Raw genomic sequence first — 115,343 nt, 5'->3', positions numbered from 1 at the left:
GGTCGCGGTCTGTGCCAGCATCGGACCCACCGGCCGGCCGACCCGCAGCGCGAACGCGTCCAGCGCCCTGGCTCCGCCGCCCAGGGCGGCGGCCGCCACGGACGGCAAGTCCCCGCCCAGCATCGCGGCGCGCTGCACGGCGGCGACGGGGAGTTCGGCGGCCCTGGCCACCGCGTCGGCCATGATCCCGGTCAGCGCCCCCTGGCGCAGCTCGCCGCCGAGCAACCGAACCAGGAAGGTCTGCTCGGCATCGGTCGCGGCGGCGAACAGGCCGGCGATCAGCTCGGCGCGCCGCGCCTGCGACCCCTTGCCCGACACCGCTCCGATCTCCGAGAAGCGGGCGTCCACGCCGGCGACGGTCAGCGTCGGGTGCGATGCCGGCGGCGGCCGCGACCGCAGCGATGCCCACCCGACCCCGATCTGGCGCTGGGGCAGCTCACCGGAGAGCCAGGACACCACGATCGCGACGCCGTCGGGGTCGGCCGCCGCACGCCGCAACAGGTCGGCGATGTGGGCCACCTTGCTCAGCCGCGACGACGTCCCGCCCACGTCAAGCGAGGTGGTCGCCACGTCGAAAAGCAGCACGGAATCAGCTTGGCACGGCTCGCCGACAAGGCGGGGTCAACCCTGAAGGACGGACACGCTAGCGTGCCTACGTAACGTTACAGATTGCAAGGAATCTGATAACCCGAAAGGAAGGGTCCGGATGGAGATCAACGGGAAGAAGGTCGTCGTCATCGGCGGCGCCTCGGGGATGGGTCGCGCCTCGGCGGAGCTGCTGGCCGAGCGTGGGGCGGACGTCGTGGTGCTCGACCGCGAGGGTTCCGACGGCAAGACCGTCGCGGAAGGCATCGGCGGCGCGTTCTATCCGGTCGACGTCACGGACTTCAAGGGTACCGAGGAGACGCTGCAGACCGCGGTGGACAAGCTGGGCGGCCTGCATGTCACGGTCACCACTGCGGGTGGCGGCATCGCCAAGCGGACGCTGACCAAGTCCGGTCCCCATGACCTCGAGTCCTTCCAATCCGTGATCGACCTGAACCTGATCGCCACCTTCAACATCAGCCGGCTGGCCGCCGCGCACATGGCCAAGAACGAGCCCGAGGACGAAGAGCGCGGCGTCATCATCAACACCGCGTCGATCGCGGCCTTCGAGGGCCAGATCGGGCAGGTGGCCTACACCGCCGCCAAGGCCGGGATCGCCGGCATGTGCCTGACCATGGCCCGCGACCTGGGCTCGATGGGCATCCGGGTGCTGGCCATCGCCCCCAGCCTGTTCCTGACGGGAATCACCTCGATGGTCCCCGACGAAATGGCGGCGGCGCTCACCAAGGACGCGGCCTTCCCCAAGCGGATGGGCCGGCCGATCGAGTACGCCAAGCTCGCGGCGGCCATCGTGGACAACCCGATGCTCAACGGCCAGTGCATCCGGCTGGACGCCGGGCAGCGGTTCGCGCCCAAGTAGCAGCCACCCCCGCGAGTGGCCCTCCCCCGGATTAAGTACACTCTTTAGGCAGCCGCCCCGCTTCCCCTCGAAGCGGGGCAGGCACCCAGCCGGTAGCGAGGAGGGCCCCTCATGGGTATCGCACTGACCGACGACCATCGCGAACTCGCCGAAGTCGCCCGCGGGTTTTTGACCTCGCAGAAGGCCCGCTGGGCTGCGCGGTCCCTGCTGGACGCCGCCGAGGAATCGCGGCCGCCGTTCTGGCAGAACCTCGTCGAGCTGGGCTGGCTCGGCCTGCATGTCGACGAAGAGCACGGCGGTTCGGGGTTCGGGCTGCCCGAACTCGTGGTGGTCGTCGAGGAACTCGGCCGCGCGGTCGCGCCGGGTCCGTTCGTGCCGACCGTCATCGCGTCGGCGGTGATCGCCAAAGACGGTTCGGCCGAACAGAAGTCGCGCCTGCTACCCGGGTTGGTCGACGGGACCGTCACCGCGGGCATCGGCCTGGACGGCCAGGTGCGGCTCACGAACGGGATCGCCGACGGTGACGCCGGAATCGTGCTGGGCGCCGGCCTGGCCGAACTGCTGCTGATCGCGGCGGGCGACGACGTGCTGCTGCTGGAGCGCGGTCGCGCCGGCGTGTCGATCGAGGTGCCGAACAACTTCGACCCGACCCGGCGCTCCGGCCGGGTCCGCCTGGAAAACGTGGACGTCAGCGCCGACGACGTCCTGGTGGGCGCGCGGGCATCCGCGCTGGCCCGCGCCCGGACGTTGCTCGCCGCCGAGGCGGTGGGTGGCGCCGCGGACTGCGTGGAGGCCGCCGTGGACTATGCCAAGGTGCGGCAGCAATTCGGGCGCACCATCGGCACTTTCCAGGCGGTCAAGCATCATTGCGCGAACATGCTGGTGGCCGCCGAGTCCGGGGTCGCGGCCGTGTGGGACGCCTCGCGCGCGGCGTCGGAGGACGAAGCCCAGTTCCAGCTGGCCGCGGCGGTGGCGGCGACGCTGGCGTTTCCCGCCTACGCGCGCAACGCCGAGTTGAACATTCAGGTTCACGGCGGCATCGGTTTCACCTGGGAGCACGACGCTCACCTGCACCTGCGCCGCGCGCTGGTGATACAGGCGCTCTTCGGCGGCGACGCGCCGGCCCGGGATGTCTTCGAGCGCACCGCCGCCGGAGCCCGGCGGGAGAACAGCCTGGATCTGCCGCCCGAGGCCGAACAACTGCGCACCAGAATCCACGCCGACGCGGCCGAGATCGCCGCCCTGGACAAAGAGGCGCAACGCGACAAACTCATCGAGACCGGTTACGTGATGCCGCACTGGCCCAAGCCCTGGGGCCGCGCCGCCGACGCGGTGGAGCAGCTGGTGATCGAGGAGGAGTTCCGCGCGGCCGGCATCAAACGGCCCGACTACTCGATCACCGGGTGGGTGATCCTGACCCTGATTCAGCACGGAACCGATTGGCAGATCGAAAGATTCGTGGAGAAGGCGCTGCGCCAAGAAGAGATCTGGTGCCAGCTGTTCTCCGAACCCGAGGCCGGCTCCGACGCGGCGTCAGTCAAGACCCGCGCCACCCGGGTGGACGGCGGCTGGCAGATCAACGGGCAGAAGGTCTGGACCAGCGGAGCCCAGTACTGCGCGCGCGGCCTGGCCACCGTGCGCACCGACCCCGAAGCCCCCAAGCACGCCGGCATCACGACCGTCATCATCGACATGAAGGGCCCCGGCGTCGAGGTGCGGCCGTTGCGGCAGATCACCGGCGGCTCGGAATTCAACGAGGTGTTCTTCAACGACGTGTTCGTTCCCGACGAGGACGTCGTGGGGGCGCCCAACTCGGGATGGACGGTGGCCCGCGCCACGCTGGGCAACGAGCGGGTCAGCATCGGCGGCAGCGGGTCCTTCTACGAGGGGCTGGCCCCCACCCTGGTGCAACTCGCTCAGCAGCAGTCAGATCGCTTGGCGGGGGCGCCCGTTCGAATCGGATCCTTCCTCGCCGACGATCACGCGTTGCGGCTGCTGAACCTGCGCCGCGCCGCCCGCAGCGTCGAGGGCGCGGGGCCGGGTCCGGAAGGCAACATCACCAAGCTGAAGCTGGCCGAACACATGGTGGACGGCGCCGCCATCTGGGCGGCGCTGGCCGGCCCGGAGGTCGCGCTGATGGACGGGCCCGGCGCGATCGTGGGCCGGCTGGCGATGGGAGCCCGCGGCATGGCGATCGCCGGCGGCACCTCGGAGGTCACCCGCAACCAGATCGCCGAGCGGATCCTCGGCATGCCGCGCGACCCGCTGATCAACTAGCCGTTCGGTGCCCCTGCGCGAGCGACCGTGTCTGTACAGCGACACGCCGCAAAACCCGGTAATTTGCGGACGCTCGCGCGAAAGGGAAGCGGGATCAGACGGGGGCGAACAACGGGGCTCCGCCGCTGCCCTTCTCCGGCAGGATCTCGACGGGCATGCCGCAGGTGACCGACTCGGGTTCGCAGCCAACGATATTGGCGGCCACCCGCAGGCCTTCCTGCTCGGCGAGTTCGACGATGGCGATCACGTACGGGACGGGAATCTCCGGGTTGTACGGGTGGTGGTTGACCGTGTAGGTGAACACCGTCCCGCGTCCGGATACCGGCCGCGCGACCAGCGGGCGGCCGCAGGCGCGGCACTTCCCGGTCGCCGGATGCACCCAGCGCGCGCAATCGTCGCAGTATTCGATGAGCAGCGGCGCGTCCGGCACGACGAATACAGTACACTCAATTGGTTCGACGCATGGTCTGACGGGCGGTGTGCATGACGCATTTCGAGAAGGACGCGATCCTGTCCGGTATCGGCATCTCGCGGATCGGCCGTCGCACCGGTATCGCGGGCCTGGACCTGACCATGGAAGCGGTGCGGTCCGCCATCGACGACGCCGGATTGGCCCCTTCCGACATCGACGGCATCGCGACGCTGGGCGACACCCCCGCCGAAGACGTGAACGCCCAACTGCGGATCGAGGCGGCCGACTGCGGATCCGGATTCGGCACCGGCGGCCTGCTCAGCCCGGTGATGTCGGCGTGCCGCGCGGTCGCCGAGCGCCGCGCCCGCCACGTGCTGGTGTACCGGACCATCCAGATGCTCGGCGGCACGGTCCCGGTGAAGCCGCAGGAGAACGCGCCCGCGCCGCCACTCGCGCGGATGTTCGAGACGCCGGAGGGCGCCGAACGTCCCGCCGTAGGCGCGATGGACGACGTCAACGACCTGGTCGCGGCCAACGCCTACTCGGCGGCCAATTGGTTGGCGCTCAACTGCCGACGCCACATGGAGCTCTACGGGACCACCAAACAACAGCTGGGCTGGGTGGCCCTCAACGGCAGGCGCAACGCCGCGTTGAATCCGCGCGCCGTGTACCGCGACCCGATGACCATGGCCGACTATCTCAGCGCGCGGCCGGTGTCCACCCCGTTCGGGCTGCTGGACTGCGATGTTCCGATCGACGGCTCGATCGCCGTGGTGGTCTCGCATGCGGAGTACGCGCGTGACTGCCCGCACCGCCCGGTGGCGGTGGAGGCGATCGGCGGCGCCGACGGCGCCGGGGGCTGGTTCCATCGGGCCGACTATCCGAAGATGGCGATGTCGGACGCGGCGGCCCAGATGTGGTCGCGCACCGACCTCAAGCCGTCCGATCTCCAGGTTGCCGAGCTCTACGACGGGTTCACCTACCTCACCCTCGCATGGCTGGAGGCGCTGGGCATCTGCGGCGACGGCGAGGCCGGGCCTTACGTCGAGGGCGGCGCGCGGATCGCCCGCGACGGAGCGCTCCCCTTGAACACCTACGGCGGCCAACTGTCCGCCGGGCGCATGCACGGCTACTGGGCGCTGCACGAGGGATGCCTGCAGCTGCGCGGCGAGGCGGGGCAGCGGCAGGTGTCGCAGCGCCCGGACGTCGGCGTGGTGTCCGTGGGGGGCGGGCCCGTCGCCGGCTGCATGCTGCTCACATGCTGAAAGCCCTTGCGCGAGAGCATCGTCGGGCCTGACATGAGTACCGGCCACGAGAGCAAACTGGCCGCCAAGATCGCGCGGGACCTCGAGGCGGAGATCGTCCGCCGCGGCTGGGCCACCGGCGAATCCCTGGGATCCGAACACGCCCTGCAGGAACGCTTCGGGGTGAGTCGCTCGGTGCTGCGCGAAGCAGTCCGCCTCGTCGAACACCATCAGGTCGCCCGGATGCGCCGCGGGCCGGGCGGCGGGCTGATCATCTGCGAACCCGACGCCGGCCCCGCAACCCGCGCCGTCGTCATCTACCTCGAACACCTCGGCACGACCCTGGGCGACCTGCTCAACGCGCGCCTGGTGCTCGAACCGTTGGCGGCTTCGCTGGCCGCCGAACGCATCGACGAAGCGGGTATCGCGCGGCTGCGGGCGGTGTTGGCGGGCGAACGAGAGTGGAGACCCGGGCTGCCGGCGCCGCGGGACGAGTTCCACATCGCCCTGGCGGAGCAATCGAAAAACCCTGTCCTGCAACTGTTTATCGACGTCCTGATGCGGCTCACCACCCGATACGCCCTACAGTCGCGGACGGACACGGCCGGCGAGGCCGTCGAGGCGCTCGACCGGATGCACGTCGACCACGCCGAGATCGTCGCAGCCGTCACTTCCGGCGACTCGGCGCAGGCCAAGACACTCAGCGAACGACACATCGAGGCCGTGACCGCCTGGCTGCAGCGCCATCACCCGGGCAGCACGGGCCGACGGCGTAAGCCGCGCCGGCTCACCGCCGAGGCGCCCCGCGGCAAGCTGGCCGAGATGCTGGCCGCCACGATCGGTGACGACATCGCGGCGGGCGGCTGGCAGGTCGGTTCGGTCTTCGGCGCCGAGGCTGAGCTGCTGGAGCGCTACCGGGTGAGCCGCGCCGTGCTCCGCGAAGCGGTGAGGCTGCTCGAGTACCACTCGGTTGCGCACATGCGCCGGGGGCCGGGCGGTGGGCTCGTCGTCGCCAAACCCCAGGCGCAGGCCAGCATCGACACCATCGCCTTGTACCTGCAGTACCGCGATCCGAGCCGCGAAGACTTGCGTTGCGTCCGGGATGCGATCGAGATCGACAACGTCGCCAAGGTCGTCAAGCGGCGCGGCGAACCCGAGGTGGCCGCCTTCCTGGCCGCCCATCGGTCCGAGGTCGGCGAAACGTCCGGTGATGTGGGCGACGCCGCCGTCGAGGAATTCCGGTTCCACGTCGGACTGGCGCAGCTGGCCGGCAACACGCTGCTCGACCTGTTCCTGCGCATCATCGTCGAGTTGTTCCGCCGACACTGGTCGAGCACCGGGCAGGCCCCGCCGACCTGGGCGGACGTCCTGGCCGTCCACCACGCTCACCTGCGGATCGCGGACGCCATCGAGGCGGGCGACGACAGCCTGGCCCGCTATCGCGTGCGCCGTCATCTGGACGCCGCCGCCTCGTGGTGGCTCTAGCAAGTACTGAGTTCGCAGATGTGATCTGCAGCGCGGTATAGCGGAGCCCCGCCGCGGGTACTGGGAGGGAGAAGGCAGACGGCCGGTCCAGCAGGGGGTTGGCGTTAGTGATCGAGAGTGAGCATGCTGGAGTGACGGCGGGCACAGGGATCGGGAAGCTAGGCTTCGTCCACTCCGCGCTCATCTACCAATCCCAGCAGGAGTATTTGGATTTCGTGACCCGCTTCGTGCGGGAAGGGTTGGACCTCGACGAGGCCGTGCTCATCGCGGTCCCGGCCGACATGTTGGCGTCGCTACACGACGCGCTGAGCGCGGGCGGCACGGCGCCGGACGCTCTGCGCATGGTGGACATCACCGAGGTCGCCCGCAACCCGACCCGCCTCATGGCGATGGAGGGTTCCTTCGTCGACGACCACCCCGACCGGCGCGTGCGAATCGTCAGCCAACTCGCCTGGCCGGGCCGCAGCGACGAGGAACTGGTTGCCTGCGTGGAGCACGAGGCGCTGGTGAACGGGGCCATGGACGGCTACCAGGTGACCGGATTGTGCCTCTACGACGGCAGCCGGCTCCCCGACGACGTGCTGGCGGACGCCCGCGCCACCCACCCCCTGCTGTGGGGAGGTGGCGAACTCCAACGCAGCGCCGACTACGCGCCCGATGCCGCCTTGCAGCGCTGCAACCGCCCACTACCCGCTAATCCGGGGGCTGTCACCTACGTGGTCAGGAAGTCGGCGGACCTCAGCCCGGCGCGCTCCTTCGCGGTCGACTACGCCGGCTGGGTCGGGTTGTCCCGGGACGCGATCGAGGACCTGCAGTTGGTGGCCACCGAGCTGGCCAGCAACAGCCTGATGTACACCGACGGCGCCTGCCAACTGGCCTTCTGGCGCGACGACGAGCACCTGGTGTGCGAGGCGCGCGACACCGGATGCTTCGAGGATCCGCTGGTGGGCCGCCTGGACCCTGGGCCGTGCGGTCCCGCCAGTCGCGGGTTGTATCTGGTCAACGCCATCTCGGACCTGGTCCGCACGCACACCACGGCCAGCGGTACGACGATCCAGGCGTACCTGCGGTTCGAGCCGTCGTCCGGCCCGACGGGCTGAACGCCAAGCAACCCCCGGGAAACCCGTCCCCCACGCAGCGGTCCCGGGGGTTGCTCGTCGCTTCAGCTAGACGCAGATGCCAAGCGCGCTGACAATGCAGCCGCCGCCGGCTGCCCCGCCGCCAACGAGCCCGCCGCTTCCGGCGGCCGATGAAGCACATCCTGTCGGTACTACTAACACCGTGATAAGGCCTGCGGCCGCTGCGGCAGCTTTCAGGGTTTTCATGGTGCGGTTCGCCTTCATGATGAGCCTTCTTTCATCAATCCTTCGAGGGGGTTAATTGCACAGCCGTTGAAGAGCGGTGCTTCCGCTTCATACCCGCTGTTCGCCATGAGTAAACCAAAATTTTCGATGAATTTCGAAACGGGTGGGCGCGATATGCCGCTCGGCCGAAACTTGCACGTCAGGCGGGTAAGCGGCTAATGTCGTCGCTCGTGCGTCTTCTCGAACGTGCCTTCACGAAGGCCGTAGTAGCTAGCACCCGCAGCGGGGTCTGACCCAGACCGACCCCCCGCTGTGGGTCGGAAGCTGCTGCCGTCGGTCACTCCTTCGACCGAAGAAGACCGGCACCATGACTCTTCCCGAAGCTTTCCCCGATCTCGATTTCGACACCGACCCGGCCAGCCCGTGCCTCGCGACCGAGTGGTTCGCCCAGCGATTCGACGCCCCGCTACCGAGCGGTCTGCGTGAGCTGGCGGCCGCGATGTCCTGGGAGCGGTTCGTCGCGACGTACGGCCAGACGGCCGGCCCCGTCCGCCTGCGCAACTGGGCGTGCACCGACGGCCACGGACGGCTGGGCCCGCAGGTCCGCACCTTCGAGGCCATGATCGCCGTGGGGGAGCGCATCAGCGTGTCGACCGCCGCGGCCGGCGGTCCAATCGCGGCGCTGAGCGCGATGCTGCACGAGCGCGGCGTTCCGGTGGAGATTCTCCGGTTCCATCAGCTCCGTTCCGCGGAGCACACCGCCACGTTCGTCCGCGGCGGCAACGGCGCCCGCGTCGAATGGGCGATGGGCTGGGCGGAGGATCCGACCCAGTCGGCGCTGCGCGCGGTGATCGCGTGCGCCAACCGGCTGATCGCCTGACGCGCTGTGGTCTACAGCGGGCTGAGCACGATCGGCTTGCCCGACGGTCTTGACCTCGAGTTGCCCGAACACCATGCCGAATCTGTCTGGGTCCGTCCGTAATTCGTGCAGCCGGTGGTTCATGCCCGGCCAGATCGTGATGTTGGTCCCAGCCGAGCGGCCGCCGATCTCCGCGGTCGGTGTTGTGACGCCGACTTATCCGAACGGCGGCGGAAGGCTCACGACGCCACCGCCGCCGCCGACCGCACCGCCGCCGACCGCGCCGCCGCCGGCCGTACCGCCGCTGACGAGGGCAGGGTCGAGAATCACGGCGCATCCGGTCGGCAGCCTCACCGCGATCAGTGCCGCGGCCGACGTCGCCACTATCTTCTTGCTCCGTGCCTTCATCAGGGTTTTCTTGCTCCGTGCCACCATCGAGGGCGCCTTCCGTGTGCAGGGGCTATTGCGCTCGTGTGGAATTCTATGGATGGCACCAGTAAACAGCGGGCGAACAATTCGGGAACGTCCGCAACACGCAGCCCCAAACTTTCAGTGGCCGTCTGCTATCACTCGCCTTTGTGGTTGGAAGCCCGGTGCGCTAACGCATTTCGCGAGACCTCGATCGCCGCGCATTGAATTCGGTTGTGCGCTACGGTGAGTCCCGTCCCGCACAGACTTCTTCTGCCGTGTCCGCGGTGGGGGCAGGAATCGCGATCGGCGGCTCGAGGCGCATGGTTGATCAGATTGCACATGACGAAGTGATGCCCAATCGTCACCACGCCGCCCACCGTTCCGGCGTGAGGGCGGCCGAGATCGGATTGCTGTGATCACGTCACCCGACCCGGTGCGGTCTTCACGCTGGCTGGGGCGCCGTTATCTGTTCCACGTTGGGCGAGTTGGCATTCCGACTTTCGCGGCATTGCTGTACACGGGCTTCGCGGTCGGGGTGCTCTGGGGCGGGCACGAATCCGGCCTTGGCTACCCGCGGTTCGCGGCATCGGCTATCGTCTTGCTGGTCTTCGCCCTGATAGGTGCCCGTATCTGGTATCTCGTCGGTCATCCGGCGTTTCTTGCCGAACGCACCGGTGCGGCGGCGGTGACGGATTCCGGGGCCGGGCTCTACGGCGGATTGCTGCTCAGCTTCGTGGTCTCGTGGCCCGTGCTTGCCCTCATGGGTTTGCAGTTCTGGCGGTTCTGGGACGGCGCGGCGATCATCTTGCTCGTGGGGATGGTTGTCACCCGAATCGGCTGCCTGATAAACGGATGCTGTTCGGGCCGAGAAACGCGTGGGCCCCTGGGGGTTTGGCTGCCCGATCAACTCGGCGAATGGAAGCGTCGCTATCCGACGCAACTCTTCGAGGCGGCGTGGTCGGCGGTGATCTTGGGCGTCGGAGTCTGCCTCCACGCGCCCTCCGATCCGCCCGGGCTGTTGTTTCTCGGCTCGGCCGCAGCGTATGGAATCGGTCGGCTGGGTTTGGAGCTGCTGCGCGCAGATGCCTCGGGCGCAGCGCTGCCGACACGGATGAACCTGGGCTTTTCGGTAGTGCTGGCGGTGATTTCCGGCGTCGCGTTCATGCTGAAACTGCCCTAGCGCCTCGGCAGTAGTACCTAGCACCTCGCAGCGAGGCCTGATCCTGACCGACATCCCGCCGCGGGTCGGTCGCTCACGAAATCCGAATCCGGTAGCCCTTCGGCAGGCGGGCGTTCGGCTCGTGAGTGGTTTGAAAGCCAATTCGGCGTGGCGGTGCCGCGCGGTCCGCGGGAAAGCGGAGGATCCGACCCAGTCGGCGCTGCGCGCGGTGATCGCGTGCGCCAACCGGCTGATCGCCTGACGCGTGTCGGCTAGAGCGGGCGCAGCACGATCGGCATGCCGTCCATCGGTATCGGCATGCCGCCGTAGTCCCAGTGCGGCTGATAGCCGGGCCGGGCCAGCTCCAGCCGGTAGCGGCGCAGCAGCCGATGCACGACGGTCTTGACTTCGAGCTGACCGAACACCATGCCGATGCACTTGTGCGCGCCGCCGCCGAACGGCGCGAAGGCGTACCGATGCTTCTTGTGCTCGGAGCGTGGCTCGGCGAAGCGTTCGGGGTCGAATTTGTCTGGGTCCGTCCACAATTCGGGCAGGCGGTGGTTCATGCCGGGCCAGATCGTGATGTTGGTGCCGGCCGGGATGTAGTGGCCGAGCAGCTCGGTGTCGCGGACGGCCTGCCGCATGTTGAACGGCAGCGGCGTCACCATGCGCAGCGACTCGTTCATGATCAGTTCGAGCGTTTCCAGCTTCTCCAGCGCCTCGATGTCCAGCGGCCCGTCCCCGAGCCGGGCGGACTCCTCGCGCGCCCGCTCCTGCCACTCCGGGTTGGCGGCCATGTTGTAGACCATCGTCGTCGTCGTCGACGTCGACGTGTCGTGGGCGGCCATCATCAAGAAGATCATGTGGTTGACGATGTCGGAGTCGGTGAAGCTGTTGCCGTCCTCGTCCTCGGTGTGGCACAGAACCGTGAGCATGTCGTTGCCGGTGGCCTGGCGCCGCTCCTTGACCCGCTCGGCGAAGTACTCCTCGAGCAGCGTGCGGGCCTTGAGCCCACGCCACCACTTGAACGGCGGAACCGGCTGCCGGATGATCGCGCCGCCCGCCCGCGTCGTGATCGTGAACGCCTGATTGACCTTCGTGACCAGGTCGTGGTCGGTGCCCGGCTCGTGCCCCATGAACACCAGGGAGGCGACGTCCAGGGTGAGTTCCTTCATCGCCGGGTGGAACAGAAAACGTGCGTCGTTGGTCGGCCAGTTGGCGACGATGTCGCTCGCCACGCGGTCGATGTGCTCGACGTAGCCGGTCAGCCGGCTGCGGGTGAAGGCTTCCTGCATGATGCGCCGGTGGTACATGTGCTCGTCAAAGTCCAACATCATCAGGCCGCGGTTGAAGAACGGCCCGATCACCGGGTGCCAGCCCTTCTGCGAGAAGTCCTTGTTCTTGTTCGAGAACACGGCCTGGGTGGCGTCGGGCCCGAGCGCGGTGACCGCCGGCATGATCGGTGAGTCGAGGAAGTGCAGGGGGCCCCGGGTGCGATACAGGTGCAGCGCGTAATCTGGCCCGCCACGGAACATCTCGATGATGTGCCCAAGGATCGGCAGGCCGGCGTCGCCCAACACGGGCTTGAGGCCGCTACCGACGGGCGGTTCGGCCAGGACCTTGGTTTCCCAGTCGTGGGCGAGCAGGCGTTTTTCGACCGCACCCATCCCCGGGATGGTGTTGAGCGTCGGGGTGAACCGGCGCCGAGCCTGGTCCAGCAGGTACTGCGGGGTGCTGATCGTGGCGGTCATGAACGCTCCTTTGCGTGCCCTCCGAGGTGACAGCCGTCACTGTCTTATAACCTTCGGAAAAAACTTGACGGCTGTCAAGTTTGCTTTTTGACAGGCGTGGTGCAAGGTCAGGGAATGAGCAGCCACCCCGCCACCGGCGAGCCGGGCGGGCAACGACGCGGCGACAAGCAGCGCCAGGCGATCCTGCAGGCGGTGCGGGAACTGCTGCAGGAGAAGCCATTCGCGGAGCTGTCGGTCAGCACGATCAGCCTCCGGGCCGGGGTGGCCCGGAGCGGCTTCTACTTCTATTTCGACTCCAAGTACGCCGTGCTGGCCCAGCTGATGGCCGAGGCCGCCGCGGAACTCGAAGAGCTCACGCAGGACTTCGCCCCCCGCCAGCCCGGCGAGTCGCCGGAGCAGTTCGCCCAGCGCATGGTCGGCAGCGCGGCCGCCGTGTACGCGCACAACGACCCGGTGATGACCGCGTGCAACGAGGCGCGCAACACCGACGTCGAGATCCGTAATCTCATGGACCAGCAGTTCGAGGTGGTGCTGGGGCAGATCGTCTCCATCGTCGAGGCGGAGATGAAGGCCGGCACCGCCAGTCCGATCAGCGACGACCTGCCGACGTTGATCCGCACCCTCGCCGGTACCACCGCGCTGATGCTGACCGGCGACCCGATCCTGGCCGGTCGTGACAGCGATCGCGACCGCCGCGTGCGCGTGCTGGAGCGATTGTGGCTGCACGCGCTCTGGAGCGGGCGTCCCTAGGCCGTTACCGCCGGTATCGTCACGGCAATGGGGCAGCAGGGATATTTCGCGGGAAAGCGGTGTCTGGTCACCGGGGCGGCCAGCGGCATCGGCCGCGCCACCGCGCTGCGGTTGGCGGTCCAGGGCGCCGAGCTCTATCTCACCGACCGTGACCGGGACGGGCTCGAGCGGACGGTGGTCGACGCCCGCGCGCTGGGCGCACGGGTGCCCGAGCATCGGGCCCTCGACATCGCGAGCTATGACGAGGTGGCGGCGTTCGCCGCCGACATCCATCGGGACCACCCGAGCATGGACGTCGTGCTCAACATCGCGGGGGTGTCCGCCTGGGGCACCGTCGACCGGCTCACGCACGAGCAGTGGACCAAGATGATCGCGATCAACCTGATGGGTCCCATCCACGTCATCGAAACGTTCGTGCCGCCGATGGTGGCGGCCCGCAACGGCGGGCACCTGGTCAACGTCTCGTCGGCCGCCGGGTTGGTCGCGCTCCCGTGGCATGCGGCCTACAGCGCCAGCAAGTACGGCCTGCGGGGGCTGTCGGAGGTGCTGCGCTTCGACCTGGCGCGGCACCGCATCGGGGTGTCGGTCGTGGTGCCCGGCGCGGTGAACACCCCGCTGGTCCAGACCGTCGAGATCGCCGGCGTGGACCGCGAAGACCCCAAGGTGGCCCGCTGGGTGAACCGCTTCAGCGGCCACGCCGTCTCGCCGGAGAGGGCGGCCGAGAAGATCCTGGCCGGGGTGGCCAAGAACCGCTACCTGATCTACACCTCGGCGGACATCCGGGCGCTGTATGCCTTCAAGCGGCTGGCCTGGTGGCCCTACAGCGTGGCGATGCGTCAGGTGAACGTGGTGTTCACCCGGGCGCTGCGGCCGGCGCCGGCGCCGCTAGTCCGGCATGGCCAGTTCGAGGCGCACGCCCAGCAGCCGGACCGGGCGGTCGAGCTCGAATAAGTCCAACACCCGCAGCGCCGCGGCGACGATGGTGTCGCGATCGGTGGTTGGCGCCTCCAGCTTGCGGATCTTGGTGCGGGTGTAGAACGTCGCGGTCCGCACCGTGACCGCCACCCGCGTCACGATGCGGCCCGACGCGAGCACGTCGGTCAACGCCTGTTCGGCCAATTGCGTGACCGCCGAATCCATTTCGGTGCGTTCGGTGAGGTCGCGCGGGAAGGTGACGACGTGGCTGCGCGAGCGCGGGATCCACGGCTCGGCGCTGACTTGCGCGTCACCGCCGCCCTTGGCCAGCAGCAACAGCCACAGCCCGGTGCGCGGACCGAACGCAGACGTCAGCAGTTCGGCGTCGCTGTGCGCGAGCTCGCGCACCGTCGTGATCCCCAGCGCGGCAAGCTTTTTCGCGGTCTTGGGGCCCACGCCCCACAGCGCGTCGACCGGCCGGTCCGCCATCATCGTCATCCAGTTCGCATCGGTGAGCGCGAAGACGCCCGCCGGTTTGGCGAAGCCCGTCGCCACCTTGGCGCGCTGCTTGTTGTCGCTGATGCCGACCGAGCACGACAGCCCGGTTTCCGCCGAGATGACCGCCCGGATCTCTTCGGCCACTTCGTTCGGGTCGGCGCCGGCCACCCCGACGTACGCCTCGTCCCAGCCCCACACCTCGACCGGGTGTCCCAGGTCGCGTAGCAACCCCATCACCTGTTGGGAGGCGGCGTCGTAGGCATCGGAGTCCGACGGCAGGAACGTCGCCTCGGGGCAGCGGCGGGCCGCCGCCCGCAACGGCATACCGGCGTGGACGCCGAATTCCCGGGCCTCATAGGAGGCGCAGGTGACGACCTTGCGCGGCTCGGACGGATCGCCGTTACCGCCGACGATCACCGGCAGCCCGGCCAGCTCGGGGTGGCGGCGCAACTCCACCGACGCCAGAAACTGATCGAGGTCGACGTGCAGAACCCAGCTCGGCGTCGACGCGGTCATGACGGGTCAGCGTCCACAGAGCTTGCGCGCCAGGCTTTCCCATGCGTCGCCGAGCGTCTGCAGGGTGTGGCCGCCCTCGGCGAGTTGGTGTTCGATGTAGTCCACGTCCAGCAACGCCAGCAACGCGTCGGTCTGCACATCGAGGTTGCCGGTGGACTCGGCGGCCTTCAGCAGGACCCGCACGTGGGTGCGTTGCACCATCGCCGGCGCGTTGTGGCGGCTTTGCGGATCACGGTTGACGGCCGACAGCAGCTCGCAGTGGGTGTGCGCGAACCGGATCCGCTCGCGGCCGAACGCCACCAGCCGTTCCGTCGGCGGCGCGCCGGGCCCCAAGGGCGGCGGCCCGAACAGAAACGCCTGCTGACTCGCTCGTTCGTCTTCGTCGAGCAGCACCATCATCAGGCCGGCGCGGCTGCCGAACCGGCGGAACAGCGTGCCCTTGCCGACCCCGGCGGCCGCGGCGATGTCGTCCATGGTGACGGCGTCGGCGCCGTGCTGGGCGATCAGGTTTCGGGCAGCCTGGAGCAAGAGCGCCCGATTGCGCGCCGCGTCGCCCCGCTCCTGGTGGACCACCTGCGGGGCGAACACGGTCAACGCGTCCAACCGGTCGCTCATGACTGCACTTTAGCGCCGCCGGAATAAAGCGGACTAGAGTCCGGTTTTGGGTCTTGTGGAGATGTAGACCAACGACCGAAGGGACTCCGACAAGTGACAACCAACATCTTGGCGTTCGTAGGAAGCCTACGCGCGGCGTCGGTGAACCGGCAGATCGCCGAGCTGGCGGCGGCGGTCGCCCCCGACGACGTGACCGTCACGATTTTCGAGGGGCTCGCCGAGCTGCCGTTCTACAACGAAGAGATCGACGACGCGATGAATGCCGACGTCCCGCAGCTGCCCCAGGTGGTCGCCCTGCGCGCGGCGGCCGCCGGCGCCGACGCCGCGCTGGTGGTTACCCCGGAGTACAACGGCAGCTACCCGGCCGTCATCAAAAACGCGATCGACTGGCTGTCCCGCCCGTTCGGCGACGGCGCGCTCAAGGGCAAGCCGCTGGCGGTGATCGGGGGGTCCTTCGGCCAGTACGGCGGGGTGTGGGCGCACGACGACACCCGAAAGGGCTTCGGGATCGCCGGGGCCCGGGTGGTCGAGTCGATCAAGCTGTCCGTTCCGTTCAAGACGCTGGAGGGCAAGGCACCCGCGGAGCACGCCGAGCTCTCGGAGAACGTGCGCGATGCGGTCGGGAAGCTGGTCGCCGAAGTCGGCTGATTGGCGGAAGTTCACAAGCCGGTCACCGGGTGACCAGCGAGGTTGCGGTAACCGGATAGCCAAAGCCGCCAGCCATTGGCTGGCGGCTTTGCTGACGGCTTTGCTGGCGGCGGCCCGGACGGGCCCGGCGCGGCGGCTTTGGCGGGCGTCGCCGGGAGATGTCGGTGGCCGGTGATACAACGATTCGCATGGGCGGCTCCGTCGAAGAATGTGACCTGCGACACGCCGTGCGCGTGTCGTCCGAAAGGCTTACGACCAGCGAATTTCAGAAATGTTATTCAGAACATCTTGTATCTGGTCATCTTGTCGGCCACTAGGTGTAGTGTTTCGAGCACCGGCAGATCCCAGGTTCACCAGGCCGACCGGGGCCTGGTTCACCACCCGAAATCGGCTCGATGGGTCACTCGACCCCGACGGCCGCGTGACGGGAATGTGGGGGCTTGGCGGGCCGCTGAAACACAGCGAAGACGTAGTACCGAGTAGTTGCCAGTCCGTAACAAGTCCCACCTTCCGCAAAGGAGCGGCTTCTATGAGCATCACCGTGTACACCAAGCCGGCATGCGTGCAGTGCAGCGCCACGTTCAAGGCCCTGGACAAGCAGGGCATCGGCTACGAGAAGGTCGACATCACGCTGGATAACGAGGCGCGCGACTACGTGATGGCGCTGGGGTACCTGCAGGCACCCGTGGTGGTGGCCGAAAACGAGCACTGGTCGGGGTTTCGCCCGGACCGCATCAAGGCCCTCGCGCAAGCGGCGCTCAGCGCCTGAGTGGTCAGCGGCAGACGTTAGGTAAGAAGGAGGTTGCGGTGCTATGGACATCACGCAGCGCAGCCCAAGCTGGATGAGTGGCGACCCGCTTCGCCCGGTTTCGCCGCACTTGCGATCGCCACTGGTCTATTTCTCCTCCGTGTCGGAGAACACTCACCGCTTCGTGCAGAAGCTGGGTGTTCCCGCCACGCGGATACCGCTGCACGGCCGCATCGAGGTCGATGAGCCCTACGTGCTGATCGTGCCCACGTACGGCGGCGGCCGGGCCACCCCTGACCTCAACGCCGGTGGCTATGTGCCCAAGCAGGTCATCGCATTCCTGAACAACGAGCACAACCGGTCGTTGATCCGCGGCGTGATCGCGGCGGGCAACAACAACTTCGGCGCCGAATTCGCCTACGCGGGCAACGTGATCTCCCGCAAATGCGGCGTCCCTTACCTTTACCGCTTCGAACTGATGGGCACCCCGGACGACGTGGAGGCCGTCCGTGCGGGCTTGGAAGAATTCTGGAAGGAACAGACGTGCCACCAACCGTCACTGCAGAGCCTGTAACGTCCGGCGCGCACGCGTTGCCCGGTGAGACGGACTACCACGCGCTGAACGCGATGCTCAATCTGTACGACGCGGACGGCAAGATCCAGTTCGACAAGGACGTGCTGGCGGCGCGCCAGTACTTCCTGCAGCACGTCAACCAGAACACGGTCTTCTTCCACAACCAGGACGAGAAGATCGACTACCTGATCCGCGAGAACTATTACGAGCGTGAGGTTCTCGACCAGTACGCGCGCAACTTCGTCAAGTCGCTGCTGGACCGTGCCTATGCCAAGAAGTTCCGGTTCCCGACGTTCCTCGGCGCGTTCAAGTACTACACCTCCTACACGCTGAAGACGTTCGACGGTAAGCGCTACCTGGAGCGCTTCGAGGACCGCGTGGTCATGGTCGCGCTGACCCTGGCGGCCGGCGACACCGGGCTGGCCGAGAAGCTGGTCGACGAGATCATCGACGGCCGCTTCCAGCCGGCCACCCCGACGTTTCTGAACTCCGGCAAGAAGCAGCGCGGCGAGCCGGTGAGCTGCTTCCTGTTGCGCATCGAGGACAACATGGAGTCGATCGGACGATCGATCAACTCCGCACTGCAGCTGTCCAAGCGCGGCGGGGGAGTCGCCTTGCTGCTGAGCAACATTCGCGAGCACGGCGCGCCGATCAAGAACATCGAGAACCAGTCCTCGGGCGTCATCCCGATCATGAAGCTGCTCGAGGATTCGTTCTCCTACGCCAACCAGTTGGGTGCGCGCCAGGGCGCCGGCGCGGTGTACCTGCACGCCCACCACCCCGACATCTACCGCTTCCTGGACACCAAGCGCGAGAACGCCGACGAGAAGATCCGGATCAAGACGCTGAGCCTGGGCGTGGTGATCCCCGACATCACCTTCGAACTGGCCAAGAAGAACGAGGACATGTACCTGTTCTCGCCGTACGACGTCGAGCGCGTCTACGGCCTGCCGTTCGCCGACATCTCGGTGACCGAGAAGTACTACGAGATGGTCGACGACGCGCGCATCCGCAAGACGAAGATCAAGGCGCGCGAGTTCTTCCAGACGCTGGCCGAGCTGCAGTTCGAGTCGGGCTATCCCTACATCATGTTCGAGGACACGGTGAACCGGGCCAACCCGGTCGAGGGCAAAATCACGCACTCGAACCTGTGCTCGGAGATCCTGCAGGTGTCGACGCCGTCGCTGTTCAATGACGACCTCTCGTACGCCAAAGTGGGCAAGGACATTTCGTGCAACCTCGGTTCGTTGAACATCGCCAAGGCGATGGACTCGCCGGACTTCGCGCAGACCATCGAGGTGGCCATCCGCGCGCTGACCGCGGTGAGCGACCAGACGCACATCACGTCGGTGCCTTCAATCGAGCAGGGCAACAACGAATCCCACGCGATCGGCCTGGGGCAGATGAACCTGCACGGCTACCTCGCGCGCGAGCGCATCTTCTACGGTTCCGAAGAGGGCATCGACTTCACCAACATCTACTTCTACACGGTGCTCTACCACGCGCTGCGGGCGTCCAACCGCATCGCGATCGAACGGGGCAGGGCCTTCGGCGGTTTCGAGCGGTCGAAGTACGCCTCGGGGGAGTTCTTCGACAAGTACACCGACCAGGCGTGGGAGCCGCAGACCGACAAGGTGCGTCAGCTCTTCGCCGATGCCTGCATCCGGATTCCGACGCAAGACGACTGGAAGCGGTTGAAGGAGTCGGTGCAGGCGCACGGCATCTACAACCAGAACCTGCAGGCCGTCCCGCCGACCGGGTCGATCTCCTACATCAACCACTCGACGAGCTCGATCCACCCGATCGCCAGCAAGGTCGAGATCCGCAAGGAAGGCAAGATCGGCCGCGTCTACTACCCGGCGCCCTACATGACCAACGACAACCTGGAGTACTTCCAGGACGCCTACGAGATCGGCTACGAGAAGGTCATCGACACCTACGCCGCGGCCACCCAGCACGTGGACCAGGGACTGAGCCTGACGCTGTTCTTCAAGGACACGGCCACCACCCGCGACGTGAACAAGGCGCAGATCTACGCCTGGCGCAAGGGCATCAAGACGCTCTACTACATCCGGCTGCGGCAAATGGCTTTGGAGGGCACCGAGGTCGAGGGCTGCGTGTCCTGCATGCTCTAAACGCCTGCCCGGGGCCCCTGGCGCGCAGTCTGCCCAGGTCAGCGGCTCAAACGGTCGCCGGAGGGGTATGGTGCATGACGTGGTGAGAATTCCGCGACCACCCCACCCCAGCGTGAAGCCGCCAGGGGCCAAGGTCGATGCGCGCAGCGAGCGGTGGCGTGAACATCGCAAGAAGGTGCGCGGCGAAATCGTGGACGCGGCCTTCCGCGCCATCGACCGTCTGGGCCCCGAGTTGAGCGTGCGGGAGATCGCCGAGGAGGCCGGCACCGCCAAGCCGAAGATCTACCGGCATTTCCACGACAAGGCCGACCTGTTCCAGGCCATCGGCGAACGGCTGCGCGACATGCTGTGGGCGGCCATCTTCCCGTCGATCGACCTGAAGACCGACTCCTCCCGCGAGGTCATCCGCCGCGCCGTCGAGGAGTACGTCAACCTGGTCGACCAGCATCCCAACGTGCTGCGGGTCTTCATCCAGGGTCGCTCCGCGGCGAGCCCGCAGATCCTCAACGAGGGCCGGGGGATCACCCTGGCCGTGGCCGACATGTTCGACAACGAGCTGCGCGAGATGGAACTGGACCATGCGGCATTCGAACTGGCCGGGAACGCGGCCTTCGGGTCGGCGGCGTCGGCCACCGAATGGTGGCTGGGGCCCGACGCAGACAGCCCGCGCCGCATGCCGCGTGAGCAGTTCGTCGCCCACCTGACGACGATCATGGTCGGGATGATCGTCGGGACCGCCGAGGCGCTCGGCATCCGTATGGACCCCGACCAGCCGATTCATAGCGTGGTGCCCAGCAACCCCGCGGCAAGCTGAGGACTTTTGGCACGTTGACATCGCTGCGGCGATCGTCGACACTCGTGCCATCCGATACCCTGGGTACTGGGTATTTGCGGAAACCGACAGGAAGATCGATACACCGTGACCGACGTTGTGACACAAGCCGAACCGGTATCCGCGCACCGACCCGTCCACGCGCGCGCCATCATCATCGGGACCGGGTTCTCCGGCCTGGGGATGGCGATCAAGCTGCAACAACAGGGCGTGGACTTCGTCATCCTGGAGAAGTTCGACGACGTCGGCGGCACGTGGCGCGACAACAGCTATCCCGGCTGCGCCTGCGACATCCCGTCGCACCTGTACTCGTTCTCGTTCGAGCCCAAGCCCGACTGGCGCAACCCGTTCTCCTATCAGCCCGAGATCTGGGACTACCTCAAGGGAGTCACCGAGAAATACGGGTTGCGCCGCTACATCCAGTTCAATTCGCACGTCGATCGGGCCCACTGGGACGACGACGAGCAGCGCTGGCACGTCTTCACCAAAGACGGCCGCGAGTTCGTCGGGCAGTTCCTGATCTCGGGCGCGGGCGCGCTGCACATCCCGGCCATGCCCGACATCGAGGGCCGTGACGAATTCCGCGGTCCCGCTTTCCATTCCGCGGAATGGGATCACACCGTCGACCTGACCGGTAAGCGGGTGGCGATGATCGGGACCGGCGCCAGCGCCATCCAGATCGTGCCGGAGATCGTCGGGCAGGTGGCCGAACTGCAGCTCTACCAACGCACTCCGCCCTGGGTGGTACCGCGTTCCAACCCCGAGATCCCCGTGGCGTTGCGGCGGGCGATGGCCAACGTCCCCGGCCTGCGGGCGCTGGTGCGTGCGGTGATCTATTGGGGTCAAGAGGCCCTGGCCGTCGGTATGACCAAGCGCCCCAACGCCTTGAAGTTCATCGAGGCCTACGTCAAATACAACATTCGCCGATCGGTCAAGGATCGCGAGCTGCGTCGCAAGCTGACCCCGCACTACCGGATCGGGTGTAAGCGAATCCTGAACTCCTCGACCTACTATCCCGCGGTCGCGGATCCGAAGACCGAACTGATCACCGACCACATCGCGCGGATCACGCCCACCGGCATCGTCACCGCCGACGGCAAAGAGCGCGAAGTCGACGTGATCGTCTACGGCACCGGATTCCACGTCACCGACTCCTACACCTACGTCCAGATCAAGGGGCACAACGGCGAGGACCTGGTGGACCGCTGGAACCGGGAGGGCATCGCCGCGCACCGCGGCATCACGGTCGCCGACATGCCCAACCTGTTCTTCCTGCTGGGGCCGAACACCGGCCTGGGCCACAACTCGGTGGTCTTCATGATCGAGTCCCAGATTCGCTACGTCGCCAGCGCCATCAAGGCCTGCGACAAGCGGGGCGTGGCGGCGCTGGCGCCGACGCGCGCCGCGCAGGACGCCTTCAACGACGAGTTGCAGCGCAGGCTGGGGCATTCGGTGTGGAACAGCGGCGGATGCAGCAGCTGGTACCTCGACGAGCACGGCAAGAACACGGTGCTGTGGGGTGGCTACACCTGGGAGTACTGGCGCGACACCCGCTCGATCAAGCCGGAGGAGTATCAGTTCTTCGGGGCGGGATCACGTGCCGGCCGTGAGGTCGCGACCGCCTAGCAGGCTCACGAAGGCCCGCGCGGCCGCGTCGACGCCCGCGTCGTCGTCGGTGGCCACCAGGTCCAGCAGCAGGCCGCGGATCACGGCCAGCCCGAGCCTCGCCATGGCCGGGTCGACCGGACCGTCGGTGACGGCCTCGATCTCCGCGAGCCACTTGTCGACGGCGCCGGGAACCATACCGGCGAAAGGTTTTTCGCTCTGCGCCGCGCGGGCGTAGCACTCGAAGAACAGGCGTTCCCACTGCCGGAGCTCGGGTCGACGGACGTCTGCCCACATGGCGGCGAAACCTTCCGCCGGCGTCGTGGGGAGGCCGGCCAGCACGCCCATCTGCCGGCGCTCGACCTCTTCGACCACCGCAAGCAGCAGGCCCTCTCGAGATCCGAAGTGGTGCAACAGCATTCGATGGCTGGAGCCGACCGCCGCGGCCACCTCACGCAAGGAGCGGTCGCCGACGCCGCCCGCCGCGAACTCGTCGACGAGTGCGTCGAGGAGCTGCCGGCGCCGTTCGGAATCAGCTCGGGTCATTGGCGCGGCTGAGCTGCTCAGACCGGGCCTTGAGTCCCTGGGCCTCGATTTTGAGGAATCGCTTGGTCTTGTTGAGCATCAGCCGCCCGACCAGTGCGCCGAGCATCCCGCGCTGATCCAGTTGCTGGCGCACGAGCGTGCCGCCGTCGGGTCGGGCGGTCACATAGTGGCGAGCGATGACGTTCACGCCGGGGGAGCGTTGTACCCACGTCCACGAGGAACCCGGGTCGATCTCGGTGACCTTCCAGACCAGCTTCGACATGCCGGGCTGCTTGATGGTGAACCGCTTGCCGATCCCGAGCGCAGCGCCGTCCCGTCCGACCAGCGACGTCACCGAGGCGGTCCATTCGGGCCAGTGCTCCACGTCGCTGAAGACATCCCACACCAGCTGCGGCGGCGCGTCGATCTCAACGCTGTCTTCGGTAATCATGTACCAAATGGTACATCCTGTGGTGGTTGTTGGATAGGGCCTGACCAGACTTCGCTACCGTGCCGCGGCGAGCGCGTAATACTCGAAGGAGTGCAAGTGAACGCGGGGTATGTCGCGACACGCAAACACAACGTCTTGTGTTCCGCTCCGTTGTCGTACCCCAGGGGTAGTGTTTGGAGCCTGAAGATCTGCAGGCAACTGTCAGCCAAAGACGGCTGGTGAGGTGGGGTTCTGGTGACCGAGAACATGAAGCTGATTGACCGCGTTTCGGCGATCAACTGGAACCGGCTGCAGGACGACAAGGACGCCGAGGTCTGGGACCGGCTGACCGGAAACTTCTGGCTGCCCGAGAAGGTGCCGGTGTCCAACGACCTGCCGTCGTGGGGCACGTTGACCGCTCACGAGAAGCAGATGACCATGCGGGTGTTCACCGGGCTGACGCTGCTGGACACCATCCAGGGCACGGTGGGGGCGGTCAGCCTGATCCCCGATGCGCTGACCCCGCACGAGGAGGCCGTCTACACCAACATCGCCTTCATGGAGTCGGTGCACGCGCGCAGCTACAGCAACATCTTCTCCACCCTGTGCTCCACCGCCGAGATCGACGACGCCTTCCGCTGGTCGGAGGAGAACCCCAACCTGCAGCGCAAGGCCGAGATCGTCATGCAGTACTACAAAGGTGACGAGCCGCTCAAGCGCAAGGTGGCCTCCACGCTGCTGGAAAGCTTCCTGTTCTACTCCGGCTTCTACCTGCCGATGTACTGGTCGAGCCGGGCCAAGCTGACCAACACCGCCGACATGATCCGGCTGATCATCCGCGACGAGGCCGTGCATGGGTACTACATCGGCTACAAGTACCAGCGTGGGCTGGCGCTGGTCGACGAGGCCAAGCGCGCCGAGCTCAAGGACTACACCTATGAGCTGCTGTTCGAGCTCTACGACAACGAGGTTGAGTACACCCAGGACCTCTACGACGAGGTCGGGCTGACCGAGGACGTCAAGAAGTTCCTGCGCTACAACGCCAACAAGGCGCTGATGAACCTCGGTTACGAGGCGTTGTTCCCGCGCGACGAGACCGACGTCAACCCGGCGATCCTGTCGGCCCTGTCACCCAACGCGGACGAGAACCACGACTTCTTCTCGGGCTCCGGCTCGTCGTACGTGATCGGCAAGGCCGTCGTCACCGAGGACGAGGACTGGGACTTCTGAAGCCCTACCTGGATTGAGAATCGGGCCGGCCGCACTGTCGGGGGGGAGGGACTGGGGCCGGCCCGATCTTCTATTCATACACCGGCTGCGCCGGTTTTCTTCCCGCAGGATCTTTGGTGCTGCCCGCGGGCGGTGGCACCCAACCTTGCAGGACTTTCCGGCCGATCAACTGACAGCCGTGGGTGTGCGCCAATTGCTTTGCTGCCCTTGTGAATTCGCGATTGGTCACCACGATGCTCCTGGTGCACCCGTGGTGGCGAGCGCCGGATACCACCTGCTGCACGGCCGCCACGCCCACCGATTGGCCGTAACGCTTGCACTGGACCGCGACCAAGTGGCCGTCCTTCTCGGCGATCAGGTCCACGCCGTAGTCCCCGACCGGCGGGGTGAACGTCACCCGCCAACCGGCGCGGCGCAGCCGCGCGGCGACATAGCGCTCGAATGCGACCCCGTCCATGGCGTCAACGGTGGCCAACGTGGCGTGGCCCGCGCGCGGCCATCGGCGGTTGGTCGCCCAGCCGACGAGCACCTCGAGCAGCACCATCAGGTAGAACGCCACGGACGCCATCCCCGCGCTGTGCTCGACGATGCCGACCAACAGCCCGCAGGCCAGCGGGATGACCACCAGCGCCTTGAGCACGCCTCGATGGTAGGGATCGCCGACGACAAATCGGGCCATTAAGCGCAAGCGCCGCACATGTTCAGGCAATGAACGGCATGTGAATTGTGGGGTTCCAGCGACGCCTCGCTAGCGCGCGTGATGCGGCTGCCCGACACTGTTCTGGTGACGAAACCCGCCTCCCCTGAGAAGGATCACCGCCACCATTTCTGCCGCTCAGTGATTCAGTGGCTGCAGGTCGGCTACCCGAACGGCGTTCCCGGTCCGGACCGCGTGCCGTTGATGGCCTTGCTGCGCAGCACACCGCTGACCGAAGACCAGATCCGCGAGGTGGTGCGCCACATCACCGCGAAGGAAGGGTCTCCGGAGACGATCGATCACCCGATCGATCGCGACGAGATCGCCGAATTCATCTCCGACATGACGCAATTCGATGCCGGCAAGGAAAACATCATCCGGGTGGCCACCACGCTGGCCGCGGCCGGCTGGCCGTTGGCCGGCATCGACGTCAGCGAGGTGGTACCCGACGACGAGCACGCCGAGGCGGCCGAGCGGGTTGCCCGTCACTGCGCACCCGAAGAACCGTCAGAGGTCGCCTCATAGCTTCGAGATGTCGATGACGAAGCGGTAGCGGACGTCGCTCGCCAGGACCCGCTCGTAGGCCTCGTTGATGTAATCCGGCTCGATCAGCTCGATTTCGGGCGTCACGTCGTGCTCGGCGCAGAAGTCCAGCATTTCCTGGGTTTCGGCGATCCCGCCGATGTTGGACCCGGAGAGGCTGCGCCGCGCCAGCGCCAGCGGGAACGCCCCGACCTCCATGGGGTGCTCCGGGATGCCCAATTCGACCAGGGTGCCGTCGACGTCGAGCAGGTTGAGGTAGTCGTTCAGTTTCAGGTTCGCCGAGACCGTGTTCAGGATCAGGTCGAAGCTGCCACGCAGCTTCTTGAAGGTGTCGGGGTCGGAAGTGGCGTAGTAGTGGCTCGCGCCCAGGCGCAGCCCGTCCTCCATCTTCTTCAGCGACTGCGACAGCACCGTCACCTCGGCGCCCATCGCCGCGCCCAGCTTGACGCCCATGTGCCCCAGGCCGCCCAGCCCGATGATCGCCAGCCGGGTGCCCTCGCCGGCGTTCCAGTGCCGCAGCGGCGAGAACAGCGTGATGCCCGCGCACAGCAGCGGCGCCGCCTTGTCCAGCGGCAGCGAGTCGGGGATGCGCACGACGAAGTTCTCGTCGACGACGACCGCCTGGCTGTAGCCGCCCTGGGTCGACGTGCCGTCTTTGTCGATGGAGTTGTAGGTGAAGGTCGCACCGGGCTTGCAGTACTGCTCGAGCCCGGCCTTGCAACTGCTGCACTGACCGCAGGAGTTCACCATGCAGCCCACGCCGACGTGGTCGCCGACCTTGTACTTGGTGACCGCGGAACCGACCTCGCTCACCACGCCTGCGATCTCATGGCCGGGCACCACCGGGTAATTCGGCGTGCCCCACTCGGCCTTGACGGTGTGGATGTCGGAGTGGCAGATCCCGGCGAACTTGATGTCGATCGCCACGTCGTGCGGGCCGGGCTCACGGCGCTCGATGGTGGTCTTGGTCAACGGTTCGGTTGCCGACGTGGCGGCATAGGCCGAAACAGTGCTCATGTATATCCCTCTTCGATGTGGTCGCGTCGTCAAAAGTTTAGCTAAGGTAATGTTCCCGGGCCAGCGGTGGCCACTCGTCATCACCTTAGGACGGCGGGTGACCGCCCGCCGAGTTGCTAATTGATCGGGGCGTTCACCAGGCGCAGGTCGTCGACGATCCCGCGGGCCGCGATCAGGCCCTCGCCGGTCTGCCACACCTCGTCGTTGACGATGTAGACGCGGTTGTCGTGGTTCGCGGACAGCTTGCGCCACGGGTTGCTGTCCAGCACCGTCGCGGCGCGCTGGGCGGCCGCCGGTGACGCACACGACACGTAGACGACGTCGGCGTCGGCGGCGGACAGGTCCGGGCTCTTGGCCAGGTCGTCGTCGGTCGCGCGGATCTCGATGTACGGCTTGTCGGTGAACCGCTGCGACGCCGGCCGGTCGACGCCGACGGCGCCGAGCACGCTGGCCGGGAAGTTGTTGGTGCCGTAGACCCGGATGGTGTCGGTGGTGAACTGCACGATGGACGCCTGGAAGTGGGACGCGTCATGCCGAGCGCCGACGTCGCCGGCCCGCTGGGAAAAGCCCCTGAGCAGCGCGTCCATCGCGCCACCGCGCGCCGCCGCGCCGCCCACGCCCCGCAGGTTGTCCTCCCAGGCCGCGCCGGGCGCCGCGGTGAACACCGTCGGTGCGATCGCGGCCAGCTGCGGATACAGCTTGGGCGTCAAGCCCTGCGATCCCAGGATGAGGTCCGGGTGTGCCGCCGCGATCGCGGCCAGGTCGGGGTTGCTGCGGCTCCCGACGCCTGGCACGCCGTGCACCGCGCTGCCCAGGTAGGCCGGCTGGCCGGACGACCCGTCCGGCAAGGCCGCCGCGACCACCCGCGATTGCAGGCCGAGCGCGCACAGCGCGTCCAGCTGATCGCCGGACAGCACCACGATCCGCTGCGGCTCGGCGGGCACCTGCACCACGTCCGGGGTGACGCCGGCCGCGTTGTGCGCCTGCCGCGTGTTCGGTCCCGGATCGGCCGCCGCGGCGTCGCGCGCACACGACTCGTCCGGGCGGCGGTCGTTCCCGAGCACGCCGGCGCCCGCGATCTGGGTGGTCGGCGTCACCAGCGAGGGGCTCGCCTTGGTGCCCGGCTTGCCGGATCCGCAGCCGCTGCACGTGACGGCGACCGCGGCCGCCAGCGCGGCGGCCGCGCGCAGGAACGCGGGTCGGGTCACGCCGGAAAGCACGCGTCGAACGCTAACACCTGCCGGCCCCGTGCCAGGCACGCCGAAACGACACGCCGCGGTGCCGAGCCGATTACGACAGTTTGTAGGACCAGCCCTGACGTCGGCAGGATCGACGGTTAGTATTCGTGTCAGCTCTGTTTTGGGCCCCTGTCCTATCCGGATGTTTGGAGAAGCTGTTGACAGCCGAAGCGCCCCCCTTGGGAGAACTCGAGGCCGTTCGTCCGTACCCGGACCGGACCGGTCCCAAAGGGAACCTCGTCTACAAACTGATCACGACCACCGATCACAAGATGATCGGCATCATGTACACGGTCACCTGCTTCGTCTTCTTCTTCATCGGCGGACTGATGGCCCTGTTGATGCGCACCGAGCTCGCGGCGCCGGGGCTGCAGTTCCTGTCGAACGAGCAGTACAACCAGCTGTTCACCATGCACGGCACGATCATGCTGTTGCTGTACGCGACGCCGGTCGTGTTCGGGTTCGCCAACCTGGTGCTGCCGCTGCAGATCGGCGCGCCGGACGTGGCCTTCCCGCGGCTGAACGCCTTCTCGTTCTGGCTCTTCCTCTTCGGCGGTCTGACGGCCGCGGCCGGGTTCATCGTCCCGGGTGGGGCCGCGGACTTCGGCTGGACGGCCTACACGCCGCTGTCCGACGCCGTCCACTCGCCCGGCGCCGGCGGAGACCTGTGGATCACCGGCCTGATCGTCGCGGGTCTGGGCACCATCCTCGGTGCGGTCAACATGATCACGACGGTGGTGTGCATGCGCGCGCCCGGCATGACGATGTTCCGGATGCCGATCTTCACCTGGAACATCATGGTGACGTCGATCCTGATCCTGATCGCGTTCCCGATCCTGACCGCCGCGCTGTTCGGGCTGGCCGCCGACCGGCATCTGGGCGCCCACGTGTACGACGCCGCCAACGGTGGGGTCCTGTTGTGGCAGCACCTGTTCTGGTTCTTCGGCCATCCGGAGGTGTACATCATCGCGCTGCCGTTCTTCGGGATCGTCACCGAGATCATCCCGGTGTTCGCCCGCAAGCCGGTCTTCGGTTACACCACCCTGGTGTACGCGACGCTGTCGATCGCCGCGCTGTCGGTCGCGGTGTGGGCGCACCACATGTTCGCCACCGGAGCCGTTCTGCTGCCGTTCTTCTCGTTCATGACGTATCTGATCGCGGTGCCGACGGGGATCAAGTTCTTCAACTGGATCGGCACCATGTGGAAGGGGCAACTCACCTTCGAGACCCCGATGCTGTTCTCCGTGGGCTTCCTGGTGACCTTCCTGCTCGGTGGTCTGACCGGGGTCATGCTGGCCAGCCCGCCGCTGGACTTCCACGTCACCGACACCTACTTCGTGGTGGCGCACTTCCACTACGTCCTCTTCGGCACCATCGTGTTCGCCACCTACGCGGGCGTCTACTTCTGGTTCCCGAAGATGACCGGCCGGTTGCTCGACGAGCGGCTGGGCAAGCTGCACTTCTGGCTGACCTTCATCGGCTTTCACACCACGTTCCTGGTGCAGCACTGGCTGGGTGACATGGGTATGCCGCGCCGCTACGCCGACTACCTGGCCAGCGACGGCTTCCAGGGGCTCAACATCGTGTCCACGGTCGGCGCCTTCATCCTGGGTGTGTCGATGTTCCCGTTCGTCTGGAACGTCTTCAAGAGCTGGCGCTACGGCGAGGTCGTGACCGTCGACGACCCGTGGGGCTACGGCAACTCGCTGGAGTGGGCGACCAGTTGCCCGCCGCCGCGGCACAACTTCACCGAGCTGCCCCGGATCCGTTCGGAGCGCCCGGCTTTCGAGTTGCACTACCCGCACATGGTGGAGCGGCTGCGTGCCGAGGCGCACGTGGGCCGGGCACACGGGCCGTCGGACAAGGACGTCACCAGGCTGGACGACGTCCAGGTTCGCAGCTGATGGCCTGATCGGCGGCTATCGCGAGTGAGCACACCGAAGGTGTCGGTGCTGATCACCGTCACCGGAGTGGACCAACCGGGCGTCACGTCGGCCCTTTTCGAGGCGCTCTCCCCACACGGCGTCGAGCTGCTCAACGTCGAACAGGTGGTGATTCGGCACCGCCTGACGCTTGGTGTGCTGGTGTGCTGCCCGGCGGACGTCGCCGACGGCGACGAGTTGCGCCGTGACGTCGAATCGGCCATCCGCCGGGTGGGGCTGGACGTCACCATCGAGCGCAGCGACGACGTTCCGATCATTCGAGATCCCTCCACCCACACCATCTTCGTGCTGGGCCGGCCCATCACCGCTGGCGCGTTCGGCGCGGTGGCCCGGGCGGTGGCCGGCCTGGGCGTCAACATCGACCTCATCCGCGGTGTCTCCGACTACCCGGTGACCGGTCTGGAGCTGCGCGTCTCGGTGCCGCCAGGGTCGGACGCCGCGCTGCGGACCACCCTGAACCAGGTGTCGGCCGAGGAACGCGTCGACGTGGCGGTCGAGGACTACACCCTGGAGCGGCGGGCCAAGCGGCTGATCGTATTCGACGTGGACTCGACGCTGGTGCAGGGCGAGGTCATCGAGATGCTGGCCGCCCGGGCGGGTGCCGAGGGCAAGGTCGCCGCCATCACCGAGGCCGCCATGCGGGGCGAGCTGGATTTCGCGCAGTCGCTCGAACAGCGGGTGGCCACCCTGGCGGGTCTGCCCGCCTCCGTGATCGACGAGGTCGCCGCTCAGCTCGAGCTCATGCCCGGGGCCCGGACCACGCTGCGGACGTTGCGCCGCTTGGGTTTTCACTGCGGTGTGGTTTCCGGCGGCTTCCGCGGGATCATCGAGCCGTTGGCCGAGGAGCTGATGTTGGACTACGTCGCCGCCAACGACCTGGAGATCGTCGACGGCAAACTCACCGGGCGGGTCCTCGGCCCGATCGTCGACCGCGCCGGCAAGGCCACGGCGCTGCGGGACTTCGCGGAGCGGGCCGGGGTGCCGATGGCGCAGACCGTCGCCGTCGGCGACGGAGCCAACGACATCGACATGCTGGCCGCGGCCGGGCTCGGGGTGGCGTTCAACGCCAAGCCGGCCCTGCGGGAGGTGGCCGACGCCTCGCTGAGCCACCCCTACCTGGACACGGTGCTGTTTCTGCTGGGCGTGACCCGCGGCGAAATCGAGGCCGCCGACGCGGTGGACGGCGAGGTGCGCCGCGTGGAGATCCCGCCCGACGCGTAGCGGCCGCGGTACGGCACGATGGTCGGGTGCCCGAAATCGGTACGGAGGCAGCCGACCCCGATCTGCTGATCGACTTCCGCGACGTCTCACTGCTGCGGGACGGACATGTCCTCGTCGGGCCGGTGGACTGGCAGGTCGAGCTCGACGAACGCTGGGTGATCGTCGGCCCCAACGGTGCCGGCAAGACGTCGTTGCTGCGGATGGCCGCGGCGGCCGAGCACCCCTCGTCGGGCGTGGCGTTCGTGCTCGGGGAGCGGCTGGGCCGGGTCGACGTCTCGGAGTTGCGCTCCCGGATCGGCTTGAGTTCGTCGGCCCTGGCGCAGCGCGTGCCCACCGACGAGGTGGTGCGCGACCTGGTCGTCTCGGCCGGCTACGCGGTGCTGGGCCGGTGGCGGGAGCGTTACGAGGACGTCGATTACCGCCGCGCCATCGACATGCTGGAGAGCCTCGGCGCCGAGCACCTCGCGGACCGTCGCTACGGAACCCTGTCGGAAGGCGAGCGCAAGCGGGTGTTGATCGCCCGCGCCCTGATGACCGATCCGGAGCTGCTGCTGCTCGACGAACCCGCCGCCGGCCTCGACCTGGGCGGCCGGGAGGAGCTGGTGGCGCGGCTGGCCGACCTCGCGGGCGACCCGGACGCCCCCGCGCTGGTGCTGGTCACCCACCACGTCGAGGAGATCCCGCCGGGCTTCAGCCACTGCATGCTGCTGTCCGAAGGAAAAGTGGTGGCCGCGGGATTGCTGACCGACGTGCTGACCGCCGAGAACCTGTCCACCGCGTTCGGGCAGGCGATCGCCCTCGACGTCGTCGACGGGCGTTATTTCGCCCGCCGCGTCCGTACCCGCGCAGCCCACCGGAGGCAACTGTGACGTCATCGACCGAACCCCCACCGCTGATCCCGCGCCCGGCGGCGACCGTGATGTTGGTTCGCGACGACCCGGGCGGGATCGCCGTCTTCCTGATGCGGCGGCACGCCAAGATGGAGTTCGCCGCGGGAACCATGGTGTTTCCCGGCGGCGGCGTGGACGACCGCGACCGCAACGCCGATATCGCGTGGGCCGGCCCGCCGCCGCAGTGGTGGGCGCAGCGGTTCGGCATCGAGCCCGACCTGGCCGAGGCGCTGGTGTGCGCCGCGGCAAGGGAGACGTTCGAGGAGTCGGGGGTGCTGTTCGCCGGGCCGGCCGGCCAGGCCGTTTCGGCACCGAACAGTATCGTCGGCGACGCCTCGGTGTACGCCGACGCCCGCCGCGCGCTCGCCGACGGCACGCTGTCGTTCGCGGACTTCCTGCGCCGCGAGAACCTGGAACTGCGCTCCGACCTGCTGCGGCCCTGGGCCAACTGGGTCACGCCGGAAGCCGAGCGCACCCGCCGCTACGACACCTACTTCTTCGTGGGGGCCTTGCCGGAGGGGCAGCGGGCCGACGGCGAGAACACCGAATCCGACCATGCCGGCTGGACGACGCCGCAGGCCGCCATCGACGACTTCTCCGCCGGGCGCTGCTTCCTGTTGCCGCCGACGTGGACCCAGCTGGATTCGCTGGCCGGGCGGAACGTCGCGGACGTGCTGGCCGTCGAGCGGCAGATCGTGACCGTGCAGCCGCACCTGGAGATCCAGGGCGACAACTGGGTGTTCGAGTTCTTCGACTCCGATCGCTACCACCGCGCACGCGAGGCCGGCGGGATGGGATGGCGGCATTGAGCGAGTTCGTCAGCACGGTGGTCAGCGACGGCTCGCAGGATGCCGGGCTGGCCATGCTGCTGCTGTCGCGCCCGCCGACCAACGCGATGACCCGCCAGGTCTACCGGGAGATCGTGGCGGCGGCCGCCGAACTCGGGGAGCGCGACGACGTGTCCGCGGTCATCCTGTTCGGTGGCCACGAGATCTTCTCGGCCGGCGACGACATGCCCGAGCTACGGACGTTGACGGCACCGGAGGCCGAGACGGCGGCCCGGGCACGGCAACAGGCCATTGAGGCGGTGGCCGGCATCCCCAAGCCGACGGTGGCCGCGATCACCGGATACGCGCTGGGCGCCGGGCTGACGCTGGCCCTGGCCGCCGATTGGCGCGTCAGCGGTGACAACGTGAAGTTCGGCGCGACGGAGATCCTGGCGGGCCTGATCCCCGGCGGCGACGGCATGGCCCGCCTGACCCGCGCGGCCGGGGCGAGCCGGGCGAAGGAACTGGTGTTCAGCGGCCGGTTCTTCGACGCCGAGGAGGCGCTGACGCTGGGCCTGATCGACGAGATGGTGGCCCCCGACGACGTGTACGACGCCGCCGCGGGGTGGGCGCGCCGCTTCCTCGACGGCCCGCGGCGCGCGCTGGCCGCCGCCAAGGCCGGCATCAACGACGTGTTCGACCTGGGCCCGGCCGATCGGGGCGCCGCAGAGCGGCGCCGCTACATCGACGTGTTCGCCGCTGGTCAGACCGGCGACGAGGACTCGGAATCCGGCGCCCGTTAGGCTGCCCTGCATGACGACGAGTTCGACCGATGCCGTTCCCAACCCGCATGCCACGGCCGAGCAGGTGGAGGCCGCCCGCCACGACAGCAAGCTGGCCCAGGTGCTTTACCACGACTGGGAGGCCGAGTCCTACGACGAGAAGTGGTCGATCTCCTACGACCAGCGCTGCGTGGACTACGCCAGGGACTGCTTCGACGCGATCGTCCCCGACCCGGTGCAGCGGGAGCTGCCCTACGATCGCGCCCTCGAATTGGGCTGCGGCACCGGGTTTTTCCTGCTCAACCTGATCCAGTCCGGGGTGGCCCGGCGCGGGTCGGTCACCGACCTCTCGCCCGGGATGGTCAAGGTCGCCACCCGCAACGGGCAGTCGCTGGGGCTGGACATCGACGGACGGGTCGCCGATGCCGAGGGAATCCCCTACGAGGACAACACCTTCGACCTGGTCGTCGGGCATGCCGTGCTCCACCACATCCCCGACGTCGAGCTGGCGCTGCGGGAGGTCGTCCGGGTGCTGCGGCCGGGTGGCCGGTTCGTGTTCGCCGGCGAGCCGACCACCGTCGGCGACACCTACGCCCGCACGTTGTCCACCTTGACCTGGCGCCTGGCGACCAACGTCACCAAGCTGCCCGGCCTGCACGGCTGGCGGCGGCCGCAGGCCGAGCTCGACGAATCCTCCCGCGCCGCGGCGCTGGAGGCCGTCGTCGACCTGCACACCTTCACGCCGGGCGACCTGGAGCGGTTGGCCGGCAATGCCGGCGCGACCGAGGTGCAAACGGCGACCGTGGAATTCACCGCCGCGATGCTGGGCTGGCCGTTGCGCACGTTCGAATGCGCGGTGCCACCGGGCCGATTGGGTTGGGGCTGGGCCAAGTTCGCGTTCAACAGCTGGAAGACGTTGAGCTGGCTGGACGCCAACGTCATGCGGCACGTGGCGCCGAAGGGCTGGTTTTACAACGTGATGATCACCGGGGTCAAACCCTCCTGACCGAGGGCCTCACGTTCGGCGTCGAGGACGTCCGCTATCTGCGATCGGAGTCGGGCGCCGTGGCGTTGGCCGCGGTCGCCGAACTCGAGCTGACCGACGCCAGCCGGGTCGCCGACATCGCCGCGGCGCGCGCCCGGTTCGGCGACCGGGCGCCGGTGTTGGTGGAGACGACGCTGCTGCGCCGCCGCGCCGCCGAGAAACTGTGCGGTCTGGGCGCCGAAGTGCCGGTGTCGAACTGGCTGTTCACCGACGAGGCGCTGCAGCAGGCCACCGCGGCCCCGGTGGCCGTGCATCGGGCCACGCGGCTGGCCGAGGCGGGGGTCGTCGTGCACGACGCCACCTGTTCGATCGGCACCGAGTTGGCCGCGTTGCGCGGGGCGGGCGTCCGCGCGGTCGGCAGCGACCTCGATGCGGTGCGGCTGGCCATGGCCCGGCACAACCTGGGGGAGGTGGCCGTGCTGTGCCGCGCCGACGCGCTGGCTCCGGTGACCCGCGATGCCGCGGTCCTGGTGGACCCGGCGCGCCGACTCGGCGCGCGGCGCGGCTTCCGCATCGAGGACTACCGGCCCGGCCTGGGCGCCCTGATCGACACCTATCAGGACCGCGATCTCGTCGTAAAGTGCTCTCCCGGAATAGATTTCGACGAATTGGGCCGGCTCGGCTTCGCCGGCGAGATCGAGGTGACGTCCTATCGCGGCTCGGTGCGCGAAGCGTGCCTGTGGTCCGCCGGACTGGCGCAGCGCGGCATCCGTCGGCGCGCCAGCATCCTGGATCGCGGCGAGCAGGTCACCGACAGCGACCCGGACGACTGCCCGGTGCGCCCGGCCGGGCGATGGCTCGTCGACCCCGACGGCGCGGTGGTCCGCGCCGGGCTGGTGCGCCACTACGGCGCGCGGCACGGGTTGTGGCAACTCGACCCCGACATCGCCTACCTGTCGGGGGATGAGCTGCCGCCGGCGGTCCGGGGCTTCGAGGTGCTCGAGCGGCTGGCGTTCGATGAGCGACGGCTGCGCCGGGCGTTGTCGGCGCTCGATTGCGGGGCGCTGGAGATCCTGGTTCGCGGGGTGCGGGTGGACCCCGACGCGCTGCGCCGCCGGATGCGGCTACGCGGTGGCCGGCCCCTGACGGTGGTCATCACCCGCCTGGGGTCGCGGGCCGCAGGAGGGGCGACGGCGTTCGTTTGCCGGCCGTCGCGATAGCGCCCGGTAGGCTGGAGCGATCGCTAGTTCAGGCGCCAGCGCCGCCTAATCCCGCAAGGACATTCGAAGAATGCGTTATCTGATAGCGGCCGTGGTGCTCGCATCGGCGGCCCTGTTGGGCTGGCCGGCGGCCGCCGCGCCACCCTCGTGTGCCGGCCTGGGCGGCACCATCGAGGACGGCCAGATGTGTCGCATCCGCGCCACCGGCCCCACCTACACGCTCAACATGGCGTTCCCCGCCGACTACCCCGACGAGCAGGCGCTGACCGACTACATCACGCAAAACCGGGACGGCTTCGTCAACGTCGCGCAGAGTTCGGGGCCCCGCGATCAGCCCTACCAACTGGAGGCCACGACCGAGCAGCGCGCCTCCGGTCAGCCGCCGCACAACACCCGCAGCGTGGTGCTCAAGTTCTTTCAGGACCTCGGGGGAGCGCACCCGTCGATCTGGTACAAGGCCTTCAACTACAACCTCGGGACCAAGCAAGCCATCACCTTCGATAACCTCTTCGCGCCGGGCATCGCGCCGCTGGACAGCATCTTCCCGATCGTTCAGCGCGACCTGGCACGCCAAACCCCTTTGGGCGCAGCCATTCTGCCCTCGGCCGGGCACGACCCGACGCACTACCAGAACTTCGCCATCACCGACGACGAGCTGATCTTCTACTTCGCGCCCGGTGAGATGTTGCCGGCGTTTGCCGGACCGGTGCAGGCCGAGGTGCCCCGCAACGCCATCCCGCAGCTGGCCGTGTAGTGGCGATCGCAAGCGCGGCGTAGCCGGGCGAAGCGGGTCGCCACCATCGATCAGGGTTGGCGATCGCAAGCGCGGCGTAGCCGGGCGAAGCGGGTCGCCACCATCGATCAGGGTTGGCGATCGCAAGCGCGGCGTAGCCGGGCGAAGCGGGTCGCCACCATCGATCAGGGCCTAGACGGGACCGGCCTGCAGCTCCATCGCCACGGCCGCGGCCACCAGCCCGGCGTGGACCACACAACCGATGATCGGGACGAAGAAGGCCCGCCTGCGATGCGCGAGGAGATACACCGACACCGCCGCGTCGAGGAGCAGGACGGCGCCGCCGCCCCAGGTCGCCAACGTCATCGCCCGGCCGACCCAGGCGGGGTCGCCGCATCTCACCGAGCCGCACGGGTCGGTGGTCATGACGAGGAGGCCGAGCAAGCCGAACGTCGCGGCGAAGAAGCACCCGTGCAGGACCAGCAGGATCAGGGTCGCGGCGAGGCCGGCCGGCCCACCTCCCTGGTCGCCGCGGTTGCCGTCGGTTGGCACCCCACGATTATGGGTCAGGCCGGCGCGAAGCCGTACACCTGGCCGTCGCTCGTCGCGGCCACCACGCGGCGGTCGGCGCCCACCGAAACCCCCAGCGGGTAGCCGGTGGCCGCCGGAAGCGGGTAGCTGCCCAGCGTGTGACCGGTACCCGGATCGAAGACCAGTAGCGACAGGCCGGGAGCGCCGTTCGCGACCGGTGCGTTGATTGCCGCGTAGCCGACCCCGGTGCCGGCCAGACTCGCCGACGACAACGGGACGACGTCATCGCGGCGCCACGCCTGATCGGCGTGATCGCCCGCATCCTTGAAGGCCACCAACCGGGTGTCGGGGCCACCGCCGGACACGACGAGGCCCGCGGGCGTGACCGCGGGCGGCGTCTGTGCCAGGAACCCCAGCGGCGCCGACCACTTCACTTTGCCGTCGGCGGCATGCAGTGCCCACAGTCGTTGGTCACGGCCGTTGACGTAGACGGTCGACCCGTCCGCGGACAGCACCGGGCTGGCGATGACACCCGCGGCGACCGCGTCGCTGGTCCACTCCCGGGACACCAGCGGCGTCTGCCCGGGGTGATATTTCAGCCCGACCAGCCCCGCCGCGGGCGCGTCCGGCTGCCAGACACCCAGCACCGCCATCTGGCTGGCCGCCGAGAACGCGGGTGCGGCGGCGACCGGGCAGCCCTGCCGAGCCGGCGCGCAATCGCCCAGCCCGCGGGTCGCGTCGGTGGGATCGACACCGTCCACCAGATCCATCGGGCTGCCGACCACCGCGCCGCGGTGGGCCTCGAAGACCAGCACCTGGCCCAGATGGGTCACCACGAGCACCTGCCCGTGCCCGAGAAACCTTGGCGTGCTTGGCATTCCGATCACAGGCTGCCGCCAGCGAGTCCACTGCGTCACCGGGAACGAGAGGAACGCGCCGGGCTGGCCGACGTAGAGGTTGTCGAACCCGTCGAACAGCGGGCCCGCGAAGCCGCCACCCTGGAACAGTCGCACACACCAGCGCTGCCGGCCGTTGTCGTCGTTCTCCCATTCCATCAGCGAACATCCGGTCGGGGTCTGCGCGTTGAGGGCCAGATAACCGCGCGCACTCAGCGCCGGACCGGCCGCCAGGCTGCCCTTGACCGAGCGCGTCCACCGCAGCGACAGCTTGGTGGCGCCGGCGGTGCCGGTGTAGCCGCTGTTGGCGGCGTCGCCGTATTGCGCGGGCCAGCCGGCCGAGGGCGAGGCCTCCACCCACGAGTCGGTGTTGGCGCATCCGCCGAGTCCAACCGTGATCCCGGCCGCCAGCAGCGCGGATGACCAACGCCGAAGCCCACGCGGGACATGTCGGGCACGCACTTGGGTTCCCCAAATCCTTTCCGTGGACGTCGGCATGGGCAGCGATCGAGTACAGGTGAGGGTAACCCGTGGAGATCTGCGCGCGGCGGATCGCTAGGCTGTCCGGCCATGACGAGCATGTGGGGTGCCCCGGTCCATCGCCGCTGGCGTGGATCGAACCTGCGGGACCCACGGCAGGCCAAATTCCTCACGCTGGCCTCGCTGAAATGGGTGCTGCGCAACCGGGCCTACACGCCCTGGTACCTGGTCCGCTACTGGCGGCTGCTGAAGTTCAAGCTCGCCAACCCGCACATCATCACCCGCGGCATGGTGTTCCTGGGCAAGGACGTGGAGATCCACGCGACGCCCGAACTGGCGCAGCTCGAGATCGGCCGGTGGGTGCACATCGGCGACAAGAACACCATCCGTGCGCACGAAGGCTCGTTGCGGTTCGGCGACAAGGTGGTGCTGGGCCGCGACAACGTCATCAACGCCTACCTCGACGTCGAGCTCGGCGATTCGGTGTTGATGGCCGACTGGTGCTACGTCTGCGACTTCGACCACCGCATGGACAACATCAACCTGCCCATCAAGGACCAGGGCATCGTCAAGTCGCCGGTGCGGATCGGCCCCGACACCTGGGTCGGGGTGAAGGTGACGGTGCTGCGCGGCACGGCCGTCGGCCGGGGCTGCGTGCTGGGGTCGCACGCGGTGGTCCGCGGTGTGATCCCCGATTACTCGATCGCGGTCGGCGCGCCGGCCAAGGTGGTCAAGAACCGCCAGCTCGCGTGGGAGAGCTCGGCCGCCCAGCGGGCGGAACTCGCCGCCGCCCTGGCCGACATCGAACGCAAGAAGGCCGCCCGCTAGGTAGTACCGGGCAGATGGCGGTGACGCGCGGTGCCCGGCTTCGCCGCGCTCGCGACCCCGCTAACTCGGCGGTTCGGGGTGGTCGTCGACCTTGTAGTCGAAGTTGACGTCGCCGGCGTCGACGCTGGTAACGGTCACCGCAACACCGTACTTGTCGGTGCCGTCGACCAGTTGGCACCGCAGCGTCGCGCCCTGAGTCCCCTTCAGGTTGTCCGGGCAGGTCACCGCATCCGGCTTCCTGCCCACCTGCTGGGTCAGCTTGTCGCTGATGATGCTGGCCACCTGGTTCTTGTCGACCGTCTCCACCATGTCGAATTTGACGTCGCTGCCGTTGACACTGGTCACGGTCACGTTGACGTTGAAGGTCTGGTTCTTGACCTTCATCTCGCAATTGAGTTGCGCGCCAACCTTGGCCGGCAGGTCGTTCGGGCAGTTCACCGATTCGGGCTTGTTGCCCGCGGCGTCGGTCATCTTCGAGGTGATCTGTCCGGCGACGTCGCTCTTGCTGACCGCGTGCGACGAGCCGACGGAGCACGAACAGGCGTTGACCCCGGCCAGCAACCCGGCGGCGGCGCCGGAAGCCAGCAGGGTCCGAGCGAGGATGTGTGCCATTGGTGCCTCCCGAGCGGCGTGACAACTCCTGAATCGGCTGATAATGGCATGCCCAGACAGCCCCGGGTAGGCGATTGGGCAAACATTCACGCCGGCGACAATTCGTTGCTGAGCCGGGCCGGTGCGCGGGTCAGATGCTCTGGTAGCGCCGCAACGCCTCGGCGCGCTCGGCGCCGTGATCGACGATCGGGGCGGGGTAGCCGGCCGGCCGTTCCCCCTTGCGCAGGTGCGCGTCGTCTACCGCGCGCAATTCGGGCACCCATCGCCGGATGTACGCGCCGGACGGGTCGAACTTCTCGCCCTGCGTGGTCGGATTGAACACCCGAAAGTACGGCGCGGCATCGGTGCCACAGCCCGCGCACCACTGCCACCCGTGCTGGTTGTTGGCCATGTCGCCGTCGACCAGCTGGTCCAAGAACCACTCGGCGCCCCACTGCCAGGGCAGGTGCAGGTCTTTGACCAAGAACGAGGCGACGATCATCCGCACCCGGTTGTGCATGAAGCCGGTCTCGCGCAGTTGACGCATTCCGGCGTCGACCAGTGGGTAACCGGTCTCACCGGCCTTCCACGACTCGAAACGGCGTCTCGCCTCGGGCCCGGTGTCGGTGCGGATGCCGTCGAACTGGCTGTTCCAGTTGCGCCAGGCGCTCGCCGGCCAGTGATGCAGCACGTCGGCGTAGAAGTCGCGAAACGCCAACTCGCGCAGGTATGCCTGGGCCCCGGCCTGACCTGGGGCGAGGTCGGCGACCATGGTGCGCGGATGGATGGTGCCGAACTTCAGGTGCGCCGACATCCGGCTGGTGGCGTGCAGGTCCGGCCGATTGCGTTCTTCGTCGTAGTGTTGTAACCCATTGTCCACGAACGACTTCCACTGCTTTCGGGCTGCCGCCTCGCCGGCGGCGAGGTCGAGCGGCGCACCGGGATCGGGGATCTCGGCGCGCTTGGTCCGCAGCTGCGCCGGATCCAGCCACCGTGCGGACTTCGCGTTCGACTTAGCCGGTGCGCGCCAGCCGGATTCGCGCCACTGGCGCAGAAACGGGGTGAACACCTGGTAGGGGGAGCCGTCATTCTTGGTGACCCGGCCCGGCGAGACCAGGTACGGCGAACCCGTGGCCACCAGGGGAACCGAACCCAGCGCGGCGCGGACGCGTTCGTCACGGCGCTTTCCGTACGGCGCGAAATCCTCGGAGACGTGCACCGTCGACGCGCCGATCTCGTTCGCGATGCGCGGGATCAGCTTGTCGGGCTCGCCCCGGGTCACCAGTAGCCGTCCCTCCAGGTCGTCGCGCAGCTGTCGCAGCGAGTCCCCCAGGAACTGAAGGCGGCGCCGGCCGGCGGAGGCCTCGAGCGACGGGTCCAGCACGAAACAGGCGAGGACCTCGCCGTCGTCGGCCGCGGCATTCAGCGCGGGATGGTCGCTCAACCGCAAGTCGCGACGAAACCACAACAGGGCCGGCATGATCCGAGGGTTTCCTCAGCGGTTGAGGCGCCAAACATGGGTGGCCAGGACGGTGGCGAAGGAGCACCAGATGGGGTAGGCCGACTGGGCCAGCGCGGCCCGCGGGTCCGCTTGCGCGGTGCGACGCGTGAGGTCGGCGCTGCTGGCCGCGAGCAAGCCGGCACCGATGGCCGAGGCGCCGAGTTTGTGGAAGCGGAAGAACAGCCAACTCCAGCCGGCGTTGAGGATCAGATTCACGCCGAGCGCGGCGGCGTAGCGGCGTGCCCGATCGTGCTGTCCGGCCGCGCGGAAGCGGTCGATGGCCACCGCGGACGTGACCGCGATGTCGCCGTAGAGGGTGGTCCACGCCACCGGGAAGGCGGCGTTGGGCGGCTGGTACGGCGGCTTGCGCAGCCGCGCGTACCAGGCGGGAACGGCCTTGGCGCTCGCGATGCTGCCGGATCCGGCGGCGACGGCGACGGCGAGGCCGGTGGCGGCCAACGTGGACTTGTTCACGGGATGCTCCGTTCTCTTTCGGCTTGTACTGCAACACTTTCGGCTGGCCCGGGTGTGGTGGGCCACCAGATGCGGTCGCCGATGAGGGCGAACAGCGCGGGAATGACCAGTGTGCGGACCACGAAGGTGTCCAGCAGGATGCCGAGGCCGACGATGATTCCCAGCTGGGTCAGCACGATCAACGGCAACACGCCCAGCACGCAGAAGACGGCGGCCAAAACGATTCCCGCGCTGGTGATCACGCCGCCGGTGGCCGACACCGCGGCCACCATACCGGCGCGTGCGCCGCGCCGTGTTGACTCCTCGCGGGCGCGGGTGACCAGAAAGATGGTGTAGTCCACGCCGAGCGCGGCCAGGAACAGGAAGGCGAACAGCGGGGTGCTGTTGTCCAGCGCCGGGAATCCGAAGAGATGGCTGCTGGCCCAGCCGCCCATACCGAGCGCGGCCAGCGCCCCGAGAATGGTGGCCGACAGCAGCGTCGGCGGCGCAAGTGCGGAGCGCAGCAGGACGTAGAGCACCACCAGAATGACCGCGAGGATCGCCGGGATCAACAGGCGGCGATCGCGGGTGGCGGCGTCGCGGACGTCGAGAGCCTGCGCATCGGGCCCGCCCACCAGCGCCCCGGGGCTGGCGGCCTTCGTCGTATCGCGCAGTGCCGCAATGGTGTTGAACGCCCGCCCCGAGGAGGGTGGCGCGTCGATCACCACCGACCACTTCGTCAGCCCGGACGCCGAGCGCCCCGAATCGGTCGCCGACACCACGCCCGGCGTGGCCCTGATCGCCTGCGGCACCCGCGAAGCGGTGGGCGCGATGACCAGCGTGGGGTTGGTCAGGCCGGCCGGAAAGTGTGCGGCCACAATGTCATAACCGGACACCGAATCCGCGTGCACCCGGAACTGCTCGGTCTGCGACAGGCCGATCTGCGTGCCGAGCAGTCCGGTGGCCAGCGCCGCCAGGCCGGTGATCGCGACCGCCGCGACCAGCGCCGGTCGCCGGTTCACCCACTCCCCGACGCGGTGCCAGCCACCCGAATCCACGGTCGCGGCTTCGCCGGGGTGGGGGACGAAGGGCCAGAACAGTCGACGGCCGCACAAAGCGAGCAGCGGTGGCAGTATCACCAGGGCCGACACCGCGGCGACCAGCAGCCCGCACGCCGCCAGCGCGCCCAGGCTGCGCGTGCTCGGGGTCGAGGCGAACAGCAAGGTGAGCAACGCCAGCACCACGGTGGCATTGCTGGCGACGATCGCCGGACCGGCCATCCGCACCGCGCGGCGCAAGGCGTCGCGGTGCCCGGGATGGCGCCGCATTTCCTGCCGATAGCGGGAGATCAGCAGCAGCGCGTAGTTGGTGCCCGCACCGAAGACCAGCACGCTGGTGATCCCGGACGTGGCGCCGTCGAAGCTGAGCCCGGTCACCGGCGCCACGGCGGTCCCCACCGCCGCCGCGACCCGGTCGGCGAACCCGACCACCAGCAGCGGCACCAGCCATAGCACCGGTGAGCGGTAGGTCGCGATCAGCAGCAGCGCCACCACCGACGCGGTTACCGCGAGCAGGGTGATGTTGGCATTGGTGAACGCGCCGGCGATGTCCGCGCCGAACGCCGGGCCGCCGGTGACGTGGGCCTGCAGTTCCGTGGGCAGGCCGGTCGAGGCGGCCCCGCGCAGCTTCGCCACCGCGTCGGTCAGGTCGAGACCGGACGGGTCGGCGCTGACGGGCACCACCGCGATGGCGGCCTTGCCGTCGGCCGACGCCTGCGCCGGCGCCGCAACGGCGGATCCGCCCTGCGACGCGGCCGCCTGCATGCGGTCGCGGGCCGCCTGGGCGGCGGCGAGGCCGGCGGGGCCGAGGGCGGCGCCGTCGGCGCGGCCGACGACCAGGATCACGGGAGTGCGGTCCCCGCCGGGAAATTGGCGGACCATGGCGTCGACACGGGCCGAATCGGAGCCTGTCGGCACCGATAGCGGCGCCTGCCCGGCCGCCGAGTTGGCGCCGACGGCCGCCATGAAGACCACGCCCAACAACAGCACCCCGAGCGCGTACAGCCACGACCGTCGTCCAGTGACTGCCGCGGCCACGCCATCCCACACCACGAATGAAGTCTTTCAGTGTGTTAAACATTAATCAACTGAAATTACGCATCGTCACGCAATAGGGCGCGGACGGTACGCAACAAGGGGCACTATGGACATTATGGACGTGAGGGGCTGGGGGCCGGCAGCGCCTGGGGACCTGCCGTGACGGTCGACCGCGGGCCCATGACGACCCGCAAGCGGCGGCACATCGACGTGTGCCTCGGCGAGCAGGTCAACTATGAGCACATCAGTACCGGGTTGGAGCGGTACCACCTGCCCTATAACGCCCTGACCCAGACCAGCCTGGGCGACATCGACCTGTCCGCCAAGTTCTTCGGGGCGAATCTGCGGTCGCCGATTCTCATCGGTGCGATGACCGGGGGTGCCGAGTTGTCGGGCACCATCAACCGGAACCTGGCTTCGGCCGCGCAACAACTCGGCATCGGAATGATGCTCGGGTCGCAGCGAATAATGCTGGACAGCGCGCTGGGGGAGCGGGCCGCGGCCAGCTTTACCGTTCGTGACGTGGCCCCGGATGTGTTGCTGTTCGGCAACATCGGCCTGGCCCAGCTGACCAAGGCCGCGGTGCCCGACCTGGCGAAGGCTCTCGACCGGGTGGGTGCCGACGTGCTCGCCGTGCACACCAACCCGCTGCAGGAAGCCATGCAGCGCAACGGGGACACCGACTTCTCCGGCTCGTTGCGCAGGCTGCGGGACGCCGCCGACGCCATCGAGCGCCCCATCCTGCTCAAGGAGGTCGGCCACGGGATCGGCGGCGTGGCGGCCGCGGAATTGATTGGGGCCGAAGGCGAATTGCCGGTGTCCGGCATCGATGTCGCGGGCGCCGGCGGCACCTCGTGGTCGCGGGTCGAGCAGTTCGTCCGCTACGGCGAGCTTCGTTACCCGCACCTGGCCGACTGGGGCATCCCGACCGCGAGGGCCATCGTGGAGGTGCGTGAGGTGCTGCCGGACATCCCCTTGGTGGCCTCCGGCGGTATCCGCACCGGCATGGACGCGGCCAAGGCGATCGCGTTGGGCGCTGACGTTGTGGCGATCGCCCGGCCCCTGCTGCCGGCCGCGATCGAATCCGCTGCGGCCGTGGTGGATTGGCTGCAGCCATTCATCGACGAGCTCCGCGTCTGCCTGCACGGCTGCGGCGCCGCGAGCCTGTCGGCGTTGCGCGCGGTCGACCTCACGCCCGCCCCGTAGCTGCGTGTGACATGGCGGTGATACTGGCCTACGGGTCGCCGGCCTTGGGCCACCTGTTGCCGGTCGGGGCGCTGCTGGCCGAGCTCGCGGGCCGCGGTCACCAGGTTCACGCGCGCACGATGGCGGACGGTGTCGTGACGATGCGCGCGGTCGGCGTGCACGCCGAGCCGGTCGATCCCGAAATCGAGGCGATCGTCGGCGAGGATTGGCGGGCGCGAAACGCCTTGGGCGTCTTGAAGTCGACGATCGACGTGCTCTGCCGGCGAGCGGTGCTCGAGGTGCAGGATCTGCGCCGCGCGGTGGATGCGGTCCGGCCGGACGCGATCATCGTGGACGCGAACTGCTGGGGCGCGATGTCGGCGGCGGAGGCCGGGCATACTCCTTGGCTGGTGTTCTCGCCGTTCACGCCGTATCTGCGGTCCCGCGGGGTGCCGCCCTTCGGCCCGGGCTTTCGCCCCCTGCCGGGCGTCCTCGGCGACATCCGGGACGCCTCCGTGCGGCCGATCGTCCGCCATCTCTTCGACCGGCCAGTGGTCCCGCGCGTCAACGCCATTCGCGCCGGGCTGGGCGTGTCGCCGGTCGCTTCGGTCGACGAGTTCATGCGGCGCGCGCCGCTGCTGCTGGCCGTCGGGGGCGAGCCCTTCGAGTACCCGCATCCCGGCTGGGCCGGCTTGGTTCATCACATCGGCGCGTGCGTATTCGAGCCGACCGCGGCCGAGCCGGACTGGATCGCCGCCATCAGGCGGCCCCTGGTGCTGGTCAACACCTCCTCGATCAAGCAGCCCGACGCCGCTCTGGGACGGATCGCGTTGCGGGCGCTGGCCGATGAGCCCGTGCACGTGGTGGCGACGTTTCCGGCGGGGATACCGCCGGGTCTCCCGCGGCCGCCGAACGCGACCATATGCCGCTTCGTCCCGCACGCGGCCGTGCTGGAGCGGGCCAGCTGCGCCATCACGCACGGGGGCATGGGAACGACGCTGAAAGCCCTCGATCGCGGTGTGCCCGTCTGCGTCGTGCCGTTCGCGCGCGACCAGGCCGAAGTGGCGAGGCGCGTCGAGGTCGCCCGCTGCGGTACCCGCCTGGCCGCCAGAAACCTCACCCCGGCCCGGCTGAGGGCGAAGGTGCGCGCGGCGATGACGATGGCGGAGGGCGCGCGTCGAGTGGCGGCGGGATTCGCCGCGACAGGCGGGGTGCAGGGCGGGGCCGACCTGATCGAGCAGCGGGTGCTCGGCTCCGCGGCCCGGCGCCCGGTGCGCTAGGCGCACCCGGCCACGCGTGCCCCGTAGGTCGCTGAAGGGCAACTCGATCCGTCGGCGCCACCCCGTTGACTGACGATGTAATCGTGTGTGACGATATCGTCAGTTTGAAGGGAAGGGGAACATGAACGATTTCACCGGACCTCTCCGACTCCGTGCCCACGCCGAAACATCCGTCGGTACGCGGTCCTGGTGTCCCGTTCGGACCGCGTGATGCCGGGCACGCCCGCCGGCGTCGCCGTCTACCGCCCCGACATCTACACCAGGGCGGCGGTGATCGACCCGTATCCGCACTATCGGCGCCTTCGCCAGCTGGGCCCCGTGGTCTGGTTGCGCCGGCACCGCACGTACGCGCTGCCGTGCTACGCGGAATGCAAAGCCACGCTGCGCGATGACTCGACGTTCATCTCCGGCAACGGTGTGGCGCTCAATCCGATCAGTAATCGCCTCTCTCGCGGCACGACGCTCAACAGCGACGGCGCCGAGCACGACCGGCGCCGCAAATTGGTTGCGCACCGGCTGCTTCCACGGGCGTTGCGCGACTTCGCCGAAACGGTCGATCGACAAGCGGCCGCCATCGTCGACAGCGCCGTGCGCCGCCACACCGTCGACGCTGTCGAGGACCTCGCCTCGGCATTGCCGCTGGCCGTGGTTCCCGACCTAGTCGGATGGCCGCGCGATCAGCGGGGACGGCTGATCGACTGGGGCGGAGCCACATTCGACGCCCTGGGGCCGCTGAACTGGCAAGCCATCAGATCTGCCCCGCTCACTTTGCGGATGCTCCGATTCGCCCGCCGTGTGGTACGCGACCGCGCCGTGCTCGACGGCAGCATCGTTGACGAACTGCTGTCGGTGGCGGACGCGGGCGAGCTGACTCGCGAGGAGTGCACCGCGCTGATGATCGACTACATCGCGCCGTCGCTCGATACCACCATCAGTGCCATCTCCAACGCGGTCTACCTGCTCGCCGCTCACCCGGATCAGTGGCGCCTGCTCAAGGAGGACCCGGGTCTGATCCCGAACGCGCTCAACGAGATCGTGCGATACGAATCGCCGCTGCGCGCCTTCGCCCGCTTCGCCCGGGCCGACGCCGAGATCGCCGGGACGCGCATCCCGGCGGGGTCCCGCGTCGTCGTCATGTATGCCTCGGCCAATCGGGACGAGCGCGAATGGAGCGACCCGGACAGCTTCGACATCCGCCGCGAGGCGGGACGGCACCTCGGCTTCGGCAATGGTCAGCATGCGTGCGCCGGCCAGGCCCTGGCCCGACTGGAAATGGCTGCGATCCTGCGAGCACTGATCGAGCGCGTCGACCACATCACCCTCAGGGGGCGCCCCACCTGGGCCGTCAACAACATCATCCGACGGCATGAATCACTGCCCGTCAGCCTGGAGGGCAAGTGAGCGGCCGCTAGGCCGGGTGCTCACCGACCTTGCTCACCGCACGAGCCCGGCCCTTCGCCGGCGGGCGCTTCGCGCCGGTGGCCGGCGGCCGGGGGGCCGCACCGTCGAGTTGCGATTCGAAGGTGGACATCGCCTCCATCATCGCCAGGAAAACCCGGTGGGCGGCGGCCAGGTCGCGGTCGGAGATGCCGGTCAGGGCCGCGTGCAGTTCCGCCCCGAGGGGGGTGAAGAACGAACGGGCCAGCGCCATGCCCGATTCTTCGTAGCGGAGCAGAGTTTTGCGCCGGTCGTCGGGATCGGGCTCACGCCGCAGGTGGCCGGAGTCGATCATCCGGTCCACCAGGTAGGTGATCGCCGCGGGCGACACGTCCAGGCGTTGGCGCAGCTGCGCCGGCGTCAACGGCGTCCCGGCCGTCTCGGCGACCATGATGTGCAGCAGGGCGTGCAAGTCGGTGCCGCCCACGTCGTTTTGGCGGGCGAAGTGCCGGCCGATGCGGTCCGATTGCGCGGTGAGTGCGCGCATGTCGGCCGACATCAACTTCTCGAGTTCGGCTCGGTCCAGTCGCCGATCAGCGGCGCCGCGCTTGGTCACTTACCTGTGTCCTTCTGCAAGATTCGTCGACCAGCGTATCTGCGGCCGCCACACGAGCCCCGCGAGCCCCGGCAAGTGTCGCGTATTTGCCTCCGATCGGCCGATTCATCGGCGAACTCGAGAGGGTTCACGGTACCGACCGATCAGGACGTGGTCGGGTCGTCGCCTCAGTCGATTCGGCGCAGCGCGCCCGGCCTGTGCACCGCGTCCGCGCCCGTCCTATCGCTGCGGACGTGGTACCGAGGCTCGTCTCCCGACGCCCGGACGGTGCGCCCGGCGGCCTCGGTGTCGGAGGTGATTTCGCCTTCGGCGGTTCCGCGGACGGTGTTTCACTCCTTCGCCGAGCGGTCGTCGGGGCTGGCGGTATGGGCCGGGTGCGCGGGTGTGCGCCGGCGCTCTTTCAGCTGCGCTTCGTAGACGTGCCGGCGGCCGCCGGTGAGGCGATCTCGCACCAGGCGTTCGACTTCCCGGAAGCAGCGGTAATAGCCGTCGTCGTATTCGTCGATGACCTGGAAGGTCCATCGGCCCGGCAACACGTTGCGCCCGACCAGTTCGTCGCTGAGGTATTGCGCCAGGTCGGTTTCTCCGAGGTCGCGCAGGTGGGCGACGGCGGCGTCGAGCTGCAAGTCGGCGTGTCCGGTCAGCTGATGAAACGAGTAGAGGTGTCCCCGGGCCCGCTCGACGGTCTCCAGGGCCTCGGTGACTTTGCCGACGGCCTTCGCGACGTCATCCCTGGTTTCGCTCATGATCTCCCCCGACTGGTCGTGACGGCATTCCCGCCGGAATCCGCGCCGAACCCTCCGACGCACCCCGATAAATTAATTCACTTGATATTTAAGTACTTGAATAAGCTGGGTATAGCCATCGTCACGCATCGGGAAACGCCTGCCGGATAAGGGCTTTGCGCGCCGGCCCGTGGCCAGACGAGGATCAGAGGCCCCTGAGTTGCCTCTTGGCTGCCCGGCGCAGCTGGATGATCCGCGCGGCACCGACCAGCACCGTCGTGGTCGCGCCTGCCACCGCCGACAGCAGGTAACCCACGCCGACCGGCAGGTTCCAGCGGAACACGAGGAAGTGCACGGCGACGGATTCGGTGTTCTGCGCGACGAAGATCAGCAGGACGATGAGGATCACCAGTCCCACGACCAGCGCCCACCACGCGGCCGCCAGCCGGGTGAACGATCGCGATGACGGCTCGGGCGAAACGCGCGGCTCGGTGCTCATGCTGGTGACTAGCCCGCACGGCCGCGCGCCAAACACGCGGGACCGCGAAATGACGCCGCGCCGTGGCCGTTTAAACGTCTGCGTCCGGGGTATCTGGCGTCCGATGACTCTCAAAGAGGTGCCGCAGCGCGTCTGGCGCGGGCGACGCAAGGTGGTGCGGCTCCAGCGCGATCTGTGGCTTGTCCAGTTGGCCCTCTGGCCGATGTTGGTACTGTCCGCCGTCCTGCTTGCGGCGGTCGCTTGGGCCTTGTGGCAACGCAACTCGCGTCGGGGTCAACCCCACGCGGTGCCGCCCGTCACGGATTCGTCGGTGGCCGGCGCGCCGGGGGCACAGGCCGGCCTGAGCGGCTGACGCGCCCCGCGAACAGGGCCCAGGAGACGGCGGCAGCCACGAACGCGAAGAACTGTGCGACCCCGACGCGGCCGGACGGGACGAGCGTGCCCGCGACATAGCGGTCGACAAAGCCCGTGGCCGGTAGGGGATTCATGGTTGCGCGGCGCCGCGCCCACGATTCCAGTGCCGTCAACGGGCAAGGCAGCTCGAGCGTGACGACGGCGACGCCCCAGGCGACCGCGGCGCGGTGCAGCACGATGGTGCGCGGCCAGCGCAGCGCGAGGAAGCCGCCCACCGGTACGTACGCCAGGTAGGCGAGGTGCATGCCGACCGTGAGGACGACGGCGACGACATACCCTTTCCGCACGGTGGACCCCGTCAGCCCAGGCCGCCGCGGACCTGATAGCGACGCTCGGCGTAGGCGAGGTCGTCGCGCCAGAGCCTGTTGGCCGCGAGGCGCATGAGCGGCGTGATCACCGGCGCAGCCCGGGATGCCCGCTGAAACCCGGGACGGTCCGAATGCGCGATGGTGGCTTCCAGCACCGCGGTGCGGGGGCGCCCATCGGGCCCCGAACCGATTGGGGTGGCGTGGGTTTCGACGATGCTGCCGGTTCCCTCGCCGTCCACGATGCGCATCACGATGGTGCGCGCCTCCGGGCAGCTGAATTCCGCGACGACGGGAACGCCCAGGCGTCCCATCCGGAAAGTCACCGCCACCAAGAAGCGATCGACGTGTTCGGTCGGCGTGGTGAGCACTTCGAGCCGCGTGAACGAGTAGGGGTGGAACCACGCACCGTGCCAGGGGTCGAGCCGATTGGCGATGATGTCTTCGGGCTCGCACACGCCCGCCATGCGGGCCACCGCGGCCAAGGTCTCGCCGGTCGGTCGGGCCGGAATCACCGGTTCCTCCAACGGCGTTTCCCCGCCCACTTCGTCGAGTCGCACCCACACCAGCGTGCCGTCGTCGTGGCTGGGCAAGGGGCTCCACCCGAACTCACGGGAATGGCCGTCGAGCGCCAGCCCGTGCCATCGGCAGATCAACGTGCCGCGGTGCACGGCCCCGGTGGCCAGATCAGCCCCCAGGTGTGGGCAACTGCGGGGGCCCACGCAGAGCCGGCGTTGTTCGTCGCGCCAGGCGACGACCTCGACCCCGGCGACCCGAGCGCCGAACGGCCGGCCGGGGCGCACGTCGGCGGTGCCCGCGAACGCGAACCAGTTCCCGGTGGGCCGTTGCCGGGCCCGCTTTAGCGCGGCGTCGATGATGGCGGGCTGCGCATCCCGGTAGGTCGGTCGCTGGTCGGCCCACGACGTACGTGGGATCACCTGCAGGGGCCAGTCTTTGGACCGCGTCGCCGGCCACAGGTGTTGCAGCTGTTCGCGAATGTTCATCGTCGGGCACGTCCTTCGCGGGTGGCGAGCCATCGCAACAGGGGTGACCGGCCTCGGGTGGGTACCGTGACCAACGGGTGGCCGGCCAGTCCCCATTTTCTCAGCAAATGGTTCGCGGCGCACCACCCTGTGGTGGCGGCGCGCTCCATGAGTGCGACGGGCAAGTCGACGCGGACGGCGTCGCCGGCCAGCAGCAGTCCGGGCTGCGGCGTCACGACGGCGGGCCGGTCCGCATAGGACCCGGGCGAGAACAGCGGACAATCGCTGCGATGCAGCAGGCGCTCGGAAACGACCTGCGCCGCAGCGGTTTCCGGGTAGACCCTGTGCAGTTGACGCAGCGCGGCCGCGCGGGACGGCGCGGAGTCGAGGGCGTAGGAGTGCAGCTCGACGACCGAGCCCCGGTGCGCGCGGGACCATTGGGCCGCCTCGCGTTCGTAGCGCTCCAGCACGCTGATGTTGTCCAGTGGCTCGTGGCCGGCCGTGCCGAGGAACGCCGGTCGCTGGTCGGCGACGGGCCGATCGAGCCACAACCGGTGCACGGCGAAGGGCGGGGCGGTGCGCAGCCGCGCGATCTGCCCGCGCCAGGCATCGGTGGCCAGATCGGTCGATGCGGCCACCACACGCTGCAATCCCGCCACGTCGGTGGCCAGCACGACGGCGTCCGCCTCGACGTGCTCCCCGGAATCGGTCTGCACCCGGAAGGGCTTCGTCTGGCCCGGGTCGATGCGCGCGGCGCCGGTGCCGAGCCGGAACTGCACCTCGCGCGCCTCCAGGTAGGCCCGCAGCGGCTGCCAGAGGGCGCTGTCGTAATTGGAAGTGGGGACGTCGAAGATGAGGCCTTCGGACGACCCGAGGAAGTAGATGTGGAACATGGTCGCCAACTCGGCGGCGGACAACTTCGACGGGTCGGCGAAGAAGCTGCGGGAGAACACCTCGAACGCCAAATGCCGTGCGGCCGGCGGGAACCGGATGTCCTTGAGGAAGGTCGCCGCGTCGACATGGTCGAGGCGCTGGTAGATGCCGGGCACCGACACCGCCGCCAGCGGCGCGGCCGCGCGCGCGTCGATCTCGAGGAAGTCGCGAAGCCGGAACGTGGGGCTGCGCGCGGCGAAGGCCACGGCGTTCCACGGTGGTGTGCGCGGCAGCCCCCGGAAGGTGTCGCGCCGGCCCGCCCCGTCGATGAGCGGATAATCGTCGACGGGCGTGAGCATCCGCAGCTGGGGATCGATACGGCCGAGCAGGGCCCGCAGGTTGTAGTACTGCCGGAAGAACGCGTGGAATCCGCGATTCATCGCCAGGTCGGCCCCGTCGTGGTGCTCGGTCCAGCCGCCGACCCGACCGCCGAGGTAATGCTCGCGCTCGACGACCTCGACGGCGACGCCGCGTTCGGCCAGCCCAGTCGCAGCCGTCAGCCCCGCGATGCCGCCACCCACGACGACCGCCCGGGGCCTCGAGGTCAGCGCACCGGTGTCCGGCAAACCTGTTGCCGCGGCTAGTGTTTCGCGTCGGGGATCGGCGCGGTGAGCGCTTCCCGGACCGATCATGACGGCGCGTCCGCCAGGAACGTGTGGACGATGTTTGCCTCCCAGCCGGGCATCGTTTCGCTGTGCACCGCGGTGAAGCCCGCGTCGGCGAGGCGGGCCCGGAAGCGCGCCGCGCCGTCGAACTGCAGCACGCTGCGCCACAGGTAGCGGTACAGCGCCGCGTCCCGGGTGCGCCACCAGCCGGCGGGAATGATGATGCCCCAGCACACGGCGTGCCAGATCAGGGTGGCGGCGGCGGAGTCGCGCACCGAGTATTCGTGCACCGCCAGGGTGGCGCCGGGCCGCAGCAGCGTACGGAACTGTCGCAGTTGGCCGTCCCGGTCGGCGAGGTTGCGGATCAGGTAGGCGGCCAGGATCCCGTCGAACGGTCCCGTGATGCCGTGCTCGGCCAGCTGCTCGACGGGGGTGTGCACGAACCGCACCGACGGGGGCCAGTCCTTCGCGGCCGCCGCGTCGAGCATGCCCCGTGAGGCGTCGACGGCGACGATGTCGGCCTCGGGGGCCACGGCCAGCAGCGCGGCGGTCGAGGCCCCGGTCCCGCATCCGAGGTCGAGTAAGCGTAAGCCCTTGCCGCGGTCGGGGATTCGCATGCGACGAGCGGAGAGAAGCAATTGTTCGTGGTATCCGGGGCTGGCGCCGACCAGCCGGTCGTATGCCGTCGCCCCCGCGTCGAACGCGGCCGACAACTGGCCGGGGGAGGGCCGGGCCTCACCGACGCGCACGCTGGCGTTCCCATCCCAGCAACACCGCGGTGGCCAGCGCGAAGCCGAACAAGAAATCCTCGACGGGGATGTCGAACGGAAAGCGCAGGCCGGTGATCTGACGAGGGTCATAGCTGACGATCGGAGAGCTGAGCTTGGTCAGCCAGCCATCGACCGGAACCTGGAAGCCGAGAATGATCAGCATCGACAGCCAATAGGCCGGCCGCCGGAACAGCCCGGTGCGCAACACCGCCAATTCCAGTGCGCACACTGCCAACACGGCCGCCACGGCCGGAACCGTGTAGCCCAGCCCGGTCATCGGCGGTTGACCCTTTCCAGGATGGTGCTCACGGCGTTGTAGGTCAGCAGTGCGCAGATCGGGATGACGACGAAGAACAGCACTTCCTCGATCGGCACCCGGAACGGGATGCTCAGGCCGGTGATGTAGGTGCGGTTGTACGTCCACACGTGCGCGGCGATGGCGATCTCGTCCCAGACCAGAAACACCACTGCCACCGGGAAGACCGCCGTCACGAGCCGGCGCCACTGCCGGTAGACGCCGGGGCCGAACATCTCCAGGGGCGCGGTGATCGCCAGGCATGCGGCCAGGACCAACAGATATTGCCAGCGATCGGTCATGCGGCCCCCGGAGGATCCGAAACACCGGGCGAACTGATGCGCGCCCGCCACGACCGTATCAGCCCGATTCCGCCGACCTGCAGTCGTCGCGCCTTGCCGACGGTGGCCCGGTGAGTGAACACGGCGAAGTCGCTTTGTTCGATGCGGTCCAGGATTTCGGAGTACAGCGTCGCCGCGGCAGCGACGCACGGTTGCGAGCGGGGGCTGAGCATGGCGATGCCGGCTTCGGCGAATCGGTAAGTCTCCCGGGTGATCTCGTGCTGCGCGGCCAGCGCGGTGCGGACCCGCGGGTCGGTGCGCCGGTTCTGGTGACACCAGGTCAACAGCTCGCGGTCCACCCCGTGGGCGGCGAGTTCGTCGACGGGCAGATAGACCCGACCGCGCAGCAGGTCTTCATCGATGTCGCGCAAGAAGTTGGTGAGCTGAAACGCCCTGCCCAGCGCGGCGGCGTAGGGCGCGGCCTCTACGACGGGCACCACGGTGCCCAGCACCGGAAGCACCTGCAGTCCAATGGCTTCGGCCGACCCACGCATGTAGAGGTTGAGGGCTGTGCGGTCGGGATAATCGGTGACCGTGAGATCCATCCGCATCGAGGCGAGGAAGTCGTCGAACAGCCCGGTGTCGATCCGGTAGCGGCGCGCGGTGTGGGTGACCGCGGCGAGCACGGGATCGTCGAGATGGTCTCCGCCTGCGAAGAACTTGTCGGCCAATTGCTGCAGCCTCATGCCGCGAATGTCGGTGCTCAGCTGGGGATCCAGGTCGTCGAGGATGTCGTCGGCGTAGCGCGCGAAACCGTACAGGGCATGCACCGCCGGCCGCTGATCGGGCGCCAGCAGGCGGGTGGCCAGAAAGAAGGTGCGGCCGTGCGTGGCGTTGAGTTCGCGACAGCGGCGGTATCCCTCGCGCAGCCGCGGATTGTCGATTCCAGCCGCGTCCAACTCGCTGCGAATCATGTCAGCCCGGCTCCCATGTCGTGATGCGTCGGCATCCGGTTGGCTCGTCCGGCATTGGGGCCGGTGATGCGGTCGGCGGCGAGCCGGCCCGAGATCAGGGTGGTGGGGACACCGACGCCGGGCACCGTCGACGACCCGGCGAGCACCGCGTTGTCGACGCCGCGCACCATGTTGGCCGGCCGGAACGGGCCCGTCTGCGCGAAGGTGTGGGCCAGCGCGAAGGGGCTGCCCGCGGCCATGCCCTGACGGGCCCAGTCGGCCGGCGTAATCACGTCCAATACCGTTGCGCTGTCGGGCAGATCAGGCAGCAGCCGCGCCGCGACGTCGTCGATGAGGTTGTCGACGTACGGGGCGCCCGCACTGCCCCAGTCGATGTCCCCGCGGGCCAGATTCGGCGCCGGGGCAAGCACGTACAGCAGATCGTGCCCGTCCGGGGCGAGCGTCGGGTCGCTGGCCGTGGGGCGGGTGACCAGCAAGGACGGATCCTGCATCAGCCGTCCGTCGCGGATGATGTCGGTGAAGGTCTGGTCCCAGGAATCACCGAACAGGATGGTGTGATGCGCCGTGTCGGACGGAACCCGGCGACAGCCCAGATGAGCAACCACCGCCGACGGTGCCGGCCGCAGCCGCAGGGGCCGACGTGGAGTGCGGCCCAATAATGCGTAGGTTTGCGGTAATTCGGTGGTCAGCACCACCGCGTCGCACGCGATGGGGTCCAGGCGATCGGTTCGCACCGCGCTGACCCGCGACCCGACGCGATCGAGTCCGGTAACCGTGGCGTTGTAATGGAATTGGACCCCAGCCTCGGCGGCCGCCGCGGCCAGCGCGTCGGGCAGCGCGCGAACACCGCCGCGCGGAAAGAACACCCCCGCGATGGTGTCCATGTAGGCGATGACCGCGTAGACCGCGAGCGCGTTCCGTGGCGCCACCCCGGCGTACAGCGATTGAAACGTGAAGATCCGCTGCAGCCGGGGATCGCTGATGTGGCGCTTGACCACCCGATCCCACTTGCGGAACCCGCCGATCGCGGCCAGCCGCGCCAATTGCGGCGTGAGCAACGACAGCGGCGAATCGAAGTTCGCGGCGATGAAACCGTCGAATTCGATCCGGTACAAACGATTCAGCCACTCGCGCAACCGTCGGTAACCCGCTGCCTGCCCGAAGCCAGCGAACTCTTCGATGGCCGTCGCCATCCGATCCGCATCGGTGTGCACGTCGAGCGCGCTGCCGTCGGCGAACACCGCGCGGTAGGCCGGATCCAGCGGCAGCAGCTCCAGCCGGCCCGACCGGCTGCGACCCACTGCCGCGAAAGTCTCGTCGATGATGTCGGTCATCGTCAGCACCGTCGGCCCGGTGTCGATGCGGTAGCCGTCGATGTCGAGCCGGCCGGCGCGGCCGCCCGGCCATGGCTGGCGCTCGACCACCGTCACCGCGCGCCCCCGGCCGGCCAGGTGCAAAGCGGCGGACAGCCCCGCCAGGCCGGCGCCGATCACCACCACGCGCTCGCTGCGTCCTCCGATAGTCCGCATGTCAGCATGCTCCCAGACTTGTCGCACTCATTCTGCGCGATCCGTACACGCGGTCGCCATGTCGTCCAGCGTCGTACGGACGCGCTCGTCGATCGAGGCGTCGTCGAGGTGTTCACGTGCGGCTGTGACCCGGTCGGTGATCATCTCCTCGATCATGTCGACGGCCCCGGTCGAGACGATCAGCGCTTTCCACCGGTCGATGGCGGAAGCGTCGAGTACCCGGCAGTTCATCAGTTTCGTCAGCTCGGCGCGGGTCACGGGATCGGCCAGCTGGTGCGCGGTCACCACGAGACCGGTCGCCTTGCGTTCCAGTAGGTCCCCCCCACAGGGTTTCCCCGTGGTCGCCGGCGAGCCGAAGACACCGAGCACGTCGTCGCGAAGCTGGAACGCCTCGCCGACGGCCGCCCCGTACCGGCCGAGTAACGTCACCGTTCGATCGTCGCAATCCGACATCGCCGCGCCGATCTCCAGCGGTCGCCGCACCGTGTAGTTGCCGGACTTGCGCCGCGCCACGTCCAGCACGGTCTCCAGGGACGGCATGTGCCGGACATCGCTCGTCAGGTCCGCGAACTGGCCCACCGCCAGCTCGGTTCTCATCGCGTCGTAGCGCGGCCAGGCCCGCTGCAGCCGCCTGGGTTCGACACCGCTTTCGCGCAGCATCTGCTCGGACCAGATCAGGCAGAGGTCACCGAGCAGGATGGCCGCGGATTCGCCGAACCGCCGTGAGGAGCCGGAGAACCCGCGCCGGCGGTGCCATCGGGCGAACTGCAGGTGCGCCGCCGGCCGCCCCCGCCGCTCGGTCGACCCGTCCATGACATCGTCTTGCAGTAGCGCGAAGACGTGCAGCAACTCGAAACTGGCCGCTGCCCGCAATGCCGCGTCGTCGGGCGCGGCACCGCAGAGCCACCCCAGGTAGACGAACGTCGACCGCAGGCACTTCCCGCCGGACACGAACGCCGTCAAGACGTCGCCGGCGGCGTGGATGCGCGTGTCGTCCAGTTCGGCGCGCCGCGGGCCGACGAAGTCGGCGAGGTGGGCGAGAACGGCTTCCCGCACCCGGGTTCGCCACTCGGTGAAGTTCGTCGTGCCGGTCGATTCCGTCGCGATCACCGGCGACTCGGTGGCGGATGTCAACGACAAAGCACCCATCTTGGCCACACGCTCCCTCCTGGACGGCTTGGCAATCCCAGGCTGGGACCGCTGAAACACGCGCGGTCGACTCCACTCCGGGATGCCACTACCTTCAATAACTTAAATTTTAACTTACTGAACTTCACCGTTCTTGGCCAGCCGTGGCGCACGCGGCGGTGGCTTGCTTCCGCGGACCGCCGTGCCCTCACGACCGTTGCAACGAGGCAGGCCCACAGGCGGTTCAATCAATTAATCATTAACCAACTGAATGATCGTCCCGTTTTGGGGATATGCTGCACACCGTTATGGACGCTGACGAGCAGCGGCGGCGCCGAGACGCGCTGGAGTCGCTGATCTCGGCCGATCTGCGGGAGATTTCAACCGAATCCGACCAGATCGGCCGACAGTTTGCGACATCACATCATCTGCGCGCCAATGACTTCCGTGCGTTGATGTACATCATGGTGGCAGAGATGGCGGGGCGGCCGATGACCTCGGGAGACCTCAGCCATCGGATGGGATTGTCCGGTTCGGCCATCACCTACCTGGTGGACCGGTTGATGGATTCCGGCCACATCCGCCGGGATTCGCATCCCGACGATCGTCGCAAGGTGATCCTGCGGCACGGCGAATCAGGCCTGGCCACCGCGCGGTCGTTCTTCGGCCCGCTCGCCGCGCACACCAGTATCGCCCTCGAAGACTTACCCGACGCAGACCTGATGGCCGCACACCGGGTGCTCGGCGCGCTGATCTGCGCGATGCAGCGATTTCAGGGCGAGTTGGAAGCCCCCGGGCTCTGATCGGCGATCTGGGCGGGCGGTACCGCGGCGTTTTCCCCGCCGGGAAAAGGGAACCCGCCGCCGGTGAGCGTTTCCGATCTTGTCGCGTTGCCCTTCCAGTGGGGCTCGGCCCTCCGGGGCAAACGGTTGTTCCATCCCCTCGGGGTCTTGGCGGAGGGTTCCATCGAGCGCGCCTCGCCCGCCGGGGAGGGGCTGCCGATCTCGTCCTGCGAGGTCGTCGCGCGGGTCTCGAAGGCCACCGGCACGCCGGGGCCACTGCCCGACTTCATCGGGCTGGCCTTTCGGGTCGCACCGCCGCAGGCCACGGGGCCATGGGACATCCTGGTCGTCTCCTCGGGGGCGGGGGTGCTGTCCCGGGCGCTGGCACTGCGGCCGGCCATCTCGTGGAGCGGGCAGACGCTGACCACGCTGATGCCGCTGCACTATGAGGGAGCCAATTGGTGGCTGCGGGCCCGGATCGAGAGCGAGATCGACGGTCCGGGCCTGTCGCTGGACAGCGTCCGCAGGCGGCTCGAGCACGGCACGATCGACGTCTCACTCGACCAGGCCTGTGGCGGAGGTGTTTTCACCCCGCTGGGCCAACTCACGCTGACCCGCGTCGTCGACCCCGAACGCGCATCGGACGTGTCGTTCGATCCCGTCGCCAACACCGCGCCAGGCGTGAGCCTGCATCCACGATGGCTCGCCGAGCTGCGCGCCCGCGCATATCGGCGCAGCCGGCACGGCCGAGACGCGGACTAGGAGGCGAAGCTCTCGGCCTCGACATCGCGCAGCGGCCACTGACCATGCGGCGGGTGCCGTGACTCGTCAGGGCAGCGTGGTGATGGTGCCGGCCGTTTCGAGTTCGGTGTAATAGCTTCCGCCCGGGTAGAAGTCGGGTGTGGTCGTTCCCGCGACCATATCGGCGATCCAGCCTCGCGTCAGGCCCCACACCGCCTCGATGTTGCCCGGCTTCGGGCGACCACACACCAGGTTTTCGTAGAGGGGCGACGAGGGACCGAGCGCGTCACCGTGTGCTCCGGTCGTGATCTTCACCCCGTGGAAGGGCCGGTCCGGCAGATACCGTTCGATCGCCTTGGTGCCGCGTTGGAAGTAGTTGCACAGCAGATGCGGCGACGCCGTGGCGTAGATGGGCAGCGTGGTGGCCGCCAGGCCCGCCAGCGCCTCGTCGGTGTTGGAACCGATGAACGACTTCACGCCGTCTTCGCTGACGATGCCGCGCAGTTGGGCGAAGGTGGCCGGGTAGGTGCTGTGCAGGCGCTCGGCGACGTATTCGACGGCCTCGGCCCCCGCCGAATGTCCGACGAACACCAGCTTGTCGGGCAACGGCGTCACCGGTCGGCCGACGTCGGCCGCCGCCCTCGCGAAGGACGTGGCCAGCGCGCCGTTCGGATCGTCTTTGTGGGCGAAGACGTCGGCGATGTTGTCCAGGAAGCCCCTGTTGTCGATCAGGTGCTCCACCGTGCAACCGAAGGCGCTGAGGGTGGGCAGCGTGGTGGCCACGACGAGGAATCCGGTGCCGGCGATCTCGGCGGCGAACGCCGACCAGACCTTTTTGCCCTCGACGAAGCCGTGCTGTAGCCAGACCAGTCCCCGGGGCGGCGTGCTGGGCAAATACCATGTCGTCGGCACCGCCTGGGTCGCGCTCGCGCAGGCGACGTCGGTCGCGCTGTCCGCCTCGGTGGATTCGGCCCGGGCTTGGCGCGGGCCGAGCACCATCGTGGCCACCGCGACGATGCCCAGCACGACCGCGCCGACCCGGCGGGCGTGCCGGGCCGGCGCTCCTGAGATCATTAAGAAATTGAATCATTTATGAGCGCGGATCGGGCTTGATCAGGCGATTGCCTCAGATCTTCCGATCAGGACTCGCGCCCGAGCAGGTGACGCAGCGCCTGCTCGAGCTCGGGATGGCGGAACCGGTGTCCGGCCGCCGTGAGCTTCTGCGGAGCAACCCGCTGGCTGGCACACGCCAGCTCGCGGGCGCCCTGCTCGCCGAGCAGCACCCGGGGCCCGAGCGACGGCACCGGCAACACCGCGGGCCGACGCATGACGTGGGCCAGGGTGGCGGTGTACTCGCTGTTGCGAACCGGGTGCGGCGCAACGGCATTCACCGGACCGGACAGCGCTGTGTCCCACAGTGCTCGGTGATACACCTCGACGAGGTCGTCGATCCCGATCCACGAGAGCCATTGCCGGCCGTCGCCCAGCCGGCCACCCAGCCCGGCGCTGAACAACGGGCGCATCAGCTTCAGCGTGCCGCCGCGCGGGGACTGCACGATGCCCGTGCGCACCGGCACCACCCGCACCCCGGCCTGTTCCGCGGGCGCGGTCGCCGCCTCCCAGTCGGCAACGACATCGGCGAGAAAGCCATCGCCGCGTTCGCTGTCCTCGGTGAGGACGTCGTCACCCCGGTCGTACCCGTAGTATCCGATCGCCGAAGCGGTGACCAGCACCGACGGCCGCCGCGGGGTGCGAGCCAGCGCCTCGGCGAGCCGGCGGGTCGGCCCAATCCTGCTGTCGCGGATCACTTTTCGATGCCTCTCGGTGAACCGGCCGGCGATCGATTCGCCGGCCAGGTGGATGACCGCGTCGACCCCCTCGAACAGGCCCGGGTCCGGGTCGTCGGGATTCCACTTCCGCTCGTCGTCCCCTCCGGCGGGGCGGCGGACCAACCGGATGACGCGATGGCCGCCGGTGCTCAGAAACGCCGTCAACGCCGAACCGACCAGGCCCGACGCCCCGGTGACGGCGACCGTCGCCGTCGCCAGCCCGTTCTCGGCGGCCAGCCGGTGCGCGGCCAGATCGTCGGCCAGCTGACGGTGCCGGTAGGTGAACATGGGGCGCAGTAACGCGGCTGGTACCGGCGTTTCCACCCGGTCGATGACCCTGGTGCGGCCGCCACCGACGTCCTCGAAATCGTGGGTGTGCCGCCAGCGCACCGCGGTTCGCGCCGGCAGCGCGGCCAGCCCGTCACCACCGATGGCGTCGACGAAGCGCCGCGGCGGGTCGTAGCCGTCCGGCTGGTGCACGGCGACCCAGCGCAGGCCGCCCGGTAGCGCCAACGTGGCCCGGCCGTCCCTGAGCGAGGTGGCCTCGGTGACCAGCCGCATGGGCTGCCACGGCGGCGAGAGTCGGGTAAACGCGCCCGGTCTGGCGTGCCAGGCGAAGACGTCGGCGATCGGCGCGTCGACCACGCTCGAGTATTCCAGCCCCATACTGCAGGTTAGCGGTTCGGCAGGGCGTGTTCGACGATGGGCATGCGCGCGTGCGGCTGGCGCTCGCCGCGCTTGGCGGCCAGATACACCTGCGCCGTCTCCTGCGCCACGGTCTTCCAGTCGAAGGCCGAGGTGAGCCGTTCGCGGGCGGCGCGGGCGCGTCGCTGCGCGGCCTCCGGATCATCGAGCACGGACCGCACGGCCGCGGCCAGCCCGGCGACGTCGCGGGGCGCGCACGACACCCCGGTCCGGCCGTTGATCACCGCCTCGCCCAGGCCGCCGATGTTGGAGGTCACCAGCGGGGTGCCCGCCGCGGCGGCCTCCAGCGCGACGATCCCGAACGGCTCGTAGTGGCTGGGCAGCACCGCGGCGTCGGCCCGATGCAACACCGGGAGCAGCGCCGCGTGGTCGAGGTGTCCGGCGAACCGGATTGCCTTGAGCACCCGATGCTTTCGGGCCTGCTCGATGAGCCACTCCTGCTGGGTGCCCTCCCCGGCGATGGTCAGAGTGGTCCCGGGATGGGTGCGCCGGATCCGTGGCAGGGCGGCGATGACGTCGTGCACGCCCTTCTCGTACTCGAGCCGCCCGAGGTACAGCAGCTCGGCGGGCCCGGTGCGCGGCCGACGCTCGGCGAAGGGCCAGCGCGCGGCGTCGATACCGTTGCGGATGACCGTGATTCCGGCCAGGCCGGGACCGAACAGTTCGGTGATCTCGTCGGCCATCGACGCCGAACACGTGATCAGCGAATCGGATTCGCGCACCAGCCACGACTCGACGGCGTGCACCTGCCGGCTGATCGCGCCGGACACCCAGCCGGAGTGCCGCCCGGCCTCGGTGGCGTGGACGGTGGAAACCATTGGCACGTCGTAGAACTGGGCGAGGGCGATCGCGGGATGCGCCACCAGCCAGTCGTGCGCATGCACTACGTCGGGGCGCCACGGCCGTGTACTGCCGCGCTTCTTCAGCGACAGCCCGGCCCGGATCATGGAATGACCCATCGCCAGTGTCCACGCCATCATGTCGGCGCCGAAGGAGAACTCATGCGGGTCTTGCGCGGCCGCGACAACCCGGACACCGTCGACCACCTCGTCGGACGACGGGTGCGTGCTGGGATCGGTGCCCGACGGGCGGCGGGACAGCACGACGACCTCGTGACCGGCCGCGGCCAGCGCGGTCGACAGGTGGTGCACGTGCCGGCCGAGGCCGCCGATCACCACCGGTGGGTATTCCCACGACACCATCAGGATCTTCACGCGGCCCACCACCTCATCGGGGCAGCCTGCGCGCGTCCAGCGCGCCGAACAGGCCGTCGGCGCGGTTCCAGCCCTCGGCCAGCCGGCCGGCGGTGTCCCGCCGCCCGGACGCCAGCGCCCCGGCGATCTCGCGGGTGGCGTGGGCGTGCAGATGCGCACGGTAGCGCGCGTAGTCGGCGGCCGAATCCTTGCTCACCATGAACGGCCAGTCGCTGGAGACCGTGAGCAGGGTCTCGCGCAGGATCTGATCGGCCACGTGGTCGCGGGGGAGCGGCCCGTCCAGCGACGCCCGCTGCGACAACGCCTTGTCCACTGTGCTCAGGGCCATGTCCACCACTTCGGCATTGAGCTGGACCAGGTCGGCCACCTTGTCGCCGGCCCACACCTGCCAGTCCTTGCCGGAGCCCCACGAACTGGGCGGCAATGCCACTGCGCGCCCGACGAATCCGTCGGTGATGGCGTCGCTCAGCGTGCCCACCCGCACGCCGGCGGCGGGCAGGGCGCGCAGCACCCGCGCCAGCCACGTCGGGCCCTCGTACCACCAATGGCCGAACAGTTCGGTGTCGAAGGCGGCCACCACGTGGGCCGGCCGCCCGATCCGTTCGGATTCGCTCGCCAGCCGGTTGCGGACCACGTCGACGAAGTCGGCGACATGGACGTCGACCGCATGATCGGCGCGCTCGGGGTCGTAGGGCGCCTTCGCCTCCGACGGCACGTTGCGGCCGGTCACCCGCGCCGGTTTCAGCCCGGTGAGGTGGTCGTAGGTGTGGAAATCGCGGTAGGCGGCGTGCCCCGGGTAGCCCGATTTCGGCGACCAGACCCGGTAGCTGACCTGCAGGTCGCGCCCGAACGCGACCACGTCGGTGTCGCCGACCGGCCGGCCCAGGGCGGTGTCGCCGTGCAGTGACGGGCCGTCGACCATGAAGTGGGTGACACCCGCGGCCGCGTAACCGTCCTCCAGGCCGGGGGCGTACGCGCATTCGGGCGCCCAAATGCCGCTCGGGCGGTGCCTTCCGCGCGGCCCGAGCCGCAGCTCTGCGTCGGCGAGCCCCTCGCTCAGGGCGAACTCGCGAAGCCGCGGCGCGAGCAGCGGCTGGAACGGGTGGGCCAGCGGTCCGCCGAGCAACTCCACCGTGCCGGCGTCGATCAGGGCGCGCAACAGCGGGCTGCCGCCGTGCCGCCATTGGGTGGCGAACTCGTCGAGCGCCCGATCTGCTTCGGCGCATTCGCGAATACCCAAGGTGCGCAACGCTTCCGGCGTGCAGGACTGGAAACCTGCCGACTTCGACCGGGGCGCGGACCGCACGCTGGCGGCCTCGGCCGCCCGCAGCCGCCAGTTGGCCAGCCAGTGGTGCATGCCGTCGAGGCAGTACGGATCGTCGAGCTGCGCGTTCACCACCGGAGTGACGCCGAGGGTCACCACCCCGCGGCGATCCTCGTCGGCCAGCGCGGTCAGCACCCGCATCAGCGGCAGGTAGGCCGCCGCCCACGACTGGTAGAGCCACTCCTCGCCGACCGGCCACCGCCCGTGATGGGCCAGCCACGGCAGGTGGGTGTGCAGGACCAGGGTGAACATGCCGGGCACCGGGTCGAGCGAATCGCTCACGGCGCAACCGCGATTGCGATCAGGTCCAGGCTGTCGTCGATGTCACGGCGGCCGTCCTCGACGATGTCGAAGTCGTCGGTGGTCACCGCGGCGACGTCGGCAGCCAGCTCGGGCGGCCAGGGCTTGCCGGCCATCGCGAGCTCGATCTGCGCGTCGATGATGGAGCCGCCGTGGCGGGCGTCCAACTCCCGCAGCCGCGGACCGTGAAACACCCCGGAGACCGCTACGTCGCGAAAGCCGGCGTCGACCAACAACTGGGTCAGCTCACCGGCGTTGAGTTCGCGGGTGTGGAACGGGTTGATCGGGGTGTCGCGGCCCGGGGAGAACGTGATCCGGTTCGGTGTGGACACCATCAGCAGCCCGTCGCGACGCAGCACCCGCGCGCATTCGGCCACGAATTGTGCCTGATCCCACAGATGCTCGATGACTTGGAAGTTGACCACAATATCCACCGACGCGTCGGGCAGCGGAAGCTCGGCCAGGTTCGCCCGCATGACCTCCACCCGCGGGTAGCGGGCGCGCACGTGCGCCACGGCCGCCTCGTCGTAATCCACGGCCACGACCCGGCGGGCGACGCCGGCGATCAGGTCGGCGCCATACCCCTCGCCACAGCCGGCCTCGAGCACCTCGCGGCCCGCGCACAGCCCGCCCAGTCGCTGGTAAACCACCTGATGGCGGCGGAACCAGTAGTTTTCGACGTCCAGGTCCGGAATGGTGCGCTCGCCGGTCAACATCAGGACGGGGTCAGCCGCCGGCGTCGGATCGCCGAGGCTGTGCCGGGGTACGTCGGGGACGGTTGCGCTCATCGCATAGGCAGGCTAACGCGAAGTGTCGGATTCGCGAACCGGGAACGAGGCGCCCCCGGTCGCCGACGGTAGACACGCCGCAAGAACGTGCAGTACGACCCGCTATGGTGTGACTGCAGGCTGCACAAAGTTACCCGGTAGTAACACGACCGTGCGCTGCTAAACGCGTACTGAAAGTCTCGTGGTCGACTGCTGCGAGACTCCTTCGAGGAGGACGAACCACACTCATGACGAACATCGTGGTCCTGATCAAGCAGGTCCCAGACACCTGGTCGGAACGCAAGCTGAACGACGGCGACTACACGCTGGACCGCGAGGCCGCCGACGCGGTACTGGACGAGATCAACGAGCGCGCCGTCGAAGAGGCCTTGCAGATCCGTGAGCGGGAAGGCGGCGAGGGGTCGGTGACCGTGCTGACCGCGGGCCCCGAACGCGCCACCGAGGCGATCCGCAAGGCGCTGTCGATGGGAGCCGACAAGGCCGTCCACCTCAAGGACGACGGCATGCGCGGTTCCTGCGTGGTGCAAACCGCCTGGGCGCTGGCGCGCGCGCTGGGCACCATCGAGGGCACCGAGCTCGTCATCGCCGGTAACGAGTCCACCGACGGCTCGGGCGGTGCGGTGCCGGCGATCATCGCCGAGTACCTGGGCCTTCCGCAGCTGACCCACCTGCGCAAGCTGTCGATCGAGGGCGGCAAGGTCACCGGCGAGCGCGAGACCGACGACGGCGTCTTCAGCCTCGAGGCCACCCTGCCCGCGGTGGTGAGCGTGACCGAGAAGATCAACGAGCCGCGCTTCCCGTCCTTCAAGGGCATCATGGCCGCGAAGAAGAAAGAGGTGACGGTGCTGACCCTCGCCGAGATCGGGGTCGAAAGCGACGAGGTCGGCCTCGAGAACGCCGGCTCGAAGGTGCTGTCGTCGACGCCCAAGCCGCCGAAGACCGCGGGTGAGAAGGTCACCGACGAGGGCGAGGGCGGTAACCAGATCTCCCAGTACCTGGTCGCCCAGAAGATCATCTAGTCGAGCACCCATCCCACAGACGAGAAGAGCGAAGAAACCATGGCTGAAGTTTTGGTGCTCGTTGAGCACGCCGAAGGCGCCCTGAAGAAGGTCACCTCCGAATTGATCACCGCCGCCCGCCCGCTGGGCGAGCCGGCCGCCGTCGTCGTCGGCAAGCCCGGCACGGCCGCGCCCCTGATCGACGGTTTGAAGGAGGCGGGCGCCGCCAAGATCTATGTCGCCGAGTCCGACGACGCCGAGAACTACTTGATCACCCCGGTGGTCGACGTGCTGGCCTCGCTCGCCGAGTCGAACGCTCCGGCGGCCGTGCTGCTGGCCGCCAACGCCGACGGCAAAGAGGTCGCGGGCCGGCTCGCCGCCCGGATCGGATCCGGCCTGCTGGTCGACGTGGTCGGCGTCCAGGAGGGCAACAAGGCGGTGCACTCCATCTTCGGTGGCGCGTTCACCGTCGAGTCGCAGGCCAACGGCGACACCCCGGTGATCACGGTCCGCGGCGGCGCCATCGACGCCGAGCCGCAGGCCGGTGCCGGCGAGCAGGTCACCGTCGAGGTACCGGCGCCCGCCGAGAACGCCACCAAGATCACGGCCCGTGAGCCGGCGGTCGCCGGTGACCGGCCGGAGCTCACCGAGGCCTCGATCGTGGTGTCCGGTGGCCGCGGCGTGGGCAGCGCGGAGAACTTCAGCGTGGTCGAGGCGCTGGCCGACTCGCTGGGCGCCGCCGTCGGTGCGTCGCGCGCCGCGGTCGACTCCGGCTACTACCCGGGCCAGTTCCAGGTCGGTCAGACCGGCAAGACGGTGTCGCCCCAGCTCTACATCGCGTTGGGGATTTCCGGGGCCATCCAGCACCGCGCGGGCATGCAGACCTCGAAGACCATCGTCGCGGTCAACAAGGACGAAGAGGCGCCCATCTTCGAGATCGCCGACTACGGCGTGGTGGGCGACCTGTTCAAGGTCGCCCCGCAGCTGACCGACGCCATCAAGGCACGCAAGGGCTGAGTTCCTCGGCTTGAGAGCCCCGGCGCCGCGGCGCCGGGGCTCTTGCGTCTCGAGGCTTGGGACTGTGTCCGCAGCGGGTACTGGCTGCTGGAATTTGATAGCGCGGGCGCTATCAAATTCCAGAGTCGGGAAGTGGTCCTGAAGCCGACCGCCGCGCCCGGTCAGCGTCGCGTCGATGCGCGGTCACACCTGAGGCCGGTTCGGTGAACCCGAAATGTCTTCCGCCCGAGGGCATCCGGGCCGCAAAGTTGGAAAGGCGTTCAATCGGACGTCGGTCGCCGACGCGCAGCCCCCTCGGCGAGATCTTGGTCGCCGCTCGAAAATGCAACTGCCGCACGGGCTTTCGATGCCGAGCGCCGCGCATCCTGCGCGCGTTGCCGGACGACGCGGGCTGCCTGACGGGCTTCTTGTGCGCGGGCAACCGCGCTTCCCGCGTGAGGCGCGGGCACCGTCTGATTGGCGGCGCGGCGGCGGACCCGGGCGCGGTGGGCTTTCTGTCGGCATGCCGCGCTGCAATACCGTGCGTCGGCACGGCCGTAAAAGGCGGTGCCGCATTCCCAGCAGTACGACCGGCAGGCGGTCATAACGGTATGTTACGGCTATCCGTCACGTATAGCAACACTTGTACGATGTCTTCCGCTAACTGGTATGGTGGCTTTACCGGCAGATTAAGGCCTAACCCCAACGGTAACTTCCCTTCTCAGCAAACTTATTTTCGCAAGCGGGGTTCGCCTTCACTACCTGCGCCACCGGGCATCAGTCTGAAGAAAGTCGGGAGATGCGCGAAGACGAGTGTGGATCGGCTTTTGGGCTCCGCCGCCCGGACTTTCTGAGCCGGATGCATGAGCAGCTCGACGAATTGGCCGCCGAACGCCAGCAGATGGCGCAGCTGCTCCAGGTAGCGATCGAGATCGGTTCCGATCTCGAGCTGGACGCGATACTGCACCGCATCGTGGCCGCCGCGATAGGCATGACCGGTGCCCGCTACGGCGCCATCGGGGTGTGGGGGCCCGAGGGAACTCTGGCGTCCTTCGTACACAGTGGGATGGCCGCGGATACCGTGCGGCGGGTCGGTCATCTGCCGGTGGGCAAAGGGCTGCTTGGTGCCCTGCGCGACCGTACAGAGCCGTTGCGCGTGGCCGAGCTGTCCGACCATTCGACGGCCGTGGGGTTCCCGGAGCACCACCCGCCGATGCGGGCGTTCCTCGGCATGCCCATCATCATCCGCGGCGTGGTGTTCGGCAGCCTCTACGTCACCGACGACCGGCCCGGCCGCTGCTTCTGCGAGGCCGACGAGGTCACCGTCCGGGCGCTCGCGTCGGCGGCATCGGTGGCCATCGACAATGCCCGCTTGTTCGACCGGGTCCGCGCGGGCGCCCGGTGGACCGACGCCAGCCGCGAGATCAGCAACGCCCTGCTGTCCGAGTCGGGCCCCGGCGTGCAACCTCTGCAACTGATCGTCGAGCGCGCCGCCGAGCTGACGGACGCCGAGCAGGCGATCGTCCTCGTTCCGACCGACCCCGACCGGCCCAACGACGACCGCCTCGTCGTGTCCGCGGCGGTCGGCCTGCACGCGGATCAGGTTCTGGGGCAAGAGATCCCGATCGACGGGTCCACCACCGGCGAGGTGTTTCGGGCCGGCTGGCCGCTGCTCACCGAGACATTTCGGCGTCCCATCCCGGCGTTCACCGACGTAGGCGAGCGACCCGCGATCCTGATGCCGCTCAGATCCGACCAGCAGACGTTGGGCGTGATCGTGGTGGCCCGTAACACCGATGCGGAGCCCTTCGACGAAACGCATCTCGACCTGGTTCGCGACTTCGCCGACCACGCGGCGATCGCCCTCACGCTGGCGACCGAACGGCGGAACGCGCGGGAGTTGAGCGTGCTGGTCGACCGGGAACGCATCGCCCGCGATCTGCACGACCAGGTGATCAGCCGCGTCTTCACCGTCGGGATGGACCTGCAGGGCGTCGTGGCCCGGCTTCGTTCACCGCAACTCGCTTCGCGGCTGACCAGATCCGTCAACGAGTTGCAGAACGTCATCGACGACATCCGGCGCACCGTCTTCGATCTCCAGCGCCCGCAGGCCCGGCGGCGCACGCTCGCCGAGCGCGTCCAAGACGCGATCGCGCGCCTCGCCGACGACGACAATCAGGGGACGACGCTGCGCATGGCGGGGACGATGACCGCGGTGAGCGACGAACTCGCCGAACACGCCGAAGCCGTCGTCAACGAGGCGCTCAGCAACGCTGTGCGGCACTCGGGGGCCGGGGCCATCGCCGTCGAGGTCACCGTCACCGACGAGCTGCTGCTCGAGATCACCGACGACGGGTGCGGGATTCCCGCCAATGGCCACCGCGCCGATGGTCTGGACGACATCGCCCGCCGTGCCAAAGACCTCGGCGGTGACTGCGCGATCACCAGTCCGCCCGGCGGCGGCACACGCGTCCGCTGGAGCGCGCCACTGCGGACTTCCTGACCCGGGCTCTGGAGGGGGAGCCCGGGTCAGCCCGCTCTCGCGACCACATTTCGTCACCTGACGTGCACGGACACGTCACAGCCACGATGCCGACTCGCTCATCGGCTACGCAACGTTGGTTGACATGAGCATTGCTTCTGTCCTGATTCCCAGCGACAAGGCCGAAGGCGCGACGGCGGCGTCGGCCGCCGGGCCGCACTACTCGCTCCTGCTGTCCACCGACGCCAGCATGATCGAGGCGGCGCAGCGGCTACGGTATGAAGTCTTTTCCACCACGCCCGGCTTTGCACTGCCGACGAACGACGGCGAACGACGGGATGTCGACAGGTTCGACGAGCACTGCGACCACCTCCTGGTCCGCGACGACAGCACCGGCGAACTGGTGGGTTGCTACCGGATGCTGGCGCCGGCGGGCGCGATCGCGGCCGGGGGCCTCTACACCGCGACGGAGTTCGACATCCGCGCTTTCGACCCGATCAGGCCGTCGCTGGTGGAGATGGGACGCGCGGTGGTGCGCGAGGGCCACCGCAACGGCGGCGTCGTGCTGCTCATGTGGGCCGGCATCCTGGCCTACCTCGACCGCTACGGCTACGACTACGTGACCGGCTGCGTGTCGGTGCCGGTCTGCGGGGACGCCGACGACCCGGAGAATCGGGTTCCGGGCCGCCAGCTGCGGGGCGTCCGCGACTTCATCCTGGACCGCCACGCCGCACCGGCGCAGTACCGGGTGCGCCCGCACCGGCCGGTGGTCGTGGACGGCAAGGCGCTCGACGACATCCCGGCGCCCGCTCGCCCGTCGGTCCCGGCGCTGATGCGCGGTTACCTGCGGCTGGGCGCGCAGGTGTGCGGTGAGCCCGCGCACGACCCCGCCTTCGGGGTTGGCGATTTCTGCGTCCTGCTCGACAAAGGGCGCGCCGATACCCGATATCTCAAGCGGCTGCGGTCGGTGTCGGCGGCCTCGCAGATGGCCGGCGGCGACCGATGAACGCGCCCGCCCGCACCGGGCACCCCTGGCTGCCGCGCGCGACGTGTGACGCCGGTTGTGTGGGTCTCTGCGACGTGACCGCGTCATCGAGGCTTCTGGTGGCGCTGCGGGTCACGCTTCGCGTCATGCTGGCCCTGCTGCTGGCGCCGGGGGTGGCGCTGCTGGCGGTGCCGCTGCCCGGCCGCACGCGCGTGCAGCGCATCTACTGCCGGATGGTGTTGCGCTGCTTCGGCATCCGGATCACGGTGACCGGCAGCCCGATTCGCAACCTGCGCGGGGTTCTGGTGGTCAGCCCGCACATGTCCTGGCTCGACGTCTTCGCCATCGGCTCGGTGTTGCCGGGGTCGTTCGTCGCCCGGGCCGATATGTTCACCGGGCCCGCAACGGGCATCGTGGCCCGCATCCTGAAGATCATCCCGATCGAGCGGTCCAGTCTGCGGTTGTTGCCCGCGGTGGTCGACACCGTCGCCCGCCGGCTGAGCGGCGGCCAGACCGTCGTGTGCTTCCCGGAGGGCACCACCTGGTGCGGTCGGGACGGCGGGGCGTTCTATCCCGCGATGTTCCAGGCCGCGATCGACGCCGGCCGTCCGGTGCAGCCACTTCGGCTGACCTACCACCACGTCGACGGCAGCGTCTCGACCGTGCCGGCCTTCGTCGGCGACGAGACCCTGGTCGGATCCATCCGCCGGCTGCTGACCGTGCGACGCACGCTGGCGCGGGTGCACGTCGAATCCCTGCAGCTCCCGGGGACGGATCGGCGAGCGCTGGCGAGCCGCTGCCAGTCGGTGGTGGGCGGCACAGCCGCCCGGCCCGCCCGGCGCGGACGCGTGCTGCTGGCCTCTTAGCCAAATGGTGGCGACCCGCTGCGCCCGGCTACGCCGCGCTTGCGATCGCCACTAGCCAAACGGTGGCGACCCGCAGCGCCCGGCAACGCCGCGCTTGCGATCGCCAGTAGGCCCGGTGGAACTTTCACCTGCCGGTATCGTGGGTCGCGTCATGGTCTACCTCGATCACGCCGCTACCACGCCGATGCACCCCGCCGCCGTCGAGGCGATGGCGGCGGTGCTCGGCACCGTCGGCAACGCCTCCTCGCTGCACACCAGCGGCCGGACGGCGCGGCGGCGCATCGAGGAATCCCGCGAGCTCATCGCCGACCGGCTGGGCGCCCGCCCGTCGGAGGTCATCTTCACCGCGGGCGGCACCGAAAGCGACAATCTGGCGGTCAAGGGCATCTACTGGGCCCGCCGCGACGCCGAACCGCGCCACCGGCGCATCATCACCAGCGAGGTCGAACACCACGCCGTGCTGGACTCGGTCAACTGGCTCGTCGAACACGAGGGCGCCGAGGTGACCTGGTTGCCGACCGCCGCCGACGGTTCGGTCTCGGCCACCGCGCTGCGCGAGGCGCTGCGCAGCCACGACGATGTCGCGCTGGTGTCGGTGATGTGGGCCAACAACGAGGTCGGCACCGTCATGCCGGCCGCCGACCTCGCCGCCGTCGCGGCCGAGTTCGGGGTTCCGATGCACAGCGACGCCGTGCAGGCGGTGGGGCAGTTGCCGGTGGACTTCGCCGCCAGCGGGCTCTCGGCGATGAGCGTTGCCGCGCACAAGTTCGGTGGCCCTCCCGGGGTGGGCGCGCTGCTGGTGCGCCGCGACGTGGCGTGTGTGCCGCTGGCGCACGGTGGCGGACAAGAGCGTGACATCCGTTCCGGCACCGCCGACGTCGCCGGTGCGGTCGGCATGGCGGCCGCGGCCCGGATCGCGGTGGACGGCATCGAGGCGAACAGCGCGCGGCTCCGGGCGTTGCGTGACCGGCTGATCGACGGGGTGCTCGCGGGCATCGACGACGTCAGCCTCAACGGCGCCCGCGACCCGTCCCCCGCAAGCGGGAGGTACCCCCAGCGGTTGCCCGGCAACGCACACTTCACGTTCCGCGGCTGCGAAGGCGATGCGTTGTTGATGTTGTTGGACGCCAACGGCATCGAATGCTCGACCGGGTCGGCGTGCACCGCGGGCGTCGCGCAGCCGTCGCACGTGCTGCTCGCGATGGGTGCAGACCCCACCAGCGCCCGCGGATCCTTGCGGATGTCCTTGGGTCACACCAGCGTCGACGACGATGTGGATGCGGTGTTGCAGGTGCTGCCCGCGGCGGTGGACCGCGCCCGCCGCGCCGCACTGGCCGCCGCGGGGGCTCCCTAAGTGAAGGTCCTCGCCGCGATGAGTGGCGGCGTCGACTCGTCGGTCGCCGCCGCCCGCATGGTCGACGCCGGACACGACGTGGTCGGCGTGCATCTGGCGTTGTCGGCCACGCCCGGCACGCTGCGGACGGGTTCGCGCGGCTGCTGCTCGAAAGAAGATGCCTCGGACGCGAGCCGCGTCGCCGATGTGCTCGGAATCCCTTTCTACGTCTGGGATTTCGCCGAGCGGTTCCAAGCCGACGTGATCGACGATTTCGTGTCCTCCTACGCGCGCGGCGAAACGCCCAACCCGTGCGTGCGGTGCAATCAGCGGATCAAGTTCTCCGCCCTGTCGGCGAAAGCGGTTGCGCTGGGCTTCGACACCGTGGCCACCGGCCACTACGCCAGGCTGTCCGGTGGGCGGCTCCGCCGCGCGGTTGACCACGACAAGGACCAGTCCTACGTGCTCGCCGTGCTGACCGCCGAGCAGCTGCGCCACGCCACGTTCCCCATCGGTGACACCCCCAAGGCGCAGATTCGTGCCGAAGCGGCCCGCCGCGGCCTCGCGGTCGCGGAGAAACCCGACAGCCACGACATCTGTTTCATTCCCTCGGGGAATACCCGAGCCTTCCTCGGCGAGCGCATCGCGGTCCGGCGCGGCGCCGTCATCGGCGCTGACGGCACGGTGCTCGCCGAGCACGACGGCGTGCACGGTTTCACCGTCGGCCAGCGCAAGGGCCTGGGCATCGCCGGCCCTGGCCCCGACGGCGGCCCGCGCTACGTGACGGCGATCGACGCCGACACCGCGACCGTACGGGTGGGAGAGGCGGCCGACCTCGAGGTGCGCGAGTTGCGCGGGCGCGAGCCGGTCTTCACCGGGGGACGGCCGCCATCGGGCCCCGTCGAGTGCTCGGTCCAGGTCCGCGCACACGGTGAAACCGCCGACGCGGTAGCGGAATTGGTCGGCGACGAGCTGGTCGTGCGGTTGCGCGTCCCGCTGCGCGGCGTCGCTCCGGGCCAGACGCTGGTGCTGTACCGCCCGGACCCGGACGGTGACGAGGTGCTCGGCAGCGCCACCATCGCCGCTACCGCACGCTAAGCCGGTACGTTCGCGACGATGTTCGTCATCACGATGTCGGACACCGATTGCGCAAAGCCGCAGAACGTGACCTCCAGGATGGCCACCGACCGCAGCCGGTAGTCGCGGCCGCAGCCACCGGGCCGCAGATGCAGCGAGCCGGCGTCGGCCTTCCAGTCGCCGACGTATTGCTGGCCACCCGAGCCGTCGGCGCAATCCCCGACCGTGGTCACCAAGGCGCCGAAGGCGCGCCGTGCGGTGTCGACGTCCCGGTAGGCCGCGGCGCCCTCGGAGATCAGCGCCCCATCGGGCGGGTCCTGGAACGTCGTCTTGTGGAACTCCTCGACATCCGGGCCGAACGTGGCGGTCTCGGCGTAGATGAACCGGCATTCGCGCGGCGTGGTGTCGGCGAGGGCGTCGATGTCCACCGGCCTGGTGCCGTCCATGGACGGGATGATCGTCAGGTGCTCCCCGGCGCCGGTGATCGCGCGCATCCGCGACTGGTCCAAGAGGATCGTGTCGACGTTCACCCCCTGCACCGCCCTGCGGGGGGAACCGAATCCCGCCACCGCGGCGCCGTCCACCACCCGGGTGCACGCGGCAGCCAGCACCACTACCGCCCACAGCAGCAGCGGCCGCGCCCATCTCGCCATCCGCGACACGTTTCGTACCCTTCTCGCGGTTGAACCTACCCGTGCGGTGGCGCGACAGACACCCCTGGTCAACGGCGTGGCGGGTCAGGTCGAATACGGTTGGGCGGGTGAGTGTTATCCCGCATTCCTTCGCGAGGGCCAGCGGCATCGGGTCGTGGCCCGGCATCAAGCCGCGGGAGGCCGCCGAGGTCGTCGTCGGTGAGTTGGCCGACGCGTTGTCGCACATCGTCGAGCTGCCGGCCCGCGGAGTGGGCGCCGACATGCTCGGACGGGCCGGCGCGCTGCTGATCGACGTGGCCATCGACACCGTGCCGCGCGGCTATCGGGTCGCCGCGCGGCCGGGTGCGGTCACCCGCCGCGCCGCCAGTCTCCTCGAGGAGGACATGGACGCGTTGGAAGAGGCCTGGGAGGTGGCCGGCCTGCGTGGTGGCGACCGCGTGGTCAAGGTGCAGGCTCCCGGGCCGATCACCCTGTCGGCCGAGCTGGAGCTGGCCAACGGCCATCGGGCGATCACCGACCCCGGCGCCGTGCGCGATCTGGCGGCGTCGCTGGCCGAAGGCGTCGCCGCCCACCGCGCGGCGCTGGCGCGCCGGCTCGAGACGCCGGTGGTGGTGCAGTTCGACGAGCCGTCGCTGCCGAACGCGTTGGGCGGGCGGCTGACCGGTGTGACGGCGCTGAGCCCGGTGGCGCCGCTGGACGAAGCGGTGGCCGTAGCCCTGCTCGACGACTGCGTCGCCACGGTGGGAGGCGCGGCGGTGTTGCACAGCTGTGCCGCGGAGTTGCCGTGGAAGATGTTGCAGGGCAGCCAAATCGGTGCGGTGTCGGTGGATGCGAGCACCTTGGTGGCGGCGGATCTCGACGGTATGGCCGGGTTCGTCGAATCGGGCCGCACGATCATGCTGGGGGTGGTGCCCAGCAGCGCTCCGGAGCGGCGCCCGTCGGCCGAAGAGGTGGCGGCCGCCCTGGTCGGGGTGACCGATCGCCTTGGCTTCGGGCGCTCGGCGCTGCGCGACCGCATCGGCGTCACCCCGGCGTGTGGCCTGGCCGGCGCGACGCCGGAATGGGCCCGCCTGGCGATCGGGCTGGCCCGTAAGGCGGCCGAGGCATTCGCGGGGGACCCGGACGCCATCTGATAGGCAACCAAATAGTTGCGCTTTTCGTGGTGCCGTGGTGGACTCATATGCAACCGGGAGGTTGCATATGAGGATTGAGAAGCGCGTATTGCTGCACGCGCCGTTGGAGCGGGTATGGCGGGCCATCAGCGACGCCGACGAGTTTGGCCGCTGGTTCGGAGTCCGCTTCGACGGGCCGTTCGTCGCCGGGACTTCGGTCGGCGCGGTGATCCATCCGACAACGGTCGACGACGAGGTCGCCAGTCGGCAGGAGCCACACACCGGAGTAGAAAGCACCTGGCACATCGTCGCCGTCGAGCCGCAGCGGCGGTTCGCCTATCGGTGGCACCCCTTCGCCGTCGACCCGGACGCCGACTACGGCCAGGAGCCGACCACGCTGGTCGAGTTCACGCTGTCGGAAACGCCCGACGGCGTGCTGCTCACCATTACCGAGTCCGGATTCGAGGACATTCCCGAAGCGCGCCGCCCTTCCTCCTTCGAGGCCAACTCCGAGGGGTGGGCGATCCAGACGGATCTGGTGCGCAGGTATCTGGAAGAAGCCCGCGAATGAGGGGGCGCGTCGCGGTGGGCGCGCCGCTCTTCGACGCGCTCGGTGACCCGAACCGGCTGCGCATCATCGTGCGGCTCTGCGATCTTGGCCCGAGCTCGACGTCACAGCTCACCAGCGTCATACCCGTCAGCCGCCAGGCTGCCAGCAAGCACCTGCAGCTGCTGGAATCGGCGGGTTTGGTGACCAGCAGCAGGCGCGGTCGCGAGCGAGTCTGGGCGGTGCGGACAGCCCCCTTGGCCCAGGCCAGTGACTACCTCACCGCCTTGTCGCGCCGGTGGGATGCGGCGGTGGACCGGCTGCGGGCATACGTGGAGGACTGAGTCCGGGTGTCGCCGCGCTCGGATAGCCTGCGAGGGTGAGCTCAGCAGAAGCTGATCCGGTGTCGCCCGAGGTGCGGCGGCAGTGGCAGGAACTGGCCGGCGAAGTCCGCGAACACCAGTTCCGCTACTACATCAAGGACGCGCCGATCGTCTCCGACGCCGAATTCGACAGGATGTTCAACGAGCTTCTGGCGCTCGAGGAGCGGTATCCGGAGCTGCGTGTCCCCGATTCCCCGACCCAGTTGGTCGGTGGCGCCGGCTTCGCGACCGACTTCACCGAGGCCGAGCACCTGGAGCGGATGCTGAGCCTCGACGACGTCTTCGACCGCGACGAGTTGGTCGCCTGGAGTAACCGCGTCGAGACCGAGATCGGCCGCGATCCCCACTACTTGTGTGAACTCAAGATCGACGGCGTGGCGTTGTCGCTGGTGTACCGCGACGGCCGGCTGGAACGCGCCGCCACCCGGGGCGACGGCCGGGTCGGCGAGGACGTGACGCTCAACGCGCGCACCATCGACGATGTGCCCGAGCGGCTCACCGCCACTGCGGATTTGCCGATTCCTACCGTGCTGGAGGTGCGTGGCGAGGTCTTCTTCATGCTCGCCGATTTCGAGGCGCTCAACGCCAGCCTGGTCGAGGACGGCAAGGCGCCGTTCGCCAATCCGCGTAACAGCGCGGCCGGTTCGCTGCGTCAGAAGAACCCGGCGGTCACCGCCCGGCGCAAGCTGCGGATGATCTGCCACGGCATCGGCCGCACCGACGGGTTCGCGCCCAAGACGCTGCACGAGGCCTACACGGCCCTTAAGGCCTGGGGTCTGCCCGTGGCCGAACAGACCGCGCGGGTGTGTGGCCTTGCCGCGGTGGAGGACCGGATCGGCTACTGGGGCGAGCACCGCTACGAGATTGATCACGAAATCGACGGCGTCGTAGTCAAAGTCGACGCCTTCTCGCTGCAGCGCCGGCGGGGGACGACGTCGGGGGCGCCGCGCTGGGCCGTCGCCTACAAGTACCCGCCACAGGAGGCGCAGACCAAATTGCTCGACATCCGGGTCAACGTCGGGCGCACCGGTCGCGTCACGCCCTTCGCCTTCATGACGCCGGTGAAGGTGGCGGGGTCGACGGTGGGGCTGGCCACGCTGCACAACGCCAGCGAGGTCAAGCGCAAGGGCGTGCTGATCGGCGACACGGTGATGATCCGCAAGGCCGGCGACGTGATCCCCGAGGTGCTGGGTCCCGTCGTCGACCTCAGGGACGGGTCCGAACGCGAATTCGTCATGCCCACAACGTGTCCCGAATGCGGTACCCCGCTGGCCCCCGCCAAGGAGGGTGACGCCGACATCCGCTGTCCCAATGCCCGGTCCTGCCCAGCGCAGTTGCGCGAGCGCGTCTTTCACGTCGCCGGGCGCGGGGCGCTCGACATCGAGGGGCTGGGTTACGAGGCGGCCACCGCACTGTTGAAGGCGGGGGTGATCGCCGATGAGGGCGACCTGTTCACCCTCACCGAGGACGACCTGCTGCGCACCGAGCTCTTCCGGACCAAGGCCGGCGCGCTGTCCGCCAACGGCAGGCGACTGCTCGACAACCTGGACAAGGCCAAGACGGTGGCGCTGTGGCGCGTCCTGGTGGCGCTGTCGATCCGGCATGTCGGACCGACCGCCGCGCGCGCCCTGGCCACCGAATTCGGCAGCCTGGACGCGATCATGTCGGCATCGACCGAGCGGCTGGCCGCGGTCGAAGGCGTCGGGCCGACGATCGCCGCCGCGCTCACCGAGTGGTTCACCGTCGACTGGCACCGCGCGATCGTCGACAAATGGCGGGCCGCGGGGGTGCGGATGGCCGACGAGCGCGACGCCAGCGTGGCCCGCACGCTGGAAGGGCTCACGGTGGTCGTCACCGGTTCGCTGGCGGGCTTTTCGCGCGACGACGCCAAGGAGGCGATCATCGCGCGCGGCGGCAAGGCCGCCGGTTCGGTGTCGAAGAAGACCGACTACGTCGTCGCCGGCGATGCGCCGGGTTCCAAGTACGACAAGGCCGTCGAGCTCGGCGTCCCGGTCCTCGACGAGGACGGTTTCCGGAAGCTGTTGGCCGAGGGGCCGCCGGAAGCTCCGGCGGACTAGGCGATCACGACCTGACCCGAAATTTGGGCCGCACCGCCCAAGCGGCTCTATCGTGGGCGCTATGACCCAGATGGCGGACCCGTGCGCACCGGCGTCACCGTGGTCGCCGCGGGAGGCCGAAATTCTGGCGGTGACCCTGCGCCTGTTGCAGGAGCACGGCTATGACCAGCTGACCGTGGACGCGGTCGCCGGTGCCGCTCGCGCCAGCAAGGCCACGGTGTACCGGCGCTGGCCCTCCAAGGCCGAGCTGGTGTTGGCCGCCTTCATCGAGGGTGTCCGCCAGGTGGCGGTGCCGCCGAACACCGGTACGTTGCGCGGCGATCTGCTGCGACTGGGGGAGACGATCTGCCAGGAGGGCGGCCGGCATGCGAGCACGATCCGTGCGGTGATGGTCGAGGTGTCGCGCCTCCCCGCACTCAACGAGGCCATGCAGCGTCAGTTCCTCGACCAGCGCAAGGCGTTGATCCAGCACGTCTTGAACCAAGCGGTGGACCGCGGCGAAATCCACCCGGGCGCCGTCACCGACGAACTCTGGGACCTGTTGCCCGGCTACCTCATCTTCCGGTCCATCATGCCGGACCGGCCGCCCACCCGTCGCACCGTGCAAGCGCTGGTCGACGGTTTCCTCATCCCGGGTCTGACCAGAACCATCGGGTAACGGCGCGGTCACCCACGGGCAAGCCGTCTTTCGTTGAATGTGTACGCGCGCGTCTCTTGTACAGTACGGTCCCGTACCGTACTGTCATAGCTGTCGATCACACCCGACCGGTCGGCGGACCCCTCGTGCCGGGGGTTTCGTGTCGCCCGATGATCGAAAGGTGAACGGGTGAAGGGGTTTTCGGTGGCCTCCCTCGTCAAGCGAGGGTGGATGGCGCTGGTCGCGGTGCTGGTCATCGTGCTCGCCGGATTCGCCATCTACCGCCTGCACGGAATCTTCGGCTCACACAACAACACCTCGGCCAACAGCGGCCTGGCCAACGAAATCGTTCCGTTCAACCCCAAACGGGTGGTGCTCGAGGTCTTCGGCAGGCCCGGCGCAACCGCGACCATCAACTACCTTGATGTCAACGCCCAGCCGCAGCAAGTCAAGGATGCCCCGCTGCCGTGGTCGTTCACGATCACCACGACGGAGCCGGCGGTCCTCGGCAACGTCGTCGCGCAGGGCAACGGGGATAGCCTCGGCTGCCGCATCACCGTCAACGGCGAAGTGAAAGACCAACGCACCGTGAACAAAGTCGACGCCTACACCTTCTGTCTGGACAAATCCGGATGAGCAACCACGAACAGCCGCGGGCCGTTGTCCCCCGCACCATCCGCCGGCTCGCGTTGCCGATCCTGCTGTTCTGGGTGGGGCTGGCCGCAGTCACCAACATCGCGGTGCCGCAGTTGGAAGAGGTTGGGAAGACACACAATGTGGCCCTGAACTCGCCCGACGCCCCGTCGCTCAAGGCAATCAAGCGGATCGGTGAGAAGTTCGGAGAGTTCGACACCGACAGCTCGGCCATGGTCGTACTGGAAGGCGACAAGCCACTCGGCGCGGACGCGCACAAGTTCTACGACGAGATGGTTCGCAGGCTCGAGCAGGACAAGAAGCACGTCGAGCACGTTCAGGACTACTGGGGCGACACCCTCACCGCGGCAGGGTCGCAGAGCAGCGACGGCAAGGCCGCTTACGTTCAGGTGAATCTCGCCGGTAATCAGGGTTCCGCGCTGGCCAACGAGGGCGTCGGCGCCATCCGCGACATCGTCGAGCGTATGAAGCCACCGCCCGGCGTCAAGGCCTATGTGACCGGCGCGGCGCCACTGATCTCCGATCAGTTCGACGTCGGCAGTAAGGGGACCGCGAAGGTCACCACGATCACCGTCGGCGTGATCGCGCTGATGCTGTTCTTCGTCTACCGCTCCGTGCTCACCACCCTGCTGGTCCTAGCCACGGTCCTGATCGAGATGTCGGCCGCGCGTGGCCTCGTCGCGTTTCTCGGAAATGCCGGAGTCATCGGGTTGTCGACGTACGCGACGAACCTGTTGACGCTGTTGGTGATCGCCGCGGGTACCGACTACGCGATATTTTTCGTGGGCCGCTACCAGGAAGCGCGCGGAACCGGCGAGGATCGCGAAAGAGCTTTCTACACCATGTATCACGGCACGACGCACATCGTCTTGGGCTCCGGGCTCACCGTGGCCGGCGCGGTCGCCTGCCTGAGCTTCACCCGGCTGCCGTACTTCCAGAGCCTGGGCATACCCGCCGCGTTGGGCATCCTCGTCGCGCTTTTCGCCGCGCTCACCCTGGGGCCCGCGATCCTCACCTTGGGCGCCAAGGTGGGCATCTTCGACCCCAAGCGGGCGATCCGAACCCGCGGCTGGCGGCGGATCGGCACCGCCATCGTCCGCTGGCCGGGCGCGGTACTCGCGGCGGCCTGCGCGCTGGCCCTGGTCGGACTCATAGCTTTACCCGGGTACAAGACCAGTTATGACACCCGTCCCTACATGCCCGCCAGCGCGCCGGCCAATGTCGGCTACACCGCCGCGGAGAAGCATTTCTCGCGGGCCCGGCTGGAGCCCGAGTTGTTGATGGTCGAAACCGATCACGACATGCGTAACCCGGAAAGCATGCTCGTCCTGGACAAGGTGGCCAAGGCGGTGTTTCACGTTCCCGGCGTGGCGCAGGTGCAGACCATCACCCGTCCGCTGGGCACCCCGCTCGTTCACAGCTCGCTCGCGTTCGTGGTCAGCAATTCCAGCGCGGCGCAGCAGGAAAACCTGACCTACCAACGAGATCGGGCCGAGGATGCCCTCAAGCAGGCCAACGAACTGAACAAGACCATCAACATCCTGAAACAGCAGTACGTGTTGCAGCAGCAGCTCGCCGGCACCACCCACGACGAGACGCAGAGTTTCCACGACACGCTCGGTACGATCCAGGATCTGCGCGACAAGATCGCGAACTTCGACGACTTCTTCCGGCCCATCCGCAGCTACTTCTATTGGGAGAGGCACTGTTACGACATCCCCGTCTGCTTCGCGTTCCGATCACTCTTCGACGCGCTCGACGGCATCGACCAGCTCACAGAGAAGTTCGAAAGCCTCACGGCTTCGCTCGACAAGCTCGACGCGCTGCAGCCGAAACTGGTGGAGCTGATACCGCCGCAGATCGACAGCCAGCAGACCAATCGGGATCTGACGCTGGCCAATTACGCCACGCTGTCGGGCATTTACGCCCAGACCGCGGCCGCGATCGACAACGCGACGGCTCTGGGACGGGCCTTCGACGCCGCCAAGAACGACGACACGTTCTACCTGCCGCCCGAGGTCTTCAACAACCCCGACTTCAAGCGCGGGCTCAAACTGTTCCTCTCGCCCGACGGCAAGGCCGCCCGCATGATCGTCACGCACGAAGGCGATCCCGCGACCCCCGAGGGCATTTCGCACATCGACCCGATGGCCAAGGCCGCGCACGAGGCCCTGAAGGGCACGCCGATGGCGGGCGCGGGGGTCTATCTCGGCGGGACCGCCTCGACGTACAAGGACATCCAGGACGGCGCCAAGTATGACCTGATGATCGTGGCGTTCGCGGCGCTGAGCCTCATTCTGCTGATCATGATGATCATCACGCGCAGCCTGATCGCCGCGCTCGTCATCGTGGGCACGGTCGCCCTGTCGCTGGGCGCCTCGTTCGGGTTGTCAGTTCTGGTGTGGCAGTACCTCTTCGGGATCCAGTTGTATTGGGTCGTGCTCGCGCTTGCCGTGATCCTGCTGTTGGCGGTCGGATCCGACTACAACCTCCTGTTGATCTCGCGGTTCAAGGAAGAAATTCATGCCGGCCTGAACACCGGCATCATCCGGGCGATGGCCGGCTCCGGATCGGTGGTCACCTCGGCCGGCATCGTCTTCGCCGTCACCATGTGTGCGTTCGTGTTCAGCGGTTTCCAGGTGCTCGGTCAGATCGGCACCACCATCGGCCTCGGCTTGCTGTTCGACACGCTGATCGTGCGGTCGTTCATGACGCCTTCCGTCGCACGGATTCTGGGTCGGTGGTTCTGGTGGCCCCAACGGGTGCGCCCGCGCCCCGCCAGCACGATGCTGCGGCCGTACGGACCGCGTCCGGCGGTTCGGCAGCTGCTGCTGTGGGAGGACGACGACCCGGTGGTCGCGTCGCCGGCGCGTTAGCTAGCGCAGCATGGTGGCCACGATCCCGGCCAGATAGCCCAGGCGAGCCACCTCCGAGGGCCGGAATTCGGGGCCCGGTCGCCCCAGCACCACCGCCATGTGCGGATCGCCCAGCGGCGCGGCGACCATCGTGGTGTCCATGTCGCGCCACGCCTGCGGCACCCAGTCGCCGGAGCTGTCCAGCGTCGCGGCGCGGTCGATGGGCAGCCACGGGGCGGAAGCCGCCGGCGTCTCGGGCGCACCCGCGCTGACGGCCAGGCGCTCCACCCGATCGCCCGCACTACGCAGCACCGAGCACCAGCTGACGCGCAGCACCCGGGGCGCCTCGTTGGCCAGGGCCTGCAACCGCGACGACTTGTCGACGGCCGCGGCGACGTGGTCGAGCAGCTCCAGCTCCCGATGCGCCTCCAGCAACCCGGTGTGCGGACGCACGCTCTCCACCCGCACACCCGAGAGCGACTCCGCGGCGGTGATCAGCGTGTCCGGCATCGCGCCCGGCGGCAACTCGATCACCAGGTCGTCGATCGCGTAGCCCGAGCTGCGCTCCACCACGTCGAGCGACAAGATGTCGGCGCCCGCGGAGCCGAGCGCCACCGCCAGCGAGCCCAGGCTGCCCGGGCGGTCGACCAGCTCGATGCGCAACAGATAGGACGGCACGGCCAACACTGTGACACAGCCATGTGTCGACGGCATTTCGGCTCGGTACGACGGCCAACGCTCGCCGGGGCCGAGTGCCCGGCGCTCGCCCGAACAAGCGCGTTAGGCTTTCCTGTCGTGTCTCAGATCTCCCGCGACGAGGTGGCGCACCTGGCCCGGCTGTCCCGGCTCGCGCTGACCGACAGCGAGCTGGACAGCTTCGCCGGTCAGCTCGACGCCATCCTGACCCACGTCAGCCAGGTGCAGGCGGTCGACGTCACCGGCGTCGAAGCGACCGGCAACCCGCTCAAGGACGTCAACGTCACCCGCCCGGACGAGCCGACACCCTGCCTCACCCAGGCCGAGGCGCTGGCCGCGGCGCCCGAGGCCGCCGACGGCCGTTTCGCGGTGCCGCAGATCCTGGGAGACAGCGAGTGAACGAGGTCATCCGATCCGACGCCGCGACCCTGGCCGCCCGGATCGCCGCCAAGGAGCTGTCGTCGGTCGAGGTCACGCAGGCGTGCCTGGACCAGATCGCGGCGACGGACGACCAGTACCACGCCTTCCTGCACGTGGCCGCCGACGAGGCGCTGGGGGCGGCGGCGGTGGTCGACGAGGCGGTGGCCGCGGGGGAGCGGCTGCCGTCGGCGCTGGCGGGGGTGCCGCTGGCGCTCAAAGACGTGTTCACCACCGTCGACATGCCCACCACCTGCGGTTCCAAGATCCTCGAGGGCTGGCGTTCCCCATACGACGCCACCGTCACCACGCGGTTGCGCGCCGCGGGCATCCCGATCCTGGGCAAGACCAACATGGACGAGTTCGCGATGGGTTCGTCGACGGAGAACTCCGCCTACGGCCCCACCCGTAACCCGTGGAACCTCGACCGGGTGCCCGGCGGATCCGGCGGCGGCAGCGCGGCGGCGTTGGCCGCGTTCCAGGCGCCGCTGGCCATCGGATCCGACACCGGCGGCTCCATCCGGCAGCCGGCGGCGCTGACCGCGACCGTCGGCGTCAAACCGACCTACGGCACCGTGTCGCGCTACGGCCTGGTGGCCTGCGCCTCGTCCCTGGACCAGGGCGGCCCGTGCGCGCGCACCGTGCTGGACACCGCGCTGCTGCACCAGGTGATCGCCGGGCATGACCACCGCGACTCCACGTCCGTCGAGGCGGCGGTGCCCGACGTCGTCGGCGCCGCCAAAGCCGGCGCTGCCGGTGACCTGCGCGGCGTGCGCGTGGGGGTGGTCAAGCAGCTGCGCGGGGAGGGCTACCAGCCCGGTGTGCACGCCTCGTTCGAGGCGGCCGTCGAGCGGCTGACCGAGCTGGGTGCCGAGGTGAGTGAAGTCGACTGCCCGCACTTCGAATACGCGTTGGCGGCCTACTACCTGATCCTGCCGTCGGAGGTGTCGAGCAACCTGGCCCGCTTCGACGCCATGCGCTACGGGCTGCGCGTCGGCGACGACGGGACGCACAGTGCCGAGGAGGTGATGGCGCTGACGCGCGCCGCCGGTTTCGGGCCGGAAGTCAAGCGGCGCATCATGATCGGCACCTACGCGCTGTCGGCCGGTTACTACGACGCCTATTACAACCAGGCGCAGAAGGTGCGCACGCTGATCGCCCGGGACCTCGACAAGGCGTACGAGTCCGTCGACGTGGTCGTGTCGCCCGCGACCCCGACCACCGCCTTCCCGCTGGGCGAGAAGGTGGACGATCCTTTGGCGATGTACCTGTTCGACCTGTGCACGCTGCCGCTGAACCTGGCCGGCCACTGCGGCATGTCGGTTCCGTCGGGGCTGTCGCCGGACGACGGCCTCCCGGTCGGCCTGCAGATCATGGCGCCGGCGCTGGCCGATGACCGGCTGTACCGGGTGGGCGCCGCCTACGAGGCTGCCCGCGGCCCGCTGCCGAGCGCGATCTAGGCGTCTGCTCGGCGCGGCGGACCCGCCGCAGGGCAAGATAAGGGCATGCGGATCGGAGTTCTGACCGGAGGTGGCGACTGCCCGGGGCTGAACGCCGTCATCCGGGCGGTGGTGCGCACCTGCGACGCCCGGTACGGCTCGTCGGTGGTCGGCTTTCAGGACGGGTGGCGCGGGTTGCTGGAGAACCGGCGCATCCAACTGCAGAACGACGACCGCAACGACCGGCTGCTGGCCAAGGGCGGCACGATGCTGGGGACCGCTCGGGTCCATCCCGACAAGTTGCGGGCCGGGCTGGACCAGATCAAGCAGACTCTGGACGACAACGGCATCGACGTGCTCATCCCGATCGGCGGGGAAGGCACCCTGACCGCCGCGCACTGGCTGTCCGAGGAGAACGTTCCCGTCGTCGGGGTGCCGAAGACCATCGACAACGACATCGATTGCACCGACGTCACTTTCGGTCACGACACCGCGCTGACGGTGGCAACCGAGGCCATCGACCGCCTGCACAGCACCGCCGAATCCCACCAGCGGGTGATGCTGGTGGAGGTGATGGGCCGGCACGCCGGCTGGATCGCGCTCAACGCCGGCCTGGCTTCCGGCGCGCACATGACGCTTATCCCCGAACAGCCCTTCGACGTCGAGGAGGTGTGCCGGCTGGTCAAACGTCGCTTCCAGCGCGGAGATTCGCACTTCATCTGTGTGGTGGCCGAGGGCGCCAAACCCATTCCGGGTTCGATCTCTTTGCGCGAAGGCGGAATTGACGAGTTCGGTCACGAGAAGTTCACCGGCGTTGCGGCCCAACTGGGTGCCGAGGTGGAGAAGCGGATCAACAAGGACGTCCGGGTGACCGTGCTGGGCCACGTCCAGCGCGGCGGGACCCCGACGGCCTATGACCGGGTCCTGGCCACCCGGTTCGGCGTCAATGCGGCCGACGCCGCGCACGCGGGGGAATACGGTCAGATGGTGTCGCTGCAGGGGCAGGACATCGGTCGAGTGGCGCTGGCCGACGCCGTGCGCCAGCTCAAGCTGGTGCCCGAAAGCCGCTACGACGACGCCGCCGCCTTCTTCGGCTGACCCCGGCGGGCAAACGGCGGGTGACTCCGGCCTGACCCCCACCCGACTCCGGCCCGACAAGGCCTGAATTTGCCCGGCCTTTGACCTGCCAGGGACGCGTCGGGAAAATTCGTGGTTTCCCGACGGGTTCCCAGCGGTTATACCGGGGTGGTGAGCAACCGCGGTTCGAGTCGCGGAGTCGTTCAGCACCCCGCGGCGTCGGCGGGGCCACCGGGTCCGCCGGTGCGCCCGCCGCGTACCCCCGGCCGGCGCATCGACGCCGATCCGGCGGCCGCGACGGTGCCGCAGCCCACGCGCGCCGATCCATCAATCCGCAGGCCGCCGATCAGGCCAGCACCCGCCCCGCCAGCACGCGCCGATCCATCAATCCGCAGGCCGCCGATCAGGCCAGCACCCGCCCCGCCAGCACCCGCGCCCGCCCCGGCGTCGCGCGCGCCTTCGCGGCCGCGGCGGGCGCCGCTGCCGGGCGGAATGGCACTGGACGGGCTCGACCAGCAGGCGCGGCAGGACTCCTCCGGGTTCAGCTGGCGCGAAGTCGTCCACCGCGTGACCGGTGTCGACCTCGGCCCCGGCAAAGAAGCGCAGTACAAAGAGGACCTGCGCCACCGCATCAGGGCGGCCGTGGGCGGCGCATTCCCGATTGCCGTTCTCAACCTCAAGGGCGGCGTCGGCAAGACGGCGGTGGTGGAGGCGCTGGGGTCGACGTTCGCCGACGTGCGCCACGACCGGATCATCGCCGTCGACATCGACGCCGGCGACCTGGGGGAGCGGCATGGCCGTCCCAACTCCGTGGGCATGCCCGAGCTGCTCGCCGACAAGGCGGCCACGAATTATGTGGACGTCCGGGCGCACACCTACATGAACAACTTCGGCCTGGAAGTGCTCGGATTGCCCGACTATGCGCACACCGACTGGCGGCTGGAGCGGCACGACGTGGTCAGGGCGTTCTCGCTCTTGCGTAACCACTATTCGGTGGTGTTGGTGGACTGCGCCAAGGCGCTCAATTCGGGTGTGATGGACGCGGTCCTGCCCGAGGCGCGGGCGCTGGTCGTGGTGACCAGCACCTCGATCGACGCGATACGGAAGACCGCCACCACCCTGGATTGGTTGGGCAACAACGGGTATCAACCATTGGTGCGGTCGACGGTACTTGCGATCAACCACGTCGAGCCGGCCAAGTTGGACCTGCTGGCCGCCAGGGAACTCGAGCGGCTGTCCGCACGCGTCGCCGCGACGGTGGTGCTGCCGTTCGATCGCCACATACATGAGGGCAAGCAGATCGAGCTCGACCGACTGAGCAAGGAAAGTCGCCGCAGCTACCTCGAGATGGCGGCCGTGCTGGCCGACATGTTCGCCGGCCGGGGCGGGGAGCGCAACCGGATCCCGGCGCCCCGCTCGCCGCACTGGCCCTGAGATCGCCCGGTCCCGCCGCGCTCGCGGTCACCACTGGGCTGATGGTGGTGACCCGCTTCGCCCGGCGCCGCCGCGCTCGCGGTCACCACTGGGCTGATGGTGGTGACCCGCTTCGCCCGGCGCCGCCGCGCTCGCGGTCACCACTACGATCGACGGCATGAGTGTTGCTGCCGGCGCCGATCTCATGGACTACGACGACGTCATCGCGCGTTTCGACCCGGTACTCGGTCTCGAGGTGCACGTCGAGCTGTCGACCGTCACCAAGATGTTCTGCGGCTGCTCCACCGCCTTCGGCGCCGAACCCAACACCCAGGTATGCCCGGTGTGCCTCGGCCTGCCCGGTTCGCTTCCGGTGCTCAACCGCACCGCGGTGGAGTCGGCCATCCGGATCGGGCTTGCGCTGAACTGCGAGATCGTGCCGTGGTGCCGCTTCGCCCGGAAGAACTACTTCTACCCGGACATGCCGAAGAACTATCAGATTTCCCAATACGACGAGCCGATAGCCATCAATGGATACCTCGAAGCGCCGTTGGACGACGGCACCACCTGGCGGGTCGAGATCGAGCGCGCGCACATGGAGGAAGACACCGGCAAGCTGACCCACCTGGGCAGTGAGACCGGCCGGATCCACGGCGCCACCACCTCGCTGCTCGACTACAACCGCGCCGGCGTGCCGCTGATCGAGATCGTGACCAAGCCCATCGTCGGCGCCGGCGCCCGAGCGCCTCAGATCGCCCGCGCCTATGTCACGGCCTTGCGAGATCTGTTGCGCGCCTTGGATGTATCCGATGTCCGGATGGACCAGGGTTCAATGCGTTGCGATTCCAACGTGTCGCTGATGCCGACCGGAACGACCGAGTTCGGCACCCGCACCGAGACGAAGAACGTCAACTCGCTGAAAAGCATCGAGGTCGCCGTGCGCTACGAAATGCAGAGGCAGGGCGCCATCCTGGCGTCCGGTGGCCGGATCATCCAGGAAACCAGACACTTTCACGAGGCGGGGTACACCAGCCCGGGCCGCGCCAAGGAGACCGCGCAGGATTACCGCTATTTCCCCGAACCCGACCTGGAGCCGGTCGCGCCCAGCCGGGAACTGGTCGAGCAGCTGCGCCAGACCATCCCGGAGCTGCCGTGGCTGACCCGCAAGAAGATTCAGCAGGATTGGGGCGTTTCCGACGAGGTGATGCGCGATCTGGTCAACGCCGGCGCGGTGGAACTGGTCATCCAGACCGTCAAGCACGGTGCCGCCAGCGAGCAGGCGCGCGCCTGGTGGGGAAACTTCTTGGTGCAGAAGGCCAACGAGGCGAACGTCGGATTGGACGAACTGGCGATCACCCCGGCCCAGGTGGCCGCGGTGATCGCACTCGTCGACGAAGGCAAGCTTTCCAACAAGCTGGCCCGCCAGGTCGTGGAGGGCGTGCTGGCCGGCGAGGGCGAGCCCGAGCAGGTGATGACGTCACGCGGCCTGGAACTGGTGCGCGACGATTCGGTGACCCAGGCCGCGGTCGACGAAGCGCTGGCCGCCAATCCCGACGTGGCGGAGAAGATCCGCGGCGGCAAGGTGGCCGCGGCCGGGGCGATCGTCGGCGCGGTGATGAAGGCCACCCGCGGGCAGGCCGATGCGGCTCGCGTGCGCGAACTGGTGCTGGCCGCCTGCGGGCAGGGTTGACGGAAGTCGTTTTCCGCTAGGTCTTGTCGTCGTTGTTGCGCGGGAACCCGCCACCCTGCGGGAACAGCGGGAACACCACGTCGTCGAGCTTCTCGGCGTCCCCGGCGGTCTTGTTGACCGTTGCGCCCCAGACGTTTCCGTCCGGCGACATCCGCAGTGCCCAGGCGTGAGCATGGGTGTCCTTGCGCACCACGTCCGGTTCCCCGGTGACCGCACCCGTCGCCGGTGCCAGCCGCACGGCCACGGTCAGTTTGGTGTTGATCAGGTTGACCAGCACGGTCCCGTCCATCGCCGCGCAGCCCGCCACGCCGGGCTTGTCCGGCCAGGTCCACACCGTGGAGACCTCGGAGGTCTTGGTGATGCGCTGCAAGCGATCCGCCGTCGGCGTGCGATCGGCGACATAGAGCGAGCCGTCCACCGGGTCGATGCACAGGCCGCCGCCGGAGCCGACGCCGGACAGCGCCGTCGTGGGCGGCGCCTGGCCGATGGTGGTCGGCTGCTCGATGCGAAGGACCTTGCCCGCCAACGATTTGGGGTCGGCGGCCGCGGCGGGGTTGCCCGCGTCGCCCGTCATGACCACCAGCGTGGTGGGGCTGGTGAAGATCAGCGCTCCGGTATTGCCGGTGGCGCCTTTGGGAATCCCGGTGAGGATGTCCTTGGGGATGTCGCCGTCGGCCACCCGGATCACCCGGTTGTCGGACGGCGTGCTGATGTAGGCGTACATCAGCCGGTCTTGCGTGTAGGTCGGCGACAGCACGATGTCCATCAGGCCGCCGTCGCCGGACGGGTCGACCGGGATGACGGTCTTCACCTTCGGCTCGGCGCTGACCGAGATCTCCTTGACGGCGCCGGTGGTGCGCTCGGCGACCAGCGCGGTTTTGCTGTCGGGCCCCATGATCAGTCCGCTGGTGCTCTCCAGGCAGCCCTGCATCACGCCCGGCGCCGGACACGCCTTGGGGAACGGCGTGGGCGGCAACGGCGGCGGCGGGGGAGGCGTCGAGCTGGGTTGGGGCTTGAGTTCCGGGTTGGTGGTGAAGGGCTGCGACTGGGCGTCGTTGAACCGTGCGCACCCGCTCGCGAGCAGCACCACCGCGCACAGCGTGGCAAAGCCGCACCGAACCGAGCGCCGTAGTCGCATGACCGACAGGCTACGGACAGGGCGGCCGCCGCCGCCACACGCCCGCGCCTGGCCGCCTGACGTGACGCGTTCGGAACACGTCTCGCGCTCAGGCGACGGCCCGTCCGGCGACCGGAGTCCACCCGCTTCGGACGCCGCCGAGCCGCGGAAAAGGCCGTTCCGGGCCGATCCGGGCGGGTTTGGCGGGCAAACCACCGATTGCCTGGCGAAAGCGCCGCTCAAATCCCCAATTCAGCGGCAAATGCCCTTACCCTGACACGCGTGACCAGTCAATCGAATGACGGACATTGGCAGCGGCCCGGCGAATCCCCGGAGCCGGCCCAGGGACGCCCCGCGACGGCGCGCGTGGTTGACCCAGAAGACGATCTGACGCCCGTCGGTTACCCCGGCGACTTCAACCCCTCGACCGGAACCACCACCGTCATCCCCTACATGGGCGACCACGCCGCCGTGGGCGGGCCCAGGGCGACGGGTTATCACGTGCTCGACCAGCCGGAGCCCCTGCCCTATGTGCAGCCGCAGTCGTCCCGGCACGCGGCCGCCGAGCCCGCCGAGATCGACGGCGACGAACACCACGGCCGGCTGCACGAGGTCGGCCGGCGCGGAACCCAGCATCTGGGTTTGCTGGTGTTGCGGGTCGGCCTCGGTGTCGTGTTGGCCGCCCATGGGTTGCAGAAGCTGTTCGGCTGGTGGGGCGGCTCGGGCGTGGGCGGGTTCAAGAACTCGCTGTCCGACGTCGGCTACCAGCACGCCGACATCCTCGCCTACGTCAGCGCCGGCGGCGAGCTCGTCGCCGGGGTGCTGCTGGTGCTGGGGCTGTTCACCCCGGTGGCCGCGGCCGGTGCGCTGGCGTTCCTGATCAACGGCATGCTGGCCACCATCACCGCGCGGCCGCATCCGCACACCTTCACCTATTTCCTGCCTGACGGACACGAATACCAGATCACCCTGATCGTCATGGCGGTCGCGGTCATCCTCTGCGGGCCGGGCCGCTACGGTCTGGACGCGCGGCGCGGCTGGGCCCACCGGCCCTTCATCGGGTCGTTTGTCGCCCTGCTGGTCGGTATCGCCGCCGGCATCGCGGTGTGGGTCATGCTCAACGGGGTCAACCCGATCGCCTGACCCTCACGCATAGGGGTTGGGCACGCGCCCCGAGCTGGCCTCGGTCAGCTGCGGCAGCGTCGCGAACGTGACCGCGGGCAGGCGCACGTCCGCACCGCTCTTGAGGTGCGCGCGGGCCCACCAACCCCGGTGGAAGCGCAGCCCGTCGATCTCATCCCAGTCCACCGTCCGGCTGCCCAGCAGCGTCCGGACGGTCACGCCCCTGTCGTCGGCGACGGTGCGCAACCGGACGATCAGCGCCGAGAGCACCACCGGGATCACCAGCAGCGGCGCCGACGGCGGCCACAGCATCACCGGAATCAGCAACCCGAGGGTCACGAAACCGACGGCCAGGTGAGCGATCGGCGAGACCTTGATCACGACGGGCGTGTGGGAAGACGAACCGGTAGCCACCTGACCATCATTTCACCCGCCACGGGGACCGGATCTCCGCGCGGGCCGACGGCAGCGGGATTTGACTGCTGAGCTGTGCGAAGGCTACCGTCGGACGTTATGGATACCGCCGGACAGCCCGGGATGCTCGTAGTAATTGGTCGGCGCGTTGGTGCCTGACTAGCCTCTCGGCATTTGAAGCTATCCAGACCAACGCGCAACCCTCGTGCAGCAGATGAGCTGTCGGGGGTTTTTTGTTGCCCCGAGCGAGATTCCCAGAGTGAATAAGGAACAAAGACAGTGAGCGCACCCACCAGGCAGCACGCCACACAGCCACAGCGTGCCGCCGACGTCGCCTCCGACGCGGCGGAAACCCCCGCCGCCGCCCCCACCAAAAAGCCGAAACGTGTTGGGCCCGAGAAACTTACCGGCGCCCAGTCCGTGATCCGGTCGCTCGAGGAGATCGGGGTCGAGGTCATCTTCGGCATCCCCGGCGGCGCCGTGTTGCCGGTCTACGACCCGCTGTTCGACTCGAAAAAGCTTCGCCACGTGCTGGTTCGCCACGAGCAGGGCGCCGGCCACGCCGCCAGTGGCTACGCCCACGCGACCGGCAAGGTCGGGGTGTGCATGGCCACCTCGGGGCCCGGCGCCACCAACCTGGTCACGCCGCTGGCCGACGCCCAGATGGACTCGGTGCCCGTCGTCGCCATCACCGGCCAGGTCGGTCGCGCGCTGATCGGCACCGACGCCTTCCAGGAAGCCGACATCTCCGGCATCACGATGCCGATCACCAAGCACAACTTCCTGGTTCGCTCGGGTGACGAGATCCCGCAGGTGATCGCCGAGGCCTTCCACATCGCCTCCTCGGGGCGTCCCGGTGCGGTGCTCGTCGACATCCCCAAAGACGTGCTGCAGGGGCAGTGCACGTTCAGCTGGCCGCCGCGCATGGAACTGCCCGGCTACAAGCCGAACACCAAGCCGCACAACCGGCAGATCCGCGAGGCCGCCAAGCTGATCGCGGAGGCCCGCAAACCGGTGCTGTACGTCGGCGGCGGCGTCATCCGCGGCGAGGCGACCGAGCAGCTGCGCGAACTGGCCGACCTGACCGGCATCCCCGTGGTCACCACCCTGATGGCGCGCGGCGCGTTCCCCGACAGCCATCGGCAGCACATGGGCATGCCCGGCATGCACGGCACGGTCGCCGCGGTGGCGGCGCTGCAGCGCAGCGACCTGCTGATCGCGCTGGGCACCCGCTTCGACGACCGGGTGACCGGAAAACTGGACACCTTCGCCCCGGACGCCAAGGTCATTCACGCCGACATCGATCCGGCCGAGATCGGCAAGAACCGCCACGCCGACGTCCCGATCGTCGGCGACGTCAAAGCCGTCATCATCGAGCTGATCGCGATGCTGCGGCACTACGACATTCCCGGCAACATCGAGATGACCGAATGGTGGGACTACCTGGACGGCGTCCAGTCCACCTACCCGCTGAGCTACGGCCCGCAGAGCGACGGCAGCCTGGGCCCGGAATACGTCATCGAGAAGCTGGGTCAGATCGCCGGCCCGGACGCGGTGTACGTGGCCGGGGTGGGCCAGCACCAGATGTGGGCAGCGCAGTTCATTTCGTATGAGAACCCGCGCACCTGGATCAACTCCGGCGGGCTGGGCACCATGGGATTCGCCATCCCGGCGGCCATGGGGGCCAAGATGGCCCGCCCGGAGGCGGAGGTGTGGGCCATCGACGGTGACGGCTGCTTCCAGATGACCAACCAGGAGCTGGCCACCTGCGCGATCGAAGGCGTGCCGATCAAGGTGGCGCTGATCAACAACGGCAACCTGGGCATGGTGCGCCAGTGGCAGACGCTGTTCTACGAGGAGCGGTACTCGCAGACGGACCTCGCCACGCATTCGCATCGCATCCCCGACTTCGTGAAGCTGGCGGAGGCGCTGGGTTGCGTCGGATTGCGTTGCGAGCGTGAGGAAGACGTCGAGGACGTGATCAATCAGGCGCGCGCGATCACCGACCGTCCGGTGGTGATCGACTTCATCGTCGGCGCGGATGCGCAGGTGTGGCCGATGGTGGCCGCGGGCACCAGCAACGACGAGATCCAGGCCGCCCGCGGCATTCGCCCGCTGTTCGACGACGAGAGCGAAGGGCACGCCTGATGCACACGCACACCCTCTCGGTTCTGGTTGAGGACAAACCCGGTGTGCTCGCGCGCGTGGCGGCGCTGTTCTCCCGGCGCGGTTTCAACATCGAGTCGCTGGCCGTCGGCGCCACCGAGCAGAAAGACATGTCGCGCATGACGATTGTGGTCAGCGCCGAGGAAACCCCGCTCGAGCAGATCACCAAGCAGCTCAACAAGCTGATCAACGTCATCAAGATCGTGGAGCTCGACGAGGGGGCCGCGGTATCGCGCGAGCTGGCGCTGATCAAGGTGCGCGCCGACGCCGGTAGCCGCAGCCAGGTGATTGAAGCGGTGAACCTCTTCCGCGCCAAGGTGATTGACGTTTCGCCCGAGGCGCTGACGATCGAGGCGACCGGTGACCGCGGCAAGATCGAGGCGTTGCTGCGGGTGCTGGAGCCGTTCGGGATCCGCGAAATCGTTCAATCGGGAGTGGTGTCGTTGTCCCGCGGTCCGCGCGGCATCACCACGGCCAAGTAACACACAAGGAGATATTCAACAGTGGCACTAGAAATGTTCTACGACGACGATGCAGACCTGTCGATCATCCAGGGCCGCAAGGTCGGCGTCATCGGATACGGCAGCCAGGGGCACGCGCACTCGCTCAGCCTGCGCGACTCCGGCGTGCAGGTGCGGGTTGGCCTGAAGGAGGGTTCGAAGTCGCGGGCCAAGGTCGAAGAGCAGGGCCTCGAGGTCGACACCCCCGCCGAGGTGGCCAAGTGGGCCGACGTCATCATGCTGCTGGCGCCCGACACCGCGCAGGCGGACATCTTCAAAAACGATATCGAGCCCAACCTCAAGCCCGGAGACGCACTGTTTTTCGGGCACGGGCTCAACATCCATTTCGGACTGATCAAGCCGCCGGCCGACGTCACCGTCGCGATGGTCGCCCCGAAGGGGCCCGGCCATCTGGTGCGCCGCCAGTTCGTCGACGGCAAGGGCGTGCCCTGCCTGATCGCGGTGGACCAGGACCCGACCGGCAAGGGTGAGGCGCTGGCCCTGTCCTACGCCAAGGCCATCGGCGGCACCCGGGCCGGCGTCATCAAGACCACCTTCAAGGACGAGACCGAGACCGATCTGTTCGGTGAGCAGGCCGTGTTGTGCGGTGGCACCGAGGAATTGGTGAAGGCCGGTTTCGACGTGATGGTGGAGGCCGGCTACCCGCCGGAGATGGCCTACTTCGAGGTGCTGCACGAACTCAAGCTGATCGTCGACCTGATGTACGAGGGTGGCATCGCCCGGATGAACTACTCGGTGTCCGACACCGCGGAGTTCGGCGGGTATCTGTCCGGACCGCGCGTCATCGACGCCGGCACCAAGGAGCGGATGCGAGAGATCCTGCGCGACATTCAGAACGGCGAATTCGTCAAGAAGCTGGTTGCCAACGTCGAAGGCGGCAACAAGCAACTGGAGCAGCTGCGCAAGGAGAACGCCGAGCACCCCATCGAGGTGACCGGCAAGAAGCTGCGCGACCTGATGAGCTGGGTCGACCGGCCGATCACCGAGACGGCGTAGGGCGTGGCGCCGAACGTGCACTGAGGGCGAACTTTCGGCGATTTTTCCGCCGTGAGTGCACGTTCGGCGGCTAGGACTCTGCCAGCCGACCGGCGGTCGCCACCACCCGGCGGGCGAGGTGGTCGAGCGCGTTCTGGGTCGCCTCGTCGAATTCGTGGATGTTGTCGTGGGTGGACACCAGGCTCACGCCGTACGGGTTGCCATCGACGAACTTGACCGGATCGGTGTATCCCGGCGGCACGATGATGCCACCGAAATGCATCAGCGTGATGTAGAGCGACAGCAGCGTGGTCTCCTGGCCACCATGCAGGGTGTTGGACGACGTGAACGCCGCGTAGACCTTGTCCGCGAGCTTGCCTTCGGCCCACAGCCCGCCCAGCGAGTCGAGGAAGGCGCGCAACTGTGCGGCGGGAGAGCCGAAGCGAGTCGGTGAACCGAAGATCACCGCGTCGGCCCAGACGATGTCCTCGCCCGTGGCCGCCGGAAGGTCCTTGGTCGCTTCGTAATTCGCGGTCCACGCGGGGTTCTGGGCGAACGATTCCGGGTCACGGGTTTCGGCGACGTGCCGCAGGCGGACTTCCGCGCCCGCCGCCTCGGCCGCGGTCGCGACGCGTCGCGCCATCGCCGTGCCATGCCCGGTGGCCGAATAGTAGATGATCGCGAGTTTGGTCACGAGCGCATCGTAGGGCCGCGGCGGGCCCCGCCCCAAGCGCGCGTCGGCGCAGGTTAGGGCAGTGGCGAGCCCGCCGATGCCCGTCGCTGCCCGTCAAAGCCAGCCGATAGGCTGGCCGGGTGACTCTGCCTGTTGTATTGATCGCCGACAAACTCGCCCAATCGACCGTCGCCGCCCTGGGAGACCAGGTCGAGGTGCGCTGGGTAGACGGGCCGGACCGGGAGAAGCTGCTGGCCGCGGTGCCGGAAGCCGACGCGCTGCTGGTCCGCTCGGCCACCACCGTCGACGCCGAGGTGCTGGCGGCCGCCCCCAAGCTGAAGATCGTCGCGCGCGCCGGTGTCGGGCTGGACAACGTCGACGTGGACGCGGCAACCGAACGGGGCGTCCTGGTGGTCAACGCCCCCACCTCCAACATCCACAGCGCCGCCGAGCACGCGTTGGCGCTGCTCCTGGCCGCCGCCCGGCAGATCCCGGCTGCCGACGCCTCGCTGCGCGAGCACACCTGGAAGCGGTCGTCGTTCAACGGCACCGAGGTCTTCGGCAAGACGGTCGGCGTCGTGGGGCTGGGCCGCATCGGGCAGTTGGTTGCCCAGCGGCTGACGGCCTTCGGCACCCACCTCATCGCCTACGACCCCTATGTTTCGCCGGCCCGGGCCGCGCAGTTGGGCATCGAACTGCTGCCGCTCGACGACCTCCTCGCCCGCGCCGACTTCATCTCGGTGCACCTGCCGAAGACGCCCGAGACGGCGGGCCTGATCGGCAAGGAGGCGCTGGCCAAGACCAAACCGGGCGTCATCATCGTCAACGCCGCCCGTGGCGGGCTGATCGACGAGGCCGCGTTGGCCGAAGCGGTCAGCAGCGGACACGTCCGCGCGGCCGGTATCGACGTCTTCGCGAAGGAGCCGTGCACCGACAGCCCGCTGTTCGAGCTGCCGCAGGTGGTGGTCACACCGCATCTGGGCGCATCCACCTCCGAGGCGCAGGACCGGGCCGGCACCGACGTCGCGGAAAGCGTGAAACTCGCTCTGGCCGGCGAATTCGTTCCCGACGCGGTCAACGTCGGCGGTGGCGTGGTCAACGAAGAGGTGGCGCCCTGGCTGGACCTGGTGCGCAAGCTCGGCGTGCTGGCCGCCTCGCTGGCCGACGGGCCGCCGGTCTCGGTGTCGGTGCAGGTGCGCGGCGAGCTGGCCTCCGAAGACGTTGAGGTGCTGAAGCTTTCGGCCCTGCGGGGGCTGTTCTCGGCGGTGGTCGAGGGCCCGGTCACTTTCGTCAACGCGCCGGCGCTGGCCGAAGAACGCGGCGTCACCGCCGAGCTCACCACGGCCTCGGAGAGCCCGAACCACCGCAGCGTCGTCGACGTGCGCGCGGTCACCTCCGACGGCTCGGCCGTCAACGTGGCCGGCACGCTGTCCGGGCCGCAGTTGGTGGAAAAGATCGTGCAGATCAACGGCCGCAACTTCGATCTGCGCGCCCGGGGCACCAACCTGGTGATCAACTACGCCGATGCGCCCGGCGCGCTGGGCAAGATCGGCACCCTGCTCGGCTCGGCGGGCGTGAACATCCAGGCCGCTCAACTCTCCGAGGACGCCGAGGGTCCCGGGGCGACCATTCTGCTGCGGCTGGACCAGGACGTGCCGGGCGAGGTGCGCTCGGCGATCGGTGCCGCGGTGGGCGCCAACAAGCTTGAGGTGGTCGATCTGTCGTGAAACTCGCTGTTATCGGCGGCGACGGTATCGGGCCGGAAGTGACGGCCGAGGCACTCAAGGTCCTTGACGCGGTGCTGCCCGGCGTGGAGAAGACGGATTACGACTTGGGGGCGCGGCGTTTTCACGCCAGCGGTGAGCTGCTGCCGGAATCGGTGCTCGCCGAGCTGCGCCAGCACGACGCCATCCTGCTCGGCGCGATCGGCGATCCGTCGGTGCCCAGCGGCGTGCTGGAGCGGGGTCTGTTGCTGCGCCTGCGTTTTGAGCTGGATCATCACGTCAACCTGCGGCCGGGCCGGCTCTATCCCGGTGTGAGCAGCCCGTTGGCCGGAGACCCGCACATCGACTTCGTCGTGGTCCGCGAGGGCACCGAAGGCCCCTACACCGGTACCGGCGGCGCGATCCGCACCGGGACGCCGCACGAGGTGGCCACCGAGGTGAGCCTGAACACCGCCTTCGGTGTGCGCCGCGTCGTGGCCGACGCCTTCGAGCGCGCCCGGCGCCGTCGCAACCACCTCACGCTGGTGCACAAGACCAACGTGCTGACCTTCGCCGGGAAGCTGTGGTCGCGGATCGTGGCCGAGGTCGGGGCGGACTACCCGGACGTCGAGGTCGCCTACCAACACATCGACGCCGCCACCATCTTCATGGTCACCGACCCGGGACGCTTCGACGTGATCGTCACCGACAATCTGTTCGGTGACATCATCACCGACTTGGCGGCGGCGGTGTGCGGCGGAATTGGGTTGGCCGCCAGCGGCAATATCGATGCCACCCGGACCAACCCGTCGATGTTCGAGCCGGTGCACGGCAGCGCGCCCGACATCGCCGGTCGGGGTATAGCCGATCCGACCGCGGCCATCATGTCGGTGTCGTTGCTGCTCGCCCATCTCGGGGAGGACGACGCCGCTAGGCGGGTGGATCGGGCCGTTGAGGCCTATCTGGCAACACGTGGGAACGGGCGGCTCGCCACCAGCGAAGTCGGCGAACGGATTGCCGCCGGGCTGTAGTTTCCAGCCCGGGCGGGAGCAACCGCGCCGGCACCAGCGGCACCGCGACCGCCGGGAAGAGTCCGCACAATATCCATGCGTTCGGGTATTTCGCGGCGGTGATCAACGCCCCGAACAGCGGCGGGGCGGCGGCCGCGAACACCCGCTGGGTGGTGTTCTGAATGCCCAGGGCGCGCCCGCTCCAGAACGGCCCGGCGTATTCGGTGATGGCCGTGGCCTCCAAACCGTTGTCCAGCACGGCGATCACCGAGATCGCGACCATCAGGGGCGCCTGAAAACTCGAACTCAGAACGTCGGCCCAGGCCAGGAGGAAGAGGGTGACGGCGGCGGCCGCCGCGATGAGGCGGACCGGCCGCATTCGAGAGCCGATACGGTCGGACCAACGGCCCACCAGGACGCGGCCGAGCGCGCCCAGCAGCTGGGAAAGGGTGACGAGACTGCCTGCGGCCGCCACCGACCAGTGCAGGTTCTTGATCAGCCACACCAGCATGAAGGTGACGGTCACCGTCTGCGGAACCATCAACAGCCCGGCTACCGTGTGAATTCGCCACAGCGCCAACGACCCTCGGTAGGGGTTGGCGAGTTCGGAATCGCTGGCCTTCTCCCTGGGCTTGCGGGGCGGGTCGATGATGCCGACCGCGCTCGCCGCCGCTCCCAACGCGCACGCCAAGGCCGTGAACTTCAGCCCCGCAGCCGGCCCGTGCTCGCCCAGCTCGGGAATCACCAGCGCTCCCAGGGCTATTCCGAGGGGCTGCGCGGTTTGGCGGAATCCCATGGCCAAACCGCGTTGCTGCGGCGGGAACCACGCCGAGACCAACCGCCCGCCGGCGGTGTTGCAGCTGGCCGCCGCCATGCCCCCGAGAAACAAGTAGACGGCCATCAGCACCATCGAATGCGTCGACGCCGCGGCGTAGGCCGCCGCCGCGGTGAGCGCCAAACCCGCTGCCATGACCTCCCGCTCGCCCACGCGGTCCAGCACGTACCCCCACGGCACCAGCGTGACCACCATGCCCCAGCTCGGCATCGACGACAGCAGACCGGCTTCCCCGAGCGGGATTCCGCGCGCCGCTTGGAGCGAAGGGATCAAGAACGCGATGCCGTTGATGAAGAGGAAGGAACTCGCGGTGGCGACCAGCGACACGACCATGATGGACCAGCGGGCGCCCGCGCCCAGCTCACGCGTGGTGGCCGGCCCCGTATGCATCCTTCATGCTCGCATATTCGCCGGAAACCGCTGGTGATGTTCGCGGGGCCGCTGCCGATGCGATGACCCGACCGGCCATCAGTAGGCTCAACGAAATGCGCCTTGGTCGAATCGCCAGCCCGGACGGTGTCGCCTTCGTCAGCATCGAGGGCGACCTCGCCGATCCCGCCGCGATGGTCGCCCGCGAGATCGCCGAGCATCCCTTCGGCACGCCGAACTTCACCGGCCGGTCATGGCCGCTGCCCGATGTGCGGCTGCTGGCCCCGATACTGGCCAGCAAGGTGGTCTGCATCGGCAAGAATTACACCGATCACATCGCGGAAATGGCCGAACTCACCGGGCCGGCGGCGCCGGATCCGATCATCTTTCTCAAGCCCAACACGGCCATCATCGGCCCGAACGTGCCGATTCGCTTGCCCGCCAACGCATCACCGGTGCATTTCGAGGGGGAGCTGGCTGCCGTCATCGGGCGGCCCTGCAAGGATGTCTCCGCCGCTCAGGCCGCGGACAGCATTCTCGGTTACACCATCGGGAACGACGTGTCCGCGCGCGACCAACAGAAGTCCGATGGCCAATGGACCCGCGCCAAAGGGCACGACACCTTCTGCCCGGTGGGGCCGTGGATCGTCACCGACGTCGACCCGTCGGATCTCGAGATACGAACCGAGGTCAACGGCGAAGTGAAGCAACACAGCCGGACCTCGCTGATGATCCACGACGTCGGCGCGATCGTCGAATGGATCTCGGCCGTGATGACCCTGCTGCCCGGCGACCTCATCCTCACCGGGACGCCCGCAGGAGTCGGTCCGATCGAGCATGGCGACACCGTCTCCATCACCATCGAAGGGATCGGAACGCTCACCAATCCCGTGCTCCGTAAGGGAAAGCCGTGACAGCCGAAACGAAAGTCCGCGTCAGGTTCTGCCCGTCGCCCACGGGCACCCCGCATGTCGGCATGGTCCGCACCGCGCTGTTCAACTGGGCCTATGCCCGGCACACCGGGGGCACCTTCGTCTTTCGCATCGAGGACACCGACGCCGAACGCGACAGCGAGGAAAGCTATCTGGCCCTGCTCGACGCGCTGCGCTGGCTCGGCCTCGACTGGGACGAGGGCCCCGAGGTCGGCGGACCCTACGGCCCCTACCGGCAGTCGCAGCGCAAGGAGATCTACCGCGACGTGGTGGCCCAATTGCTCGAAGCCGGTGAGGCCTACTATGCGTTCTCCACGCCGGAAGAGGTTGAGGCGCGCCACATCGCGGCGGGCCGCAATCCCAAACTGGGGTACGACAACTTCGACCGGCACTTGACCGATGCCCAGCGCGCCGCGTTCCTGGCCGAGGGCCGCAAGCCGGTGGTGCGGCTGCGGATGCCCGACGAGGACCTCGCCTGGGACGACCTGGTGCGCGGGACCACCACCTTCGCCGCGGGCAGCGTGCCGGACTTCGCGCTGACCCGCGCCAACGGAGATCCGTTGTACACCTTGGTCAACCCGTGTGACGACGCGCTGATGAAGATCACCCACGTGCTGCGTGGCGAGGACCTGCTGCCCTCGACGCCGCGACAGATCGCGCTGTACCAGTCGCTGATCCGGGTCGGCGTCGCCGACCGCGTCCCGGAGTTCGCCCACCTGCCAACGGTATTGGGAGAGGGCACCAAGAAGCTCTCCAAGCGCGACCCGCAGTCGAATCTGTTCGCCCACCGCGACCGGGGCTTCATCCCCGAAGGGTTGCTCAATTACCTTGCGTTGCTGGGTTGGGCCATCGCCGACGACCGTGACCTGTTCAGCCTCGACGAGATGGTGGCCGCCTTCGACGTCGTCGACGTCAATTCCAACCCGGCGCGGTTCGACCAGAAGAAGGCCGACGCGCTCAACGCCGAGCACATCCGGATGCTCGAGCCGGCGGATTTCGCGGGTCGGCTGCGCGACTACTTCGACGCCCACGGCCATCGGCTCGGGTTGGATGACGCCGCCTTCGCCATCGCCGCCGACCTGGTGCAGTCCCGCATCGTCGTGCTCGCAGACGCGTGGGACCTGCTGAAGTTCCTCAACGACGACGAATACGCCATCGACCCCAAGGCCGCGGCCAAGGAGCTCGGCGCGGACGCGGCCGCGGTGCTCGACGCCGCGCTTGCCGCGCTGGAGGGCGCCACGGACTGGACCACGGCGCACATCGAGTCCGCCCTCAAGGCCGCGCTCATCGAAAATCTGGGCCTCAAACCACGCAAGGCGTTCGGTCCGATCAGGGTTGCCGCCACGGGAACGACGATCAGCCCGCCGCTGTTCGAATCACTGGAGCTGCTGGGCCGTGACCGCAGCCTGCTGCGGTTACGCGCCGCGCGGGAAGCAGTCGGCGGATAGGCGGGGGCCGCTTAAGGCCTCGCGGACCTCGCGTGCGGATTGTGTGCCGAGTCTTTGGTAGTCTGCACTGCGGCTCACAAAGCCGACAACGGCTGGCGGCGGCGGTCTTCCGAGCGGAGCGATATGGCTCGGAGTGGGCGTTGACCAGCGGTTTTAGGCAGCCGATGGGGTATGGTGTAATTGGCAACACAGCTGATTCTGGTTCAGCCATTCTAGGTTCGAGTCCTGGTACCCCAGCAAAACGTCACCACCTCAAGCGATTAGGTGGGCTTCTGAGTGTGAGCTATGCTGGCACTCCGGATCGTGTCTGGCCCCGTCGTCTAGCGGCCTAGGACGCCGCCCTCTCACGGCGGTAGCGTGGGTTCGAATCCCATCGGGGCTACAAACAACTATTGACCGGTCCCCAGCACGGCCGGGGCCGTGGAGCCACCCACCGGCATCGCCGGCAGCCCGAGTTTGCGATGGTCCCACGAGCGGGCGCGCCGCGCGACGATACGCACGCAGACGCGTTTGTTCATCATCTGCTCGACGAAGGGCTTCATCTCGTCGCTGTACGGGCCGGTGTAGCGCTCGAACACGCTGACGCCGACCCGGTGCGAGACGTCGGGATCATCGACGATCTCCGCGACGCCTTCGAATGACACTCCGCGCAACGTGTCGTAGGTGTCGCCGTCCTCGACCAGGAAGCTCACCCGCGGATCGCGTTTGAGGTTGACCGCCTTCTGCGACTTGACCTTGGTCTCGAGCCAGATCTCGCCGTCCACGACGGCGTACCACATCGCGGTCAGATGCGGCTGGCCGTCGGGGCCGATGGTGGCCAGCGTCCCGGTGCGGCTCTTGACGACGAAGTCGGCGATCTCGTCTTCCGACATGACGATGCTCGCGCGCTGATTGGTTCCCATGGCGGTCAGTCTGTCAGGCCGCCCGGCGACGTTGCGCGCTGGTCGCCGAGACGCTTCTCGCGCGCGACGTTTCAGAGCCGGCGGGTGAGCGCCTCGGCCGCGGAAATCAGGTCCGCGGCCCAGCGCGCCCCCGGACGCCGGCCGATCCGGTCGACGGGTCCCGACACCGAGATCGCGGCGACGACGGCTCCGCGGCCGTCGCGCACGGGAACCGACACGCTCGCCACCCCGGGCTCTCGCTCGGCCACGCTTTGCGCCCAGCCACGGCGGCGCACTTCGGCCAGCGTGCGCTCGGTGAACTTCGCCGACGGCAGCACCGCCTTTTGCGTCGCAACGTCGCTGTGGGCCAGCAGCACCTTGGCGCCCGAGCCCGCCGTCATCGGCAAGCGCGCCCCGACCGGGACCGTATCGCGAAGGCCCGCAGCGGGTTCCAGGGCCGCCACGCAGACCCGTGTGGTGCCCTCGCGGCGGTACAGCTGCACGCTCTCCCCGGTGGTCTCGCGGAGCAGGGGAAGCACCCCCGCGCTGGCGGCCAGCAGCGGGTCGTTGACATGGGCGGCGAGCTCGGTGACGGCCGGGCCGAGTCGCCAGCGCCCCTCGTCGTCACGCGCCAGCAGGCGATGGACTTCCAGCGCGGCGGCCAACCGGTACGCGGTGGCCCTGGGCAATCCGGTCCGCTCGCACAGTTCGGCCAACCCGCAGGGGGATTGGGCGATCGTGTGCAGGATGCCGACGGCTTTGTCGAGAACCCCGATGCCGCTATGCTGTCTCACAAGGAGATACTAGCGTCTCGCATTCTGAGATCACAGCCCATGGTCGATCCGCGAGCCGCGCTTGAGGGGAATCGAGGCGAATTTCAGATGGGATCCGGCAAGCCGCGCACCCTGGCCGAAAAGGTGTGGGACGACCACGTTGTGGATAAAGGGAGCGCTCCGGAACAAGGAGGGGCGCCCGACCTGATCTACATCGACCTGCATCTGGTGCACGAGGTCACCAGCCCACAGGCTTTCGACGGGCTACGCCTGGCCGGACGAGCGGTGCGGCGGCCCGATCTGACGCTGGCCACCGAGGATCACAACGTGCCCACCATCGACATCGACAAGCCGATCGCCGACCCGGTGTCGCGCACCCAGGTCGAGACGTTGCGCCGCAACTGCGCCGAATTCGGTGTTCGGCTCTACCCGATGGGCGACATCGAGCAGGGCATCGTGCATGTCGTCGGGCCGCAATTGGGCCTCACCCAACCGGGAATGACGATCGTCTGTGGTGATAGTCACACGTCGACGCACGGTGCGTTCGGCGCACTGGCGATGGGCATCGGCACCTCGGAGGTCGAGCATGTGCTGGCGACCCAGACGTTGCCGCTGCGGCCGTTCAAGACCATGGCGGTCAATCTCGACGGCGAACTGCCCGCCGGCGTGACGGCCAAGGACATCATTCTCGCCTTGATCGCCAAGATCGGCACCGGTGGTGGGCAGGGGCACGTCATCGAATACCGCGGCAGCGCCATCGAATCGCTGTCGATGGAAGGCCGGATGACGATCTGCAACATGAGCATCGAGGCCGGCGCCCGGGCTGGCATGGTGGCGCCGGACGCGACCACCTACGAATTCCTTCGCGACAAGCCGCACGCGCCGCAGGGTGCGCAATGGGACGCGGCGATGCGCTATTGGCAGCAGCTGCACACCGACCCCGGCGCCGCCTTCGACACCGAGGTCCACCTCGACGCGGCATCGCTGAGCCCGTTCGTGACCTGGGGCACCAACCCCGGGCAGGGCGTGCCGCTGGCCGGGGCCGTGCCTGACCCGGAGCTGATGACGGGCGACGCCGAGCGACAGGCCGCCGAGAAAGCGTTGGCTTACATGGACCTTCGTCCGGGCACTCCGATGCGTGACATCGCGGTCGACACCGTGTTCGTGGGCTCTTGTACCAACGGTCGTATTGAAGACCTGCGGGTGGTCGCCGACGTGCTGCGCGGCCGCAAGCTGGCTCCCGGGGTGCGGATGCTCGTGGTGCCCGGGTCCATGCGGGTACGCGCCCAGGCCGAAGCCGAAGGGCTGGGCGAGGTTTTCACCGCCGCGGGTGCCGAATGGCGACAGGCGGGCTGCTCGATGTGTCTGGGGATGAATCCGGACCAGCTGGCGCCGGGGGAGCGTTGCGCGGCGACCTCCAACCGCAACTTCGAAGGGCGCCAGGGCAAGGGCGGCCGGACGCATTTGGTGTCTCCGGCCGTTGCCGCCGCGACCGCAGTTCGCGGCACATTGTCCGCCCCGGCCGATTTGAACTGACGTAATCGAGAAGAACGGATGACCATGGAAGCATTTCACACCCACACCGGTATCGGTGTGCCGTTGCGGCGGTCCAATGTCGACACCGATCAGATCATTCCCGCGGTGTATTTGAAGCGCGTCACACGAACCGGTTTCGAGGACGGGCTGTTCGCCAGCTGGCGCTCGGATCCGTCATTCATCCTCAACCTCAGTCCCTTTGACCGGGGGTCGGTCCTGGTCGCCGGGCCCGATTTCGGCACCGGCTCGTCGCGCGAGCACGCCGTGTGGGCGCTGATGGACTACGGGTTCCGGGTGGTCATCTCGTCTCGATTCGGTGACATCTTCCGGGGCAACGCCGGCAAGGCCGGGCTCTTGGCGGCCGAAGTCTCCCAAGACGGCGTGGAACTGCTTTGGAAGCTCATCGAGCAGAGCCCGGGACTGGAAATCACTGCCAATCTTCAAGATCGAAATATCACCGCGGGAACGACGGTGTTGCCGTTCAAGATTGACGACCACACGGCCTGGCGACTCCTCGAAGGACTCGACGATATAGCCCTTACGCTGCGGAAACTCGACAAAATCGAGTCATACGAGGCCGCCTATCCGCAGTGGAAACCGCGCACTCTGCCCGCCTCCTGAACGGTCGAGAAGGGCGGAATTTCTTCTCGCTCACCTAACTAAACCGGCCCGATTTCCAAGTGCTCCCACCGGTCAAGGGCGGCAACCGGATTGCGAAACCGCCGATTGTCCGACCCTGAAATTGCGCGTGGCTCTTGGAAATTTGCTGGGTGAGGGTTTACCGTGTGCTCTAGTCGGTTCAAATCGAGGACCACTAGCGTCGGAGGGATTGGATGAATAAGGCAGAGCTCATTGATGTGCTCACACAGAAATTGAACACCGACCGTCGGCAGGCGACCGCCGCCGTCGAGAACGTCGTCGACACCATTGTGCGTGCGGTGCACAAGGGCGACAGTGTGACGATCACCGGGTTCGGTGTGTTCGAGCAACGGCGTCGCGCGGCCCGGGTGGCCCGCAACCCGCGTACCGGCGAGACGGTGAAGGTGAAGCCGACCTCCGTCCCGGCGTTCCGGCCCGGTGCTCAATTCAAAGCGGTTGTCTCTGGCGCACAGCGTCTCCCGTCGGAAGGACCTGCAGTGAAGCGTGGTGTAGTGGCAAGCGGCGCGGCCAAGAAGACCGCGGCGAAGAAGGCTCCCGCCAAGAAGGCCGCGGCGAAGAAGGCCGCTCCTGCCAAGAAGGCTCCGGTCAAGAAGGCGGCGACCAAGGCTCCGGTCAAGAAGGCCGCAACCAAGGCTCCGGCCAAGAAGGCCGCGACCAAGGCTCCGGTCAAGAAGGCGGCGACCAAGGCCCCGGCCAAGAAGGTCGTGGCGAAGAAGGCCGCCACCAAGGCTCCCGCCAAGAAGGCTGCGGCAAAGAGGCCGGCCAGCAAGGCTCCGGCCAAGAAGGCCACCGCGCGCCGCGGTCGCCGTTAAGTCAACAGTCACGCTCTAGACGCGAATACCCTTCGGGTGGCAGCGATGCGCCCGAAGGGTATTTGCGTGTTATGCCCGCACGTTGGCGGCCAGCGCCCCGCCGATGTGATCGGCTGCCACCAGTCGACCGCCCGACAGTGACAGCACCCAGGCGCTGCCCTTGTGGTTGCGCGACTTGTCGGGGCGCACCCCGTCCCGCGCGCACCACCAGGCGATCAGGTCCGGGATCACCTTGCCTTGTGTGCAAATGACCGGCGTCCCTTGCTGCTCGGCGATGGCCAGCATCCGGTTGCGGGCGCGTTTGGGACTCTTGGCGTAGGCCTCCTCGGTGAGGGCGGGCTCGTTGTGTACGGCGACGCCCAATTCCGCGGCGAGCGGTTCCACCGTCTGGTGGCAGCGCAGGCGGTCGGCCGCGTACACGTCGGTGGCGCCGAAGGCCAGCAGCTGCGGAACCAGCGCCTCGGCTTGCGCACGGCCCCGCTTGTCCAGCGGCCGCTGGGTGTCGTCGCCCTTGAAGCGCGATTTCCGGCCGGCGGTGCCGTGCCGGACCACGAGCACGGTATGCGTGTCAGCCGGATGTTTCATGAAGTGGCGCAACATTTTTCGATCATGCGAATAGGTGAGCATGTTCAGGGCGTCCGGCACCGGCACCCACACCAATTCGTCAACCTCGTTACCGGGGGTGAAGTCGCCGCCGGTGCTGCGCGCCGCCCAGTAGTAGACCTTCTTGACGCCCGCCTCGATCGGGTAGCTCACCATGTCCAGCCGCCTGCCCAGCACGCCGTGCTGGCCCGTCTCCTCGCACACTTCGCGGACCGCGGCGACGGGCGCCGTCTCGCCCGGGTCCACTTTGCCCTTGGGCAGTGACCAGTCGTCGTAGCGGGGACGGTGGATCACCGCGATCTCGAGGCCGGGGTTGGACGAGTCAGTCGGCCGCCACAAGACCGCTCCGGCGGCGTACACGATGCGGCTTCCCGAACGCCGAGCGGTGGACGAACTCTTGGTCGGCAACTCAACTCCTGCAGGTCAATTCGGTCGGGCCGAGCGCGTATCGCGGTGCGGCCGGAAAACAACCGTAATTCACCACGCAGAAGGTTACGGAGTGCGGTGCCGCTCCATCAACGACACTTGGTGGTCGCGTACGCTGTGGCCGTCCTGCGGCGACGCGATCCACTGCCCGTCGGGTCCCAGCTCCCAGCACCGGGTGGACGGATCCAGCGCGGACTCGAACAAATCGTCCAGGTACGAGGTCAGCCTCGGGTCCTTGACCTGAACGAGCGCCTCGACGCGCCGGTCGAGGTTGCGGTGCATCATGTCCGCGCTGCCGATCCAGAACTCGTTGATGCGATGGAAATGCATGATGCGGGAATGCTCCAGGAATCGGCCGAGGATGGAGCGGACGGCAATGTTCTCCGAGAACCCTTCGGCGCCGGGGCGCAGCGCGCAGATCCCGCGCACCACCACCTCCACCCGTACATCGGCCATCGACGCGCGATACAGCGCGTCGATCACCTGCTCGTCGACGAGCGCGTTCATCTTCATCCGGATGCGGCCGCCGCCGTGTTCGCGGTGGGCGGCGATCTCGCGCTCGACGCGCTCGATGATGCCGGTGCGGATGCTGTGCGGGGCGACCAGAAGGTTGCGGTAGGAGACCTTGCGCGAATAGCCCGTCAGCGAATTGAACAGATCCGTCAGATCCGCCCCGATCTCCGGGGAGGCCGTCAGCAGACCGACGTCCTCGTACAGTCGCGCCGTCTTGCCGTTGTAATTGCCGGTTCCGATGTGGCAGTAACGACGGATCGCCGAACCTTCGCGGCGAACCACCAGGCAGGTCTTGCAGTGCGTCTTGAGCCCGACGTATCCGTAGACGACGTGCACGCCCGCCTGCTCCAGCTCGCGCGCCCAGCGGATGTTGGCCTGCTCGTCGAAGCGGGCCTTGATCTCCACGAGCGCCACCACCTGCTTGCCGGCCTCGGCGGCGTTGATGAGCGCCCGAACGATCGGCGAGTCACCGGAGGTGCGGTACAGCGTCTGTTTGATCGCCAGCACGTTAGGGTCGGCGGCGGCCTGCTCGATGAATCGCTGGACGCTGGTGGAGAACGACTCGTACGGATGATGAAGCAGCACATCGCCTTCGCGCAGCGTTGCAAAAATGCTCCTGGGCGTCTCGCGGTCGACGAACGCGGGGCTGGTCGCCGGGACGAATGCAGGGTCTTTGAGCCCCGGCCGGTCGACGCTGTAGATCTGCCACAACGACGACAGATCGAGCAGGCCGGGCACCTCGATGACGTCGCCCGGGTTGACGTCGAGCTCGCGCAGCAGGAGTTCCAACATGCTCTCGGTCATGTCGTTGGCGATCTCGAGTCGCACCGGCGACCCGAACCGCCTGCGTGCCAACTCCCGTTCCAGTGCTTGCAGCAGGTCTTCGTCGCGGTCCTCTTCGACCTCGTAGTCCGCGTTGCGGGTGATGCGGAAGGCGTGATGCTGAACGATCTCCATCCCCGGGAACAACACCGGTAGGAAGGCCGCGATCAGCTCTTCCATTGGCAGGTAGCGGATTATGGGGTGCCCGTCGGCATCGTCGGCGGCATCGCGCACCGCCAGTTCGACGAACCGATCCACGTTGTTGGGTACCTTCACCCGCGCGAAGTGCTGGCCGCCGTCCTCGGGCTGGCGCACCATGACCGCGAGATTCAGGCTCAACCCGCTGACGAAGGGGAAGGGGTGAGCGGGATCGACGGCGAGCGGGGTGAGAACGGGAAAGACCTGTTCGTGGAAGTACGTCGACAGTTCGTCGCGCTCACCCTGATCCAAATCGGCCCACGTGACTATATGTATGCCTTCCTCGGCGAGCGCCGGGCGGACGGAATCGAGGAACACCCGCGCGTGCCGGGTCGCGATTCGCTGTGTCTGCTCGCCGATGAGGGCCAGTTGCTCACGCGGGGTCAGGCCGTCGGCGGAGCGCACCGACAATCCCATCTCGTCGCGGCGCTTGAGGCCGGCGACCCGCACCATGTAGAACTCGTCGAGGTTGGAGGCGAAGATCGCCAGGAACTTGGCTCGCTCCAACAGGGGCAGCGAGCTGTCGGCGGCGAGCGCCAGCACGCGGGCGTTGAAGTCAAGCCAGCTCAGTTCCCGGTTGAGGTAGCGGTCCTCGGGCAGGTCGGTGAGCGAGGCCGGCGTGGTGGCGGGCGGCGCAGTCACGGCCGAGTCGCCGTGATGCCACAAGTTCTCGTCGGGGCGCGCCTCAGCTTCGATTTCAGTCACCCTGCGATCATTGCTCATCACGCGCCGATGCTGCTAGCGCTCGACGGACATCCATTCGCCGTTGGGGCGACGTTCACCCCGCGGACAGGTGGGCCGTGGCGCGGTCGAGGTCACTGGTGCGCGAGTGCCCGGGCGGTCGCCGCCCCCACCCCGAGCCGGCGGGCGGCGGCGAGGTCGTCGGGGGTGTCGACGTCGCAGCGCAGGCCCGGCCACGCGCCGGTCAATTCGATCGCTCCCGAACGTCGGTGCCGCGCCGACGAATCGGCTCCGAATTGCGGATCGAGTGGGGCGCCGAACGCGAAGAGGGCGGCGGTCCCCGTCGCCAGCCGGTCGGCGACAAAGCTGCGCCGGTGATGGCGGGCGGCGGCGATCGCCTCGGCCAGCTCCTGTGTCTGCAGTGCCGGCAAATCCCCTTGCAGCACAACGACGTTCGGAAATGAAGCGGCCACGGTCCGCTCTGCGGTGGCGATGGCGTTGTTCAGCGGGTCACCGTGCCCCTGGGGCGTCGGGTCGGCCAGCACGTCCGCGCCCAGCTCGGTCGCCGCCGCGGCCGCGGCCTCGTCGGGCGTGATCACACTGATCGAACCGAGTGAGTCGACGCGTCGCGCGGCGGTCAGCGTGTCGATCAACATGGCCAACACCACGCTCTCCCGCGTGCGCGCCGAGAACACAGGGGCCAGCCTGGTCTTGGCCGCCGCCAACCGTTTGACGGCGATGATCAAGGCGATGTCTTTTCCCGTGCCGTCGGCTCGTGTGCCGCTCATGACATGCCATCCTGCCAGCGAGCCGCGCTGGCTCGCGTGACGGCTGGTCCGCCGCTGATCTAGGGTGTAGCGGCTGCAACACGCTGGAGACGACACACGGGGGTGGTGGATGGCCGGCACACCTGTTAGTTCGACGGGCGGCGTTGCGGTCATGGGTGCCGGGGCGTGGGGCACCGCACTGGCCAAGGTGCTCGTGGAGGCCGGCGGGCCGGGCGCAGCGGTCACCCTGTGGGCCCGTCGATCCGACGTCGCCGACCGGATCAACGCCACCCGGTCCAACCCCGACTATCTGCCCGGCACGGTGCTGCCGGCGGGCGTCCGCGCCACCACCGACGCGGCGGATGCGCTCGACGGCGCCTCGACGGTGCTGTTGGCGGTGCCCGCGCAGACGATGCGCGCCAATCTCGAAACGTGGGTGCCGGTGCTACCCCTGGGGGCCACCCTGGTCAGCCTGGCCAAGGGCATCGAGCTGGGCACCCTGATGCGGATGAGTCAGGTCATCGTGTCGGTGACGGGCGTCGACCCGGCTCAGGTCGCGGTGATTTCGGGGCCCAACCTGGCCAGCGAGATCGCCGAATGCCAACCCGCCGCCACCGTGGTCGCGTGCAGCGACTCCGGCCGCGCCGTCGCCCTGCAGCGCATGCTGAACACCGGGTACTTCCGCCCTTACACCAATAGTGATGTCGTCGGCACCGAGATCGGTGGGGCGTGCAAGAACGTCATCGCGCTCGCCTGCGGCATGGCGGCCGGTGTCGGGCTGGGGGAAAACACCGCGGCGGCGATCATCACCCGCGGTCTGGCGGAGATCATGCGGCTGGGCATCGCGCTCGGCGCCAAGGGTGCCACGCTGGCCGGGCTGGCCGGCGTGGGTGACCTGGTCGCGACGTGCACCTCGCCCTATTCGCGCAATCGGTCGTTCGGCCAACGCCTGGGTCGCGGGGGGACCATGGAGTCGGCGATGCAGGCCCGCGACGGGCACGTCGTCGAGGGCGTGACATCGTGCGAGTCGGTGCTGGCGCTCGCCTCCAGTTACGACGTGGAGATGCCCCTGACCGACGCCGTACACCGGGTCTGCCACAAGGGACTGTCGGTGGACGAGGCGATGGCCCTGCTGCTGGGGCGCAGGACCAAGCCTGAGTGACTCCGCGCGATCACCAAAACCCCAGCTGGCGGCCCGCCGTCCGACCCGAGCCGCGCGCAACCGGTAGCCTCTTTAAGTTGTGAGTGCCAGCGGAAGCCGCGTGCGCGTCGCCGTCGTCTTCGGCGGGCGCAGCAACGAGCACGCCATCTCGTGCGTGTCCGCGGGCAGCATCCTGCGCAACCTCGACCCCCAGCGGTTCGAGGTGGTCGCGATCGGCATCACCCCGGAAGGGTCCTGGGTGCTCACCGACGGCGACCCGGCCGCGCTGGCCATCAGCGACCGGCAGCTGCCGGAGGTGACCGCTCAGTCGGGCACCGAACTCGCCCTCCCGGCGGACCCGCGCCGCAGCGGCCAACTGGTCTCCCTGTCCTCCGGGGCCGGCGAGGTGCTGGCGTCCGTCGACGTGGTGTTCCCCGTGCTGCACGGTCCGTACGGGGAAGACGGCACGATCCAGGGCCTGCTGGAGTTGGCCGGGGTGCCCTACGTCGGGGCCGGCGTGCTGGCCAGCGCGACGGGCATGGACAAGGAGTTCACCAAGAAGCTGTTCGCCGCCGAGGGGTTGCCGGTCGGCGCGTATGCGGTGCTGCGCCCGTCGCGGTCGGCCCTGCGGCCCGAGGAGTGCGAGCGGCTGGGTCTGCCGGTGTTCGTCAAACCCGCCCGCGGTGGATCGTCGATCGGCGTCACCAGGGTGACCGACTGGGCGGACCTGCCCGCGGCCGTCGAGGTGGCCCGCCGGCACGACCCGAAAGTGATCGTTGAGGCGGCCATCACCGGCCGTGAGGTCGAGTGCGGCGTGCTCGAAATGCCCGATGGCACAGTCGAAGCCAGCACGCTGGGCGAGATCCGGGTGGCCGGGGTGCGGGGCCGCGAGGACTCGTTCTACGACTTCGCCACCAAATATCTGGATGACGCAGCGGAATTGGACGTCCCGGCCAAGGTGGATGACGACATCGCCGATGCCATCCGGCAATTAGCGATCCGGGCGTTCAAGGCCATCGACTGCCAGGGGCTGGCCCGGGTCGACTTCTTCCTCACCGACGAGGGCCCGGTGCTCAACGAGATCAACACGATGCCCGGGTTCACCACGATCTCGATGTACCCGCGGATGTGGGCCGCGAGTGGTGTCGACTATCCCACCCTGTTGGCGACGATGGTCGAAACGGCCTTGGCCCGCGGCACCGGCCTGCGCTAACCCGTGGCGATCGCGAGCGCGGCGCAGCCGGGCGCGGTCCCCCGCAAGCGGGAGGTGCCCCCAGGTCGCCACCATCAACCCGTGGCGATCGCGAGCGCGGCGCAGCCGGGCGCGGCGGGTCGCCACCATCAACCAGGTGGCCCCGGGTTGATCGGCACCGCCGCGATGGTGCGGTCGATCACCTCGGACAGCTGCTGGATGGGCGTGGGACCCGATCCCGACGGCAGTGTGAGCGCCACGTACACCGGCCGGTCCACGGTGTACCAGGTGGATCGGCCCGCGTCACCGGCGGACTGCTGTTCGGGGCGCACGGCGAACCACTGCACCCGGTCGACGATCTGAATCGGAGATCCCACCACGAACTCGCCGGGGCGGTCCAGCCCGCAACGCAGCACCACGGGCTCGCTGTCCCGTCCGGCTCGCCAGGCGGCCGCGCCCTGGGGTGCCGGTTGCGCGACGGGCGCGCGTTGGTAGTCGCCGAGCCGCTGCGGCAGCGCCCCGGCCAGCGCCCGGCACGCGGGGCTGTCGGCCCGCGGCGCCGGGGCGGCGGGTACGGCAACCGGTTGGGGCGGCGCCTCGCGGTTCGCCGCGATCACCAGGACCACGCCGATCGCCACGACGGCGAGGGCGACCGCGGCGATGATCACCGCGGGCGGCGGCCCCCCGTCGTCACGGGGGACGCTATCGGCGTCGGTCGTCACCGCCCGCGCACCTCCTATCTCTGGCACGACATCGCAGGCCTCTACACTGGCGCGGGCCGCTCGCGCGGGCAGTAATCAAACTTACCGCAGGTCGGCGACCGGACGGAGGCCCGCACAGGGCGAGGACGCGCCGAAGGAGGTGGCGTGGGCGAGGAGCCATCAAACCCCACCCTGCAGCAGCTGGGTGAGTTCACCGTCATCGATCGCCTGGTGCGCGGCCGCCGCCAGCCGGCCGCGGTGGTGGTCGGACCGGGTGACGACGCGGCCGTGGTGCACGCCGTGGATCGGCGCGTCGCGGTGTCGACCGACATGCTGGTGCAGGACCGGCACTTTCGGCTGGACTGGTCGACCCCGCACGACGTCGGCCGCAAGGCCATCGCCCAGAACGCCGCCGACATCGAGGCGATGGGCGCGCGGCCCACGGCCTTCGTGGTGGCTTTTGGCGCGCCGGGTGACACGTCGGCGGCCGACGTCGACGCGCTGGTCGGCGGAATGTGGGACGAGGCCCAGCGCATCGGCGCGGGCATCGCCGGCGGCGACCTGGTCAGCTGCCCGCAGTGG

Annotated in this window: 110 protein-coding genes, 2 tRNA genes and 1 pseudogene (2 of these 113 running past the window's edge); 66 read left to right on the top strand and 47 right to left on the bottom strand. The window is 68.6% G+C overall.

The window, feature by feature from the left end; genetic code table 11:
- Positions 1-585: the beginning of an ATP-dependent DNA ligase gene (locus C1737_RS11600; protein ID WP_102418329.1), read on the bottom strand. The gene continues 945 nt to the left of window position 1, outside the view; 585 of the gene's 1,530 nt are visible here — the first part of the coding sequence; it begins with the start codon at positions 583-585; the stop codon falls past the left edge of the window.
- Between the two features lie 121 nt (positions 586-706).
- Between C1737_RS11600 and C1737_RS11595 the strand changes: the two genes are divergently transcribed.
- Both C1737_RS11595 and C1737_RS11590 read left to right on the top strand, forming a co-directional pair.
- Entirely contained in the window at positions 707-1,465 is a 759-nt protein-coding gene (locus C1737_RS11595) for an SDR family NAD(P)-dependent oxidoreductase (protein ID WP_067927999.1), read from the top strand.
- A 111-nt stretch (positions 1,466-1,576) separates the two neighbouring features.
- A complete protein-coding gene (locus C1737_RS11590; protein WP_102418326.1) occupies positions 1,577-3,742 on the top strand; it encodes an acyl-CoA dehydrogenase in 2,166 nt (721 codons plus the stop codon).
- A gap of 94 nt (positions 3,743-3,836) precedes the next feature.
- On the opposite strand, the gene C1737_RS11585 is transcribed toward C1737_RS11590, so the two are convergent.
- Positions 3,837-4,172 (bottom strand): Zn-ribbon domain-containing OB-fold protein, encoded by a 336-nt coding sequence (locus tag C1737_RS11585; RefSeq protein ID WP_102418324.1) that lies wholly within the window; start codon positions 4,170-4,172, stop codon positions 3,837-3,839.
- A 53-nt stretch (positions 4,173-4,225) separates the two neighbouring features.
- Between C1737_RS11585 and C1737_RS11580 the strand changes: the two genes are divergently transcribed.
- From C1737_RS11580 to C1737_RS11565, 4 genes are all read left to right on the top strand, one after another.
- Positions 4,226-5,419, top strand: a complete 1,194-nt coding sequence (locus C1737_RS11580; protein ID WP_068098845.1) for a thiolase family protein — start codon at positions 4,226-4,228, stop codon at positions 5,417-5,419.
- Between the two features lie 33 nt (positions 5,420-5,452).
- Positions 5,453-6,883 (top strand): FadR/GntR family transcriptional regulator, encoded by a 1,431-nt coding sequence (locus tag C1737_RS11575; RefSeq protein ID WP_102418321.1) that lies wholly within the window; start codon positions 5,453-5,455, stop codon positions 6,881-6,883.
- A 107-nt stretch (positions 6,884-6,990) separates the two neighbouring features.
- Complete coding sequence (locus C1737_RS11570; RefSeq protein ID WP_102418319.1) at positions 6,991-7,983, top strand: sensor histidine kinase; 993 nt, start codon at positions 6,991-6,993, stop codon at positions 7,981-7,983.
- 571 nt (positions 7,984-8,554) lie between these two features.
- Complete coding sequence (locus C1737_RS11565) at positions 8,555-9,067, top strand: homocitrate synthase (protein ID WP_102418316.1); 513 nt, start codon at positions 8,555-8,557, stop codon at positions 9,065-9,067.
- Positions 9,068-9,262: 195 nt separating this feature from the next.
- Here the strand turns inward: C1737_RS11565 and C1737_RS26710 are convergent, their stop codons facing one another.
- Positions 9,263-9,454 (bottom strand): hypothetical protein, encoded by a 192-nt coding sequence (locus C1737_RS26710; protein WP_158243964.1) that lies wholly within the window; start codon positions 9,452-9,454, stop codon positions 9,263-9,265.
- Positions 9,455-9,869: 415 nt separating this feature from the next.
- Between C1737_RS26710 and C1737_RS11555 the strand changes: the two genes are divergently transcribed.
- Entirely contained in the window at positions 9,870-10,637 is a 768-nt protein-coding gene (locus tag C1737_RS11555; RefSeq protein ID WP_158243963.1) for a prolipoprotein diacylglyceryl transferase, read from the top strand.
- Between the two features lie 251 nt (positions 10,638-10,888).
- Here the strand turns inward: C1737_RS11555 and C1737_RS11550 are convergent, their stop codons facing one another.
- Complete coding sequence (locus C1737_RS11550) at positions 10,889-12,367, bottom strand: cytochrome P450 (RefSeq protein ID WP_102418309.1); 1,479 nt, start codon at positions 12,365-12,367, stop codon at positions 10,889-10,891.
- Positions 12,368-12,481: 114 nt separating this feature from the next.
- Between C1737_RS11550 and C1737_RS11545 the strand changes: the two genes are divergently transcribed.
- Both C1737_RS11545 and C1737_RS11540 read left to right on the top strand, forming a co-directional pair.
- Positions 12,482-13,117: a TetR/AcrR family transcriptional regulator gene (locus C1737_RS11545; protein ID WP_068098855.1), complete on the top strand. Its 636-nt coding sequence runs from the start codon at positions 12,482-12,484 to the stop codon at positions 13,115-13,117.
- Positions 13,118-13,144: 27 nt separating this feature from the next.
- Positions 13,145-14,068, top strand: coding sequence for an SDR family oxidoreductase (locus C1737_RS11540; RefSeq protein ID WP_067923744.1), 924 nt, complete (start codon positions 13,145-13,147; stop codon positions 14,066-14,068).
- On the opposite strand, the gene C1737_RS11535 is transcribed toward C1737_RS11540, so the two are convergent.
- Together C1737_RS11535 and C1737_RS11530 are read right to left on the bottom strand one after the other, a co-directional pair.
- Positions 14,003-15,046: a DNA polymerase IV gene (locus C1737_RS11535; protein WP_068098856.1), complete on the bottom strand. Its 1,044-nt coding sequence runs from the start codon at positions 15,044-15,046 to the stop codon at positions 14,003-14,005. The genes C1737_RS11540 and C1737_RS11535 overlap by 66 nt on opposite strands.
- 6 nt (positions 15,047-15,052) lie before the next feature.
- Positions 15,053-15,661 (bottom strand): TetR/AcrR family transcriptional regulator, encoded by a 609-nt coding sequence (locus C1737_RS11530; protein ID WP_102418306.1) that lies wholly within the window; start codon positions 15,659-15,661, stop codon positions 15,053-15,055.
- A 93-nt stretch (positions 15,662-15,754) separates the two neighbouring features.
- Here C1737_RS11530 and C1737_RS11525 point away from each other — a divergent pair, with 93 nt between their 5' ends.
- The 6 genes from C1737_RS11525 (at position 15,755) to C1737_RS11500 (ending at position 22,224) form a co-directional block, all read left to right on the top strand.
- A complete protein-coding gene (locus C1737_RS11525; protein WP_068098858.1) occupies positions 15,755-16,309 on the top strand; it encodes an NAD(P)H-dependent oxidoreductase in 555 nt (184 codons plus the stop codon).
- 529 nt (positions 16,310-16,838) lie between these two features.
- A complete protein-coding gene (gene nrdH / locus C1737_RS11520; protein ID WP_067923756.1) occupies positions 16,839-17,078 on the top strand; it encodes a glutaredoxin-like protein NrdH in 240 nt (79 codons plus the stop codon).
- 73 nt (positions 17,079-17,151) lie between these two features.
- The gene (nrdI, locus tag C1737_RS11515; RefSeq protein WP_102419905.1) at positions 17,152-17,631 is read left to right on the top strand and encodes a class Ib ribonucleoside-diphosphate reductase assembly flavoprotein NrdI; all 480 of its coding nucleotides are present in this window, start codon (positions 17,152-17,154) and stop codon (positions 17,629-17,631) included.
- On the top strand, positions 17,601-19,766 hold the full coding sequence (gene nrdE / locus C1737_RS11510) for a class 1b ribonucleoside-diphosphate reductase subunit alpha (protein ID WP_102418304.1): 2,166 nt from the start codon (positions 17,601-17,603) through the stop codon (positions 19,764-19,766). The genes nrdI and nrdE overlap by 31 nt, the downstream gene beginning before the upstream one ends.
- A gap of 79 nt (positions 19,767-19,845) precedes the next feature.
- Positions 19,846-20,580, top strand: coding sequence for a TetR/AcrR family transcriptional regulator (locus tag C1737_RS11505; RefSeq protein ID WP_102419904.1), 735 nt, complete (start codon positions 19,846-19,848; stop codon positions 20,578-20,580).
- A gap of 105 nt (positions 20,581-20,685) precedes the next feature.
- Positions 20,686-22,224, top strand: a complete 1,539-nt coding sequence (locus C1737_RS11500; RefSeq protein WP_102418302.1) for an NAD(P)/FAD-dependent oxidoreductase — start codon at positions 20,686-20,688, stop codon at positions 22,222-22,224.
- Here C1737_RS11500 and C1737_RS11495 read toward each other — a convergent pair.
- Positions 22,192-22,749, bottom strand: a complete 558-nt coding sequence (locus tag C1737_RS11495) for a TetR/AcrR family transcriptional regulator (RefSeq protein ID WP_102418299.1) — start codon at positions 22,747-22,749, stop codon at positions 22,192-22,194. The two genes, C1737_RS11500 and C1737_RS11495, sit on opposite strands and share 33 nt — an antisense overlap.
- The gene (locus C1737_RS11490; RefSeq protein ID WP_102418297.1) at positions 22,736-23,179 is read right to left on the bottom strand and encodes an SRPBCC family protein; all 444 of its coding nucleotides are present in this window, start codon (positions 23,177-23,179) and stop codon (positions 22,736-22,738) included. The genes C1737_RS11495 and C1737_RS11490 overlap by 14 nt, the downstream gene beginning before the upstream one ends.
- A 234-nt stretch (positions 23,180-23,413) precedes the next feature.
- Here C1737_RS11490 and nrdF point away from each other — a divergent pair, with 234 nt between their 5' ends.
- Entirely contained in the window at positions 23,414-24,388 is a 975-nt protein-coding gene (nrdF, locus tag C1737_RS11485; RefSeq protein WP_197514482.1) for a class 1b ribonucleoside-diphosphate reductase subunit beta, read from the top strand.
- 70 nt (positions 24,389-24,458) lie between these two features.
- On the opposite strand, the gene C1737_RS11480 is transcribed toward nrdF, so the two are convergent.
- Complete coding sequence (locus tag C1737_RS11480; RefSeq protein WP_082973136.1) at positions 24,459-25,028, bottom strand: restriction endonuclease; 570 nt, start codon at positions 25,026-25,028, stop codon at positions 24,459-24,461.
- Positions 25,029-25,226: 198 nt separating this feature from the next.
- Between C1737_RS11480 and C1737_RS11475 the strand changes: the two genes are divergently transcribed.
- Positions 25,227-25,610 carry a DUF3349 domain-containing protein gene (locus C1737_RS11475; protein WP_067919086.1) on the top strand — a complete coding sequence of 128 codons (384 nt, stop codon included), beginning with the start codon at positions 25,227-25,229 and terminating at the stop codon, positions 25,608-25,610.
- Here the strand turns inward: C1737_RS11475 and C1737_RS11470 are convergent.
- Together C1737_RS11470 and C1737_RS11465 are read right to left on the bottom strand one after the other, a co-directional pair.
- Positions 25,605-26,645 carry an NAD(P)-dependent alcohol dehydrogenase gene (locus tag C1737_RS11470; RefSeq protein WP_067919085.1) on the bottom strand — a complete coding sequence of 347 codons (1,041 nt, stop codon included), beginning with the start codon at positions 26,643-26,645 and terminating at the stop codon, positions 25,605-25,607. The two genes, C1737_RS11475 and C1737_RS11470, sit on opposite strands and share 6 nt — an antisense overlap.
- Before the next feature lie 116 nt (positions 26,646-26,761).
- Positions 26,762-27,865: an iron-siderophore ABC transporter substrate-binding protein gene (locus C1737_RS11465; protein ID WP_369807525.1), complete on the bottom strand. Its 1,104-nt coding sequence runs from the start codon at positions 27,863-27,865 to the stop codon at positions 26,762-26,764.
- 176 nt (positions 27,866-28,041) lie between these two features.
- Between C1737_RS11465 and ctaD the strand changes: the two genes are divergently transcribed.
- From ctaD to C1737_RS11425, 8 genes are all read left to right on the top strand, one after another.
- Positions 28,042-29,787, top strand: coding sequence for a cytochrome c oxidase subunit I (gene ctaD, locus C1737_RS11460; protein ID WP_068098894.1), 1,746 nt, complete (start codon positions 28,042-28,044; stop codon positions 29,785-29,787).
- Positions 29,788-29,811: 24 nt separating this feature from the next.
- Positions 29,812-31,047 (top strand): phosphoserine phosphatase SerB, encoded by a 1,236-nt coding sequence (gene serB, locus C1737_RS11455; RefSeq protein WP_102418295.1) that lies wholly within the window; start codon positions 29,812-29,814, stop codon positions 31,045-31,047.
- A gap of 26 nt (positions 31,048-31,073) precedes the next feature.
- Complete coding sequence (locus C1737_RS11450; protein ID WP_068098869.1) at positions 31,074-31,916, top strand: ABC transporter ATP-binding protein; 843 nt, start codon at positions 31,074-31,076, stop codon at positions 31,914-31,916.
- Entirely contained in the window at positions 31,913-32,746 is an 834-nt protein-coding gene (locus tag C1737_RS11445; protein WP_102418293.1) for an NUDIX domain-containing protein, read from the top strand. Before C1737_RS11450 ends, C1737_RS11445 begins: the two co-directional genes overlap by 4 nt.
- On the top strand, positions 32,743-33,507 hold the full coding sequence (locus C1737_RS11440) for an enoyl-CoA hydratase (protein WP_102419902.1): 765 nt from the start codon (positions 32,743-32,745) through the stop codon (positions 33,505-33,507). Before C1737_RS11445 ends, C1737_RS11440 begins: the two co-directional genes overlap by 4 nt.
- A gap of 10 nt (positions 33,508-33,517) precedes the next feature.
- The gene (locus tag C1737_RS11435; protein WP_102418290.1) at positions 33,518-34,492 is read left to right on the top strand and encodes a class I SAM-dependent methyltransferase; all 975 of its coding nucleotides are present in this window, start codon (positions 33,518-33,520) and stop codon (positions 34,490-34,492) included.
- On the top strand, positions 34,489-35,691 hold the full coding sequence (locus C1737_RS11430) for a class I SAM-dependent methyltransferase (protein ID WP_158244004.1): 1,203 nt from the start codon (positions 34,489-34,491) through the stop codon (positions 35,689-35,691). The genes C1737_RS11435 and C1737_RS11430 overlap by 4 nt, the downstream gene beginning before the upstream one ends.
- 70 nt (positions 35,692-35,761) lie before the next feature.
- On the top strand, positions 35,762-36,445 hold the full coding sequence (locus tag C1737_RS11425; protein ID WP_102418286.1) for an esterase: 684 nt from the start codon (positions 35,762-35,764) through the stop codon (positions 36,443-36,445).
- 171 nt (positions 36,446-36,616) lie between these two features.
- Here C1737_RS11425 and C1737_RS11415 read toward each other — a convergent pair whose 3' ends face one another.
- A complete protein-coding gene (locus tag C1737_RS11415) occupies positions 36,617-36,976 on the bottom strand; it encodes a hypothetical protein (protein WP_233214735.1) in 360 nt (119 codons plus the stop codon).
- Between the two features lie 14 nt (positions 36,977-36,990).
- A complete protein-coding gene (locus C1737_RS11410; protein WP_067918435.1) occupies positions 36,991-38,349 on the bottom strand; it encodes a PQQ-binding-like beta-propeller repeat protein in 1,359 nt (452 codons plus the stop codon).
- 72 nt (positions 38,350-38,421) lie between these two features.
- Between C1737_RS11410 and C1737_RS11405 the strand changes: the two genes are divergently transcribed.
- Entirely contained in the window at positions 38,422-39,159 is a 738-nt protein-coding gene (locus C1737_RS11405) for an acyltransferase (RefSeq protein ID WP_067918432.1), read from the top strand.
- Positions 39,160-39,219: 60 nt separating this feature from the next.
- Here C1737_RS11405 and C1737_RS11400 read toward each other — a convergent pair whose 3' ends face one another.
- The 4 genes from C1737_RS11400 to C1737_RS11385 form a co-directional block, all read right to left on the bottom strand.
- The gene (locus tag C1737_RS11400) at positions 39,220-39,771 is read right to left on the bottom strand and encodes a DUF4333 domain-containing protein (RefSeq protein ID WP_068098876.1); all 552 of its coding nucleotides are present in this window, start codon (positions 39,769-39,771) and stop codon (positions 39,220-39,222) included.
- A gap of 130 nt (positions 39,772-39,901) precedes the next feature.
- The gene (locus C1737_RS11395) at positions 39,902-41,230 is read right to left on the bottom strand and encodes a deoxyribodipyrimidine photo-lyase (RefSeq protein WP_102418281.1); all 1,329 of its coding nucleotides are present in this window, start codon (positions 41,228-41,230) and stop codon (positions 39,902-39,904) included.
- Between the two features lie 15 nt (positions 41,231-41,245).
- The gene (locus C1737_RS11390; RefSeq protein ID WP_068098884.1) at positions 41,246-41,725 is read right to left on the bottom strand and encodes a TspO/MBR family protein; all 480 of its coding nucleotides are present in this window, start codon (positions 41,723-41,725) and stop codon (positions 41,246-41,248) included.
- Positions 41,722-43,815, bottom strand: coding sequence for an MMPL family transporter (locus tag C1737_RS11385; RefSeq protein ID WP_102418278.1), 2,094 nt, complete (start codon positions 43,813-43,815; stop codon positions 41,722-41,724). Before C1737_RS11385 ends, C1737_RS11390 begins: the two co-directional genes overlap by 4 nt.
- 165 nt (positions 43,816-43,980) lie before the next feature.
- On the opposite strand from C1737_RS11385, the gene fni reads away from it, so the two are divergent.
- From fni to C1737_RS11370, 3 genes are all read left to right on the top strand, one after another.
- Positions 43,981-45,006: a type 2 isopentenyl-diphosphate Delta-isomerase gene (gene fni, locus C1737_RS11380; protein ID WP_102418276.1), complete on the top strand. Its 1,026-nt coding sequence runs from the start codon at positions 43,981-43,983 to the stop codon at positions 45,004-45,006.
- 11 nt (positions 45,007-45,017) lie between these two features.
- A complete protein-coding gene (locus tag C1737_RS11375; protein ID WP_102418273.1) occupies positions 45,018-46,265 on the top strand; it encodes a glycosyltransferase in 1,248 nt (415 codons plus the stop codon).
- Between the two features lie 189 nt (positions 46,266-46,454).
- Positions 46,455-47,666 carry a cytochrome P450 gene (locus C1737_RS11370; RefSeq protein ID WP_369807524.1) on the top strand — a complete coding sequence of 404 codons (1,212 nt, stop codon included), beginning with the start codon at positions 46,455-46,457 and terminating at the stop codon, positions 47,664-47,666.
- 7 nt (positions 47,667-47,673) lie between these two features.
- Here the strand turns inward: C1737_RS11370 and C1737_RS11365 are convergent, their stop codons facing one another.
- From C1737_RS11365 to C1737_RS11305, 13 genes and pseudogenes are all read right to left on the bottom strand, one after another.
- Entirely contained in the window at positions 47,674-48,258 is a 585-nt protein-coding gene (locus C1737_RS11365; RefSeq protein WP_068092028.1) for a MarR family winged helix-turn-helix transcriptional regulator, read from the bottom strand.
- 167 nt (positions 48,259-48,425) lie between these two features.
- Positions 48,426-48,584 (bottom strand): annotated as a pseudogene (locus tag C1737_RS11360) (DUF2945 domain-containing protein); the annotation flags it as partial.
- Between the two features lie 3 nt (positions 48,585-48,587).
- A complete protein-coding gene (locus C1737_RS11355; protein ID WP_102418269.1) occupies positions 48,588-49,004 on the bottom strand; it encodes a hypothetical protein in 417 nt (138 codons plus the stop codon).
- 184 nt (positions 49,005-49,188) lie between these two features.
- The gene (locus tag C1737_RS11350) at positions 49,189-49,482 is read right to left on the bottom strand and encodes a lipopolysaccharide assembly LapA domain-containing protein (protein WP_067918414.1); all 294 of its coding nucleotides are present in this window, start codon (positions 49,480-49,482) and stop codon (positions 49,189-49,191) included.
- A 296-nt stretch (positions 49,483-49,778) separates the two neighbouring features.
- A complete protein-coding gene (locus C1737_RS11345) occupies positions 49,779-50,183 on the bottom strand; it encodes a DUF2784 domain-containing protein (protein ID WP_231980212.1) in 405 nt (134 codons plus the stop codon).
- 11 nt (positions 50,184-50,194) lie between these two features.
- On the bottom strand, positions 50,195-51,205 hold the full coding sequence (locus C1737_RS11340; RefSeq protein WP_102418267.1) for a DUF5914 domain-containing protein: 1,011 nt from the start codon (positions 51,203-51,205) through the stop codon (positions 50,195-50,197).
- The gene (locus C1737_RS11335) at positions 51,202-52,749 is read right to left on the bottom strand and encodes an NAD(P)/FAD-dependent oxidoreductase (protein ID WP_102418264.1); all 1,548 of its coding nucleotides are present in this window, start codon (positions 52,747-52,749) and stop codon (positions 51,202-51,204) included. The genes C1737_RS11340 and C1737_RS11335 overlap by 4 nt, the downstream gene beginning before the upstream one ends.
- The gene (locus C1737_RS11330; RefSeq protein ID WP_068092039.1) at positions 52,746-53,471 is read right to left on the bottom strand and encodes a class I SAM-dependent methyltransferase; all 726 of its coding nucleotides are present in this window, start codon (positions 53,469-53,471) and stop codon (positions 52,746-52,748) included. Before C1737_RS11330 ends, C1737_RS11335 begins: the two co-directional genes overlap by 4 nt.
- Positions 53,458-53,769, bottom strand: coding sequence for a lycopene cyclase domain-containing protein (locus C1737_RS11325; protein ID WP_067918406.1), 312 nt, complete (start codon positions 53,767-53,769; stop codon positions 53,458-53,460). Before C1737_RS11325 ends, C1737_RS11330 begins: the two co-directional genes overlap by 14 nt.
- The gene (locus tag C1737_RS11320; RefSeq protein WP_067918404.1) at positions 53,766-54,089 is read right to left on the bottom strand and encodes a lycopene cyclase domain-containing protein; all 324 of its coding nucleotides are present in this window, start codon (positions 54,087-54,089) and stop codon (positions 53,766-53,768) included. Before C1737_RS11320 ends, C1737_RS11325 begins: the two co-directional genes overlap by 4 nt.
- Positions 54,086-55,042, bottom strand: coding sequence for a phytoene/squalene synthase family protein (locus C1737_RS11315; protein ID WP_102418262.1), 957 nt, complete (start codon positions 55,040-55,042; stop codon positions 54,086-54,088). Before C1737_RS11315 ends, C1737_RS11320 begins: the two co-directional genes overlap by 4 nt.
- On the bottom strand, positions 55,039-56,571 hold the full coding sequence (gene crtI, locus C1737_RS11310) for a phytoene desaturase family protein (RefSeq protein ID WP_102418259.1): 1,533 nt from the start codon (positions 56,569-56,571) through the stop codon (positions 55,039-55,041). The genes C1737_RS11315 and crtI overlap by 4 nt, the downstream gene beginning before the upstream one ends.
- A 27-nt stretch (positions 56,572-56,598) precedes the next feature.
- Entirely contained in the window at positions 56,599-57,720 is a 1,122-nt protein-coding gene (locus C1737_RS11305; RefSeq protein ID WP_102419900.1) for a polyprenyl synthetase family protein, read from the bottom strand.
- Between the two features lie 272 nt (positions 57,721-57,992).
- On the opposite strand from C1737_RS11305, the gene C1737_RS11300 reads away from it, so the two are divergent.
- Positions 57,993-58,502 (top strand): MarR family winged helix-turn-helix transcriptional regulator, encoded by a 510-nt coding sequence (locus C1737_RS11300; RefSeq protein ID WP_102418257.1) that lies wholly within the window; start codon positions 57,993-57,995, stop codon positions 58,500-58,502.
- Positions 58,503-58,565: 63 nt separating this feature from the next.
- Positions 58,566-59,243 carry a phosphodiesterase gene (locus C1737_RS11295; RefSeq protein WP_102418254.1) on the top strand — a complete coding sequence of 226 codons (678 nt, stop codon included), beginning with the start codon at positions 58,566-58,568 and terminating at the stop codon, positions 59,241-59,243.
- Between the two features lie 66 nt (positions 59,244-59,309).
- Here C1737_RS11295 and C1737_RS11290 read toward each other — a convergent pair whose 3' ends face one another.
- The 5 genes from C1737_RS11290 to C1737_RS11270 all read right to left on the bottom strand — a co-directional run bounded on the left by C1737_RS11290 (position 59,310) and on the right by C1737_RS11270 (position 65,382).
- Entirely contained in the window at positions 59,310-60,296 is a 987-nt protein-coding gene (locus C1737_RS11290; protein ID WP_102418251.1) for an alpha/beta hydrolase, read from the bottom strand.
- A gap of 65 nt (positions 60,297-60,361) precedes the next feature.
- Entirely contained in the window at positions 60,362-61,717 is a 1,356-nt protein-coding gene (locus C1737_RS11285; RefSeq protein ID WP_102418248.1) for a TIGR01777 family oxidoreductase, read from the bottom strand.
- 8 nt (positions 61,718-61,725) lie between these two features.
- On the bottom strand, positions 61,726-62,970 hold the full coding sequence (locus C1737_RS11280) for a glycosyltransferase family 4 protein (RefSeq protein ID WP_102419899.1): 1,245 nt from the start codon (positions 62,968-62,970) through the stop codon (positions 61,726-61,728).
- A 13-nt stretch (positions 62,971-62,983) separates the two neighbouring features.
- Positions 62,984-64,546 (bottom strand): 1,4-alpha-glucan branching protein domain-containing protein, encoded by a 1,563-nt coding sequence (locus C1737_RS11275; RefSeq protein WP_369807558.1) that lies wholly within the window; start codon positions 64,544-64,546, stop codon positions 62,984-62,986.
- Positions 64,547-64,572: 26 nt separating this feature from the next.
- Positions 64,573-65,382 (bottom strand): bifunctional 2-polyprenyl-6-hydroxyphenol methylase/3-demethylubiquinol 3-O-methyltransferase UbiG, encoded by an 810-nt coding sequence (locus tag C1737_RS11270; protein ID WP_067924980.1) that lies wholly within the window; start codon positions 65,380-65,382, stop codon positions 64,573-64,575.
- A gap of 227 nt (positions 65,383-65,609) precedes the next feature.
- On the opposite strand from C1737_RS11270, the gene C1737_RS11265 reads away from it, so the two are divergent.
- The 7 genes from C1737_RS11265 to mnmA all read left to right on the top strand — a co-directional run bounded on the left by C1737_RS11265 (position 65,610) and on the right by mnmA (position 74,140).
- Positions 65,610-66,401, top strand: a complete 792-nt coding sequence (locus C1737_RS11265) for an electron transfer flavoprotein subunit beta/FixA family protein (RefSeq protein ID WP_068094146.1) — start codon at positions 65,610-65,612, stop codon at positions 66,399-66,401.
- A 39-nt stretch (positions 66,402-66,440) separates the two neighbouring features.
- Positions 66,441-67,397: an electron transfer flavoprotein subunit alpha/FixB family protein gene (locus C1737_RS11260; RefSeq protein ID WP_067917194.1), complete on the top strand. Its 957-nt coding sequence runs from the start codon at positions 66,441-66,443 to the stop codon at positions 67,395-67,397.
- 838 nt (positions 67,398-68,235) lie between these two features.
- Positions 68,236-69,879, top strand: a complete 1,644-nt coding sequence (locus C1737_RS11250; RefSeq protein ID WP_233214734.1) for a GAF domain-containing protein — start codon at positions 68,236-68,238, stop codon at positions 69,877-69,879.
- Positions 69,880-70,003: 124 nt separating this feature from the next.
- Positions 70,004-70,864 (top strand): GNAT family N-acetyltransferase, encoded by an 861-nt coding sequence (locus C1737_RS11245; protein ID WP_068094155.1) that lies wholly within the window; start codon positions 70,004-70,006, stop codon positions 70,862-70,864.
- Positions 70,861-71,709, top strand: a complete 849-nt coding sequence (locus C1737_RS11240; RefSeq protein ID WP_068094158.1) for a 1-acyl-sn-glycerol-3-phosphate acyltransferase — start codon at positions 70,861-70,863, stop codon at positions 71,707-71,709. The genes C1737_RS11245 and C1737_RS11240 overlap by 4 nt, the downstream gene beginning before the upstream one ends.
- A gap of 151 nt (positions 71,710-71,860) precedes the next feature.
- Positions 71,861-73,063 carry a cysteine desulfurase family protein gene (locus C1737_RS11235; RefSeq protein ID WP_102419898.1) on the top strand — a complete coding sequence of 401 codons (1,203 nt, stop codon included), beginning with the start codon at positions 71,861-71,863 and terminating at the stop codon, positions 73,061-73,063.
- Positions 73,064-74,140 (top strand): tRNA 2-thiouridine(34) synthase MnmA, encoded by a 1,077-nt coding sequence (mnmA, locus tag C1737_RS11230; protein ID WP_102418236.1) that lies wholly within the window; start codon positions 73,064-73,066, stop codon positions 74,138-74,140.
- Here the strand turns inward: mnmA and C1737_RS11225 are convergent.
- Positions 74,137-74,772, bottom strand: coding sequence for a sensor domain-containing protein (locus tag C1737_RS11225; protein ID WP_068094166.1), 636 nt, complete (start codon positions 74,770-74,772; stop codon positions 74,137-74,139). The genes mnmA and C1737_RS11225 overlap by 4 nt on opposite strands.
- 116 nt (positions 74,773-74,888) lie before the next feature.
- Here C1737_RS11225 and C1737_RS11220 point away from each other — a divergent pair, with 116 nt between their 5' ends.
- From C1737_RS11220 to C1737_RS11190, 7 genes are all read left to right on the top strand, one after another.
- On the top strand, positions 74,889-75,905 hold the full coding sequence (locus tag C1737_RS11220; protein WP_102419897.1) for a methionine synthase: 1,017 nt from the start codon (positions 74,889-74,891) through the stop codon (positions 75,903-75,905).
- 67 nt (positions 75,906-75,972) lie between these two features.
- Entirely contained in the window at positions 75,973-76,455 is a 483-nt protein-coding gene (locus C1737_RS11215; protein WP_067923380.1) for an SRPBCC family protein, read from the top strand.
- Positions 76,452-76,775 carry a helix-turn-helix transcriptional regulator gene (locus tag C1737_RS11210; RefSeq protein ID WP_102418234.1) on the top strand — a complete coding sequence of 108 codons (324 nt, stop codon included), beginning with the start codon at positions 76,452-76,454 and terminating at the stop codon, positions 76,773-76,775. Before C1737_RS11215 ends, C1737_RS11210 begins: the two co-directional genes overlap by 4 nt.
- A gap of 35 nt (positions 76,776-76,810) precedes the next feature.
- Positions 76,811-78,892 carry an NAD-dependent DNA ligase LigA gene (ligA, locus tag C1737_RS11205; RefSeq protein ID WP_102418231.1) on the top strand — a complete coding sequence of 694 codons (2,082 nt, stop codon included), beginning with the start codon at positions 76,811-76,813 and terminating at the stop codon, positions 78,890-78,892.
- 49 nt (positions 78,893-78,941) lie between these two features.
- Complete coding sequence (locus C1737_RS11200; protein WP_102419896.1) at positions 78,942-79,550, top strand: TetR/AcrR family transcriptional regulator; 609 nt, start codon at positions 78,942-78,944, stop codon at positions 79,548-79,550.
- 183 nt (positions 79,551-79,733) lie between these two features.
- Positions 79,734-80,165, top strand: coding sequence for an MmpS family protein (locus tag C1737_RS11195; protein ID WP_369807523.1), 432 nt, complete (start codon positions 79,734-79,736; stop codon positions 80,163-80,165).
- Positions 80,162-83,059, top strand: a complete 2,898-nt coding sequence (locus tag C1737_RS11190; RefSeq protein WP_068094179.1) for an RND family transporter — start codon at positions 80,162-80,164, stop codon at positions 83,057-83,059. Before C1737_RS11195 ends, C1737_RS11190 begins: the two co-directional genes overlap by 4 nt.
- On the opposite strand, the gene C1737_RS11185 is transcribed toward C1737_RS11190, so the two are convergent.
- On the bottom strand, positions 83,060-83,716 hold the full coding sequence (locus C1737_RS11185) for an amino acid-binding protein (protein WP_102419894.1): 657 nt from the start codon (positions 83,714-83,716) through the stop codon (positions 83,060-83,062).
- A gap of 117 nt (positions 83,717-83,833) precedes the next feature.
- Here C1737_RS11185 and gatC point away from each other — a divergent pair, with 117 nt between their 5' ends.
- The 5 genes from gatC (at position 83,834) to gatB (ending at position 89,770) form a co-directional block, all read left to right on the top strand.
- Positions 83,834-84,133: an Asp-tRNA(Asn)/Glu-tRNA(Gln) amidotransferase subunit GatC gene (gene gatC, locus C1737_RS11180; protein WP_067918254.1), complete on the top strand. Its 300-nt coding sequence runs from the start codon at positions 83,834-83,836 to the stop codon at positions 84,131-84,133.
- Complete coding sequence (gatA, locus tag C1737_RS11175; RefSeq protein ID WP_102418229.1) at positions 84,130-85,611, top strand: Asp-tRNA(Asn)/Glu-tRNA(Gln) amidotransferase subunit GatA; 1,482 nt, start codon at positions 84,130-84,132, stop codon at positions 85,609-85,611. Before gatC ends, gatA begins: the two co-directional genes overlap by 4 nt.
- A gap of 45 nt (positions 85,612-85,656) precedes the next feature.
- Positions 85,657-86,688, top strand: coding sequence for an ATP-dependent 6-phosphofructokinase (locus C1737_RS11170; protein WP_067917218.1), 1,032 nt, complete (start codon positions 85,657-85,659; stop codon positions 86,686-86,688).
- 471 nt (positions 86,689-87,159) lie between these two features.
- Positions 87,160-88,101 (top strand): MinD/ParA family protein, encoded by a 942-nt coding sequence (locus C1737_RS11165; protein WP_102418226.1) that lies wholly within the window; start codon positions 87,160-87,162, stop codon positions 88,099-88,101.
- 157 nt (positions 88,102-88,258) lie between these two features.
- On the top strand, positions 88,259-89,770 hold the full coding sequence (gene gatB / locus C1737_RS11155; protein WP_102418223.1) for an Asp-tRNA(Asn)/Glu-tRNA(Gln) amidotransferase subunit GatB: 1,512 nt from the start codon (positions 88,259-88,261) through the stop codon (positions 89,768-89,770).
- Positions 89,771-89,786: 16 nt separating this feature from the next.
- Here gatB and C1737_RS11150 read toward each other — a convergent pair whose 3' ends face one another.
- Positions 89,787-90,908 (bottom strand): sorbosone dehydrogenase family protein, encoded by a 1,122-nt coding sequence (locus C1737_RS11150; RefSeq protein ID WP_067917224.1) that lies wholly within the window; start codon positions 90,906-90,908, stop codon positions 89,787-89,789.
- 261 nt (positions 90,909-91,169) lie between these two features.
- Here C1737_RS11150 and C1737_RS11145 point away from each other — a divergent pair, with 261 nt between their 5' ends.
- Positions 91,170-92,030: a DoxX family protein gene (locus tag C1737_RS11145; RefSeq protein WP_067917226.1), complete on the top strand. Its 861-nt coding sequence runs from the start codon at positions 91,170-91,172 to the stop codon at positions 92,028-92,030.
- A gap of 3 nt (positions 92,031-92,033) precedes the next feature.
- Here C1737_RS11145 and C1737_RS11140 read toward each other — a convergent pair whose 3' ends face one another.
- The gene (locus C1737_RS11140) at positions 92,034-92,390 is read right to left on the bottom strand and encodes a PH domain-containing protein (RefSeq protein ID WP_102418221.1); all 357 of its coding nucleotides are present in this window, start codon (positions 92,388-92,390) and stop codon (positions 92,034-92,036) included.
- Positions 92,391-92,702: 312 nt separating this feature from the next.
- Here C1737_RS11140 and C1737_RS11135 point away from each other — a divergent pair, with 312 nt between their 5' ends.
- The 3 genes from C1737_RS11135 to ilvC are packed head-to-tail and all read left to right on the top strand — an operon-like array spanning position 92,703 to position 96,106.
- On the top strand, positions 92,703-94,571 hold the full coding sequence (locus C1737_RS11135) for an acetolactate synthase large subunit (protein ID WP_068094196.1): 1,869 nt from the start codon (positions 92,703-92,705) through the stop codon (positions 94,569-94,571).
- Positions 94,571-95,071 (top strand): acetolactate synthase small subunit, encoded by a 501-nt coding sequence (gene ilvN, locus C1737_RS11130; protein ID WP_067918895.1) that lies wholly within the window; start codon positions 94,571-94,573, stop codon positions 95,069-95,071. Before C1737_RS11135 ends, ilvN begins: the two co-directional genes overlap by 1 nt.
- A 33-nt stretch (positions 95,072-95,104) precedes the next feature.
- A complete protein-coding gene (gene ilvC, locus C1737_RS11125; protein ID WP_102418218.1) occupies positions 95,105-96,106 on the top strand; it encodes a ketol-acid reductoisomerase in 1,002 nt (333 codons plus the stop codon).
- Between the two features lie 70 nt (positions 96,107-96,176).
- Here ilvC and wrbA read toward each other — a convergent pair whose 3' ends face one another.
- On the bottom strand, positions 96,177-96,779 hold the full coding sequence (gene wrbA / locus C1737_RS11120; RefSeq protein WP_068094200.1) for an NAD(P)H:quinone oxidoreductase: 603 nt from the start codon (positions 96,777-96,779) through the stop codon (positions 96,177-96,179).
- 119 nt (positions 96,780-96,898) lie between these two features.
- Between wrbA and serA the strand changes: the two genes are divergently transcribed.
- Together serA and C1737_RS11110 are read left to right on the top strand one after the other, a co-directional pair.
- The gene (gene serA / locus C1737_RS11115; RefSeq protein ID WP_102418216.1) at positions 96,899-98,485 is read left to right on the top strand and encodes a phosphoglycerate dehydrogenase; all 1,587 of its coding nucleotides are present in this window, start codon (positions 96,899-96,901) and stop codon (positions 98,483-98,485) included.
- Positions 98,482-99,492, top strand: a complete 1,011-nt coding sequence (locus C1737_RS11110; RefSeq protein ID WP_102418214.1) for a 3-isopropylmalate dehydrogenase — start codon at positions 98,482-98,484, stop codon at positions 99,490-99,492. The genes serA and C1737_RS11110 overlap by 4 nt, the downstream gene beginning before the upstream one ends.
- Here the strand turns inward: C1737_RS11110 and C1737_RS11105 are convergent.
- A complete protein-coding gene (locus C1737_RS11105; RefSeq protein WP_067918890.1) occupies positions 99,392-100,696 on the bottom strand; it encodes an MFS transporter in 1,305 nt (434 codons plus the stop codon). The genes C1737_RS11110 and C1737_RS11105 overlap by 101 nt on opposite strands.
- A gap of 95 nt (positions 100,697-100,791) precedes the next feature.
- Between C1737_RS11105 and C1737_RS11100 the strand changes: the two genes are divergently transcribed.
- The 4 genes from C1737_RS11100 to C1737_RS11085 all read left to right on the top strand — a co-directional run bounded on the left by C1737_RS11100 (position 100,792) and on the right by C1737_RS11085 (position 103,437).
- On the top strand, positions 100,792-101,589 hold the full coding sequence (locus tag C1737_RS11100; protein ID WP_068094210.1) for a fumarylacetoacetate hydrolase family protein: 798 nt from the start codon (positions 100,792-100,794) through the stop codon (positions 101,587-101,589).
- Complete coding sequence (gltX, locus tag C1737_RS11095; RefSeq protein ID WP_102418212.1) at positions 101,586-103,055, top strand: glutamate--tRNA ligase; 1,470 nt, start codon at positions 101,586-101,588, stop codon at positions 103,053-103,055. Before C1737_RS11100 ends, gltX begins: the two co-directional genes overlap by 4 nt.
- Before the next feature lie 165 nt (positions 103,056-103,220).
- Positions 103,221-103,292 (top strand) — tRNA-Gln (locus tag C1737_RS11090).
- A gap of 72 nt (positions 103,293-103,364) precedes the next feature.
- Positions 103,365-103,437, top strand: a tRNA-Glu gene (locus tag C1737_RS11085).
- 7 nt (positions 103,438-103,444) lie between these two features.
- On the opposite strand, the gene C1737_RS11080 is transcribed toward C1737_RS11085, so the two are convergent.
- Together C1737_RS11080 and C1737_RS11075 are read right to left on the bottom strand one after the other, a co-directional pair.
- Complete coding sequence (locus tag C1737_RS11080) at positions 103,445-103,957, bottom strand: pyridoxamine 5'-phosphate oxidase family protein (protein ID WP_102418210.1); 513 nt, start codon at positions 103,955-103,957, stop codon at positions 103,445-103,447.
- Positions 103,958-104,028: 71 nt separating this feature from the next.
- The gene (locus C1737_RS11075; protein ID WP_067918887.1) at positions 104,029-104,730 is read right to left on the bottom strand and encodes an IclR family transcriptional regulator; all 702 of its coding nucleotides are present in this window, start codon (positions 104,728-104,730) and stop codon (positions 104,029-104,031) included.
- Between the two features lie 87 nt (positions 104,731-104,817).
- On the opposite strand from C1737_RS11075, the gene leuC reads away from it, so the two are divergent.
- The 3 genes from leuC (at position 104,818) to C1737_RS11060 (ending at position 107,717) form a co-directional block, all read left to right on the top strand.
- Positions 104,818-106,245, top strand: coding sequence for a 3-isopropylmalate dehydratase large subunit (leuC, locus tag C1737_RS11070; protein ID WP_102418208.1), 1,428 nt, complete (start codon positions 104,818-104,820; stop codon positions 106,243-106,245).
- 24 nt (positions 106,246-106,269) lie between these two features.
- Positions 106,270-106,866, top strand: a complete 597-nt coding sequence (gene leuD, locus C1737_RS11065; RefSeq protein ID WP_068059593.1) for a 3-isopropylmalate dehydratase small subunit — start codon at positions 106,270-106,272, stop codon at positions 106,864-106,866.
- Between the two features lie 212 nt (positions 106,867-107,078).
- Entirely contained in the window at positions 107,079-107,717 is a 639-nt protein-coding gene (locus C1737_RS11060; RefSeq protein ID WP_067918885.1) for an HU family DNA-binding protein, read from the top strand.
- A 69-nt stretch (positions 107,718-107,786) separates the two neighbouring features.
- Here the strand turns inward: C1737_RS11060 and C1737_RS11055 are convergent, their stop codons facing one another.
- The 3 genes from C1737_RS11055 to cofC all read right to left on the bottom strand — a co-directional run bounded on the left by C1737_RS11055 (position 107,787) and on the right by cofC (position 111,748).
- Positions 107,787-108,728: an NUDIX hydrolase gene (locus tag C1737_RS11055; RefSeq protein ID WP_067918884.1), complete on the bottom strand. Its 942-nt coding sequence runs from the start codon at positions 108,726-108,728 to the stop codon at positions 107,787-107,789.
- 84 nt (positions 108,729-108,812) lie between these two features.
- On the bottom strand, positions 108,813-111,005 hold the full coding sequence (locus tag C1737_RS11050) for an RNA degradosome polyphosphate kinase (protein ID WP_102418206.1): 2,193 nt from the start codon (positions 111,003-111,005) through the stop codon (positions 108,813-108,815).
- An 89-nt stretch (positions 111,006-111,094) separates the two neighbouring features.
- On the bottom strand, positions 111,095-111,748 hold the full coding sequence (gene cofC, locus C1737_RS11045) for a 2-phospho-L-lactate guanylyltransferase (protein WP_067918882.1): 654 nt from the start codon (positions 111,746-111,748) through the stop codon (positions 111,095-111,097).
- Positions 111,749-111,857: 109 nt separating this feature from the next.
- Here cofC and C1737_RS11040 point away from each other — a divergent pair, with 109 nt between their 5' ends.
- Both C1737_RS11040 and C1737_RS11035 read left to right on the top strand, forming a co-directional pair.
- A complete protein-coding gene (locus tag C1737_RS11040; protein WP_067918881.1) occupies positions 111,858-112,889 on the top strand; it encodes an NAD(P)H-dependent glycerol-3-phosphate dehydrogenase in 1,032 nt (343 codons plus the stop codon).
- A 79-nt stretch (positions 112,890-112,968) separates the two neighbouring features.
- Complete coding sequence (locus C1737_RS11035; protein WP_068092981.1) at positions 112,969-114,081, top strand: D-alanine--D-alanine ligase family protein; 1,113 nt, start codon at positions 112,969-112,971, stop codon at positions 114,079-114,081.
- 128 nt (positions 114,082-114,209) lie between these two features.
- Here C1737_RS11035 and C1737_RS11025 read toward each other — a convergent pair whose 3' ends face one another.
- Positions 114,210-114,782: a DUF3515 domain-containing protein gene (locus C1737_RS11025; protein ID WP_102418204.1), complete on the bottom strand. Its 573-nt coding sequence runs from the start codon at positions 114,780-114,782 to the stop codon at positions 114,210-114,212.
- Positions 114,783-114,926: 144 nt separating this feature from the next.
- On the opposite strand from C1737_RS11025, the gene C1737_RS11020 reads away from it, so the two are divergent.
- Positions 114,927-115,343: the beginning of a thiamine-phosphate kinase gene (locus C1737_RS11020; protein ID WP_102418203.1), read on the top strand. 549 nt of this gene lie beyond the right edge of the window; 417 of the gene's 966 nt are visible here — the first part of the coding sequence; it begins with the start codon at positions 114,927-114,929; the stop codon falls past the right edge of the window.

This window comes from Mycobacterium sp. 4858 (genome assembly GCF_900240975.1).
In the GTDB taxonomy this organism is placed as follows: domain Bacteria; phylum Actinomycetota; class Actinomycetes; order Mycobacteriales; family Mycobacteriaceae; genus Mycobacterium.
This window is presented reverse-complemented; position numbering and strand designations above follow the sequence as displayed.

Coding starts and splice junctions, on each gene's coding strand:
- C1737_RS11595 (WP_067927999.1), top strand. CDS start 707: ATGGAGATCAACGGGAAGAAGGTCGTCGTCATCGGCGGCGCCTCGGGG.
- C1737_RS11590 (WP_102418326.1), top strand. CDS start 1,577: ATGGGTATCGCACTGACCGACGACCATCGCGAACTCGCCGAAGTCGCC.
- C1737_RS11580 (WP_068098845.1), top strand. CDS start 4,226: ATGACGCATTTCGAGAAGGACGCGATCCTGTCCGGTATCGGCATCTCG.
- C1737_RS11575 (WP_102418321.1), top strand. CDS start 5,453: ATGAGTACCGGCCACGAGAGCAAACTGGCCGCCAAGATCGCGCGGGAC.
- C1737_RS11565 (WP_102418316.1), top strand. CDS start 8,555: ATGACTCTTCCCGAAGCTTTCCCCGATCTCGATTTCGACACCGACCCG.
- C1737_RS26710 (WP_158243964.1), bottom strand. CDS start 9,454: ATGAAGGCACGGAGCAAGAAGATAGTGGCGACGTCGGCCGCGGCACTG.
- C1737_RS11550 (WP_102418309.1), bottom strand. CDS start 12,367: ATGACCGCCACGATCAGCACCCCGCAGTACCTGCTGGACCAGGCTCGG.
- C1737_RS11545 (WP_068098855.1), top strand. CDS start 12,482: ATGAGCAGCCACCCCGCCACCGGCGAGCCGGGCGGGCAACGACGCGGC.
- C1737_RS11540 (WP_067923744.1), top strand. CDS start 13,145: ATGGGGCAGCAGGGATATTTCGCGGGAAAGCGGTGTCTGGTCACCGGG.
- C1737_RS11535 (WP_068098856.1), bottom strand. CDS start 15,046: ATGACCGCGTCGACGCCGAGCTGGGTTCTGCACGTCGACCTCGATCAG.
- C1737_RS11530 (WP_102418306.1), bottom strand. CDS start 15,661: ATGAGCGACCGGTTGGACGCGTTGACCGTGTTCGCCCCGCAGGTGGTC.
- nrdH (WP_067923756.1), top strand. CDS start 16,839: ATGAGCATCACCGTGTACACCAAGCCGGCATGCGTGCAGTGCAGCGCC.
- nrdI (WP_102419905.1), top strand. CDS start 17,152: ATGAGTGGCGACCCGCTTCGCCCGGTTTCGCCGCACTTGCGATCGCCA.
- C1737_RS11495 (WP_102418299.1), bottom strand. CDS start 22,749: ATGACCCGAGCTGATTCCGAACGGCGCCGGCAGCTCCTCGACGCACTC.
- C1737_RS11490 (WP_102418297.1), bottom strand. CDS start 23,179: ATGATTACCGAAGACAGCGTTGAGATCGACGCGCCGCCGCAGCTGGTG.
- C1737_RS11470 (WP_067919085.1), bottom strand. CDS start 26,645: ATGAGCACTGTTTCGGCCTATGCCGCCACGTCGGCAACCGAACCGTTG.
- C1737_RS11435 (WP_102418290.1), top strand. CDS start 33,518: ATGACGACGAGTTCGACCGATGCCGTTCCCAACCCGCATGCCACGGCC.
- C1737_RS11425 (WP_102418286.1), top strand. CDS start 35,762: ATGCGTTATCTGATAGCGGCCGTGGTGCTCGCATCGGCGGCCCTGTTG.
- C1737_RS11410 (WP_067918435.1), bottom strand. CDS start 38,349: ATGCCGACGTCCACGGAAAGGATTTGGGGAACCCAAGTGCGTGCCCGA.
- C1737_RS11405 (WP_067918432.1), top strand. CDS start 38,422: ATGACGAGCATGTGGGGTGCCCCGGTCCATCGCCGCTGGCGTGGATCG.
- C1737_RS11400 (WP_068098876.1), bottom strand. CDS start 39,771: ATGGCACACATCCTCGCTCGGACCCTGCTGGCTTCCGGCGCCGCCGCC.
- C1737_RS11395 (WP_102418281.1), bottom strand. CDS start 41,230: ATGCCGGCCCTGTTGTGGTTTCGTCGCGACTTGCGGTTGAGCGACCAT.
- fni (WP_102418276.1), top strand. CDS start 43,981: ATGACGACCCGCAAGCGGCGGCACATCGACGTGTGCCTCGGCGAGCAG.
- C1737_RS11375 (WP_102418273.1), top strand. CDS start 45,018: ATGGCGGTGATACTGGCCTACGGGTCGCCGGCCTTGGGCCACCTGTTG.
- C1737_RS11355 (WP_102418269.1), bottom strand. CDS start 49,004: ATGAGCGAAACCAGGGATGACGTCGCGAAGGCCGTCGGCAAAGTCACC.
- C1737_RS11350 (WP_067918414.1), bottom strand. CDS start 49,482: ATGAGCACCGAGCCGCGCGTTTCGCCCGAGCCGTCATCGCGATCGTTC.
- C1737_RS11340 (WP_102418267.1), bottom strand. CDS start 51,205: ATGAACATTCGCGAACAGCTGCAACACCTGTGGCCGGCGACGCGGTCC.
- C1737_RS11335 (WP_102418264.1), bottom strand. CDS start 52,749: ATGATCGGTCCGGGAAGCGCTCACCGCGCCGATCCCCGACGCGAAACA.
- C1737_RS11325 (WP_067918406.1), bottom strand. CDS start 53,769: ATGACCGGGCTGGGCTACACGGTTCCGGCCGTGGCGGCCGTGTTGGCA.
- C1737_RS11320 (WP_067918404.1), bottom strand. CDS start 54,089: ATGACCGATCGCTGGCAATATCTGTTGGTCCTGGCCGCATGCCTGGCG.
- C1737_RS11315 (WP_102418262.1), bottom strand. CDS start 55,042: ATGATTCGCAGCGAGTTGGACGCGGCTGGAATCGACAATCCGCGGCTG.
- crtI (WP_102418259.1), bottom strand. CDS start 56,571: ATGCGGACTATCGGAGGACGCAGCGAGCGCGTGGTGGTGATCGGCGCC.
- C1737_RS11305 (WP_102419900.1), bottom strand. CDS start 57,720: ATGGGTGCTTTGTCGTTGACATCCGCCACCGAGTCGCCGGTGATCGCG.
- C1737_RS11300 (WP_102418257.1), top strand. CDS start 57,993: ATGCTGCACACCGTTATGGACGCTGACGAGCAGCGGCGGCGCCGAGAC.
- C1737_RS11290 (WP_102418251.1), bottom strand. CDS start 60,296: ATGATCTCAGGAGCGCCGGCCCGGCACGCCCGCCGGGTCGGCGCGGTC.
- C1737_RS11285 (WP_102418248.1), bottom strand. CDS start 61,717: ATGGGGCTGGAATACTCGAGCGTGGTCGACGCGCCGATCGCCGACGTC.
- C1737_RS11275 (WP_369807558.1), bottom strand. CDS start 64,546: ATGTTCACCCTGGTCCTGCACACCCACCTGCCGTGGCTGGCCCATCAC.
- C1737_RS11270 (WP_067924980.1), bottom strand. CDS start 65,382: ATGAGCGCAACCGTCCCCGACGTACCCCGGCACAGCCTCGGCGATCCG.
- C1737_RS11265 (WP_068094146.1), top strand. CDS start 65,610: ATGACGAACATCGTGGTCCTGATCAAGCAGGTCCCAGACACCTGGTCG.
- C1737_RS11260 (WP_067917194.1), top strand. CDS start 66,441: ATGGCTGAAGTTTTGGTGCTCGTTGAGCACGCCGAAGGCGCCCTGAAG.
- C1737_RS11250 (WP_233214734.1), top strand. CDS start 68,236: ATGCATGAGCAGCTCGACGAATTGGCCGCCGAACGCCAGCAGATGGCG.
- C1737_RS11245 (WP_068094155.1), top strand. CDS start 70,004: ATGAGCATTGCTTCTGTCCTGATTCCCAGCGACAAGGCCGAAGGCGCG.
- C1737_RS11240 (WP_068094158.1), top strand. CDS start 70,861: ATGAACGCGCCCGCCCGCACCGGGCACCCCTGGCTGCCGCGCGCGACG.
- C1737_RS11235 (WP_102419898.1), top strand. CDS start 71,861: ATGGTCTACCTCGATCACGCCGCTACCACGCCGATGCACCCCGCCGCC.
- C1737_RS11225 (WP_068094166.1), bottom strand. CDS start 74,772: ATGGCGAGATGGGCGCGGCCGCTGCTGCTGTGGGCGGTAGTGGTGCTG.
- C1737_RS11215 (WP_067923380.1), top strand. CDS start 75,973: ATGAGGATTGAGAAGCGCGTATTGCTGCACGCGCCGTTGGAGCGGGTA.
- C1737_RS11210 (WP_102418234.1), top strand. CDS start 76,452: ATGAGGGGGCGCGTCGCGGTGGGCGCGCCGCTCTTCGACGCGCTCGGT.
- C1737_RS11190 (WP_068094179.1), top strand. CDS start 80,162: ATGAGCAACCACGAACAGCCGCGGGCCGTTGTCCCCCGCACCATCCGC.
- C1737_RS11170 (WP_067917218.1), top strand. CDS start 85,657: ATGCGGATCGGAGTTCTGACCGGAGGTGGCGACTGCCCGGGGCTGAAC.
- C1737_RS11165 (WP_102418226.1), top strand. CDS start 87,160: ATGGCACTGGACGGGCTCGACCAGCAGGCGCGGCAGGACTCCTCCGGG.
- gatB (WP_102418223.1), top strand. CDS start 88,259: ATGAGTGTTGCTGCCGGCGCCGATCTCATGGACTACGACGACGTCATC.
- C1737_RS11150 (WP_067917224.1), bottom strand. CDS start 90,908: ATGCGACTACGGCGCTCGGTTCGGTGCGGCTTTGCCACGCTGTGCGCG.
- ilvN (WP_067918895.1), top strand. CDS start 94,571: ATGCACACGCACACCCTCTCGGTTCTGGTTGAGGACAAACCCGGTGTG.
- ilvC (WP_102418218.1), top strand. CDS start 95,105: ATGTTCTACGACGACGATGCAGACCTGTCGATCATCCAGGGCCGCAAG.
- C1737_RS11105 (WP_067918890.1), bottom strand. CDS start 100,696: ATGCATACGGGGCCGGCCACCACGCGTGAGCTGGGCGCGGGCGCCCGC.
- C1737_RS11100 (WP_068094210.1), top strand. CDS start 100,792: ATGCGCCTTGGTCGAATCGCCAGCCCGGACGGTGTCGCCTTCGTCAGC.
- C1737_RS11080 (WP_102418210.1), bottom strand. CDS start 103,957: ATGGGAACCAATCAGCGCGCGAGCATCGTCATGTCGGAAGACGAGATC.
- leuC (WP_102418208.1), top strand. CDS start 104,818: ATGGGATCCGGCAAGCCGCGCACCCTGGCCGAAAAGGTGTGGGACGAC.
- leuD (WP_068059593.1), top strand. CDS start 106,270: ATGGAAGCATTTCACACCCACACCGGTATCGGTGTGCCGTTGCGGCGG.
- C1737_RS11060 (WP_067918885.1), top strand. CDS start 107,079: ATGAATAAGGCAGAGCTCATTGATGTGCTCACACAGAAATTGAACACC.
- cofC (WP_067918882.1), bottom strand. CDS start 111,748: ATGAGCGGCACACGAGCCGACGGCACGGGAAAAGACATCGCCTTGATC.
- C1737_RS11040 (WP_067918881.1), top strand. CDS start 111,858: ATGGCCGGCACACCTGTTAGTTCGACGGGCGGCGTTGCGGTCATGGGT.